The following is a 111,717-nucleotide window of genomic DNA, read 5'->3' as shown; positions in this document are numbered from 1 at the left end:
CGGCTGCGGTAGCGGTCGGATTCTTCGGCAACCAGCAGCGCACGGCGCAGTTCCAGCTGCGCCATAGTCTGACGCGCAAGCGCACGCAGCGCTTCGACCTGTTCGTCGGTGAGCTCGCGCGGTTGCCGGTCGAGCACGCAGACCGTGCCCAGCGGCAGGCCATCGGGCGTCTTCAACAAGGCACCCGCATAGAAGTACAGCGGGGCGTCGCCGGTAACCAGCGGGTTGCGCGCAAAGCGCGTGTCCTGGCGCGTGTCGGGCACCACCAGTACGTCGTTGTCGAGCAGCGCATGCGCGCACATCGACTTGAACAAGGGGGTCTCGCGCTCGCCCATGCCGAGCTCGCTCTTGAACCACTGGCGGTCGGCGTCGACCAGGCTGATCAGCGCGATCGGGGTCTGGCAGATGATCGACGCCAGCCGGGTGATGTCCTCGAAGGCCGCTTCGCGTGGCGTATCGAGAATGCCGTAGCTGCGTAGCGCCTGGAGCCGAAGCGCTTCGCTCGGCGGCTTGGGCGCGCAGGGGAGTGGCTCAGCCGCTGGTTCGGACAGGACGGTACTCATGCGCGCGCGGGATGAATGGGATGACACGCAAGCATAGGGCATGGCCGTGCGCAGCACGCATCGCCGGCGCGCTGCACCGGCAAAATTGTGACTGCCGGCCTGGACAAGGCGGCGCGTGTGAGCATTGGGTGAGGGCCGCGCCGGCTGGGCCGGCATTGGCGTGCTGGTTCCCGGAGTGCCGACCCCTGCGGGTCAGTGCAGCGGCTGGGGCCCAGGATCGCGCGATGCACGTCCTGGCGGCACGGGCATCACAAGGGGTGCGACATCCGGTCGCGCACCGGCCGCCACCATCGCTCCCGGAGTGAGGGCGGCTTACACTGCGGCGATGCTGCATACCGTCCGTCGTCATCGCCTGTTGCACCTGCTTGCCTGCCTGGCGGTGGCACTGATGCTGGTGGCTCCGCTGGTCAGCCGCTGGAACCAGGCGCGAGCCTCCGAGCCGATGTGCACCAGCGGACCGGCGCTCGATACTGTCGCGGCGCAGCATGCCGGCCATCTGCCGGCCCAACACGCCGGCCACTCGCAGCACGGCTCTGCAGCCAGCCATCGGGTGGGAGACCAGGATGCCGGCCTGCATGGCGAAGCCTGCGACTACTGCGTGCTGGCGGCTCGCCTGCTGCCCTGGCTGGCGCTGTTGGTGCTCTGCCTGCTGCGGGTTCTGCCATCGCCCACGCCGGGGCACACCCGCCTGTGGGCATGGTCGGCATTGCGCTGGACAGCGCTTGGGGCACGCGGGCCGCCGCTGTCCGCATGAGCCCGGGAGCAACTGACGCCGCCTAACGGATCGACGTCAGGTCTACGCGCCGAGTGCGTCAACGATGCTGGGTTGCCCGCTCGCGGCGAGTCCGGTTCGCGCGCCAGCCAGCATCAAACGCAGGCGTGTCGTCGGGTTGCTCCCCACCCATTGCGGATCTTCGTTGTGCTGTGTCTTGCAGGCAGCGTTGTGCGCCCACGCGCACCCGACGGAGCACGCGTCCTCATTGAATGAAGCCGGTGCCCGCCGCCTTGCGGCGGCGCGCGGCTGCAGTGCCGTGGTGTCACGGCGAAGGGTTGGTCATGCAATTGCGATTGTTGAAGACGTTCTGGTATGTGCCGTCATTGGCGCTGGTGTGGGCGCCTGCCTGCGATGCGCAAGCGCAGGATGCGGCATTGACGCTGGGCCAGGTGCAGGTGCGCGAACACGCCCAGCGCACCCCGGGTACGGCGCGCGTGCTGAGTTCGGTGGATGTGATCGGCGGTGAGCTGCTGCACGATCAGCACGTGGATTACAGCTGGGAGCTGCTGATGCGCGGGCCCGGTGTGCAGGTCACCCAGTTCCGCATGGGCACCGATGCGGGGCGGTTTTCGTTCCGGGGCTTCAATGGCGAAGGGCGGATCAATGCGGTCAAGCTGCTGATCGACGGCATTCCCAGCAACGACAACGCCGGTGGCATGCCGTATCTGGATGCGGTGTTTCCGCAGGACATCAGCGCCATCGAGATCGTGCGCGGCACCAACGACGCGCGCTACGGATTGAACGCGATTGCCGGCAGCGTGGACGTGCTGACCCGCACCGGTGGCAACGATGGCCGTCTGAGCATCACCGGCGGCGGCTTCGGTGCGCGCGAGGTCCAGCTGGGCAAAGGCATCGAGCGTGGTGCCTGGAGCCAGAACTACGTACTGGCCTGGCGCGACTCCGACGGGTATCGCGATCATGCCGATGCGCGCAAACGCAGCGTGGCCGGCAAGTGGTTCTACACCGACCCGGACGGCGCAGTCCGTGCCGGGCTCACCACGCGCTACTACGACAACCAGGCGCTGGAAGCCGGCTACCTGGACGCCGCCACCGCACGTGCGGCGCCGCGCAGTTCGCCGGGCTATGCGCAGGACGACCGTAGCGAGCGTCGCGTTCGTCAGACCGCGTTGCACGCCGACGGTGAGCTCGGCGCGCAGGCGCAGTGGAGCGCCAAGGCCTACCAGAACGACTACCGCAACCAGCGCTGGGTGCGGTTTTCCGCTGCCGGCCTGCAACAGGAGCGCGATACCGATGAAACCCATCGCGGCCTGCTGCTGCGGGGCAACTGGCAGCCTGAGGGGGGCGTGTGGAACGCTGCATTGGAAGCCGGGGCGGACGCGCAGTGGCAGGACAATCAGTCGCAGCGGTATCGCACCGTGGCCCGCGTACGCGGCGCGCAGTTGCGCAACTGGGATTACGACCTGCGCACACATGGTGCGTATGTGCAGGCGGTGCTGACGCCGGTAGCGCGCTTGCATCTGGTGCCGGGGTATCGCATCGATCGCGTCGATGGGCAGTTGCATGACGTGCTTGCCGGGGTCGTCGCGCCCACCTACGACTACGGCACCATCAAGCAACCCAAGTTCAGTGCCAGCTACCGCGTGGGTAAGCAGAGCAGTGTGTATGCGAACTGGGGGCGCACCTTCCAGGTCGGCAGCGGCGATGGCGCTTACCGTCGCCATCCCGGCAATCTGGGGCCGTCGATCAACGACGGCTGGGAGACCGGCTTCAAGTTCGCACCGTCGGCGATCCTGGACGGGCGCCTGGCGTATTGGGAGCAACGCGCCTCCGGTGAGGTTGCGACCATTCTGGGTGTGAATGGCGTGGCGGGTGTCGGCGATGTGGCCAACGTCGGTCGCACGCTGCGGCGCGGTTGGGATGCCCAGCTCAACCTGCAGCCGGCCGAACACTGGCGCGCGTGGGTGTCGTATTCGCGCCAGAAGGCCAGCATCGCCACGCCCGATCCGAGTGCGCCTGCCACGCGCGGCAAGGAGATCGAGAACGTGCCGCACTGGTTGGCCACCGCCGGGCTGGAGTGGCAGGTCAGTGCGGCTGTGCAGTTGAGCGCCTGGGCCAATGCGCAGGGCGACTACTACCTGGAGCGCAGCAACACCCTGGGCCGTACCGGTGGCTACGCCTTGCTCAATCTGGGCGCGCGCTGGACTGTGGACGCCCGTAATGCGCTCAGCCTGCAGCTGCGCAATGCCACCGATCGCGCGTACGTGTATGCGTGGTACGACAGCGGCAGCTCCGGCTACTCGCCGGGCGATGGTCGTGTGCTGTCGCTGTCATGGGACTGGAGCTTCTGATGCATGCACCCACGGCTGGTGGCGACGTGATCGAGGCGCGCAAGGACCGCCGCTGGCGCTTCTATCGCGCAGTGTGGCGATGGCATTTCTATGCCGGACTGCTGGTGCTGCCTTTCATCATCTGGCTGGCGCTGACTGGCGCTGCGTTTTTGTATCAGGAGGCGATCGATCGCAGCGTGCACCATGATCTGAAGGTGGTTGCGGTCGGCGCTGCGCGCAAGCCTGCACAGCAGCTGGTTGCTGCTGCACGAGACCGCTACGGCGGCAGGTTGTTCGTGTACACCACGCCCACGCGGGCAGATGCCAGTGCCGAGGTCGGCTTGGTGGATGCGCGCGGCGTGCGGCAGGTGGTGTATGTCGATCCATATCGTGCACGCGTGCTGGGCGCCTTGCCGGAGCACGGCACGCTGAGCTGGACGATCCGCCGGTTGCACAGCCTTGCGTTGGTCGGGCCGTTAGCGCGTGGAGTGATCGAAATGGCCGCCGGTTGGGCGATCGTGCTGGTGCTCACCGGCATCTATCTGTGGTGGCCGCGTGGGCGCCGCAGTGGCGTGATCAGTGTGCGTGGCAAGCCCAGGCAACGGCTGTTCTGGCGTGACCTGCATGCGGTGACCGGTGCGGGCGTTGGCGCAGTGCTGTTGTTTCTGGCGCTGACCGGCATGCCGTGGTCGTGGCTATGGGGCGCGCAGGTCAATCGCTGGGCCAATGGGCATGATTTCGGCTATCCGGCCGGGCTGCGCGTGCAGCAGCCGATGTCGCAGCAGCGGCTTACCGACAGTGGCGACACCGCGTGGTCGCTGCGGCAGGCGCGTGTGCCGGAATCGGTGTTGCCCCAGCAAGGCTCCGCCGGACTGGACAAGGGGATGCAACACGCGTACTCGGCTGACAGCGAGCATGCAGCTCACGGCGGCGCGGGCAGTGTAGCTGCGCCCGGGCACAGGGCGATCGGGTTGGACGCGGCAATGGCGCGCTTCGACGCACGCGGCATCGCGCCGGGTTACAGCGTGGCGCCTCCGCGGGGTGCCACCGGTGTGTACACCGCCTCGGTGTATCCGGCCGATCTGCAGCGGCAGCGGGTGATTCACCTGGATCAGTACAGCGGTGCGGTACTGCTGGACATGCGCTATCGCGACTACGGGCCGCTGGCCAAGCTGCTGGAATGGGGCATCAATGTGCACCTGGGGCAACAGTACGGCACTGCCAACCAGCTGATCCTGTTGGCTGCCTGCATCGCGATCGTGTTGTTATGCGTCAGCGCGGCAGTGATGTGGTGGAAGCGTCGCCCTAGCGGTGGGTTGGGCGTGCCACCGTTGCCGGCCGATCCCCGCACACTGCGCGGCGTGATGGTGCTGCTGGTGGTGTGCGGACTGATCTTCCCGTTGGTCGGGCTGTCGTTGCTGTTGATGTGGCTGTTCGACCGTTATTGGATGCAGCGCGATCACAGACCTTTTACGGCGCCATGAGGAGTCCCGCGCCACTGTCATGGTGCTGCGTAGTGGCTCACGCGCAAACGCACTCCATGACGTGTCCACCGAAAGAGTGCAGACGGCGTAGCGCCTGCAACCTGCAGAACACGGCGTGATTGCGCGGAGCTCAGATATCCTCGTGGATGCCGCACTCGCGCTTGAGTCCGAAGAAGCGGGTGTCTTCCTGGCGCATGCCCGGTTCCCAGCGACGGGTGGTGTGGAAGTCGCCGATCGACACGTAACCCTGCTCCCACAATGGGTGATACGGCAGGTCGTGCGCCTGCAGGTATTGCCACACGTCGCGGTCGGTCCAGTCGGCGATCGGGCTGACCTTGTAGCGCTCGCCGCGTTTCTGCACGATCGGCGTCTGCGCGCGGCCGCCGGACTGGCTGCGGCGCAGGCCGGTGAACCAGGTGCCCACATTGAGTTCGTCCAAGGCGCGGCGCATCGGTTCGACCTTGCGCAGATTATTGTATTGGTCGATGCCGACCATGCCCTGTTCCCACAAGCGGCCATGACGGGCTTCCATCCAGGCGCGGCTGACCAGCGGGCGATAGACCTTGAGGTTGAGCTTGAGCCGGTCGGTCAGGGCATCGGCAAAACGGTAGGTCTCCGGGAACAGGTAACCGGTATCGATCAGGATCACCGGGATGTCCGGGCGCTGCTGGGTCAGCAGATGCAGCGTGACCGCCGATTGCGCGCCAAAGCTCGACGACAGCGCCGCCTCCTGCGGGCCGTGCTGCAACGCCCAGGCTACGCGCTCGTCGGCACGCAGGCCTTCCAGTTGTACGTTGAGCGTGTCCAGGTCGTCCAACGCGGAAGACATGTTCGATGCGGCAGGTAGCGCAGTCATGCGAGTAATTCCAGGTCGAGGTGACGGTGCGTGGGGTAGGGCGGCAAGGCGATCAGGCCGCTGCGGTGCAGGAAATCGCCGAAGCCTTCATCGTTGGATTGGTCGCGTTCGGCGGCGTAGCGCGCCAGCAACGGGTCCAAGGCGGCCAGGATGTCTGCTTCGGTGATGTTTTCGCGGTACAAGGTGTTGAGACGCTGGCCACGGCGGTCGCCACCCAGCATCAGGTTGTAGCGGTCGGGTGCCTTGCCTACCAGCGCGATCTCGGCCAGATACGGGCGCGAGCAGCCGTTGGGGCAACCGGAGAGACGCAGCACGATCGGTGTCTGGGTCAGCCCGTGTTGTTGCAGCAGCGGCAGCAATGCAGCGCTGAAATCGGGCAGATAGCGCTCGGCCTCGGCCATCGCCAGGCCACAGGTGGGCAGCGCCACGCAGGCCATCGCGCCGCGCGCCAGGGCGCTGGCGGCCTGGTTGCCGGCATCCAGCGCGTACTGCGCCACCAACGCGTCGACGCGTGCGCGCTCGCTGGCCAGCACGCCGGCGATCACCAGGTTCTGGTTGGGCGTCATGCGGAACTCGCCAACGCTCAATTGCGCAATCGCACGCAGCCCGCTCAGATGCGCTGCCGTTTCGGTATCGGCAATGCGGCCGGCCGGCAGCGACAGGGTCAGGTGCCACAGCCCGTCTTCGCCCTCGACCCAGCCATAGCGGTCGCCGTTGTGGTCGAACGCAAACGGCTGCGCCGGCTGTAGCGCAAAGCCGGCGCGGCGTTCGATCTCGGCCACGATGGTGTCCAGGCCATGATCGTCGATGGTGTACTTGAAGCGTGCGCGCTTGCGCACGGCGCGGTTGCCGAGGTCCCGTTGTGTGGTGACCACTGCGGTAGCGATATCGAGCAATTGATCGCGGGTCACAAAGCCAATCACGTTGGCCACGCGAGGCCAGGTCTCGGTGTCGCCGTGCGAGGCGCCCATGCCGCCGCCGATGCTCACGTTATAGCCCAGCAACTGCCCATCGCGCAGGATGGCGATAAAGCCCAGATCGTTGGCGAACACGTCCACATCGTTGAGCGGCGGCGCGGCGAAGCCGATCTTGAATTTGCGCGGCAGGTAACGGTCGCCATAGATCGGCTCGTCCTCACTGCCGGAGCCGGACACGCGCTCTTCGTCCAGCCAGATTTCGTAGTACGCGCGGGTGTTGGGCAACAGATGCTCGGACACGCGCGCGGCATCGGCGTACAGCGTGGCGTGCGCCTTTGAGAGCAGCGGGTTGGCCGCCACCTGCACATTGCGATTGACGTCGCCGCAAGCCGCCAGCGTATCGATCAAGGTGGCATTGATGGCCTGCATGGTGGCCTTGAGCTCGCGCTTGATCACGCCATGGAACTGGAACGCCTGGCGCGTGGTGATGCGCAGCGAATGATTGGCATACCGGGTGGCGATGCCGTCCAGTGCCAGCCACTGCGTGGGCGAAATCACCCCACCCGGCGTGCGCGTGCGGATCATGAACTGATACGCCGGCTCGAGCTTCTGCCGCCGCCGCTCGTCACGGATATCGCGGTCGTCCTGCTGGTAGCTGCCGTGATACTTGATCAGGGTCTGATCGTCCTCACGCAACGCCCCGGTCACCGTATCGGCCAGACTCTGCTCCAACGACCCACGCAGGCGACGGCTTTCGGATTTGATGTCTTCGACGGAGTGAGTCATGGGAATCGGGAGTCGCGAATGGGGAATCGTAGAAGGCCGGTCGGTCTGCCAGGAGAGCTCAGTTGCGGGCAGTACCGAATCCCGATTCCGCAATCCCGATTCCCGACATTAATAGACATCGCGCGCATAGCGCCCCTCCACCTGTAGTTGCGTGAGGTACGCGGCGGCGTCCTCGGCGCTGCGTGCGCCGTGGGTGGTGACGATGTCCAGCAGCGTGGCGTGGACGTCCTTGCCCATGCCGATGGCGCCGCAGACATACAGATGTGCGCCGCCCTGCAGCCAGGCATAGACCTCGGCGCCGCGCGCGCGCAGGCGGTGCTGCACATAGACCTTTTCGACCTGGTCGCGCGAGAACGCCAGGTCCAGGGCGTGCAGCTCACCGCGTTGCAGCGCCTGCTGCCACTCGGCCTGATACAGGAAATCGGTATTGAAATGCTGGGCGCCGAAGAACAACCAGTTACGGCCCCGGACGCCGGTTTCGGCGCGTTCCTGCACAAAGGCGCGGAAGGGCGCCACGCCGGTGCCCGGGCCGATCATCAGGATGTCGCGATCGGTGTCGGCCGGCACGCGGAAGCGTTCGTTGGGTTCGATATAGACCGGCGCGGTCTCACCCTCGGCGAGCGCAGCGAGAAAGCCGCTGGCCGATCCCAGATGCGCATGCCCATGGGCCTGGTAGTTGAGTTCGTCCACGGCCAGATGCACTTCATCGCCCACGCGCTTGCGGCTGGAGGCGATGGAATACAGGCGCGGGGCGAGTGGACGCAACGCGGCCAGCAGGCCGGCGTGGTCCCAATCCGCCGGCCAGCGCCGCAGCACGTCGATCACTTGATGATTGGAGAGCAACGACGCCAGGCCGGCAGTCTGGGTGGGGGCCAGCAGCGCCAGCAGGTCAGCTGCAGCGGCGCGCTCGGCATGGGCGGTGAGGAATGGCCGCGACAGCTTGGTCAGTTCGCGTCGGGTGGTCAGCCACTCGTGCAAGGCCAGCGTCTCGTCGCCGACGGTGACGGATGCACCACCGTCCAGCTGCAGGCTGTGCAGTAGCGCATCCACCAGCGCCGGCGGATTGCGGTGGACGATGCCCACGGCATCGCCGGGCTCGTAACTCAGGCCGCTGCCGTCCAGCGAGAACTCCAGATGCCGCACGCGCTTGCCCGGCTGCGCATAGACACGAAAGCCCGGGCCCTTGAAGTCGCGCCCGCTGATGATCTGGTTGGCCAGTACCTCGGCGGCAAACGGATGCTGGTGCGACCACGCCGGGGCAGCGGGGCTGCTGCGCAGCGGGGTGATCGTGGCCGTGTGCGGGGCGCTCCTGAGCTGCTCGCGTGCATGCTTGAGCGCCTGCACGCGCCAGGGGGCGGCGATGCTGTCGATGTCCAGGTCGGCTTCGCCACGCGGTTGCACGCGGCTGGCGCCGAGCTCGGCCAGGCGCTCATCGATGCGCCGCGCAATGCCGCAGAAGTCTGCATAGCTGGAATCACCCAGGCCCAGTACGGCGTACTTGAGCTCGGGCAGCTTCGGCGCGCGGCGGCCGGTCACGAACTCCACCAGGCCGATCGCATCGTCCGGCGGGTCGCCTTCGCCCTGGGTGCTGATCACCACGTACAGCAGGCGCTCGTTGGCCAGCTCGCGGGTGGGGTAGGCGTCGGCGCGCAGCAGGCGCACGCTCAGCCCGGCGGCCTCGGCGTCGGCGGCCAGTTGCTCGGCCTGGCGGCGGGCGTTGCCGGTCTGGCTGCCGTAGATCACGGTCAGGCGTTGGCCGTCCTGGGCCAGCGCCTGTGGCGGCCCGCCCGGCAGCACCGCCAGCGAACGCGGCGGGTGGCCCTGCGCCAGCCCGGCGGCATAGCCGGACAACCACCACAGCGCCGCAGCATCCAGGCCGTCGATCAACCGGTCCAGCAGCGCCTTGCGCTCGTCGGGCAAGGGGCTGGGCGGTAGCGCGGAGCTGGCGGCAGTCATTCGGGTCCGGGGGCTTTGATGAGACCGACGATGTTAGAGAAGCGTTGCGGGGACCAGAAAGGAGCAGCCGTTATCGTGTTATGCCAGCCGCTTATTTCGGGCTGGCATAAGGCCGGGACACACTGCGGCGCCCTGGCCTACCATCGATTGGCGAGCCTGCCGATCCCGACGACATCTCGATGACCTTGCTGCCGCTGTCCCATCTCGACCGGCTCGAAGCCGAAAGCATCCACATCCTGCGCGAAGTCGCCGCCGAGTTCCGGACCCCGGTGATGCTGTATTCGGTCGGCAAGGACAGCTCGGTGCTGCTGCATCTGCTGCTGAAGGCGTTCGCGCCGTCGCCGCCGCCGATCCCGCTGCTGCACGTGGACACGCGCTGGAAGTTCCGCGAGATGATCGCCTTCCGCGACCGTCGCGCCGCCGAAACCGGTGTGGACCTGCGCGTGCACATCAATCCCGAGGGCATCGCCCAGAACATCGGCCCGATCAGCCATGGCGCGGCTGTACACACCGACATCATGAAGACCCAGGGCCTGAAGCAGGCGCTGGAGCAGGGCGGCTTCGATGCGGCGATCGGCGGGGCGCGGCGCGATGAGGAGAAATCGCGGGCCAAGGAGCGGGTGTTCTCGTTCCGCAATGCGCGCCATCGCTGGGACCCGAAGAACCAGCGCCCCGAGCTATGGAATCTGTACAACGCGCGCACCAGGCCCGGTGAGAGTGTGCGCGTGTTTCCGCTGTCCAACTGGACCGAGCTGGATATCTGGCTCTACATCTACCGCGAAAAGATCCCGGTGGTGCCGCTGTATTTCGCCGCGCCGCGCCCGGTGGTGGAGCGCGACGGCGCGCTGATCCTGGTCGACGACGCGCGCCTGCCGCTGCACCCGGGCGAAACCCCGCAGCTGCGTTCGGTGCGCTTTCGCACGCTGGGCTGCTACCCGCTCACCGGTGCGATCGACTCCAGCGCCGACACCCTGGAGGCGGTGATCGCCGAAATGCTGGTCAGCACCAGCTCCGAGCGCCAGGGCCGCATGATCGACCACGCACCGGGCGCATCGATGGAACAGAAAAAGCTTGAGGGGTATTTTTGATGGGCAGTGAATGGGGAATCGGGAATGGGGAATCGCAACAGCGGTTGCCGGCAAACGTCACCATGGAAGAGGACGCCTTTGCGATTCCCGATTCCCGAGTCCCGATTCCCGGCAGCATCGCGGCCTACCTCCAGCAGCACGAATCCAAGCCGCTGCTGCGCTTCATCACCTGCGGCAGCGTGGACGACGGCAAGAGCACGCTGATCGGGCGGTTGCTGTACGACAGCAAGCGGTTGTTCGACGATCAGCTGGCGGCGCTGGAAAGCGACAGCCGGCGGCATGGCACGCAGGGCGAGGGTATCGATTACGCGCTGCTGATGGACGGGTTGGCGGCCGAGCGCGAACAGGGCATCACCATCGATGTGGCGTACCGCTATTTCGATACCGACCAGCGCAAGTTCATCGTGGCCGATTGCCCCGGGCACGAGCAGTACACGCGCAATATGGCCACCGGCGCATCGACCGCCGATGTGGCAGTGGTGCTGGTGGATGCGCGCAAGGGCCTGCTGGCGCAGACGCGCCGCCACAGCTATATCGTGTCGTTGCTGGGCATCCGGCACGTGGTGCTGGCGGTCAACAAGATGGATCTGGTGGATTACGACGCGCAGGTGTTCGCCGGCATTGCCGAAGGCTATCGCGCGCTGGCCGCGCAGCTGGGCATCGCCGATGTGCAGTGCATTCCGCTTTCGGCGCTGGCTGGCGAAAATCTGTCCGGCGCCTCGACGCGGATGCCGTGGTACCAGGGCCCGCCTCTGTTGCAGCATCTTGAAACCGTGCAGCTGGAGCCGCCGGAAGCCAGCAGCGGCCTGCGGCTGCCGGTGCAGTGGGTCAACCGCGCCAATTCGCAGTTCCGCGGCTATGCGGGCACGATTGCTGCCGGTCAGGTGCGTGTGGGCGATGCGGTGGTGGTGGTGCCGTCCGGGCGCCGCACGCAGGTGGCGAGCGTGCTCGATGCCAACGGGGAAGTGGACAGCGCACGCGCCGGGCAGGCGGTGACGTTGACCTTGCGCGATGAGATCGACATCAGCCGTGGGGACATCATCGCCGCCATCGACGACCCGCCTGAAGTGGCCGACCAGTTCGCCGCGCATCTGCTGTGGATGGACGATGCTGCGCTGCTGCCCGGGCGCCCGTACTGGCTCAAGATCGGCACCCGCACCGTTACCGTGAGCATCAGCGAGATCAAGCACAAGGTCGATGTGAATACGCAGGAGCGGCTGGCCGCCAAGCGGCTGGAGCTCAACGAAGTGGGCTACTGCAATCTGGCGCTTGACGAACCCATTGCGTTCTCGCCGTATGCCCGTAACCGGGTGCTCGGTGGCTTCATCCTGATCGACCGCCAAAGCAATGCCACGGTGGCGGCCGGCACGCTGGAATTTGCGTTGCGCCGCGCCGGCAACGTGCATTGGCAGCATCTGGATGTGGACCGCAGCGCACGTGCGCGCATCAAGGGGCAGGCGCCGCGCGTGCTGTGGTTCACCGGCCTGTCGGGTGCGGGCAAATCCACCGTTGCCAATCTGGTCGACAAGCGCCTGCACGCCCTGGGCTACCACACCTTCATCCTGGACGGCGACAACGTGCGCCACGGGCTCAACCGCGATCTGGGCTTCACCGACGAAGACCGCGTGGAAAACATCCGCCGGGTGGCCGAGGTGGCGCGGCTGATGGCAGACGCGGGGCTGATCGTGCTGGTGAGTTTCATCTCGCCGTTCCGCGCCGAGCGGCAACTGGCGCGCGAGCGCTTCGATGCGGGCGAGTTCGTCGAGGTGTTCGTGGACGTGCCGCTGGCCGTTGCCGAGGCGCGCGACGTGAAGGGGCTGTACCGCAAGGCCCGTGCCGGGCAGATCCCCAATTTCACCGGGATCGACTCGCCATACGAGGCGCCCGAAAGGCCGGAGATCCATCTTCACGCCGATGGTGAGAATGTAGAGGCGCTGGCGCGCCACGTGCTCGAGTTTCTGGGGCTGGAGCGCTGAGCGCGGGCATCAGGGCGCTGCAAGCGGCCTCCGGCACGTCATGGGATTGGCAGGAACCGGCAGTACATTGCCGTCCGGTTCTGCGCCAGCCTGGCTCGCAATGGGGGTCGCACGGGGCATCGATGACTGCGCTGGCCAGCGCATCGTGGCGGCGACGGCAAGGGTCGTTGGTCATGGTGCAAAGCGCGCCCTTTCTGTCAACGCATGGCGGCCAGGTCGGTAAACTTTCGAGGTACCCCGCCAGGATGTTCTGATGCTTGTTCTGCCCAGCGTGCGCCACTGCGTCGCGCTCTTGTTGGCCGTGTGGCTGTCCGGTTGCGCCCGTCAGGCGAGTACGCCGGCGGTGGCCAAGCCGATTCCGGTGGTGGTGCAGCCGGTGGCGGTGCAGCCGTGGAATTCCACCGTGCAATCGATCGCCACCGTGCGTGCGCGCGAATCGGTGGCGCTCACTGCCGCGGTGAGCGATGTGGTGGAGCAGGTGTATTTCGACAGCGGCGATGAGGTCAAGGCCGGGCAGTTGCTGCTGCGGCTGCGTGGCAATTCGCAGCAGGCGGCGTTGACCGCCGCGCAGGCCACCTTCGAAGAAACCGACCAGCTGTACCGCCGTCAGTTGAGCCTGGTTGGTCAGCAGCTGGTGGCCAAATCCACGGTGGATACACAGCGCGCGCTGCGCGATGCGGCGCAGGCGCGCGTGCAGCAGATGCGTGCGGAGATCACCGACCGCGAGGTCCGCGCGCCGTTCGCGGGCGTGCTTGGCATCCGCCAGATCAGTCCGGGGTCGTTGATCACCTCCAGCACGGTAATCGCCACGCTGGACGATGTGGCGCGCATGTATGTGGACTTCCAGGTACCGGAATCGCAGTTCGGTCTGGTGCAGCTCGGCAACGTGGTGAACGGCACGGCGGCCGCGTACCCGGGCGCGCGCTTCGACGGGGAGGTGGCGGCGATCGATTCGCGTATCGACGAAACCACCCGCTCGGTGACGGTGCGTGCGGATTTTCCCAATGACGACCGGCGCCTGCGCCCGGGCATGCTGCTGGATGTGCGGCTGTTCCAGCCGGCGCGGCAGGCGGTGGTGATTCCGGAAATTGCGGTGGTGCAGGTGGGGCGCGAGTCGTATGTGTTCCGGGTCAAGCCCGACAGCAGCGTGGAGCGCGCCGATGTGCGCCTGGGCGAGCGCCGCGATGGCAAGGTGGAGATCCTGGAGGGCGTCAAGGCCGGCGAGCGCATCGTGGTGGATGGCACCGGCAAGCTGCGTCCCGGGCTGAAGGTGGTCGACCAGGCCGCGCCCGCCTCGGCGCGCCCGCAGGCCGCCGCACAATGAAGCTCTCCGACCTGTCCATTACCCGCCCGGTGATGGCGGTGGTGATGAGCCTGCTGCTGATCGTGCTGGGGGTGATGTCGTTCACCCGCCTCACCTTGCGCGAGCTGCCGGCGATCGACCCGCCCATCGTGTCGGTGGACGTGGAATACACCGGCGCCTCGGCGGCGGTGGTGGAAAGCCGCATCACCCAGGTGCTGGAAGACGCGTTGGCCGGCATCGAGGGCATCGAGACCATCGAGGCGCGCAGCCGCAATGGCTCCTCCGACATCAGCATCGAGTTCGTGCAGTCGCGCGATGTGGAAGCCGCCGCCAACGACGTGCGCGATGCGGTGAGCCGCGTGTCCGACCGCATGCCCGACCAGGCGCGCCCGCCGGAGATTTCCAAGGTCGAAGCCGACGCCGACCCCATCCTGTGGCTCAACATGAGCTCCAGCACGATGGACACGCTGCAGCTGTCCGACTACGCCGAGCGCTACGTGGTGGACCGCTTCTCCAGCCTGGATGGCGTGGCGCAGGTGCGGATCGGCGGACGCCAGCGCTATGCGATGCGTATCTGGCTCGACCGTGACCAGCTGGCCGCACGCGCGCTCACCGTCGCCGATGTCGAAGCCGCGCTGGAAAACGAAAACGTCGAGCTGCCGGCCGGCAGCATCGAATCGGCGCAGCGCGATTTCACCCTGCGGGTGGAGCGCAGTTATCTCAAGCCGGAAGACTTTGCCAAGCTGCCGCTCAGCAAGGGCGAGGGCGGCTATGTGGTGCGGCTGGGCGACGTGGCCAAGGTCGAGCTGACCTCGGCCGAACGCCGCGCGTATTTCCAGAGCAACGGTGTGCCCAACGTGGGGCTGGGTATCGTGCGCAACTCCACCGCCAACGCGCTGGACGTCGCCCGCGAGGCGCGTGCGCAGGCGGAGGAAGTGCAGAAATCGCTGCCGCAGGGCACCAACATCTTTGTCGCCTTCGACACCACCACCTTCATCGATGCGGCCGTGGAGCGCGTGTATCACACGCTGGTCGAAGCGGTGGTGCTGGTGCTGGTGGTGATCTGGGTCTTTCTGGGCAGCGCACGCGCGGCATTGATTCCGGCGGTGACGGTGCCGGTGTGTCTGATCGCCGCGTTCATCGCGCTGTACGCGTTCGATTTTTCGATCAACCTGCTCACCCTGCTGGCGCTGGTGCTGTGCATCGGGCTGGTGGTGGACGACGCCATCGTGGTGGTGGAGAACATCCAGCGCCGCATCGACCTGGGCGAGCCGCCGCTGGTGGCCGCCAAGCGCGGCACCGGGCAGGTGGCATTCGCGGTGATTGCGACCACGGCGGTGCTGGTGGCGGTGTTCCTGCCGGTCGGCTTTCTGGAAGGCAACACCGGGCGCCTGTTCCGTGAATTGGCGGTGGCATTGGCGGCGGCGGTGGCGATCTCGGCCTTCGTGGCGCTGACGCTGACGCCGATGATGTCGTCCAAGCTGCTGCGCTCGCATCGCGTGGCCAAGCCCAATCGCTTCCATCAGTGGTTCGACGGGCGCATGCAGGCGGTGTCCGGCGCGTACGGGCGTTCGCTGGAGCGGCACGTGCAGCGCACCTGGATCTTTGCGCTGCTGATGCTGCTGGCGTTGGGCGCCAGCGCATGGTTGATGGGGCGCATTCCCTCCGAACTGGCGCCGGCCGAAGACCGCGGCAACTTCCAGATCATGATTGACGGCCCCGAGGGCGCCGGTTTCGATTACACCGTGGGGCAGATGCATCAGGTTGAAGACATCCTGCGGCCGTATGTGGGACCGGACAAACCCATCGTGCGTGCCAATCCGCGCGTGCCCGGCGGCTTTGGCAGCAGCGAGGAAATGCACACCGGCCGCGTCAGCGTGTTCCTGCAGGACTGGGAGCAACGCACCCGCCCGACCACCGAGGTGGCCGATGAGCTGCAGCAGAAGCTCAACGTGCTCAGCGGCGTGCGCGCACGCACGCAGGTCAGCGGTGGGCTGGTGCGCAGCCGCGGCCAACCGTTCCAGATGGTGCTCGGTGGCCCGGATTACGCGGAAATCGCGCAGTGGCGCGATCGTATCCTGCAGCGCATGGAGGCCAATCCCGGCCTGGTCGGGCCGGATTCCGATTACAAGGAAACCCGCCCGCAGATGCGCGTGAATATCGACCGCCTGCGTGCGGCCGATCTGGGTGTGCCGGTGACGGCCATCGGTGGCGCATTGGAAGCGTTGATGGGCTCGCGGCGCGTCACCACCTTCGTCGACAACGGCGAGGAATATGATGTGATGCTGCAGGCCGGGCGCGAAGGCCGCATGTCGCCGGAAGACCTCACCGCCATCCGCGTACGCTCCAGCCGCGGTGAACTGATTCCGTTGTCCAACCTGGTCACGCTCAGCGAAGTGGCCGAGGCCGGCACCTTGAACCGCTTCAACCGGCTGCGTGCAATCACCATCACCGCCGGTCTGGCGCCGGGTTACCCGCTGGGCGACGCCATCGCCTGGGCGCAACAGGCCGCACAGGAAGAACTGCCGGAATACGCGCAGCTGGACTGGAAGGGCGAATCGCGCGAGTACCAGCAATCCGGCAGTGCGGTGTTGCTGACCTTTGGCATGGCCTTGCTGGTGGTGTACCTGGTGCTGGCTGCGCAGTTCGAAAGTTTTGCGCACCCGCTGGTGATCATGCTCACCGTGCCGCTGGCGGTGCTGGGTGCGTTGGTCGGCTTGTGGGTCACCGGCGGCACGCTCAATCTGTTCAGTCAGATCGGCATCGTGATGCTGGTCGGCCTGGCAGCGAAGAACGGCATCCTGATCGTGGAATTCGCCAACCAGTTGCGCGACGAAGGCCGCAGCGTGCACCAGGCCATTGTCGAATCCGCCTCGGTGCGGCTGCGCCCGATCCTGATGACCTCCATCGCCACCGTGGTGGGTGCCATCCCGCTGGTGGTGGCTGGCGGGCCCGGCTCGGCCAGCCGCGCCACCATCGGTGTGGTGGTGATCTTCGGGGTGTCGCTGTCCACGCTGCTGTCGCTGTATGTGGTGCCGGCGTTCTACAGCCTGATCGCCCCGCACACCAAGTCGCCGGAAGCACTGGCTCGCCAGCTGGAAACCCTGGAAGCGGACACCCCATCGGTGGGCGGGCACGCGTAGTGTGCCTGGTCACGCTGCACGGCCGCACGTCGCGTGCGGTTGTGCGGGGAGGTCATGCCACCTGCATGCGAATGCCGGTCTGCGCGTCTGCGCGCTGGTGCGCAGCGCCAGCATCACGCTGTGACACGCAACGGTGCCAAGCCCGCGCAGACGGGCTGTTCTTGCGGCGGTACGTTGGTTGCATGCCGTCCTGCACCGGTTGCACCGGTTGCAGCGGCATCTTCAGGTGCACATGCCGCTGGCCGCCACGGCACGATGCGACCGCCACCGTTGCCACTGCGGGTGGGCAGCCGGCGCCTGCCCACCCGCAGCAGCCGTCCCGCCTATCCAATGACTAAGGTCACATGACACGCATGCCCGGCTGTGGTCGACTTCGGCGGTTACCCTGACCGGAATTGCCCATGCGTCGTCTTGCCTGTCTGCTCGCTCCTTCCCTTCTTGCGCTGTGCTGCGGTAGTGCGCTGGCGCAAACGTCCGGCGAGGCAGTGCCCAATGGGCGCCTGCCGACCTGGGCGGTACCCGAGCGCTACAGCCTGTCGTTCAAGATCGATCCGGAGCAGACGCAGTTCAGTGGCCGCACCACCATTCGCGTGCAGCTCAAGCAGGCGTCCGATCACCTGTGGCTGCATGGCAAGGAACTAGCGGTCAGCAAGGCCACGGTCAAGCCCGGCAAGGGCAAGCCGCTGACCGCGCGCTACGTGCAGGCCGATGCACAAACCGGTGTGGTGCGCCTGGACTTCGGCCGCACGCTGCAGCCGCAGACGCTCACCGTGGACATCAGCTATAGCGCGCCGCTCAATCAGCAGCTGCAGGGCCTGTACCAGGTGAAGTACCAGGGCAATGCCTATGCGATGACGCAGATGGAGCCGATCAGTGCGCGTTACGCGTTCCCGGGCTTCGACGAGCCGGCGTTCAAGACGCCGTTCGACCTGAGCCTGACGGTGCCCAGCGACGACCAGGCGCTGGCCAACACCATCGCCACCTCGACCAAGCCGGCCGGCAAGGGCTGGAAGACGGTGACCTTTGCGCCCACCGTGCCGCTGCCCACCTATCTGGTGGCCTACGCGGCCGGTCCCTGGGATGTGGTGGATGTGCCGGCCATGCCGGCCACCCCGCAGCGCCCCACGGCCACGCCGTTGCGCGGTATCGCCGCCAAGGGGCAGGGCCCGCGCATCACGCCCGCACTGGACCAGACCCCGGCCATCATCGCCGCGCTGGAGGACTACTACGCGTTCGGGTATCCGTTCGACAAGCTCGATCTGGTCGCCGCGCCGGATTTCAGTGCCGGCGCGATGGAGAACCCGGGGTTTGTCACCTTCCGCGATTGGCTGTTGCTGTTGGACAAGGACTCGCCGGCGGTGAACGTGCAGCGTTCCTTCAACACCAACGCGCATGAGCTGGCGCATCAATGGACCGGCGATGCCGTGACCATGGCGTGGTGGGACGACCTGTGGCTCAACGAGGCCTTCGCCACCTGGATGCAGCAGAAGATCACCATGCAGCTGCATCCGGAATACCACGCCAACCTGGACCGGATCGGTGGTGCGCAATATGCGATGAACAACGACAGCCTGGTCAGCGCGCGCAAGATCCGCCAGCCGATCACCGGCAATGGCGATATCGAAACCGCCTTCGACGGCATCACCTACCAGAAGGGTGCGGCAGTGCTGGCGATGTTCGAAGCCTTCGTCGGCGAGGATGTGTTCCGCGAGGGCATGCGCGCCTATATCGCCAAGCACAAGTTTGCCAATGCCACCGCCGACGACCTGGTCGATGCGATCGCCGAAGCGGCCGGCAAGGGCGCCGATTTCAAGGCCGCGTTCCGCAGCTTCCTCAACCAGCCGGGCGTGCCGTACCTGCAAACCCAGGTGGCCCGCGAAGGCGGCAAGACCGTGGTGAAGCTGCAGCAGCAGCGCTATCTGCCGCTGGGCTCGGCCGGCTCCACCGCGCAGCAGTGGGGCGTGCCGGTGTGCGTGAAGTACGGCAAGGACAAGAACCAGGTCGGCACTGCCTGCCAGCTGCTGGACAGCGCCAGCGGCAGCATCGTGCTGGAAGGCGCCGGCAAGAACGCCTGGGTCTTCCCGAACGCGCGTGGCGCCGGCTATTACCGTTTCAGCCTGCCGAAGAAGCAGCTGGCCGCACTGGGCAAGCAGATCGGCCAGCTCGACGACAGCGAGCAGCTTGCCTATGCCGATGCGATCGACGCGGCGTACCGCCATGGCGATGCCGACAGCGATGCAGTGCTGGCGGCGATCAAGCAGCTGGCGCCGTCCGCATCGGCCGATGTGTCCACCGCGCTGGTGGACCGCTTGGTGTGGATCTGGCAGTACCAGGCCAGCACCGAGGCGCAGCGCAGCGCCTTGCGCAAGGTGGCCGAGCAGGCCTACCTGCCGCGCCTGCGTCAGTTGGGTTACACGCGGCGCAGTGGCGAGTCGGTCGACGACGTCGCGTTGCGGAGCGCGTTGACCAGCCTGTTCGGTTTGCGCCTGCAGACGCCGGAGGTGCGCAAGGCCTTGCTCGCCCAGGGCGACGCCGTGCTGGCCGGCGACAACGGGGCGCTGGAGTTCTCCGCGGCCAATCCCGACCTGCTCGGCAGCGCACTGTCGGTGACCGTGCAGGAACGTGGAGCGGCCGCGGTGAATGCCTTGATTGCCGCGCTGCGCACGCATGCCGACCCGGCGCAGCGCAACGCGATGATCGATGGGCTGGGCGCGGTGCAGGACCCGGCGCTGCTCAAGCAGGTACGGGATTTCGCGCTCACCGATGCGATCAAGGTCGGCGAGATGAAGAGCCTGCTGCGGCGTGGTCACGCCGAGCAGGCCTCGCATGCGTCGATGTGGCCCTGGTTCACCGCCAACTTCGACCGTATCGTGCAGCGCAGCGGTTCGTTCGACGGCGGCGGCTTGCCGGCACTGGCTGCCAGCGGCGGCTGCAGCAGCGAGGAAGCCGACCGCCTGGAGGCCTTCTTCAAGCCGCGGCTGGCCACCCTGAGCGGCGCCGACCGCGGCCTGGCCCAGACCGGCGAAACCATCCGCCTCTGCGCCGCGCTCCAGCAGGCGCAGACCGCCAAGCGTTGAGTTGCGGCATGCATCTGGTGTGCGCAGTATCGGCGGTGTCGATACTGCGCAGGCCTCGGCCAACCCGATGCATGGCGGTACGTCCAGAACAGGGCGAGCGCCGCTTCTCGGCCGAGTGTTGCACGCGCGTGACTGCGGTCTGCAGCAGGCAGATCGGTCTGCCTGAGTGCAGCTGACAAAAACGACCGCGCTCACCACAAGGCGGGCGCGGCTGGTGCTGGCGCGGCATGTTGCACTGCGTAGAGTGCGGTTGCTGCGCGCCGTCCACACCACCAGACGACTGCTCGCAAGGTGTGTTAGCTGCTCCACCAAGGGCACGCCGAAGCTGCGTGCGTTTCGTCGCCTCGACAGCGCGCCTCCACAGGACGGCAAGACGTCCGCAGTGGCTCAGCCCGGCCGACGTATACGTCCCATCGCGCCGGTGGCTTACCATCGTCGTCACTAGTCCTGCGGCTGCGGCCCTGCCGGTGCTGCAGCACGACCAACACCACGTTGCGGAAGGGGCCGAAAAACCTGGTCAGCACTGCAAGCAACACCTACCTCTGGATACGACGATGACACAGCACGATGGACGCGGCCCACGGCCGCCACGCGATGGCGGCAGCGGCGCCTCGCACAACCCGTGGGGCCGTGCCGCGCCGCGCACATCTACACCGCGCGGTCCCGCACCCCGCGCGCCGGCCCAGCATACGCCCGCCACCGCGCCACCTGCCGCTGCGGCAAGCGGCAACGCGCGTGAGGTGCGCCTGCACGGCATCAATGCCGTGCAGGCCGTGTTCAAGGCGCGCCCGCAAGCCATCCGCAAGCTCTATCTGAGCGAGGCGCGGATTCCGCAATTCAAGGCCTTGCTGGCCTGGTGCGTGGCCGAGCGTATCGGGTATCGCGTGGTGGAAGACGCCGACCTCAGCAAGCTGGCCGCCAGTGCGCACCATGAAGGCGTGGTGGCCGAGGTGCTGCGCGTGGCGCCGCAACCGCTGCAGGAGTGGCTGGCCGCGTTGCCGCAGGGCCCGGTGCTGGCGCTGTGGCTGGATGGCGTGGGCAACCCGCACAACTTCGGTGCGATCCTGCGCTCGTCCGCGCATTTTGGTGTCGGCGGCTTGCTGCTGCCGGCCGGTTCCACGCTGGGGTTGTCCGGCGCTGCGGCACGCGTGGCCGAAGGCGGCGCCGAAGCGGTGCCGTTGGTGCAGTTGCCCGACACCGCGCAGGCGCTGACGCAGTTGCGGCACGCTGGGTTTGCGGTGGCCGCCACACTCGTTGATGGCGGACAGGACGTGTTCGCTGCCAGCCTGCCGCAGCGCCTGGTGTACGTGATGGGAGCGGAAAGCGAGGGCATGGACCGCCAGTTCGCGCGCGACTGCGATCTGCAGCTGTCCATCGGCGGCAGCGGCAAGGTCGAAAGTCTCAACGTGGCCTCGGCCACCGCTGTCTTCCAGGCCGCCTGGCGTGCCCGTGTGATCACCGGAGATATCTGATGCGTGTGTCTGCCTGGCTACTGGCTGCTACCTGCGTTATCACCGGCAGCGCTGCTGCTGCCACGGCGCCCACGCCTGCCGCACCACCGGACGTGCGCACCGATCACGGTGTGGTGCGCGGCCAGTGGCAGGACGACGGCAGCGCGGTGTTCCGCAAGATTCCGTTCGCCGCACCGCCGCTGGGCGCGTTGCGCTGGCGGCCGCCGCAACCGGCGGCCGCCTGGACACAGGTACGCGACGCCACCCAGGCGGCCACGCCGTGCGTGCAGCCTGCGCTGGGCTGGAACGACGCGATGGCAAGGCGCGGCAGCGAAGACTGCCTGTACGTGGAAGTGCAGACCCCTGCGTTGCATCCGGCCAAGCCGTTGCCGGTGTTCGTGTGGATTCATGGCGGCGCCAACGTGGCTGGCGGCGCCGATGGGCATCTGCCCACCAACCTCGTTGCGCAAGACATGCTGGTGGTGACGCTGCAATACCGGCTGGGCGCGCTGGGGTTCCTGTCACTGCCGGAATTGCGCGATGGCGACAACGAGGCCGCCGGCAATTACGCCCTGCTCGATCAGATCGCCGCGCTGCGCTGGGTGCGCGACAACATCGCGCAGTTCGGCGGCGACCCGGCGCGGGTGACCATCGCCGGGCAATCGGCCGGTGGCCAGGACGTGGGCCTGCTGATGCTCAGCCCATCGGCGCGCGGCCTGTTTTCGGCGGCGATCGAACAGAGCGGCACCGCCGGGTTCGGCTTGCCGGCACGCAGCCTGGAGGACAATCGTGCGCTGGGCGTTGCCATCGCCAAACGCGCAGGCATCGAGGATCCGGCAACGCGCCTGGATCAACTGCGCGCGCTGCCGGTGGAACAGTTGATCCAGGCCGGGCAGGGCGTGGATGTGCCGGCGCTGGATGACGACGGCTACATCTGGCTGCAGGCCGTGGTCGATGGCCGCGTGCTGCCGCGTGCACCGGCCGAGCTGCTGGCAAGCGGCGCACAGGCCAAGGTGCCACTGCTGATCGGCTATGTGGTGCAGGAGCTCACCTACGGTGGCGAGCAGGGCGCACAGGCGCGTCTGCGGCGCGACTATCCCGAGCGTGCCGATGCGGTGTTGCAGGCGCAACGCGCGCATGCGCAGCAGCGCGCCGCACGTCAGGGCACTGCGGCGATGCAGTTGTCGACCGACCTGACCTTCCGCTGTCCGGCGGTGACGGTGGCCCGGCACCAGGCCGCTCTCGGCGTGCCGGTCTGGCATTACGTGTTCGACACGGCTGCACCCGGCGCGCAGGTCACGCACAGCGCGGAGTTGCCGTTCCTGTTCAAGAATCTGCCGGTCGGCCAGCCGCCGGTGTCGCTGCAGCGCTACTGGGCTGCGTTCGTGCAGCGTGGTAACCCGAATGCCAAGGGCCTGCCTGCCTGGCCGGCGTTTGCGCCCAAGCATGCAGGGTTGCAGTTCGATGCGCAGGGCGTGCAGCCGATCAAGGATGCGCGCCCGGCCGTGTGTGCAGGGGTGGATTTGCCGTAGCCGACCGCGCGCACTGCTGCAGTGCGCGCGACCGCTTCACCTCAGCGTGCGCAGCCCGGGCCACCGAAATAGAAGCCGCCGTTCTGCATCTCCGGCGACAGGCTGGTGCGCGACACACCGCTGCCCAATGCGTACGGATAGCTGTACCCGGCCAGTGCCAGCGTGTAGCAGGCAGGCTGCTCGACGTTGAGCGATGACAGGCGCTGTGCCGGTCGGGTGGCTATGCCGGCATCGCGGTAGAAGTGGTTGGCCTGAAAGGCTGCCTGGCGGTAACCGACAGACGCGAACCGGCCACTGCCCATCGGTGCGCTCGGGCGGCCGTCCCAGGTCGAAATCTCCCCACCTGCGGAAATGAAGATGTTGGCGCTGCCTTCGGCAATGTCGCCCGCGTAGAGGTCGGCTTTGTAGTAACCGATCCATTCGCCATTCAAGCCGAACCACCAGTAGCCATCGGCATTGCGCTGGAATTCCACGTGCAACATGGCCTGTTTGCCGCCTGCGCTGCTGAAGCCGCCGGCCGGTGCGGCACCTAGCACGTTTGCGCTGCTGACCTGCACGAAGTCCGCGCAGTCCAGGTTGTGGCAACCGGTGGTGAGGTAGCCATCCTGGGTGGAATAGATGAACAGGATCGGCGTGTTGCCCCAGCCGGCGCCTGGCTGGGTTTGCCAGCCGGCCTCCAGTGTCTGGATCTGCCCCTGCCGGGTATAACCCCCCAACCAGATCTGACTGATCGACTGCGCATCGTTGGCACGCACGGCCGGGACCCAGGTGTTGAGATCGGCGCCGGCACCGGTGACCGGCGAGCCGGCGGTATCCAGATAGATGGTGGAGTAGTAATGCACCACCGACGCGGCCTGCTGCGCGGCTGGTGCGATGGTTGCGCGGGTGGGTGCGGTGATGCGTGGTGTGGTACCGCGCAGGAAGTCCTGCAGCGTCGCATGCTTGCTGATGTCGGCCAGGCCGATGCGTGCCAGCGGCACACTGCCGGCATCGCAGCGCGGCGCCGCCTCCAGCGCAGCGCCGCTGCTGACACCGGCAGCGATGGTCGGCGGCAAGGCGGGCGTGCTGCCATCGCGCAAGGCAGGTTGCTGCGCACGCGGGATGCAATCGAACACCGCCTTGCCCTGACGCACACTGCGCAAGACGGTCAGCCCGTTGTAGCGATTGAACAGATAGCGCTGCATCTGTGCGAAGGCGACAGGGTCCTTGACCTTTGCCGCAGGCGCGCGGTTGGCGTAGCTGAGCTGCGCCTGCGCATCCAGAAATTGCTTGAACTCCGGTGTCACCAGGGGAAACGCGCGCGATGCCGCGGTAGCGGCGCGTTGTGCAGCGAGATGCGGCTTGGCGGCAGTGCGTGCGGTGGCAGGGGTGTTCAGGAGTGGCGGCATCACCGCGTCGATGCGTTGGTCATCGGCCACTGAGGTGGAGGGCGCCAGGAGCATGCCTGCGAGGCTGGCCTGAGCGCTCGTGCAAATGACAAGCGCAGCAACGGCGCGGCCGATCGACATCGGTCGCTTGGAACGGAAGGTCATCAGTGTCTTTCCTGGGGCCGGAGCGAGACAGCGTGCATGCGGCGAACCATGCGCACCGTGCCATCACCATCGCAGGGACAGACCGGAAAGCGGTCGTCGGCGCAGGCCTGCGGTGAAGGCCCGCGCATACTAGGTTATCTATTTTTCAAAAGTCTCCGGGCGTCTCCATTGCGTGACACCAGGCACGCGCCAAGCGTAATGCGCTAAGCGGATGCAGATCGCCGGACGCAGTGCAACGCTGCCTGCCACGAGCGGCGCGCCAACCCCTCTCGCGGCGGGAGAGGGGTTGGTTGCGTGCATGTTCCAGGTGATCACGTGTCTTGATCTGCGGGCAGGGGACGCAGCGCGGATCACTGCGCGTTGAGCGCAACGCGCCGGCTACTGCTTGTGCAGCCGTACCGCTGCGCCGCCGCTGGCAGCCAGCGCCAATTCCAGGGTGTCGTTGCGGGTGAGTGTGCGGGTCTCGATCCGCACGTCGGTCGGAGCCTGGCCGTCGGCATAGATCGTCGCCGTCCAGGTGCCTTTGCCCAGGAACGACAGCGGCAGGGTCAGCGTGCGTGCCTGTTCGTTGGTCATCGCGCCCAGGTACCAGTCCTTGCCGCTGCGCCGCGCCAATGCGATGTGCTCGCCGATCGCACCGTCCAGGGCGCGGGTTTCGTCCCAGCTTGCCGGGACATCGCGCAGGAATTGCGCGGCCGGCACATTTTCGTATTGCTCCGGGCTGTCGGCCACCACCGCGAACGGGCTTTCGTACACCACATACATCGCCAGCTGCTGCGCACGCGTGGTCATGACCTGCGGTGCGATGTGCTGCATCTTGAATTCGGCCGGGCGAACATTGCGGAAGCCGCCCGGGGTGTAGTCCATCGGCCCGAGCAACATGCGCGTAAACGGCAGCGTGAGGTTATGCGTGGCGGTGATGCGGGTGGTCCACTTGTTGTATTCCGCGCCCAGCACGCCTTCCTGGGTCAGATAGTTGGGGTAGGTGCGGGTCAGGCCGGTCGGGTGATACGCACCGTGCAGATCCACCAGCAGCTTGTGCTCGGCAGCCTTGCTCAGCAGGCGATGGTAGAAGTCCACCATCTGCTGATCGTCGCGGTCCATGAAGTCGACCTTGATGCCCTTGATGCCGAGTTGCTGGTACCACGCCAGTGCGTCGTCCATGTGTGCATCGAGCGCACGCCAATGTGCCCACAGCCACAGGCCGACATCGCGCTTGCGCGCATAGCTGACCAGACCCGGTAGATCCAGTTGCGCCACCGGCCGGCGGATATCGGCGTCTGCGTTGTATTGGCCATCGCCGGTGCTGCCGTAATACCAGCCGTCATCGATCAGCATGTATTGCAGGCGCAACCGCTGTGCGTGGTCGATGTAGCGCTGGATCGTGGCGGTATTCATGCCCGGATTGGCCACCCCGCTGGCCAGACTGCCCGACCACCAGTCCCATGCCGATTTACCGGCGCGGACCCAACTTGCATCAAAGGCAGGTGGTGGATTCAACGCGGAAATCAGGTTGGATTCGATCAGGCTGGCAGGCGTGTCGCCCAGCATGATCACCCGCCACGGCGTTGCGAAATCGCGCCCCTTGGCGTCGATGCTGACCGCCAGCCTGGGGTTGTCCAACTGTGGCGACAACCCGGCCGAGACGCCCAGGCTGCCATCGGCGCGGCCAGTGAGGTAGAGCCCGGCGTAATCGCGCAGGTTCGCCTCGGCAATCGCCAGCGTGGTGCCTTTGGCATCGGTCTGGCAGACCAGCGGCAACTCGAGCAGGTTGTGCGGGCGCAATCTGGACGCAGCGATGGCGTCGTACTCGCCCTCGTGGCTGGTTCCGAACCGGCCCAGATTCAAGCTCCAGCATGGGTAGTCGCGTGGAAACGCAAAGCTGGTGAGTTCGTCGCGAATGCGCACCTCGCCAGCGGCTGGTAACACGTAACGCAGTGCCACACCGTCGTCGTACGCGCGTAGTTCGATGGTGAGCCGGCGTTGCTGTCGATCGGACAAGTGCACACGCAGCGCGCGGTAGTGGTCGCGGCCCTGCTGCGTCTTGCCGACCTGCAAGGCAAACCGGCTGTCATGCGTTTCGGTGGTGCTGTCTTGCACGCGCATGTCGCTGCCGAGTTTGCCGGCGTTGCCCAGATCCAACCCGAGCGGTGCGTCGGCGAGCACCAACGTGTTGCGGTACAGCACGCGATAGCTGGGCACGCCGCCCTCGCGCAGGGTGAATTCCACTTCGGTGCGTGCGTCGGGCGATTGCACGCGCAGGCGCTGCGCGGTTGCGGGCGTTGCGATCAACCACAGCAATGCGCATGCCGCCGGTAGTGCGGACTGGATCAGGTTTCGCATGAGTCCCTCCTCCTGGGAGCGCCAACCCTAACGCAGAAAGGTTGTCGTCGATATCACCTTGGGGTAACGTTACCTCGCACCATGGCCGCTGAAACAGGGGCGGCAGCCACGGGCTGCATCACCAAGCGCGAGCGACGCACTGTCCGGATGGACGCTGGTCGGTTTGCACGGACGTGGTGTGCACCGTTGCGTGGCAGTAGAGCTTGGGAGAGGCCTCTAATGCTGATGGTTCGCAAGGCGTTCCGCCGTGGAGCGCTGTGGTTGTTGTGTGGTTGCATGAGCTGGACTGCAGTGGAGGCTGCGCCCGCCGATGCGAATCCGCCGGGGCCTTACGATGTCCGCGTGCTCGCGGGCGGGATGGGGCTGGCAAAGAAGCTCGCCGCCGATGCACCGCTGCTGGCCGCCAACGCGGACTGGAGCCTGTCGGCGTGGGTACGCCCATCGCGCGCGAGCACCGGGCCGGCCCTGATTGCCGGTGTCGGCGATCCCAAGGATGCAGGCCGCTACTTCGCGATCGATGCCGGCAATCTCGGCTTCGTGCAGGGTGCCGATAGCGTGCTGCGCAGCAAGCAGGCGCTACGCCCAGGCGAGTGGACGCAGGTGGCCGCCGTCGCCCGTGGTGGGCGTCTGACGCTGTACGCGAACGGCCGCCAGGTTGCCAGCGGTGCCGCCCGGCAACGTGCAGTGGCGCCGGTGCTGATGTTCGGCCCGCGCGAGCAACCGGCCGCCTACACGCAGCACTTCGGTGGCGAGATCGCCGGCTTCACCGCGCAGGCGCAGGCACTGGAGGCGGCCGCGGTCGCGCAGCTGGCCGCACAGACGCCGGACCCGGTGCTGCAGCGCTTCGAGGATGCATCGCCGGCGTGGCAGGTACAGGTCAAGCAAATGGCCGGGCAGGTGGCGCCACAGGCGCCCGCAACGTTGCCGCGCAGTGCAGCGGCGTTTTCTGCGCCGGTGGCCAAGCCGGTGCCGAACACGCCGGCCTTGCAGCCGCTGGATGCCGCTGCGTGGCGGGTGGGTGCGTGGCAACTGGCAGCCGCGCCGGATCTCGGGCCCGCCACAGGCGCCACGTTGTCGCGTGGCGACACGGCGGGTGGCAGCGCCTGGCATGTGGCCACGGTACCGGGCACGGTGCTCACCACGTTGGTCGATCGCGGCGTGTATCCGGATCCGGATATCGGCCTCAACAACATGGCCATTCCCGAATCGCTGAGCCGGCAGGACTGGTGGTACCGCAGCAGTTTCGATCTGCCCGCCGACGCGCAAGGCAAGCGGCTGGAGCTGCTGTTCAACGGCATCAACTATGCCGGCGAAATCTGGGTCAACGGCACGCAGATCGGGCGCACGCGCGGTGCATTTGCACGCGGTCGCTTCGATGTCAGCAAGCAGCTCAGGCCCGGCCGTAATGTCGTTGCGGTGCGCGTGTCGCCACCGCCGCATCCGGGCATTGCGCATGAGCAGTCGATGACCGCCGGCGTCGGCGAAAACGGCGGCGTGCAGGCGCTGGACGGGCCCACCTTCATCGCCAGCGAGGGCTGGGACTGGATTCCGGCCGTGCGCGACCGTAATGCCGGTCTGTGGCAGGACGTGCAGCTGCATGCCACCGGGCCGGTCACCATCGGCGACACCCGGGTGGTCACCGCGCGTCTGGCGCCGGATCACCGCCGCGCCGAGCTCGAAGTCAGCGTGCCGCTGCGCAACGACGGTGCTGCGCCCGTGCAGGGCACCGTGCAGTTGGCCATTGGCGATGTGCGCATCCAGCGCGAGGTCAATGTGCCGGCAGGCGGCACCACGCTCAAGCTCACCGCTGCCGATACCCCGCAATTGGTCATCGCCAACCCACGCCTGTGGTGGCCCAACGGCTATGGCGAGCCAGCGCTCTACACCGTGCAGGTGGGGGTGGAGGTTGCCGGTACGCATTCGGACACGCAGCAGTTGCGCTTCGGCATTCGCGAGGTCACCTACGAGTTGTCGCTGTTCGATGAAGATGGCGCGTTGCGTCGGGTGCTGGTGGATTTCAACAAGGCGCGCCTGCGTGGCGAGCGCATTGTGGATGCGCGCCACAGCGCGATCCGTCCCGTACCCGGTGGCGATGCGCAATCGTTCTATCCCGGTGCCGCCGTATCGCCGGCAGTTACGCCGCTGAAGGACGATGCGCTGGCGCCGTACCTGGCCCTGCGCATCAATGGCGTGCGCATCGCCGTCAAGGGCGGCAACTGGGGCATGGACGATTGGCGCAAGCGCGTGTCGCGCGAGCGGCTGGAGCCGTACTTCCGGCTGCAGCGCGATGCGCATTTCAATGTGGTGCGCAACTGGGTGGGGCAGAACACCCAGAGCAGCTTCTTCGATCTGGCCGACGAGTACGGCATGCTGGTGCTCAACGACTTCTGGCAGTCCACCCAGAACTACAACATGGAGCCGGCCGACGCGGCGCTGTTCCTGGACAATGCGGCCGAGGTGATCAAGCGTTTCCGCAATCACCCATCCATCGTGCTGTGGTTCGGCCGCAATGAGGGCGTGCCTGCCCCCATCCTCAACGAGGGCCTGGACAAGCTCGTGGCCGAACTTGACGGCACGCGCTGGTACACCGGCAGTTCCAATCAGGTCAATCTGCAAGGCAGCGGCCCGTACAACTACCGCGAGCCGGTGGGCTACTTCAACGCCTTGGCGCAGGGCTTTTCGGTGGAAGTGGGCACGCCATCGTTTTCCACCCTGGAGTCGTTCAAGGCCTCGGTCCCGGCGGCGCAGGACCAGTGGCCGATTAGCGATGGCTGGGCATACCACGACTGGCACCAGTCCGGGAATGGCGACACCGCCAGCTTCATGCGCTCGCTCACCGACAAGCTTGGTGCGCCTACCAGCCTGGAGGACTTCGAGCGCAAGGCGCAGCTGCTCAACTACGACACCCATCGTGCCATCTTCGAAGGCTTCAACGCGCAGCTGTGGACCAAGAACAGCGGGCGCCTGCTGTGGATGAGCCATCCCGCCTGGCCCAGCAACATGTGGCAGATCTACAGCCACGACTACGACACCCACGCGGCCTACTACGGTGTGCGCAACGCGGCAGAGATGCTGCATGTGCAGATGAACCTGCCGGGTCACGAGGTGGTGGTGGTCAACAACGCCACCGACCCGGTGCGCGGCTTGCGGGTACGGGCGGAGATCTATGGCACCAACGGTGCGCTGCTGCAGCAACGCGAACAAGCGGTCGATGCTGCCGCTGTTGCGGTCTCGGCACCGGTGATGCAGCTGGCGCCGTTGCTCAAGGACACCCACGGGCTGGGCTTTGTGCGCTTGCAGTTGCTCGATCGCGATGCGGTGGTGCGTTCGCGCAACTTCTATTGGGTAGCGCGCGATGCGGCTGCCATGCGCGGCCTGGGTGCGCTGTCCGCGGTACCGGTGCAGCTCACCATGCGGCTGGAAGACGGCGCAGAGCCGGTGTTGCGTGCCACCGTGCGCAACCCCTCGCAGCAGGTGGCGCTCAACACCAAGTTGACCCTGGTGGATGCGCAAGGCCAACGCATCCTGCCGGCGTACTACAGCGACAACTACCTGAGCCTGGTGCCGGGCGAGCAGCGCGAAGTGGAGATCCGCGGGCCATCGGCCGCCACCTTGCGTAACGCCACGCTGCAGGTGCGCGGCTGGAATGTCGAACCCTCAACCGGCGCTGCGAGCGGGCTTCCGTAGCCGCGCCGATACCTTGCCACGCCGTGCGCCCTGCACGGCGTTTGCACTGGCGCGCCACCCGGCGTGCCAGCCAACACCGCAGTGCCCCCCGGCATTGCCATTCGAAACGGTCGTGGATTGTCGTCATCCCTGGGAGGGGACCATGAACAAGCTGCATCGCAGTACCCGCCACACCCCGCTGGCCGCCGCGCTCGCGGTTGCACTTACCCTGGCGGCTGCACAGGCCGCCGCGCAGGACGCCGGTAGCACCCCGGGCGTCACCGAGTTGGACAAGGTCATGGTCAAGGGCGTGCGTGGCGCGCAGGCCGAGGCCATCGAGAACAAGCGCACCGCTGCGCAGATCATCGATTCGATCTCGGCCGAAGACATCGGCAAGCTGCCCGACGTCACCATCACCGACTCGCTGCAGCGCGTGCCCGGCGTCCAGATCCGGCGCTCGGCCGGCGAAGGCTCGCAGCTCAATATCCGCGGCATGCCGCAGGTGCAGACCACCATGAACGGTGAGCTGTATCTGAGCGCCGGTGGCGGTGACCAGTTCGGCCAGCCCAACATCGGTCGCGCGCAGCCGGACTTTGTCGATATTCCGCCGACGTTGTTCAGTGGTGTGGACGTCATCAAGTCGCCCACCGCCGCCGACCTGGATGGCGGCATCAGCGGCACCGTCTCGCTGAAGACGCGTCGCCCGTTCGATCTGCCCGAAGGCTGGACCTTCAGCGGCCAGGCCGAGGGCTCCTACGGCGATCGCGTGCAGGAACTCAACGAGCTGTACTCGGGCCTTGCCAGCTTCCGCACCGAGCGCTGGGGCGCCTTGCTGGCGGTGTCGTATTCCGATGCCACGCTGGAGAACAAGCACCCCAGCGTGTATTCCAACGGCGCGCAGAAGTCCACCGAGCAGAACGTGGGCTTCGACTTCAATGGCGATGGCCGTATCGGCAGCAATACCGATCCGTCCAACCTGCCGCGCGATTACTTCTACAACTGGGTGGCGACGGAACTGGACAACCGGAGCACCGATCGCCAGCGTACCGGCGTCAACGGCTCGTTCCAGTTCAACATCAACGACTCGTGGACGGTGCTGGCCGATGCGGCCTACACCAAGCTCGAAGACCAGGACACCTCGGTGGCCGCGCAGCTGCACACCGGCTGGGCGACCAACCAGTTGCAACCGGGGTCGGTGGTCGATTCCAACGGTGTGCTCGAATACGGCCAGTTCCGCTACAACCGGTTCCAGGCGCACTCGATGGCCGGCGTTGCCGATTCGGATTCGCTCAATACCAATCTGGAGCTGCGTTTCGATGATGGCGGCCCGTTCCGTGCATCGTTCCGCTGGGTGCACGGCGATGCGCAGCGCACCTACGACGAAGCGCGTGCCGATGCAGTAGTAACGCGCGGCGACCAAATCACGCGTGCCGGTGGTGTCACCCAATGGGCCAATGCCAATGGCCTGCCCACGGTGGACGCGTCGGTGGATTTCCGTGGCACCTACCCGGCGGTCAACCTCGGCACCGACGTGTCCAACCCGGACAACTGGCAGCTGATGTCCACCTGGGCGCAGGGCAACAAGATCGAAGCGACGATGGACGCCTTCCGCGCCGACGGCACCTTCGAGTTCGATGAAGGCGTGGTGCGCGGCTTCCAGTTCGGCATCCGCTATGGCGAGCGCGAGGTCAAGCTGGACACCTATCGGTACCTGTCGCCGGTGTCCACCAGCTGCGCCGATCCCAATCGTTCGCTGTATTACTTCAAGGACCCGCTGATCGTGGACACCTGCAGCGGTGTCTCGGAAGCGCGCCTGCTGCCGTTCAATTCGATTCCCGGCTACTGGGCTTACTTCAACGACTTCGATCCGCTCAAGGTCACCGGCCTGGGCAGCCAGGGCTTGCCGGCAATCAACCCGCAGGTCATGAAGGACCCGGTGGGCTATCTCAACAGCCTGTACCCCGGCAATGTGGCGTACCAGCAGGCCGCCGACTCGTACAAGGTCACCGAAAAGAGCACTGCGGCGTATTTTCTGGCCAACCTGGAAGGCGGAACCGGCAGTGCGGTGCCGTGGACGGCCAACATCGGCGCACGCATCGTGCAGACCAAGCTGGCGATCGATCAGTACCTGAGCAGCGGCAATGTGTTTATCGGCAACGTGGAATGGAATGGCGTCAGCCCGGCGATCGGGACCAATCGTTTGAACCGTCAGTACACCGACGTGCTGCCCACCGCCAACCTGTCGCTGGACATCACCGACGCGCAGAAGCTGCGCTTTGCCTACAACAAGGCTGTCGCCCGTCAGGACCTGCCCGATCTGGGGCGCGGCCTGGTCAGCTTCTATGCCGTCAACGGCACGCCGCCGCGCAACCCGGCGCTGCCCTCCGATGCGGTGCTGTTCCTCAACGGACGCTCGGGTAACCCGGATCTGGATCCGTACCGCGCCACCAACTACAACGCCTCGTGGGAATGGTATTTCTCCGACGCGTCGTTGATCAGCGTGGGTGCCTTCCTGATCGATGTGAAGTCGTTCCCGACCACGGTGACCAACATCGAGCCCCAGCCCGACGCCGATGGCGTGGTGCGGCTGGGCGGCCCGGTGGAGCGCATCGTCAACGGCGGTGGCGGCAAGATCAAGGGTTTCGAAATCGGCTACCAACAGGCGTTCGACTTCCTGCCGGGCTGGTTGAGCGGGTTCGGCACCAACATCAACTACACCTTCTCCGACGCCGACACCGACAACACCGATATCGAAGGCAATACGTTGCCCATCGGCGACAACTCCAAGCATCAGGCCAACGCGGTGTTGTGGTACCAGAAGGACAAGTTGCAGGCGCGTGTGGCCTATAACTGGCGCAGCAAGCGCTTCAGTCAGGTCAACAGCGGTGCGTGGGGCGATGAGCTGGCCATCTGGAACGACGACGTCGGCTACCTGGACGCCTCCTTCAGTTACGACGTCAACGATCACCTGACGCTCTACGCGCAAGCCACCAATCTCACTGGCGAAAGTGAGCGGCGTTACGCGCAGTGGACCAACCACTATTACGACCAGAACATCTTCGAGCGTCGTTACTACGCCGGCCTGCGTCTGCGCTTCTGATGTGACGGTTTGATGCGATGTACCAATGTGCGACACGGCGCACCCCTGCGCCGTGTCGCACATGGTTTTCTGTTTCTCCCTCTCCAAGCGGTCATTGCGCTTTCTTCCCGTCACCGGTTTGCCGGTGTTGCAGTACGCCCGACGGCGACGTTGGGTACCCTCCCATTCGGCCGCATCGTCGGGAAGCGATGTGGCCGTTTTTTTGTGCGTAATGGCACATCCATTTGTGTAGTACTGCCTGCTGTTGAAACTCGGTCCCGGGCAGTGGCTGGATCTGTGTGCAACCGCAATGTTTGACGATTGCTTATGCTTGTTATGCAGCGTAGTTTCCGCATGGCGAACCCGACCCCCCGGTTCGCAGGCACAGCGTCCCATGCTGATCGCTCATTCGCTCCCTGGAGATACTCCGCACATCACGGTGGCAGCATCGCAAGGATGATCGCGTTGCGAGCGCGCTAGCCGCCAAATCCGAGGTCTTGGGTGCTGTCCTCAGAGACAAACAGGCCATTGGCCTGCGTTTCTGCCTGGGCATCATCAACGTAATGCCATGCAAATGCTCTTCGGCGGGACGCCGACGGAGCGTGTTTGAGTGGCTCCAGCTATCTCCGATGGGTGCCCCGACAAAGGAAGAACGCAAGCCAAAGACAGGCAGTGCTGCAGTGAATCGGAATAAACACCATCCAATAAAACTAGGTGAATATCATGAATTCCAGCAAGGGCATCCATCGTCACGTCAAGCGCGCCATGGCGTTATCGCTGTTGGCATTGAACCCGATGGTCGTGGCGACGGTCTGCGCGCAGGCCCACGTCGATAATCCATTCGTTGGTGCCACCGGTTATGTCAATCCGGATTACGCCAAGAAAGTCGATGCATCGATCGCGAAGATAAAGGGCGTTCCGTTGAAGGCCAAGATGGGCGTGGTCAAAACCCTGCCGACCGCAGTGTGGCTCGATCGTATCGCGGCAATCGCCGGTGGTTCGCAAAATGCCGGGCGACTCGGTCTGAGGGGGCATCTGGATGCGGCGCTGGCGCAGAAAAAGGCCAATACGCCGATCACTGCTAGCTTCGTCATTTACGATCTACCCGGACGCGATTGCCATGCACTGGCATCCAATGGTGAATTGCCGCTCACGCCCGCCGCGCTGGAGCGTTACAAGAAAGAATATATCGATGTGATCGCGGCCATCTTCGCCGATCCCAAATACAAAGATATTCGTATCGTCAATGTCATCGAGCCCGACAGCCTGCCCAATCTGGTCACCAATTTGAATGACATGCGCTGCGCGCTTGCCAATTCGACCGGGATCTACGAAGAAGGCATCAAGTATGCGCTCAATAAACTGCACGCGATACCCAATACCTACAATTATCTGGATATCGGCCACTCCGGCTGGCTGGGCTGGGACAGCAACCGCGGTCCGTCCATCTCGCTGTATACCCGGGTGGTGCAGGGGACGAGTGCGGGTCTGGCAAGCGTGGATGGCTTTGTCACCAATACCGCCAACACCACGCCGCTGAATGAACCGAATCTGCCCAATCCCGAGTTGAGCGTGAATGGTCAGCCGATCAAGTCGGCGAAATTCTACGAATGGAATCCGTATTTCGACGAGACCGATTTCACCCAGGCCCTGTACAACGGATTTGTCAGCGCGGGTTGGCCCAGCACGATCGGCTTCATCATCGATACCGGCCGTAACGGCTGGGGTGGTCCGAATCGCCCGACCAGCGCCTTCGGTAGCGACATCAATTCGTACGTCAATACCGGCCGCATCGATCGCCGCCTGCATCGCGGCAACTGGTGCAATCAAAGTGGCGCAGGCATCGGCGCACTTCCGACCGCCGCGCCGGGCCCGCATCTGGACGCGTATGCCTGGGTCAAGCCGCCGGGCGAGTCCGATGGGTCCAGCACCCTGATTCCGAACAACGAGGGCAAGGGCTTTGATCGCATGTGCGACCCCACGTACACCACGGCCGATGGCGTGTTGACCGGCGCGCTCGCCGGTGCGCCGATCTCCGGTGCGTGGTTCCATAACCAGTTCATCGAACTGGTGAACAACGCGTACCCGGTCATCGCAACTGCCAGCACCGCGGTGGCCACCGCGGCACCGGTCGCCGCGCCGAGCGCAACGCGCGGCCTCACCGCCACCGTCGGCGACAGCCGGGTCAGGCTGAGCTGGTCGCCAGTGGCCGGCGCGACCAGCTACACGGTGCAGCGGCGTGCCGGTGGAGCCGGTGCATTCACCACGGTGGGGGCCAATGTCGCGGCGGCATCGTATGTCGATCAATCGGTCAGCAATGGCGCCGACTACGACTATGTGGTGACCGCAAACAGTGCGGCAGGAGCGAGCGCCCCGTCAGCCGTCGTGCGTGCCAAGCCGAACAGGTGATGCGGCCGGCGCACGCAGCGTGCCCGCATCGCCGATCGTGAGGTCTGCGCTGGCGTCCTCCGCAAGTGTGCTACCGCTGTGTCGCTGATGTTGTGTGAATGTCCCCGGCAGCCACTGGGCTGCCGGGGATACCGCAGGTGCGGTTGGCCCATTGCTTCGTCGATCGGTGGTCTGTCTGCGCACAGACCAAGCAAGAGGCGACACGGATCCAGCACCGTACCGATTCTGTCTCTCTGAAATCACCCGTCCCGCACCAATGACGTCTTGCTCGCAAGTTCATTGGCATGTGTCGCCACGAAGGCCAGTGCGATGATTCCAGGCAGCAGTGTCTTCTTCGATGACATTGCGTCGCTGCAGCGCGCGCGCGCTGCCAGTGCAGTGGCTATCCCTTTGGCGGGGCAGCCGTCGAACCGCGTCTGACCAGGGTGTATTTCATCACCTGATGCACCCCATGGGCGGCATCGCCCTTGCGCCGTTGCCGAATGGCGTCGGCAAGCAACGACACCGCCGCACGGCCCATCGCGGTAACCGGTTGATGCACAGTGGTGAGTTCCGGCCAGATGGTGGTGGCGACCGGTGTGTCGTCGAAGCCGGCCACCGACACGTCTTCGGGCACGCGCAGGCCCAGACCATGCGCCACCGCCACCGCTGCGGCAGCCATGTCGTCGTTGCTGCAAAAGATCGCAGTGGGTGGGTGCGGCTGCGCCAGCAGGCTACGCGCTGCGAGCAGACCGGAGTGGTAGGTAAACAGCCCGTCGGCGATCAACGCGTCGGTGATTGGCAGGCCGGCGGCCTGCAGGCTGTCCAGGTATCCGTTGGCGCGCAGCGCGCTTGGGGTGTGTTTCGGGTCGCCCTTGATCAGCGCGATGCGGCGGTGACCGAGCTCGATCAGGTGCGCGACGATGGCGCGTGCGGCCTGATAGTCGTCGATGCGCACCGAGCTGATTTGCGCCATCGGCGCGCCGCTGGCCACGGCCACTACCGGGATGCCGCGCGCATCCAGTTCGGCAATGGTCTGCCGCGAATCGCACAGTGGCGGCGGCAGGATCACCCCGTCCACGCCGGCGGCGAGCAGGCGTTCGGTCGCTGCGCGCTGGCTGCGGATGGCGCCGCATTTTTCCACCAGCACCTGGCTGCCGTTGAGGCTGCTCTGCTCCAGCAGCCCGAGCATGAATTGATTGAGGTAGGCCGCACTGGGATTGCTGTACAGCACGCCGATGCGCAACAGGCCGCTGGTACGCAGCGAGCGGCCTGCAAGATTGGGGCGGTAGCCCAGCGCCTGCACCGACGCTTCCACGCGCGTGCGCATGTCCTGGCCGACATGCGGATGCCGGTTGATCACGCGCGATGCGGTCATCGGCGACACGCCTGCATGTTTGGCGACGTCCAGCAACGTCGCCGCGTTGTTTGCACTGCGTTGCCGCTTGGCCACCATCGTGTGTGCTCGTCCTGGAGTAGAAACGCCAACGCCGTGCTGCGTTCCCAGATTACTCGTTCGGCGGTTGCACAGACTTTGCGCGGCTGCCGAAATCGCCATCTGCCTCGGCTGCCAGATAGGCGAACACGGTGTAGGCGGCCACGTTCTGCGCGAGCGCCTTTGGGTCGATCTTGTCCAGCGTGTCGTCGGCGGTGTGGTGCAGGTCGAAGTAGTCGGTGCCGTCCTGCGCCAGCCAGGCCCAGGCGCCGCCCTTGGCGGAAATCGGCCCCACATCCGGACCGGGGCCGCCCTTGTCCGGCGCATACGCGATGCCCAGCGGTGCCAGCACCTCGGCAATCTGCTTGGTCGCGGCACGCGAGTCGTCCGGGGCGGCAGAGCCGGTGTTGAACGCATAGATGCGCCCGGCGCCGAAGTCGCTCTCTGCGCCAATCTGATGCAGCGCCAGGTCCTTGGCATTCCTGCCGTGCGCGGCGGCATACGCCTTGCCGCCGTACAGGCCTTGCTCCTCGTTGGCAAAGGCCACGACACGAATCGTGCGCTTGGGTGCCTGCTTGAGCTGGCCGATCAGGTGGCCGGCAGCCATGGTGATCGCCACGCCGGCACCGTCGTCGATCGCACCTGTGCCCAGATCCCACGAATCCAGATGCCCGCCGATCACCACCACTTCCTTGGGCTTGCTGCGCCCGGTGATCTCGCCGATGACGTTGTACGAGGTGGCCGTGCCGTCCCAGCCGCAGTCCAGCGCCAGCCGCAGGCGCGTCGTGCCCAGCGCAGCGAGGCGAGCCAGTTGGTTGGCATCGGGTACCGACAGCGCCGCGGCCGGTACCGGCGTCAGGCCGTCATCGAAACGGGTGATGCCGGTATGCGGCACCCGGTGCGAGTCGGTGCCGGCCGAGCGCATCACAAATCCAATTGCGCCCTTGCGAATCGCTTCCGACGGCCCTTTGCTGCGCACGGCACCGCCATTGCCGTAATCCTTGCCGTCGCGCGCCTTGACCATCTGGTAATCGACGAATGCGATCTTGCCGGTCAGCGATCCGGCTGGCGCGGCCTGCAATGCGGCCAGGTTTTCAAACCGCACCACCTCGCCTTCGACCGTGCCGCCGGGGCTGCCGCCCAGCGCGGTGACGGTCAGTGGCTGCGCGTGCGCGCCGACGACCGCTGCATGTTCGCTGCGGCGTTCCCACTTGGGAAAGCTCACCGGCTCGGTCCACACCTTGTCGAAGCCCAGCGACTGGAACTTGGCCTTGGCCCAGGCCACCGCACGCGGATCTGCTTCGCCACCGGCAATGCGCGGGCCCACTTCGGTGGTAAGCGATTGCACCACCGCAAAGCCGGTGTCATCGGCCAGGGCCTGCTCGCGCAACTGCGCCGCGGTGCGCAATGCGCTGTCGGGAATGCTGGTCTGTGCGGCGAGCGCGCAGGAGCAGGCGAGTAGGGCAGAGATGGCGACAGCGAGGCGACGCATGCAGGACGCTCCAACGACGAGGGGACCCTGAGCTTATCAGCGCAAGGTCCCCGGTCGGCGTGCGAAAAGTCATCCCTGCGCGCGAAGCGCGCGTTGGTTGCGTCCGCTTACAGCGCGCCCGGCGTCTTGAGCGTGTCGGTCTTGAGCGAGTCGCGAATCTCGCGCAGCAGCAGCACTTCTTCGCTCGGGCCCTTGGGTGCGTCGGGCTTGCGATGGCTCAGGCGGTTGATCAGCTTGACCACCAGGAAGATCGCAAACGCAATGATCACGAACTGCACCACGGTGTTGATGAAATCACCATAGCCGACCACCACGGCCGGAATCTCCTTGCCGGTGGCATCCACTTCCGCAGGCTTGAGCACCCACGCCAGGCGCGAGAAATCCACATTGCCGATGGCCCAACCGATTGGCGGCATGATGATCTTTTCCACCAGCGCGGTGACGATCTTGCCGAACGCCGCACCGATGACCACACCGACAGCCAGGTCGATGACATTGCCGCGCATCGCGAATTGCTTGAATTCGCTGACCATACCCATATCGCACTCCTGATGCGGTCGCGGACCAACTGCCGCGGCCCGATCGTAGCCCGGCCGATGTCAGCCCGCGATGATGCCGTGGCGTTCGGCGACGTTTTCCAGGCGAGCACTGAACTGGTCGCCCGGCAACAGTGGGCCGACGCCGGCCGGCGTGCCCATGAAGACCAGATCGCCCGCGCGCAGTGCATACAGCTTGGACAGCTCGTGCAAAATCTCCGGCACGCTCCAGATCATCTGGTCCAGCAACGATTGCTGGCGCACCTGTCCGTTGACCTCCAGCGACAGATTCAGCGCCTCCAGGGCGCCGACTTCGCCGGCGTGCACCAACTCGCTGACCGGTGCGGAATGGTCGAAGCCTTTCGCGATATCCCACGGCAGGCCCTTGGCCTTGGCAGCGGCCTGCAGATCGCGGCGGGTCAGATCCAGGCCCACGCCATAACCGTAGATCAGGCGCTCGGCCTGTTCCACCGGCAATTCGCCCTCAGGTGCATCGCTGCCGAGTGCCACCACCAGCTCCACCTCGTGATGCAGCTCCCTGGTGCCGGGCGGGTAGGGGATCTGGTCGCCGTGACCGACCACGACGGCATCGGCAGGCTTCATGAAAAAGGTCGGCTGACCGCGTTCGGCCTTGGACGCCGGCGCACTGGCGCCCATCTCGCGCGCGTGGTCGGCGAAGTTACGCCCCACACAATAGATGCGGTGCACCGGAAAACTGCCACCACCCACCACCGGAATGCGCGGAACATCGGCGGCGGGAATCACATCGTGGGTCATGCGCGCATCCTCGAACGGGGGACGCGTGAGTCTAGCCGCTTGGCTGTGTACGACGGAACCTTCACTGCTGAACGCGCGTGGACGACGGCCCGCACGGCGAGGACCCGACATGTTCAGGCCCCGCAATGCAGATCGGCATGTGCGAGCACATGCCGATGCAGGTAGCGGGTTTTCATTCCCGCAGCGAGACGCTGCGGGATGTACAGCGCAAGCGTCTGGGCGCTCAGTGCGACATCGGCAGCGCGGGCTTGCGTACCACGCGGTACTCGGCGTCGACCACGCGCGCCTGCTGCGGGGGGCTACGGTGCGACTTGCTCAGGACCTTCCAGGCAATACCGCCCAGTATCATGGCCGCGCCGACAAACACGCTGAAGAAGATCAGCACCGCAAGAATCGCCAGGCCTGCCAGGCCGGCAGCAACGCGCACCAATGGGTGACGCGGCTTGCGGGGCGCAAACAGGGAATGGAGGTTGCCGTATTGGAACAAGCGTGCAGGCATGGCGGTGGGCTGCCGGGCAGGAAACAAGCGCGAAGTATCGTTGCGGTTTCATGTCATTGAGTGAAAACTTTGTTAATCCAACGCCAGTTTTGTTAAACACATCACATGCGACGCGCTGACCGAGGTCTGCCGTAGCCAAGGTGTACGGGTGACCGCCCGGTCCAGCGGTCACTCACGCCCGGCACGCAGCGCGCCGACGCGCGCGCAGTCGCATGCCACAATCGGCGGCCACTCCTCACTCTTTCAAGGTCTATGTCCTCGTCTTCCTGGACCACACGCATCGCGTTGACGCAGATTCCCGATGCCGGAGTGCTGGAAGTCGAAGCAGCGTTGGGCGAGGGCACCGAGTCGCTGGTGGTGTATCGCCAGGGCCTGCAGGTGCGCGCGTGGTTGAACATCTGCCCGCACGCCGGCCGCCGGCTGGACTGGGCGCCGGGGCAGTTCCTCACGACCAAGGATGGTCACCTGGTCTGCGCAGCCCATGGCGCGGCGTTCGAGCTTGATGCCGGCGAATGCATCAGCGGGCCCTGTCGCGGGCAGTCGCTGGTAGCGGTGCCGGTGCGCGTCGAGGGCGAGCAGGTGGTACTGGGGTAGCGCTGTACCAGGTGCGTGAGCGCCGGCATTTGGCGCACGCTGCGATGTGCGCTGCATTGCAATGCTGTTCGACGCGACGGTGCCGCGCAGTAGGCGCTACTGCGGGCTTGCCTGCGATATGCCGGCGCCATCGAAGCCGAGCGCCAGCATCATGGCTCTAACGCGCCGCCCACCAGAACATCAGGTTGATCATCGACACCATCACCACGATGTAGATCAGCGACAACGGCGCGCCCACGCGCCACAGCTCGCGCGGTTGATAGTTGGCCGGGCCGGCCACCATCGAGATTACCGGGTTGGAGGCGGTCATCAGATTGTTGGATGCCGACAACGCCACGATCAGCGCAAACGCCGTCGGGTTGCCATTGGCGGCCAGTGCCAGATTCACCGCAATCGGCACCATCACGATGGTCGCACCCACATGGCTGATCACCAGCGAGAACGCGGTGGTGAGCAAAGCCAGGCTGATTTCCAGCGCCCACACCGGAATGCCTTCGGGCAGCCGGTCGATGGTGTGGCCGGCCACCCAGGCTGCAGTGCCGCTGCTGTCCATCGCCCAGCCGAGCGGGATCAGCCCGGCCATCATGAAGATGGTCTTCCAGTTGATCGAGGCGTAGGCCTCGTCCATGCGCAGCACGCCGCTGACCAGCATGCAGGCCACGCCGGTCATCAGCGTCAGCGCCACCGGCAGGCGCGAGGTCAGTGCGATCAAGATGGTGAAGGCAAAGATCGCCATCGCGATCTTGAACTTGTGCGGGCGCTGCTCGCCTTTCGGGAAGTCGGTGACCGGCACGAAATCGCGGCTTTCCGCCGCCTGCGCCAGGTCCTGCCAGATGCTGTGGAACACCAGCATGTCGCCAGCGCGCAGCGGCACGTTGCGTACGTCCTCGCGGATGACCTGCTTGTCGCGGTTGATCGCCAGCAGGCTGATGCCGGCCTGCTTGCGCAGCCGCAGCTCGCCGGCACTCTTGCCGATCAACCGCGAGTTGGGCGGGATCAGCGCCTCGGAAATGCCTGCAAGACTGGGGTTAAACAGGTCGCCCAGGTTGCGCAGCCGCGAGGACATGCGCAGGAAGTGGTTCTGCGCAAAATCGTTCACCTCCTGGCGCGGCCCCATGGCGCCGAGCACGCTGCCCACCCAGATGCGCATGTCCGCCGGTGGGGCCAGGCGGGTGTCGTTGCCGGTCTTCAGGGCCAGCAGCAACGGCGCGTCATGGATGGCCTCGGCCTCGCCAAGAGTCATGCCGACCAAGGGGCTTTCGGCGGTCACGGTGAGTTCGAACACGTCGCCATCGATGCCGTAGGTCTTGGCGAAATAGCTTTCGGTGCGCGAGGGCGTGACGCCTTCGTTGATCAGGCGTTCTTCTTCGATCAGCTTGCGGTCGCCGTAGAAGCGGAAGTACAGCAATGCGGCGATCAGCAGCGCCACACCGATCGGCAATGGCGCAAACATGGTCAACGGTTCGATGCTCGCCATGCCCGAGGGCAGGTTGTTGTTGGCCGAAACCAGCAGGTCGTTGAGCAGGATCAGCGGCGAGTTGCCCACCATGGTGAGCGCGCCGCCCATCACGATCGCCGCGGCGATCGGCAACAACATGCGCTGCAGGGTGAGCCCGGTACGCGCGGCCAGCCGCGAGGCGACCGGCAGATACAGGGCCATCACCGACGGGTTCTGCATGAACGACGAATTCAAGCCGGAGATGGCCAGCGTCATCATCATCAGGCGCTGCTCGCTGCCGTGCGAACGCCGCAGCAGCCAGCTGGCCAACCGGTTCAATGCACCGGTGCGCTCCAGGCCCGCGCCAAGAATGGTGGTGGCGATGATGCTCATCACCGCATTACCGGAAAAACCACCGAACAATTCTTCCGGTGCCACCAACCCGGTGACCCCAAGCACCACCAGCACGATCAAGGCCACTACGTCGGCGCGGATGCGCTCGAACAGAAACATCGCCATCGTGAAACCGACCAGCCCGAGGACGAGCTTCATATCGTTGGTCAGCGTCAGCGCGGTGTCCATTGGGGGCCGGGATTCGTGATTCGGGAGTGGGGATTGGTTAGAAGCGCTGAAGCGTCTGGCTGCCGGGATAGCTGCTGTTACGAATCCCCAATCCCGATTCCCGAATCCCGGTCATAAACCAGATCCCACACGCCGTGCCCAAGCTTCTGGCCGCGGGTTTCGAAGTGGGTCTGCGGGCGCCAGGCGGGGCGTTCGACGTGGCCGCGCGGGCCGGCGCGGTTGACCAGGCCCGGTGTGGCGTCGAGCACGTCCCACATCTGCTCGGCGTAATCGGCCCAGTCGGTGGCCGCGTGCAGGCGGCCACCCTCGCGCAGCTTGCGCACCACCAGCTGCACGAACGCCGGCTGGATCAGGCGACGCTTGTTGTGGCGCTTCTTGTGCCACGGGTCGGGGAAATAGATGCGCACCTCGTCCAGTGCGCCATCGGCGATCTCGTGTTCGAGCACTTCCACCGCATCGTGGTGATACAGGCGCACATGCGTGCTGCCGTCCTCGTCCAGCGCGTTGAGCAGACGGCCCACACCGGGCGCGTGCACCTCGATGCCGATGTAATCGCGGCTGGGGTCCTGCTGCGCGGCGAAGCGCAACGCCGCACCATTGCCGAAGCCGATTTCCAGCACCTTGGGCGCGTCGCGTCCGAACGTGGCAGCCAGATCGCGCGGGGCGCCGGTGTAGTCCAGCCCGAAACGCGGCCATAACTCGTCAAACGCACGCTGCTGCGCCGGCGTGAAGCGGCCCTGGCGCAGCACGAAGCTGCGCACCTGCCGGCGGCCTTCTTCGATGGTGAAAGGTTTGGGCGGCATCTTCGCGCCGTCGCTGGTGAAAGGGTCAGTCATGAATTAAGTCATCGGCGGAACGAACGCCCCTCTCCCACCGGGGGCAAGGAGGCACAGTTTGCGCGCCATGGGCGCGCGTGCCTGGGAGCGCCCGCGACGCAGGCGCGGGCCGGGGCGCGGAGCGGGGGTTGGGGTGAGGGTACGGCGTGAGGGGGACGCCCGCAGCAACGCGCGATCTGGCAGCGGTCATATCCGGCACGCCGCACTGCCGATCATTGCGCCTCGGCCGCAATGTCAACGCAGACCACCGACTCATCCAATCACACCGTCCACCGGGCTCGATGCCGATGCATAGCGCTTGCGCGGAATCCGCCCGGCCCGAAACGCTTCGCGCCCGGCCTCGATCGCCTTGCGCATCGCGCTGGCCATCAGGATCGGGTCGCGCGCGCCGGCAATGGCGGTGTTCATCAACACGCCGTCGCAGCCCAGCTCCATCGCGATTGCCGCGTCCGAGGCGGTGCCTACGCCTGCGTCGACAATGATCGGCACCTTGGCGTTCTCGATGATTTCCAGCAGGTTGTACTTGTTCTGGATACCCAGGCCAGAGCCGATCGGCGCCGCCAGCGGCATCACCGCCACGCAGCCGATCTCTTCCAAGCGCTTGGCCAGGATCGGATCGTCGGAGGTATAGACCATCACCTCGAAGCCATCGGCCACCAGCTGCTCGGCGGCCTTGAGCGTCTGCACCACATCCGGATACAGCGTGCGCTCGTCGCCCAGCACTTCCAGCTTGGTGAGGTTGTGGCCGTCCAGCAGCTCGCGCGCCAGCCGGCAGGTGCGCACCGCGTCGTCGGCGGTGTAGCAGCCGGCAGTGTTGGGCAGCAGCGTGTAGCGCTCCGGCGGCAGCACGTCGAGCAGGCTGGGCGCGTTGGGGTCCTGGCCGATGTTCACCCGGCGGATGGCCACCGTCACGATCTCGGCCGCGGCGGCCTCGGTGGCCAGGCGGGTCTCGTCCAGATCCTTGAACTTGCCGGTGCCGGTCAGCAGGCGCGAGCGATAGCGTTTGCCGGCGATGACCAGCGCATCAGAGGGGGCGGGATTCGTCATGCGGCAATTATCACCGATCGGGCGCGGATGCGCCGGCCGCGCGGGGCATCAACCGCCGCCCAACGCGTGCACGATCTCCACCACATCGCCCTCGCGCAACACATGCTCGGCGTGCCGCCCGCGCGACACGATTTCGCCATTGACCTCCACTGCCACGCGTCGCTGGGTCAGGCCTTCCTGTTCCAGCAGGGCGGCCAGCGGCAGGTGGTCGGGGAGCGTGCGCGGGGCGCCGTTGAGTTGAATGTTCATGTCATCATTGTTGCATCGCGCGCCGTCGGGGCGCGCGTTTTTGCGTTATGCGGCGATGCAGCGTGAGCGCGGGCGGCGAGGGTGAAACCATTGCCATTCGCCGGCGTACGTATGCAGGCCGGTCCGGTCCCATCCACTTTCAAGCAGGCACTCCCATGGCTTCAACACTTCGCCCGATCCGCTCCCTGATGGCGGTCGCCATCGCTATCGCGGCCACCCCGGCCATGGCCGAGCAGGCCTTCGACCAGACCGTGTTCTTCGGTGACAGCCTCACCGACAGTGGCTACTACACCCCGTTGCTGCCGGCTGCTTCGCGCCCGGTCACCGGCAAGTTCACCACCAACCCGGGCTGGGTGTGGGCCGAATATGTCGGCGACCACTTCGGCACCAACGCAGCGCCCAACGGCAATGGCCAGACCGGCGACAATTACGCTGCCGGCGGCGCGCGCATCCAGGCCAGCTCGGTCAGCGCACTCGGCGCCGCGCCGTCGGTGACCAGCCAGATCAACACCTATCTCACCGCCAATGGCGGCCGCGCCAACCCGAACGCGCTGTACAGCGTGTGGGGCGGCGCCAACGACCTGTTGGCCGCGGCCACCGTGCCGGCGCAGGCACAGGCCATCATTGGCAGCGCGGTCACCGCCCAGGTGGGCGCCGTGGCCACGCTGCAGACTGCCGGCGCGCGCTACGTGATGGTGCCGACCATTCCCGATATCGGCATCACCCCGCGCTTCCGCGCCGGCGGCGCAGCCGCCATGGCCCAGGGCACCGCAGCGGCCGCCACCTACAACACCGCGCTGTTCAACGGCCTGCAATCGGCCGGCCTGCGCGTGATTCCTCTCGACACCTTCCACATGCTGCAGGAAATCGTCGCCGCGCCGGGCACCTTCGGCTTCACCAACGTCACCAACACCGCCTGCAACCCGGCACTGCCACTGCCGGCCTGCAACCCGACCAGCCTGGTCGCCGCCAACGCACCGACCACCTACGTCTTCGCCGACGGCATTCATCCGACCACGGCGGTGCACCAGATCCTGGGCGAGTACGCGATTTCGTTGCTGGAAGCGCCGCGCCTGCAGCAGGTGCTGACGCACTCGGCGCAGGCCGGTGGCCGCGCCCGTGCCGATCAGGTGGCCTGGCATCTGGACGGCAAGCCGGACGCCGACGGGCTGCGCTGGTGGGGCAGCGTGCGCGGCGACATGCAGCGCTACGACCACGCCGACCTGTACGACGGCATGGCCCCGGCCGGCCTGTTCGGCGTGGATTGGACGGCCGGCGACCTGGTGTTCGGCGGCTTTGCCGGCTTCGGCCGCATGGACGCGGACTTCGGCAACCGCAACGGCAGCTTCAAGCAGGACGACACCACCCTGGGCGGCTTCTTCGGCTGGTACACCGGCCCGGTGTGGGTCAACGCCCAGGTCAGCTACAGCTGGCTGAGCTACGACGTGGACCGTGAAGTGCAGCTGGGGCCAGCGACCCGCGTGCACAGCGGGTCGCCGGACGGCAGCAATCTCACCGCCGCGCTCAACGCCGGCTATTCGCTGGGCGAAGGCAACGTCAAGTACGGCCCGGTGGCCGGCCTGACCTGGCAGAAGATCAAGCTCGACGGCTACACCGAAAGCGACGCCAGTGCCACCGCGCTGGGCTATGCCGACCAGGATATCGACTCGCTGGTCGGCCGCGTCGGCTTCCAGGTGCGCCTGGACGGCGCCGCGATCAAGCCGTACCTGCAGGCGACCTACGACCACGAGTTCAAGGACGGTGGCGAAGCCAGCGCCTGGCTGCAGTCGATGCCGGAAGTGGGCATGTACACCGTCCCGGGCCAGAACTTCGACCGCAACTACGCCACCGTGGTGCTGGGCGCCCGCACCGGCCTGTGGGGCCTGCAGAGCAACGTCGGCCTGAGCACCACCACCGCCCAGCGCAGTGCCCGCGATGCAACGCTGTTCGTGAACTTCAGCGGCAATTTCTGAGCCACGCCGAACCGCTGCAGGTAGCACCTTGCAAGACACGAGGGCCGGGCAACCGGCCCTCGTCACGTCTGCGCATTGCGCCCGATGCCTACACCCGCCTAAACTCTCCCCACGCCGTGCGGGCGTAGCTCAATGGTAGAGCTGTAGCTTCCCAAGCTACTGACGTGGGTTCGATTCCCATCGCCCGCTCCATGTCCCATAAGCGTTTCGCAGTTTTGGTCCGCTCCGCAAAAGACAGAGCGCTCCGCAATTATCGTGTTGGCGTTGTCTTTGCGCCCTTCCGCTTCCGCACGTAGTGCTCGGTCATCGTCACCGACGCATGCCCCAGCTGCGCCTGGGCCTGGCGAATATCGCCGGCTGAATCAGCCTTGTCCGTGCCAGCCTTGGCACGAAGATCCCGGAACTGAAAGTCGCCCTTGTCCACGCCAGCGGCCTTGCGCGCCTGGTCGAACCGGTAGCGCAACGCAGCCCGGCCGATCGCCAGCCCGTCCGCATCCACGATGAGCCGCGTGCTGCGCAACGTCAGCCCTCGCTTGCGCGCGGCGATCCGATCCAGCAGCGCTGCTAGCTCGCCGGTGACGGCCATCGTCAGCTTGGTCCCGGTCTTGGCCTGCCGCACCACCAGCTCTCCCGCGCCCAGCTGCCGCTCGTCCATCGACCACACGTCACCGACGCGCTGGCCGGTGAGGTAGGCCAGGTCCAACGCATCGCGCAAGGTCTGGTCGCCACGCTCGTAGACGGCGCGGAAGGTGGCATCGTCCACGTACACGTCGCGTCCGGTTTCCTTGTTCCGGCGGATTCCCTCGCAGGGGTTGGAAAGGTCCGTGAGACCCTTGCCGCGCGCCCAGTTCCAGAGGTGCGAGAACAGGGCAACTTCTCGATTGGCGATTACCTTAGAGGCGCGCCAATCCAGATACTTCCGGATGTGCAGGGGCTTGATCGCCTCAAACGGCGCGGGCGGATCATCGAAGAACGTCAGCAGCCAGGTCAGGCAGAGGTTGTGCAGCCGCTGCGTGCTCGGCGCCTTGGTTGGGATGACCTCGGCGCGGTAGCGGTCGGCCACGTGCCGAAAGGTGAGCTGCGCATGTGTGGGGATCACACGCGCATGCTCGATTTCCGCCCAGCGCTTGATAGCCACCCCATAGTCGGCACCCAGCGGCGTCTCCTTGCGTGGCTTGCCGCCGTGGTCGTAGTAGTAATGCACCATGCCCGACTTCTGCTTGCGGGCGCGCAACCGCGGCACCGCGCCCGGCCTGCTTGGCTTCCTTCCCATCATGCGGCCTTATTGGGCGACCAGGCCGCGACCGTGCCGGCCTTCTTCTCGGTCGGGTCGATCGCGCTGCGCAGCACCACCGGCCAGCTGTGCGCATCGAGGTAATGCCGCACGCCATTCTGCTGCAGGAATCTGGCCTGCTTCGCTCGATGCGTTGTGCGGCACAGCTCTGCCACCTCGTCGCGGGATAGGCACAGCTCAGCCATGGGTGTGTTCCTGCTGGTATGCGTCCCATGCGCGGTGCACGCGCTGGAACTCGGTTGCATCGCCGCCGGGGCGGTCCGGGTGGTGCTGGGAGCGCAGCCGGCGGTAGCTCCCCTCGGGGTCGGACGGGTCCAGCACATCGCGCCAGGACAGCGCCACCGGCGCCGGTAGGGTGCTGAAGCCGTTGAATGCGCGTTCCATCATGTCGGAGCTGCCCCAGCGTTCGATGCCTCGAATCGCGCCGATCGTGAGGGTGATCGCCCGCAGATTGGCCTCGCGCTTGGCGAACTTGTCGCAGGCCAGGACCATCTCCACGCCCTTGCGGGTGAAGAGACGGCGATCCCCTCATCGTCATTGCGCGGCTGCTGGCTGTACGGCATGCCGTCCTGGCGCAGCTTGAGGTTGCTGCTGACGATGATGTTCCGCGCGCAGAGCCGGCCAAGCTCGTCCACCAGGTCGCGGAATGCGCGGTCGGTGGTCTGTGCCTTGAATGGACTGTGCGCCCGGAGGTGGCCGGGCGTGCGCGGCCAGCCCGCCGGCCAGGTCAGCGGGTAGCGTTGGTCAGGGCGCTCAGCCATTGCATCCTCCCAGCACGCCGCGCTCGGCACTGCGCAGGGCGCGCGCCAGCTTCGGTGCCCACCAGGCCGGTTTGCCGATAATCGTGCCCGCCGGCATCTCTCGCTCCAGCCATTGCACGAACAGCTCCGGCACATCCTTCGCCGCTGTCGGCTGGGGGTGGGTGGCGAGGGCGCGGCGGAGGTTGACCAGCGGAGTTTGCAGCTCGCTCGCCGCATGCTTGTTGTAGTAGAAGCAACCGTCGTCCCACTTCCCATTTTTCTCGACGGCATCGGCGAGCGCCGCTGCTTCGCGCAGCACGTCCACCGGCACAGCAGCAGGCGCGGCCAACTGCTGCAGCATCTCTGCCCAATTTCGGATGGCGACCGGAGCGTGCCCCTGGGTGACCTCGCACGTGTCCGCCACTCCCGCGTAATTGAGCATCGAGGCAATGATTTCGGGCAGGCGGATCGATTCTGTGGTGGCAGTGCTCATGATTACTCGGTCTCCGTGTTCGCGAGGGCAGCGCGCATCTGGTCGGCGCTGCTCTGGCAGGTGTTGATGAGGTCTGCGCACATCGCGCGCAGAGCGTGGTTCTCGGCGGTGACCCGCTCGATGTGGTCGGCGGCCATGGCGAGCTGCTGCCGGAGCAGATCCTTCGGTGGCTGCTTCATCCGGCGCGGCTCTCGCGGAAAGAGCTGCGGCTTCATTGGGTTAACCTCACACTTCCGAATTGACGAGGTGCGCCATGGAAATCGAAGGGGAGTTCAGGCTTGAGGCAGCTGTTGGTGAGGACGTCGGACGTCCCGGTCACTGGCACGCCGTCGGCTACGTGCATCACGGGCAAGAGCGCGAGCCTGTTACCGAGGTCGCGGCCGGTACCGAGTTCCCTAGCCGAGAGGCTGCGTACCGGGGAGGCATCGACGCAGCGCGTGCTATCGCGAAAACCCTCCCGCCTGGGTACGACTTGGCCACTAAGCGGGCTGAAAATCGCTGATAGCCTCATGCCGCTTGGCCTTGCAGCGTTGTCTCTATCGCTGCGAACAGATCCGGCATGGCGATCTCTCGCTCCGCAGCCTGTAGTTACCGCACGCCGTCCATGAAGTAGGCGGTGGACAGCTCGGCGGCACGGCCCTGGCGGCCCAGCTTCAGTGCCCTGTACGGCACGGTGAACAGACCGCCGAACGGGTCGAACACCAGCTCGCCGGCATTGCTGAAGCGCTGGATCAGCCGATCGACGATGTCGAACTGCAGCGGGCAGATGTGGTTTTCCAGGCCGCGCCGGGTCTGCTCGCCGTTGAGGGTCAGCATGCGGTTGACGTCGTGCCAGACGTCAGCGTCATGGCTGCCTGGCGCCAGTGACATGAAGGTGGAGGGCAGCGCGCCGCGCGCCTCCAGTTCCTCGCCGATGCGCACATGGGTTTCGTAGTCGTAGACCTCGCGCAGGCTGTACTCGGTGAACAGCTTGGCCAGCTTGTCCGGGCCCAGCTGCGCCAGCTCGTCGGCCGTCAGCTGCCGGCGGCCGCTCGAGCGCCAGAATGCATGCGCATCCACCTGCCAGCGCGCCCGCGTGTAATCCGCCTTCTGCTTGCGGACCGGCTCATCGGCATAGCCGCGGCTGCGATCGGTTTGCGGCTTGTGCAGCAGCACGATGTACTCGGGCGAGCCCACCCCCATCTTGGTGCCGTCCTTGCACTGCTCCGACCAGCCCAGCCGATAGGTCTGGTTGTTCTCGCGCACCACGTCGGTCACGACCGTGATCAGGCCCATGTAGTCGAAGCCGTGCGACCGGTAGTGGAAGATCGCCTCCGCATGGAAGGGGCTGACCGTTGGCACGCCGGCGCCGGTCACTGCGCCGAACTGGATCCGGTCCTTCACGTGGATGGCCGCGATCCGGCCAGGCTTCAGGATCCGCAGCAGCTGCGTGCTGAGGTGGTCCATCTGCGCCCAGAAGTGCGCGTTGTCGTCGGTGTGCCCGAAGTCGTTGTAGCTCGGACTGTACTCGTAGTGGTTGGCGAACGGGATCGAGGTCACGACCAGGTCGACGCTGTCGTCGGCCATGCCGCGCGTCTCCATCACGCAATCGTTGTTCGCGACTGTCCAGCCGGTACCGCTGGCCTCGATCCGCTCCACGCCAATCGAGCGCTGAAGTACTTGCGCCATGGCGGCCTTGCTCAGGCCGTATTCCCTGATGATCTCGCTCATTCTCTCTACCATCTCCTCGTGGCGCGTCCACTTCGCTTGCAGGCTGGCCAGCACCTCGCGCTCGCTCTCGGCGTAGACGATCCACACCTCTACCGGGTGCGCCTGCTGGTACCGCTGGGTGCGGTGAATGGACTGGATGAAGTCGTTGAACTTGAAGCCGATGCCGGCATAGACCGACAAGTGGCAGTGGCGCTGGAAGTTGCAGCCGCTGCCGGCGATGACCGGCTTGGCAGACAGGATCGGGATCACGCCTTCGCTGAAGTCGATGACCGCCTGTTCGCGCTCGTCCAGCTCCTGGTCGCCGTAAATGCTGACGGCGGCGGGGATGGCAGCCTGCAGCGCATGCCGCTCTGCCTCGAGGTCGTGCCAGATCAGCCAATGATCATCCGGCCTGGCGGCGACCACCTGCTGCACGGCAGCCACGCGCGCGCCGAGCGTGTCGCGCTTCTCCTTGGCGGCATTCTGCAAACCCATCGCGGCATCGCGGAACAACTTGCCCTGGCCATCTCGTTCGGCGCCGGCGGTGTTGTGGTCCACCGGTACTTCGACGTAATGCACTGTCAGCTCCGGCAGGTCATAGCCTTCGTCGCTGTAACCCAGGTCGGACGGCTTCTGCAGGAACAGCGCCCAGCTGGCCACCCATAACCAGAACTCACGTTCCTTGTGCGGGTACAGCGTCAGGTTGTTGGCCTGCGTGCTGTCACGCTTGAACCAGCGTGTGAGAGCCTGGCCGGTGTCCATCACGCCCAGGAAGCCGGCGTAATGGATCAGCTCCTTGTAGCGGTTCGGGCTGGGCGTGGCCGTGGCGACGAACCGGTACCGGACCTCATCGAACAAGGTCAGGAACTGCTGATAGGTCTTCGATCCGAAGCTGCGCAGCACCGAGGCCTCATCAAGGCTGGCCGCGGTGAACAGGTTCGGGTCGAGCTTGCCGTCGCGCACGCTCTCGTAATTGGTGAGGTGGATGCCATTGAAGTCCGGATCCACCTCGGCGCTGGTGCGCACGAAACGCGTCTCCAGCCCGAGCTTGCCGGCGTCGCGGCGGAACTCCTGCCGCACGCCCAGCGGCACCACGATGCCCACTGCGCCGCCAGCGTGTGCGCGCGCCAGCCGCATGATCTCCAGCTGCTGCATGCTCTTGCCCAGGCCGAAGCGCTGGAAGAGGGCGCGGCGCCCGCCGGAGCATGCCCACACGACGCTGTCGCGCTGGTGCGGCTTGAGGAGCGGGTGCACATCGTCGGGCGAGACGTCGAAACCCGTCGACGGCGCGACGCGGACCTTGCGCTCCAGGAACTCGCGGTAGGGATCAGCCACCGCGCGCCTCCCGCTGCGCTTCGTCGCGCAGTTCCTGCAGTGCCGGCAGATGAGTGAGCCGGATCAGCTCATCGCCGGCGGCTGCTTCGCGCGCACGGCTCAGCGCCCAGTCCAGCGCGGCAATCTTGTCGTTTGGGTGCAGATTAGTCATGGCAGAATCGGATCCATCAGAGGGGGCGATATGGCAATCGAGTTCTGTCCGCTAGCAGCGGAGTGGGGGAACGTGGCCGACTGGGCTGCGGTCGTGGTGGGTGCACTTGCGGCCGGCGGAACTATCGGTGTTGCCGTGTCGGCGAACCGAACGTCGAAGCGTGCGGCTGCTATCGCGGAGGAGGCGACTAAAATCGCTGCTCAACAGCATGGCGAGGCAGTGAAGCTGCGCGAGGAGAACGCGCGCATCATTGGCCGGATCCTGCTGTACGAGGTCACAGCACTGCCTGCGCGGATGGCCATGATGGTCAGAGCTCTCGACACAGGTATTGACGTGCAAAACCAACAGATTCGCGATGGCCGCGCGATGACCCGTGCTCTGGATGAGGCAGAGCGTGCTCTGCTGCCTGGGGCAGAGCGCGTCGAGGACCGAATCCACAACCTGCCGGATAGCATCGGGGCAGACCTGGCCACCCTGATCGGCGGCAGTCGAACTCTCGGGGAGTTGGTTCGAAAGATTCGCGATCGGGTGGTAAAGCCTACTGGCGTAAACCCTAGATGGCGGTACGCAGGTGAGTACTCGGACTTCCAGCTTCTGCTCGGGCAGCTGGAATGGCTGCACGGAATAAGCGAAGAGTTTGCTGCGGAGTTTCGAAAGTTCGTCGCGGTCACGCCTGAAGAGCAGTTCGGTCCAGTCGAACCGGAAGCGCGTTAGGGGAGCACTCACGCCGCTACTCCCATTGCCACAAGGTCGATGTCGTCCACGCGATCGCGCAGCTGCCGGCGTGCGCGGCGCAGCTGCTTCGCCACGTAGGCCGGCTCGTCCTTGGCGGTGAAGGTAAGCGCATGCATGTGCAGCGCGCTGGTGTGATCGCGGCGGAACATGCGCCAGGTGATGAAGGCGCCGTCGCTAGTCGGGAAGCGACCCCAGGAGAAGCCGCCGTTGCGCTTCGGCGCGCGGCGGGCGAGGTGGCGGGTCATGCGGTCACTCCTTCGCAGATTTCGATAACCCGGCGGAGGTCTTCGTCCGACATCCATCCGATATGGCATTCGCGCGCGTCCAGACCGGTGCGTTCGCGCAGCCAGGCGTAGGCGTCTTTTCGCTTCATACCGCCCGACTTCCAGCGTGGGTCAAAGGCCTCGTGCGCGCGCATCTTGAGTTGCCGCGTTGCTGCGTTGGCGAGGCGACCCATGCGCTTCTCGGTGCCTGGATGGCACCCTGACCACGCGCGGCACGGCATGCATGCCCAGAGTGGTTTCGCGAATAGGTCGGGGCGGTGCGGATACACCTCTCGGCCGGTCACGAGCTCATCGTCCTGACCGCAGTAGGGGCAGGGGCGCGGATTCGAACGGTTCAAGCGGCATTCCTCAGCAGGTGAGTGCGCCGCACCGGGCCGTGCCACAGCGCAGCGACGTTGTTGAGCCGGATCTGCTCGGGATCACGGCGGATCGGTGCGAGCTTGGCCTGCGCCCGCTTGATGTCGTTCCGGCAGGGCGCGCAGACGCTGACGACGCGACCGCCTTGCATTGGGAACTGGCATTCGCGCAGGCGGCGCGCGCAGCTGGTGCAGGTGCGCAACATCAGGCGGCCTGCTGGTAGCTGTCGGTGGCGGCGCGCGCGAACACCCGCTGCATGGCGGCGAACATCGCCGGCAGCTGCGCGGCGTCGTACAGCTTCGAGGCCCGCTCGATCGTCACCGGCAGGAAGCCCAGCTGCGCCAGGCCGTCGGCGGTGATCGTCAGCGGGGCGATCTTGGCGTTGATGTCGCCGAGCTTGATGCGCACCACATGGGCTGTCGCTGGCGCGGCCAGAGACTTCACCGCCTGTGAGAGAGCGGGGGAGAGGGCAGCAGGAGCAGGCGCCACCGGCACCGGTGCCGACACGGCCGCCGGCGCGGGAACAGCGGGAGCAGGCGCAGCGGCAGCGACACGTGCTGCCTCGGCCTGGGCATCGGCGCGACGCTGCGCTGCCTCGCGCTCCTCCTGCTCGTGCGCCAGCTTGTCGGCCTCTTCCTGGCGGATCTTCTCGCGCTGCGCTTCCAGGCGCTGCTCATCGACGCGCTGCTGCTCGGTGATGCGCGCCGTGATCAGGTTGCGCAGATCCTCCGGCGACTTCGTGGCGCACAGCTGCACGCGGTCATGGAACAGGCCGGCGAAGGTGCCCATCTCCATTTCCAGCACGCGCACGTTGGCTCGCACGCGCTCGGCCTGCTGGCTGGCGGCGATCTTGGCGTTGGCGGCAGCTGTGCCGACGGCGTCCTGCATGCTGCTGATCGACTTCTTGCCCTTGATCACCGCGCCGATGTCGGCCTGCAGCGTGGCCGGCACCGCCAACGCGTGCGCATCGAGTCCCGCATTGATCGACGCATAATGGTCGCGCACAGCCTGTACCCCTGCGGCGACAATCTGGCTGCGGCGGTTGTCCTTCTCGACCTTGACCAGCTTGTCCAGCTCCAGGCGCACGCGGCGCGCTTCGGCGGCCACGTCGTCCATCGTCCGGAACACCGCGTCGATGTCGGCGGTCTGGCCCAGGATCTGCTGCTTCGTTGCCTCCAGCCGCTCCTCGACGCCCTTGCACCACTTCACGGTCTGCTCTGCATTGGCGAAGTCGTCGTCGGTTTGCAGCTCGCGGTTGATCCCGCTCAGCACAGCCATGGCCGATGCCTTGAACTCAGCGAGGTTGGACGCGGTTACCATGCCGGTCACGGCGATGTGCAGCGACGGCAGCGTATCCGGAGCGCGGCCGCTGGCTACCGGTTCCGCTTTTTCGACACGCTCGTAGGCGGCGACATCGGCCTCGAACTGCTCCCAGCCGGCGCTGACGCGTGCGCGCAACTCGGGATCCGGCGTGTACCAGCAGTGGCGCTCCTCGACCAGCTCATCGCCGCGCCACTTCGAGGCCATGAACAACACTCGCGCCGCGCCGGAGACCATCGCCTGGTGCTCCATCTGGACCTGATAGACCAGCGGCAGATCTGCGCCCGTGCAACCGTCGACCATGGCGCGCCGTAGGTCGTCGTTGAGGCTCTTATGCTCGAACGCGGTTTCTTCGAGCAGGGTCAGGCCGTCGAAGCTGGCCGAGTACTTCCCCTCTTCGCCGACGCATGGGTACAGATCCTCGCCGATGATCTGTTCGGCGATGGGGCGCGCGAGGGCTTCGTAGCGGTGGCCATCGGCGAAGCGCTGGAGCGTGGCGTCGTCGTGTTCCTCACCAACGCCGGTAGCGACTTCGCGCACCAGCTGCGCGCGCGTCTTGTACGGGCTGCAGCCGAGCATCGCCGGCGCGTCGCTGGCATTGAGGTGGGTAGCGCGGTGGGCATGCCATTCCGGCGTGCCCTGGATCAGCTCTACGATCTTCATGCCTGCTCTCCTTCGCTGCCTTCACCAGAGGTCGGGCCGGACTGCTCAGAGGGTGCAGGCTTCTCGAAGGCCGAGACCTGTGCACGCTGCTCTGCCGTGAGGGAGCCCTTCGTTTCCGCCATCGCGATGATCTGGGCTGCCGACTTCTTGCCGCCTTCGATTGCTGCTTTCCAAGACGGCAGAGCAGCGGCAAACGCTTCCGCGCTATAGCCGGCCGGCTTCTGGGAAGGTGCAGGTGCGGTACCTGCGAACGCGTCCTCGGGCGTGGTGTCGCCTTCCTTGATCGCAGTCACGATCCCGCGCAGCAGGACGAGATGCTCCAGGCCGATATCTTCGACACCAGCAACGTCCAACTTGGCGCAGACCTGCTCGGCCGAGATCCCAAAGCGCTGAAAGTGCGCCAGCGCATCGGCGCGCCGGTTCGCCAGGGTCTTGATGTCGCCCATGATGACCTTGCGCGCCTCAACGTACATGTCTTCCCAGAAGGCTTTCGGCACGCCCTTCAGCACGGCGTTGCGCAATGCGATAGAGCAAGCGGCATTCGCGGTGACGCCGATCATGTCCGCCTTGAAGCGGCGGCCCTGCCGATCGACGATGCGGCGCTGCACCTCGTAGGTGATCGCCACGTTGCGCTCCAGGTCATGGAAGACACCCTGCGCGGTGATGAACTCACCCTTGTCGTCGATGACGCGTGCGCCTGCGCGGTTGTTGCCCCAGGCAGAGGCAACGATCTCGGCAAAGCGTGCGGATGGACCCTCGATCGTCTTGCCGTCGCGGGGCAGGGCATAGACGCACTGCTCGGCGATGCTCTGGCTCAGCGTGACCATCTGGATGGCTTCGTCGCGGAAGCGCTTGAGCGAGCGCGGGAATCGGCGCGCAGTGGTGATCTGCTGCTCGATCTCCGAACGGTTGATCATGGCGGCCATGCCTTCCTCGGGGACGAGCTGGCCTTCTTGTACCTGTGCGTTCATTGCGTGATTGCTCCAGCCGGAGGTCCCGGCGAGGTGGGAATGAGGTGCCCCGTCAAGCCGGGGCCACGCTGGGCTCGCTCGCGCCCTACGCGTCGGGGTTTGGTGGAGGGGCCGGTGGTGTTGTTCCGGCGGCGGCTTACCAGGTGTCCGCCTCAGTCGTGCCATCGCTATCGCCGATGTGCTGGTGTCACGTTTGAGCGCATCACTACTGCGCATTCCCTCCATAGCGGAGCGGCCTGGTCTTCGATACGACAGACAGGAACGCTCGTTGATCGCAGGCCGCTCCGCTATGAATAGAGGCCGGTCTTTCCCGGCGGTCAGCGGCGTTGCATCCGCGCCACTCGTTCACCCATGAGCTTTCGCTGGGGCCGGTCTTTCCCGGCTGTATAGGCTTTCGCCTTCCGCTCCTTCTTGCGCACGTGTCGGCGGTGCGGGCGGTTCCCTTCCTGCCTTTAACGTCTGACCTTCGAGGGTCAATGCGCGGTGCGATCGCGTCCGTGGACACCTGCCACGGATCAGGGTTCGGGATCAGGCCGCGTCGGCGAGCGGGCGGTCTTCGACCTTGCGGTAGGGCCAGCGCGCCGGGTCGGCCTTGATCACCTTGTTGAAGTGGCCACCCTTCGACTCGGCTGCTTGCAGCGCGGCGAAGTCCTCGGCGGTCACGTTGTCGTAGTGGTAGAGCGAGGTGGCTTCGCCCTTCCAGCTCTTGAAGCGCACGGCCAGCGTCTGGCTGGCGGCGTCGTGGCCGATCGCCGCGATCTGGCGGCTCTCGACGTCCTGCAGCGCGATATGCGCAGGCGCGTTCATGCGGCAGCGGCGTTTTCCGCGTCCTGCGCATCCAGCGTGTCGCTGCCGTCGGTCAGATCCTCGGCAGCGGCGCCGGCACGCTTCGGCGCGATCAGCGTCAGAAGCACGTCTTCGCGGATCAACGCTTCCGACAGTTCGGCCAGCTCCTGCGGCTCGACCTCGGCCGATGCGGTGAACGACATGGCCAAGCTGCCGCCTTCCTTTGGCTCGATCACGAAGCGCTTCAGCTTCACGTCGACCAGCACAATCGGCTCGCCGGCTTGCAGCAGGCCGGCCAGGTGCATCTCGAAGCCGGTGAACTCGTGGCTCAGCTTCAACGGCTCCAGCGCCGGGTGCTTCACCGCGGTCAGGCCATCGCCGCCGATCTGCGGCAAGTCCTGCTGCTCGCCCTTGGCCGGCTTACGGAACAGGTCGTGGCGCAGCGTCGAGTCGAACGAATCGAGCGCCTCGTTGCCGACGCTCAGCACGAACTTGATGTCGGCGGCCAGCTGGCGCTCTTCGCCATGGCGCTGGATGCGCTGGTTGACGTTGGCGATGGACGCCTCGTGTTTGTCGAGTTGAAACATTGGAACCTCGTCGGGTGGTGCCGGCGCGCCGGCGGGGATCAACGGACGCCGCGGCGCGGCTGTTCGGGAAAGGAAATGGAGTGGTCGACAGCCGGCGGCGGCTCGGCGCGGTGCGCACGTGCCCGGGCATTGCTCCAGCTCTGAGGCAGGTGCAGCGACAGCACGAAGCCGACAACCAGTACCGCCGAGCAGATGGCGTGTGCGCTCCGGGCATAGGCGAAGAGCGCCAGGGCGGCCAGGAGCAGCACCGATGCGCACAGCCAGGCAAAGCCGGCGTAGCTGCGACCGGTCACGAGAACACCACCTGCGCCAGCAGCGTCAGAACCGCGCCGATGACCATGCAGATCAGGGCGAACGGCACGTCCTCGCGCAGCATGTGGCGCTGCAATTCCTTCTCGTCCATCTTGTCCATCACGCAGCCTCCGGGCCGTCGCCGAACGCGGTCGCCGATTCTTCGGGCTCGCGCACGTGCTGCGATGCCTGCACCCGCAGTGGGCGCACGTTGTCGGGTCGGAAGGTCCTGGCCAGCTGACCAGCGACCACCGGACCGTAGCCTCGTTCCGTAGCGATGGCGCGGACCAGATCGGCGCCGCGGGCAGAAACCGGAAAGGGAATGACGGCGCTCATGCGGCGCCTCGGACAAGCTTGCTTGTACGCAGCGCGAAGACTCGCACGCAGACACTGGTGACCGGTCGCCTTGAGATTCCCCCGCCATGCCTATCGGAGTTAGCGCCAGCTACATGCTGCGGGTCACCACCTCGGACATGAAATCCGGAGAGGAGTGGTTCGTGAATGCGTACATCCATCGTGGATGGAGCGAGGACGTGATTGACTGGATCGTGGACGCCGGCCGCAGCACCCGCCTTAGCGAAGCTCGCCGACAGGCCGCGCAGGTCGGGCGGCGCCGAGCCGATGAACTGCAGGGCATAGGTGGGATTGGAAAGTAGGCTCATGCGGCCACCCGCCACGGCATCACGGCGACCGGCGCCGGCTTGGCTTCGTACACCGTCAGGTAGTGCTGCACCGCCTCGATGCGCGAGCAGTCCACGTCATCCATGCGGCCGGTGATCAGCTGCGACAGGTAGTCGGCGACGGCGATTCGCAGGATTTCGGCGGCAGCGGAGTCGTTGCCGTCTGCCACGTGGCCGGCTATCAGTGCCAGCTGTTCGTCGGTCAGCTCGCCCAGCGCTTCGCTCAGGACATGGGCGGAGCGGTGAAGGGAACCGGCCAGGACGTCGGCGCGCTCGTCCGACAGCTCATGCTGGCTGCAGGTCGCGCAGCCGCATTGCGGGTGGTACGGGTGGCGGGTGCTGGACATCATGATTCTCCAAGCCACTTCCCGGGACGGGATCCGGGTTCGCTGAGGCATAGGAGAACAATACAACTAAGGTTGTTGGCTTGCAACAACTAAAGTTGTAGAAGCATCATTGCTGATATCTATCAGGTTCAGGGAATTAATAGCTTTGCGACGGCCTCACTGCATGCGCGGCCTTTGCCATGGTTATCACGACGAAGACATGCGCACCGGACTCACTTACACGCAAGCACTGCGCTTCGGGCCTTTTTGAAATTTGCGAAGTTCAAATCGTGCAGCTGTCGGTATTGCGCGCGCGATCCATCGCCCTCGCTCTCGACACGCACGGTTACGGGGACGGTACTTCCCACTGCGACCATCACCACCGACGCTGCACCGTCGCGGATGGTTTTTGCCTGGGGCCATATCTCGACAAAGGCTGGCTCTAGACAACCTAGATAGGTGGCTGGAGTCTTGTCTGAAGATACTTCAACGAGAGGAGGGCGGTCACTCGTGCTGCTGTAGCTCGCGCAGCCTGATGCGAAGAGAGCGATGCCGAAAATTACGTAGGAGATCGTTGTTTTTGCTTTCATACCGTCCCTTGCTGTTACCCGTAGTGCGAACGAAGTAGGCCCGCATCCTCGAATGCAATTCCCTCGCGCATACATTCCTGTGCACGCTCAAGATCCCTATGGAGCTGCACCAGTGCAGCGTCGTTCATGCGCTCAATGCCAGAGATGCCGAAACAGGCTTGGTCAATCAGTACCTGCATTGGAAACCCCCACCTGCGGCGGATGTGTCGAATCAGCTTGCGGTGCGACTCGCGCTCAAAAGCATCAAGTTCTTTGTTCGGTACCTGCTCCAAATCATTGGAGACAACAGCAAGTCTAGGTTTGGTGCCGTCCCGGGCGTGTAGTTCCTTACTTCTAGCGGCTAGACGCCGCGCCAGATCCTCGAATTGCTTTTTCTCCATCCACTACTCCCCTAAGCTTCTTCGCCAATATTTTTGTCAGATCGAGCACGTTGCTCGGACGAGACGCGTCCGAATATGTGGCTACGACCTGGTAGGCGATCTCCAACATCACCGGATCTTCAATGAATTCGGGGGGGTCCCCGCGAACTTCAATCAGATGCCTAGCGACCGAGACCGTGAGCGCCATTCTGTCGAAGTCGATTCGCTCAGGGTGAGACGCGGCGGGCACGAGCGCCGCATCGCCAAGCATTGATCCCTCCTCGGCAGCCAGCCACTCAGGTCTAACGCCGCATGCCACGGCTATTTCGGTGAGCTTCCGAGAAGTCTTGGACAGCCCCGATAGCAACTTCTGAATAGCCTGTTGACTGACGTCGACACGCTTCGCTAGTGCGTCCTGAGTAAGGCCGGCATGCTGCATCGCCTGGGCGATTCGGTCACGGAGTTCCATCGCGCAAGCCTGACAACAGGCGTTGTAGTCCGCAAACAACATTGGTTGTTGACTAATACAACCATGGTTGTATTCTGCCCGCATGGACATGACCCCCCTAGAGCGAGCAGTAGAAGCGGCCGGCGGACAAAGCGCACTGGCCCGAATTCTTGCGACAGAGACACGTGTCGTCAGGCAAGGCCACGTTTGGGCATGGATTCATCGTGGTCACTCGGTTCCCGCCGAGTTCGTGATCAAGATCGAATCCGCCACTGGCGTATCGCGACACGACCTGCGCCCCGACGTCTTCGGCCCAGCGCCAGCCAACCCCGAAGGGGAGGTGGCGGATGCTGCCTGACCGCTTCAATCCTCGGCTGTGGGTGCGCGACTGGCTCAACAAGCCCGGCCGCGCAGAGTCGGCGCGCCCGTCGCTGCAGGATCTGATCATCTCCACGGTCGCCAATGACGTGGCTTCCGGCCGAGTCGCGCGTGCATACCAGGCCAATTTCTCGATCGCAGTCGATCCCGAGAGCGGGCGCGCCGTAGGCACTCGCGTCCTGGGCGGCACAGACGTCGATTTCTCACTTCCGCCAGGTGTTGAGGCCCGCCGCCGGCAGTCTGCAGACGGCACCGTCCACATCGACATCGTCGAAAGCACGCCTGCCCACAAGTCCGCTGGGCAGCTGCAGGGCGTGCGCATCGACGCATTGGTGGCAGCCCCGCGCGGTCTGTTCGTCGAAGACCAACACGGGGCGATCACCGTAGATGAGTTCTGCATCGGTCTGACTGAAAGCAGCTGGCTGGTGATGCGTCGCATGGCTGCTAGCCCACGGCATTTTGAAGTAGCTGCAGTGCATCAGGCGCGTGCTTCAGACCAGCGTCCACCAGCTTCATGGCGAGGTGTTTTGTGGTCTCGGCAGGCAGCTTGCGAAGCTGATCGAGCAATCGCGTCTTTTGTGTCGGGGGCAAATCCGATTCGCGAACCTTCGACTCAAGCAAGTGCTGAAGGGTTTCTTCGTGGAGCCTGACCGTTACCACTCCCAGGATCGCTCCGAGCCCGCCATCTGCCTGGAGAAAGTCCATGCCGTCAGCCGTGATCACCGCATACACCAGGTGAGGCACCCCGTCGGCTACCTGCATTCGGCAATTCAAGAGGCCGTGCTCGCTCAGGTACATGGCGTTGACCACGAGCCGGTTCCCTTGATTGTAGCCAGGGAGCGATTGCACCAAGGCGTCAACGGGAAAGGTGCTGGCGAGCGCCATAAGCAATTCCCTCTGAAAGTCACGATCCAACAGTTCCATGTCGCCCTCCTGCGGGCTGTGCGTGTCGTAACCGCAGCCTACCGCAAGGGGGGCGACGCCTCTTCGCTTCACGTCTCAAGCCTTCCGTAGCAGCCGAACGTCCATCCGTTCGTTGACCCACCGCAGCGCAAAGACGCTGCCTTTCCACCGAATGATCGTCGTGACATTCGGCGCCCGTTTCCTCGCTGCTCTGAGCCGTTTCTGTAGTGCGTCCATGGCGCACATCCTGGCCAGGGCAGGTGTCCTAAACCACGTTCAGGTATCCCGCCCGTGAACATCGCTGACGCAGCACACAAAACCGTTCTGGACTATCCCGGTGGCAGCGTGGCCCTGGCCACCCGCCTCATCTCCATCAACGACCGCGGCGAAGAGAAGCCGATGTCTGCGGCCGTGCTTCGCAGCAAGGTCAACCCGAACACGCGCACGCACCACCTGACCCTGGCCGAAGCCAGCGAGATCATGGGGCTGAGCGGCGACTTCAGAATCCTGCACGCCCTGGCCGCCGAGCACGACTTCATCGTCCAGCGCGCGGACGTAACGCTGGCCGGCGGTGTCGTCGAATCCCTGCTGGATGCCGGTGAGCTGAAGGGCAAGCTCTGCAAGCTCATCGCCGATTCGTACGCAGACCAGGTGCTCACCCTCAATGAGGCGAAGGCACTGGCGACCCTGTGCGGTCAGCTGCAGGCTATCTTCGGCCAGATGGCGCAGGCCGCGTTCGCCGAGGCGAAGGTCACGAGGGCCGCAGCATGATCCAGCAGCTGCTCGAAGACTGGCGCCGTGAGCGCCGCATCCGCCGCTTGGCGGAGTTGCTGAGGAAGGCGCAGGCCGCCGGCAAGCCGAACCTGGCGCGCGCCTATTGGCTCGACATGAAGCGCGAATGCGAAAGCCGCAGCACCGGCCAGGTGAAGCGCATGGAGCGGGCAGGGCGCCTGGCATGAGCACGCTGATCATGTCCCAGTGCTGGCCGATGACCATGCCGCCGTCGCCCAAGGCGGTGCTCATCTCGCTTGCCGACAACGCGAACGATCAGGGCCACTGCTGGCCGTCGATTCCGACCATTTGCGAGCGCACCTGTCTGAGCGAGCGAACAGTGCACGGCGCCATCCGCTGGCTTGAGTCGGTTGGCCTGGTCACCGCTGACCGCGCGAATGGCCGACACACCCGATACGTCATCACTCCGGACGCCTACCAACCACCGCAGCAGCTGCACCCCCGCAGTGGCTGCACCCCCGCAGCAGCTGCGGTGGAACCCCCGCAAAATCTGCACAAACCACCGCAAATGCCGCAGTCACCCCCGCAGCAGCTGCGGTCTAACCGTAAAGAACCTAAAAGCAACAACAGCGAAGCACCCGCCAGCGCTTCGCCGAAGAACCGCCTGCTGACCTTCGACAGCTGGAACGCATCGCTCGGTGACGAGGACGCAATCCGTGCTGATGACCCGGTGTTCACTTGGGCGGAGAAGGCGGCGATCCCAGAGGAGTTCATCGAACTGGCCTGGCTGTCGTTCGCCGACCGCTACAGCGGGGCAGCAAAGCGCTATGCCGATTGGCGCGCAGTCTTCCGCAACGCGGTGCGCGGCAACTGGCAGAAGATCTGGTTCCTGCACCCGGCGACCGGCTACACGCTGACCACCATCGGCGAGCAGTACCGGCGTGTGCGCGACGCTGAGGCGCAAGCCGGTCGGGTGGCCGCATGAGCACGATCCACGATTACGACCACCACGCCGACGAGTCGCGATTTCTCGATCAGCTGGACGCCGAGCGCACCGAGAGCGCGTCTATGTGGCACGGTCGGCCATCGGATGCATTGCGGTTGCCGCCGCACAGCGTGGAAGCCGAGCAGGCTGTCCTGGGCGGCCTGATGCTGGTCAACCGCGCATGGGACGACATTGCCGACCTGGTGGAGGAAAGCGACTTCTACCGCCGTGACCATGGGCTGATCTTTCGCGCCATTCGCGAGATGGCCATCGCGCAGCCGCGCCGCCCCTTCGACGTGGTGACGCTGGGCGATTGGTTTGAGGCTCAGGGGCTGCTGGACCAGGTGGGCGAGGGCGCGTATCTGATCGAGCTCGCCAACACGACGCCGTCGGCGGCCAACATCCGCGCATACGCGGAGATCGTCGCGGACAAGGCGCGGTTGCGCCGCCTGATCCAGGTCGGCACCGATATCGCCAACGCTGGCTTCAACCCGGAGGGGCAAAGCAGCATCGAGCTGATCGGCTCCGCGCAGTCGCGCATCGGGTCGCTGATGGATAGCCAGCCCTGCGAGCTCGAAGCGGTTGCGCCGGTGATGGATCGGGTCTTCGAGCGCCTGGGCGAGCGCTCACGCGACGGCGGCGGCATCCACGGCATCACCACCAGCATCGATGACCTGGACACGCTGCTGGGCGGGCTGAAGCCGGGCGGCCTGTACGTGCTGGCGGCACGCCCGAAGATGGGCAAAACCACGCTCGCCCAGAACATCGCCGAGCACGTCGCACTGCACCTGCGCAAAGCGGTCGCGGTCTTCAGCTTCGAGATGCAGGCCGAGGAGCTGGGCGACCGCATGCTGGCTTCGGTCGGTGGCATCGACGGCAACCGGATCCGTTCCGGCGATCTGGACGACGCGGACTGGACCAACGTCACCAGCGCGATGCGCAAGCTGCGCGCGGCGGACATCTTCGTCAGCCGGCCGCGCCGCGCACGCGTCGAGCACGTCAGCTCGCAGGCACGCCGGCAGCACGCCCGCAAGCCTCTGGGCCTGATCGTCATCGACTACCTGCAGCTGATGGAGATCCAGGGCGACAACCGCGCCAATGGCGTCGGCGATATCAGCCGCGGCCTGAAGCTGCTGGCCGGTGAGCTGGGCGTGCCGGTGCTACTGCTGTCGCAGCTCAATCGCAAGCTGGAGGACCGCCCAGACAAGCGCCCGCAGCCGGCAGACCTACGCGATTCCGGCTCGATCGAGCAGGACGCCGATGCGGTGATCTTCATCTATCGCGACGAGGTATATCACCGCGACAGTCGTTGGAAGGGCACTGCTGAGCTGCTGGTTCCGCTGCAGCGCAGCGGCCCGCCTGGCGAGGTGCGCGTGCTCTACATGCCGGAGCGCTTCAAGTTCCAGAACCTGCCCGAGTACTGGCAGCCAGCGCCGATCGAAAGCGACGACGGCAAGCCGGCGCCACGCGCACGCGGCTACCGCAGTCTCAAGCCCCGCGCCCAGCGGCAGGACGTCGACGCATGACCATGACCGCCGCAGCCAAGAAGATTCGCGCCAAGCGCGCATCGCGCCCCATCTATGCGCTGATCGAGCGCGTGGTGGTGCTGGACACCGGAGAGGAGCGGCTGGCCATGCTCGCCGAGCATCCGATCGACCGCGAGCTGATGAAGCAGCGCGGCTACCGGCGCGGGCAAGAGGTCCGGCTGGAAATCAAGGCGCCGCGTGATGCCTGGCGCCACCGGCTGCTGCACAAGATCGGCCAGCTGATGGTCGAGAACGTCGAAGGCTGGGAAGGCCTGGACAGCCACGAGGCGATCAAGCAGCTGCAGCGCGAGGCGAACGTCTGCTGCGAGCAGATCGATATGGACGCCACGCCGGTGGTTGCCGCAGTGCTCGCCGCTTCAGATGCAGCCTTCGGTCCAGGTGCCGCGAAGCTGCTGCGCGAAGTCCTGCCGAGGATCGAAACGATCCCCGTCACCGTCGCGCGGTCGCTGGCGTTCGACTCGATGGATGAGGACGAGTTCCGCCGGCTGTTCGAAGGCATCACGCGCCACATCGGCAGCGCCTACGCGCACGTGCTGATCAATGACGTGCTGGCCGAATTCTGGCTCATGGCGAACGGACAGGGTGCGCAGCCGGTACCGGCGCGGAGGGCTGCATGAATTGCCGTTTCGAAATCGCGGTTTGTTTATCTCGCCTCAGCGATGAACTCTGCGCGGATCTCGTCAAGCATTTGCGCAAGCTCATCTACCGCGCTGGCCGTTTCAATTGCGGCCAGTTCGATAATTTCGAATTTTTCGACGTGAAACTGGTTAACCGGGACAATTTCACCGCTCAGCTCCGCGGCGAGAAGGTCGACTTGAACCCTGAAAGCGCTGGCCTGAAGACTCAAGGTAAGGAATTTAATGACAGTGGCATCAATAGCGTATCGACCAGTGCCGGCAATAGCATTTTCTTTAGGGAATGCACCTTCGATCATGTTCAGCCACTCCTTCATTTGCGGTTGCACCCAAGTGCTTGGCTCGCTGAAACTCTTAGCCTTGTCGAGCATAAGCACTGGCAGCCGGAAGGCGAGTATCTGTCCCCTCAGTGCGTTGAACTCTCCAATTTCCGCACGTCTCTGATCTTCGTTTATTCGGCGCAATTCCGTTTCCCGCAACAAATGCGCCGCGCGAGCATATACGAAAGCTCCCAGGCCCACCGCCCACGTGCCCAGGGCGCCAGCAAGCGAAATCAAATCGGCACGCAACCAGCCAGCCGATTTGGTTTCTGCAAGCGACCAGCCTGTCAATCCACCGAAAAAAATGGCTCCAAAAACTGCCAAAGCCTGCGTGCGTTTAGCCGAATTGTGAGGTGTCATGAGTCTGCTAAGCCTGACGGAGTAGTCCGGCCGTCGATCATAGCCGTCATCGCTTCGGGAGCCCTGTCTTGAAGCGGACGATCAAAGCGGCCTCCAAGGCTGAGCAGGCCTACCAGGATGCGGCCCGCGCACTCGGCTGTGTGATCTGCCGCTGGCGCATCGCCGCCGGCCTGCAGCGCGCCATCCAGTGCGGCCACACCCAGATTCATCACCGCAACCTCGGCGACTTGCACGGCCAGAAGCAGGTCGGCCAGCACGCGGTCGTCGCGGTCGGCGCCTGGCATCACGACGGCGACCAGATGCCCGGCATGAGCCGCGACCGCATGCGCGAGGTCTTCGGACCCAGTTTCAAGCACCACGCCCGCGAGTTCCGCGCCTGGACGTTCGACGTCCTGGGCGGCCGCGGCACTGAAGCCTGGCAGGACTACCAGGACCAACTACTCAACATCACGAGGGCGGCATGAACCAGCATCAATACGAACAAGCAGTGGACACCGGCCGCCGCGCGAGACAGGCCGGCAAGAAGCGCGAACAGTCGCCGATGTACGGCATGGGGGACGATGGCCGGCTGCAGCGCGAGGCATGGCGCGAGGGCTGGGACGAGGCAGATGCAGAGCGGAGGCAAGCGGCATGACCACCACTCCGATCCGGTTCGAGGGCAAAGTGTTCGGGAGCGTGGCGGAGTTCGCCGCTGCCTATCCGGCATACGCTCGCTGCATCGATTCCATCCGCGACGGCGCGGAAACGATCGCGGAGGTGGAGCGCCGCGTCGCCGCCGGCAAGCAGAAGGCGTTCGCAAGCACGCGCGGTCGCGCACAGAAGGCGTACGCGCTGAAGACGGGTGCCCGATGACCCTGCGCGTGACGTTTGGCATTGACCCCGGCATGTCCGGCGCCGTGGCTGCGCTGATCAATGGTGAGGCCGGCCCGATCCTCGACATGCCGACGATGACGGTCGGCAAGAAGCAGGAAGTGGATGCACGCGCGATCGCGGTCTTCATTCGCGAGATCCGCAGCCAGCATCCCGGCGCGGTGTTCGCCGGCTGCGTGGAGCGGGTGCGCGCGATGCCGCCCAAGGACGGCCGGCAGGCCGGCGCGCAGTCGTCGATGAACTTCGGCGAGAGCTATGCCAAGGCGAAAGCGGTGCTCGAGGTGATGGGCATCCCCTTCAGTCTGGCCGAGCCGCAGAGCTGGAAGCGGCATTTCGGGCTGATCGGTCAGGACAAGGACGCGTCGCGGCAGCTCGCTATACGCCGGTTCCCGTCCGTCGCGTCGCAGCTGCAGCGCAAGAAGGACGACGGCCGCGCCGAGGCGCTGCTGCTAGCGCTGTGGCACGAGCAGAAGCACCAGCCGGGAGCCCTCGCTGCATGACGCTCAACCCGACCAACCTGAGCCGGCCGGAGGCGTACTACGAAAAACTGCTGCGGAAGCGGTACGCCGCTGCGGTGCGCAAGCGCGGGCTGTGCGCCTTCTGCAGCTGCCGCGACCGAACGCTGGGGATCGTGCACTGCAAAGGCAACGAGAGCCGGCAGATGGGGATGTGCCAGGACGACGGCAGGCTGCCGCAGTTCCGGCTGGATGATGAAACGTTGGAGGAATTTCGCCATGCGGCGTAATGAGGATCCGCTGCTCGATGAGCTGCGCCGCTGGGGATATGCCCACGCAAACCGATACACCCTGAGCCGCGCTGACCGCACCCGGCACGTGCTGGAAAACGCAAAGGACTATGCGCCCAAGACCGTGGAGCAGGCGTTCTGCGAGCTGGTCGAGCGGGACGGGCGCCAGCGTCGGCGCTTTATGGCAGAGCAAGCTGGACTGAAAGGGCTGGGCGAGATCCCGTCCTGGGCAGTCGATCCCATCCGGGCAAGGAACGACGCCGACAGGCCGCACGACAATCCGGAGGTCGCCATCGATATCGGTATCCCGGACGACCTGCGCTGGATCGATCGCGCCCTGGCCTCGATGTCCAGGCGATTCCCGCTGCGCGTGCTTGTGGTGCGCACCGAGTTTACGGTAGCCGCGAGCCAAGTCGTCAAGTCAAGGATAGTGGCCGAACACTATGCGGGCTCTCTGTCGTTGTGGCAGTATCGCCGAGAGCTGCAAAGGGGGATGGATTTTCTCAGCGGATCGGTCGCAGCATAGGTCCGATCCTGATCCACATCTAGCGACATGGATAGGACCAACTTTCGGGGTTACGATGGAAATAAAGCAAACCAGTCAGGTATTTGGCGTCTCCGCCAAAGTTCTGCCAGATTCCTACGTCCCTAGGATCAGCTTGGACAAAAAAGTGTCTAAGCTGCTTGCCGAAAACGCTCAACACCTAGCTATTCGTGGCCCCTCAAAAAGTGGCAAGTCGTGGCTGCGTAGACAAGTCATGAGCAATCCGATTGTTGTTCAGTGCCTTTTTGAGACTACTCTGAGCGATATATATACCCAGGCCCTTGGTCAGCTGGGTGTAAAACTAACTGTCGAGAGTGTGGGCAAAGAGTCTATAAAGGGCACGGTCAAGGCGTCGACTAGCGTTGGCGCAAAATTGATAGCTTATCTTTCAGGCGAGGTTTCTATGGAATCCTCTGATGCAACTGAGAAGAAATATAAAGAGGTTGGTCGTGACATTGGTGATCTGTCATTTGTGGCTGGCCTAATTAATCAATCGGGTCGGCGGCTGGTTATTGAGGATTACCACTATTTAAGCGGGGAAGTTCGAAAAAAGCTCTCTGCACATCTGAAAGCACTTTGGGATATGGAGTGCAATGTAATCATTATTGGTGTTTGGACGTCTGATAGCTATCTCACGACCCTTAATCCTGATCTTGAAGATCGTCTGGTTGAAATTCCTGCAGAATGGAAGCCCGATGAGTTGCGTCAAATTCTCGAAAAGGGTGGTAATGCGCTTAACATTGAATTTAAGAACCCTTTGTCTGATGATTTAGTCGAGAGTTCATTTGAGAATGCAGGTCTGCTGCAAACTTTGACGCGAAGTATTCTTGACGCCCTTGGAATCGAAGAGACGCAATCGAGCGTATTGGTGTTGGATGACCCTGAATTGCTAGTGTCGGCAGCCGAAAAACAAGCAGATGAGCTGGATGGGAGGTTTCAGAGCTTTGCGCGTAGCGTTAGCACAGGTATGCGGCGGCGGAAAGAATCGACAGGCATATACGCCTACGCAATGGATGTCGTCTTGAGAGCGAGTGATGAAAAACTTCGGCTTGGTATTTCGTTGAAGGAAATATTCGATGAAGCTCACTCGCAACAAAGCCGGATCAAGTATGCAAATCTTAGGCGGGTTCTGCAGAAGATTGATCACCTTCAGGTAGACGAAGAAGGCAGAGGACTCGTCATTACCTATAATTCGGCGACGGAAAAGGTGACTGTTGTAGATCGGCGACTTCTTCTGTATCGGCGCTTTGCAAAGCCGACTTGGCCTTGGCAGGAGATCATCTCTTCACTTGGTGAGGATGAGTCGACATTCGAAGCTGGTGAGGAAACCCCTTGACAAGTTGCAGACTGAAATGACCTAATTCTGCAACTGTCAAGAATTCCACCCAGAAAAACCCGGCCAAGCGCCGGGTTTTCGCGTTTCTGCGGGTCCAGATGAGCCAAACGGGGGCTGATCTGGGGCAAGCACCGGAACCTGCCGGTGGCCCGCGCCAGTTCGCCCGATCCCCTCGCCAGATCAAGCAATGCGACCCGCTGGAGCGCGGGACGGGCACCTATCCGCGTTTGCTGCGCCGCCATCCGGCGGCGCGGCGGCCTGCCGGCATCGTCGTGAGACGCCCGGGAATCGGCTGCGTAAGGCAGCTGCCGGAGCCGTAACCGGCCAACTATTCAACCTGGAGATGTGACCATGCCGGTCATCACGCCTGAACAAGCTGGTGGCCGCAATGTCGTGGCCTTTTTGGACATGCTCGCCTGGTCGGAGGGCACCGACAACGGCCGGCAGCCGACCAAGGACCGCGGCTATGACGTCTTGGTTGGGGGCGGCCTGTTCCAGGGCTACGCCAATCACCCCCGTGTGCTGGTGCCGCTGCCGAAGCTGCGCATCTCATCCACAGCGGCGGGCCGCTACCAGCTGCTGCAGCGCTACTACGATGCGTACCGCAAGACGCTGGGGCTGTCGGACTTCTCGCCACTGAGCCAGGACAAGATCGCGCTGCAGCAGATCCGCGAGCGCCGTGCGCTGCCGCTGATCCAAGCCGGCAAGATCACAGAGGCGATCGCCAAGGTGTCAAACATCTGGGCAAGCCTGCCAGGCGCCGGCTACGGCCAGCACGAGCACAAGCTGGACAACCTGCTGGCCGCGTACAAGCGCGCCGGCGGTAAGGTCGGGAGCGCATGACCATGCCGGATCTTGACGACGCGGGCCTCCTGCAGGCGGAGCGCGAATCGCTCGGCGAAGCGGTGGTGCTACTGAAAGAGGTCTGGGGCCTGACGCAGCGGCCGCGGCGCGATGGGCGCAACGTGATCCGTCTGGGTTACGGGCGAGCGATCGAGCAGCGCGACCAGAGCGAGCAGGTGGCCACCATGGAACTCACCGAGGATCTGATGGTGGCGCAGAACCTGCTGCGCGGCCGCTTCTTTGAACTGCTAAGTGTTCACCCGGAGATGCGGCCTTCGCTGCCGTACATCATTGCCATCGCCGACATCATCGGCGCTGAGGCTGTGCGCAGCAGCAGCGAATTGTGGGCGGCAGCGCGCACCGGTGACTGGGTGGAGTTCGGTGCGGTGATTCAGGAGTTCCGCTGGGAAAGCTTCTCGGCTGCCACTGAGCGCGATACGCGCGCGGTGAGCCGCTTGGTCATGCGGCTGGTGGTGGGAGCAACCAGGAGCGCGGAATGATCCTGCCCAAGATCATCCGCTCCGTCGGGCTTGAGCCAGTGCCCGACCTGCACAACTGGCACAAATGGTGGTCGGCCAAGCTGGACGCCGCTGCGCTGATGGTTGGCTCTGTGGCGGTGGCATACAGCCAGCTGCCAGACGACTGGCGCGCGGCGCTGCCACCGTGGTCGCTGACGGCGCTGGCCGGCGTTGGCCTGGTGATCAAGTCCGCGTCGCTGATCCTGCGCGGTGCCAAGCAGCCATCGCTGGAGCCAAAGCGTCCGGCCGATGAGTGACCACTGGGACCGAGGCTTGCCGCCTCCACGCGATCCACCAGGCTGGCTGATCACCGCCTTGTGCGGCTTGCTGCTGGCCGTTCTGGCCTGGGTCTGGATCTCCTACACCAACGCAAGGATCTGACCATGCGCATCATCAAGCAGGGCCGTCACCCGTCGGTCGGGGACACGCACGAGAGCACCTGCCGCACCTGCGGCACGGAGTTCGAGTGGAACACCAACGAGGCAATTCGCCAGCCCGACCAGCGCGAAGGCGACTACTACAAGATCGCCTGTCCGCTGTGCGGCGCCAACGTGACCAAGGCGGTATCGGAGCAGGGGGCGTGAACAGCAGAGCGATCGCCGTCATCGCCACCCTTGTGTGGTCAGTCGCCATGTTCGGTGCCGGCTGGGCTTGGCGCGGCGACCGCGCCGAGGGTGCCGCCAGCGAGCAGATGGCAGGAACCGCCCTTGGCGCCCTGGCCGGCGAGCAGGCCGCCCGGGCCACCGAACGCCAGCAGGCCGAGACCCTATCCAGCATTGGAGAGAAGCATGAGCAAGACCGCGAGACGGCCAAGGCCGTCCCTGAAGCTGTTGTGGCTGACCTGCGCAGCGGTGCTCTCAAGCTGCGGGACGGGTGGGCCAGCTGTGAAACCCAGCGCCTCACCGAGGCTTCCGCCGGCACCGCCGAACGTGATGCGGCCGCCGAGCGCCGAGACGAGTTTGCGGGCGCTGTTGTTCGAGTCGGCCGTGACGCCGACGACCAGCTCCGCGCCTGCCAAGCCGTGATTACTGAGGATCGGCGCGCTGACCCCTCAACCATGCTGCGATGAACTGGTATCCGCAGATTGTCCAGTAAGTGGTGTAGGCAATCGCATTGAGTGTCTGAAGTGTGGTCATGTCGTCGGGCGTCTTGGGGTGGGAGGTGGCACGGTGCGCAGATTTCCACGCTCCCGGATTTGATTCCATCCCCAAGATTTCCGCCCTTTTCATACGACCGCGTCACCCGTGACCTATGGCCAAGACAAAGCCCGGGCGCCCTACGGCGCTGACAGCGAAGCAGCAGCGCTTCGTCGACGAGTACTTGAAGGACCAGAACGCTGCGCAGGCCGCAATCCGCACTGGCTACAGCGAGAAGACAGCCAAGCAGCAGGGCTCGCGGTTGCTGAAGCTTCCTGCGGTGGCTGCAGCCGTGCGCGCAGGGCAGAAGCGCGTTGCAGCCAAGGCGGAGGTGACCGTCGACACGCTGATGGCGGAGCTTGAGCAGGCGCGCCGCATGGCGCTGAAGGAGAAGCAGCCCAGCGCCGCGGTCACCGCGACCATGGGCAAGGGCAAGCTCGCTGGCCTGCTGGTCGAGAAGCGGCATCACACCGGGGCGATCGGCACCTACGACCTGAGCAAGATCACTGACGATGAACTCGACCGCCTTGAACAGATCCTCGGTCCGCTTGCCGACGCTGGCGGAGATCCGAGCGGAGAGGGCCAGGCGGTCGGCTGAGCGAGAGCGCCAGCGCATTGCTGAGGATGTCGAAGGGATCAGGGCGCGCTCGCAGTCGCTGGAGGGTTTCATCCGCGAGCACTGGCGCGTGCTGGAGCCGACCAGGCCGCTCAAGATCGGTTGGGCGCTGCGGGCGATGTGCCAGCACCTCGAGGCTGTCACCGAAGGACGCATCCAGTTCCTGCTGATAACCGTGCCGCCGGGCATGATGAAGTCGCTGGTGCTGGTGTTCTGGACGGCGTGGGAGTGGGGGCCGTGCGGTCGTCCGGACTTGCAGACGCTGGCCACTTCCTACAGCCAGCCGAACGTCCTGCGCGACAACATCAAGCTGCGCCGCCTCATCGATAGCGAGCAGTACCAGGCCGCCTGGCCGATGAAGCTGCGCGGCGACCAAAACGCCAAGGGCAAGTTCGAGAACACCGGCAACGGCTTCAGCGAGGCTCGCCCCTTCAGCTCAATGACCGGCGGCCGCGGCGACCGGGTCAAGGTCGACGATCCGCACTCGACCGAAACCGCCGAAAGCGACGCCGAGCGCAAGACCGCGGTGCGCATCTTTCGCGAAGGCATCACCGACCGCCTCAACGACATCACGTCGTCGGCCATGGTCATCATCATGCAGCGCCTGCACCAGCGGGACATTGCCGCGGTGGCGATGGAGCTGGATCTGGGGTTCGTCCACCTCAACCTCCCGATGGAGTTTGAGGAGGAGCGAACAGACAAGGACGGGAAGAAGACCGGCGGACCGTGCCGCACGTACATCGACGGCGAGCTGTTCTTCGAAGATCCGCGCACGCAGGAAGGCGAGCTGCTGTTCCCCGAGCGCTTCCCGCGCGCCGAGGTCGATCGACTGAAGCGCGCGAAAGGCAGCTACGCATATGCCGGCCAGTACCAGCAGCGGCCGACGCCGCGCGATGGCGGCACGTTCAAGCGGGAATGGTTCGAGGTTGTGGAAGCCGCGCCGGCCATTTCGTCGGCGCGCAAGGTTCGCCGCTGGGACTTCGCGGCGACCGATCCGAAGGAGAAGACCAGTAGCGACCCGGACTACACGGTCGGCCTGCTGCTGGGGGAGGTCGCAGGCATCTACTACGTGCTCGATGTCGTCCGTGACCAGGTGTCACCGGCCGGCGTGGAGCGGATGCTGACGAACACGGCCCGGCAGGACGGTCGGACGATCAAAGTGCGCATCCCGCAGGATCCCGGCGCCGCCGGCAAGTCCAATGCCGCGCACCAGATCAAGTTGCTGGCGGGCTGGGACGTCAAGGCAGCGCTCGAATCTGGATCGAAGGAGGTCCGCGCAACGCCGGTGGAAGCTCAGGCCGAAGCCGGGAACATCAAGTTGGTGAGCGGCCCCTGGGTGGCGGCCTTCCTCGACGAGATCGCCGAGTTCCCCAACGCCAAACACGACGACCAGGTGGACGCGCTCTCTGGCGCATTCGCTGAGCTGGTCACCGGCAGCACCTACAACCTTGGAAACGCACTCTGATGGGCAAGCTCGCACAATTGAAGGACGGGCTGGTCAATCTCGTGGCCAACCTTGGCACTGGGCGCGACAAGGCGATGCACAGCCACTACGCGCTCGCACCGCTGAGTGATTTGGACGCCAGCAACGCCTACCGAGGCACGTGGCTCGCTCGCAAGATCATCGACATCCCTGCGCTCGACGGCTGCCGCAACTGGCGCACGTGGAATGCCGATCAGACTCAGATCAGCGCCCTCGAGGCGGAGGAGAAGCGCCTTGGCCTGCAGGTGAAGCTGCTGGAGGCGCACACCAAAGCGCGGCTCTTTGGCGGGGCTGCGATCTACATCGGTACCGGCGACTCGGATCCCAGCAAGCCGCTGGATCCGGCGCGTGTGAGGAAGGAGGGCATCAAGCACCTCAACGTGCTGACGAAGCGCATGCTGACTGCTGGCGAGCAGGATCGGGATGCTGAGTCGCCCACCTATGGCCGGCCCGCGCTCTACACGCTGACCTCGGCACGAGCTGGCCAGGTCGAGATCCACCCCTCGCGGCTGATCATCCTGCACGGTGCCCATCGGCCGGACCCGGATATCGACAACGGCGACGGCTGGGGCGACTCGGTGCTGATGGCGATCAGCGACGCGGTGAAGCAGGCAGACAGCACGAGCGCCAACATCGCCAGCCTGGTGTTTGAGGCCAAGGTCGATGTGCTGAACATCCCGAACCTCATGTCGCAGTTGGCAGACAACCCGGCGTATGAGGCGCAGCTACTCCAGCGATTGCAGCTGGCTGCCATGGCCAAGGGCATCAACGGCATGCTGGTGCTGGACGGGGAGGAGACGTACACGCAGAAGTCGGCGTCCTTCAGCGGATTGGTCGACGTGATGCTGGCCTTCCTGCAGCAGGTTTCGGGTGCGGCGGATATCCCGTTGACGCGTCTGCTGGGGCAGTCGCCCGGCGGTTTGAACAGCACCGGCGACAACGACGTCCGGAACTACTACGACCGTATCAAGTCAGGCCAGGAGCTGATCTACACGCCGGCCATGTCGGTGCTGGATGAGTGCCTGATCTACTCGGCTCTCGGTAGCCGGCCAAAGGATGTGTTCTACAGCTGGCGCAGCTTGTGGCAGACCAGCGACACCGAGCGCGCCACCAACGGAAAGACCACGGCCGACACGATCAAGACCCTCGCCGACACCAAGCTCATTCCCGACGAAGTGCTGGCAGAGGTCGCAGTGAACATGCTGACCGAGGCGGGCGTAGCGCCTGGCCTGGAGTCGGCGATGGACGACTTCAGCAGGGAGAACCCGGACTGGCAGGAGGAACAGGACGAAGACGAGCGTGTAGCGGCCGCGCTGGCAGCCACGCAGGGCAACCAGGGCGATCCGCTGACCGACGCGGAGCCTCGCTCGCTGTATGTGCGCCGCGATGTGCTCAACGCGGCAGAGATCGAGGCATGGGCACGGGAGCAGGGAATCACCGACATCGCAGACGACCTGCACGTGACGGTGGCCTATTCGCGCCAACGTTTCGACTGGATCAAGGCGGGCAACGCGAGTGAGTGGAGCAGCGATAGCAGCGGTGAGCTGATCATTCCGCGCGGTGGCCCGCGTGCCATCGAGCCGTTGGGCGGCATGTCGGCCGTGATCCTGTTCGCGTCCACGCAGCTCGCTTGGCGCCATGAGGAGATCGTCCGGGCCGGCGCCTCGCACGACTTCCCGGACTACACCCCGCACATCAGCCTGACCAAGGCGCCGATCGACCTGACGAAGGTCGAGCCGTACCGCGGCCGCATCGTGCTGGGCCCGGAAATCTTCGAAGAGCTCCGCGAGGACTGAACCATGTTTCTGAAAGATCGAGTCTCGGTGACGGCGCCTCGCCGCACCGCGGACGGCTACCTCGTGGCCGATGCAAAGGTGGCGCGCACCGGTATCCAGAACTACCTGGGTTCGGAAGTCGGCAAACCGGAAATGCCAATCGTGCGGCTGTACCGGCCACCGGAGGAGGTCTTCTCCGACGCCACGCTGCGCAGCTTCGCGCACAGGCCCATGACCAACGACCACCCACCGGTGATGGTCGATGCCAGCAACTGGAAGCAGTACGCCGTCGGCCAGACCGGCGACGAGGTGCGGCACGACGACAAGTTCGTGCGCGTACCGCTGGTGCTCATGGACAAGGCGGCCATTGCCGACTGGGAGGCCGGCAAGGTCGAGCTGTCGCAGGGCTACACCGCAGAGATCGTCTTCGAGGATGGCGTAACGCCCGAAGGCGAGCCGTACGACGCCGTGCAACGAAACATCCGCAACAACCATCTCGCGCTAGTCGACCGGGCGCGCGGTGGTGAACACCTTCGTATCGGCGACGACAACCCTCAGAGGAACACTTCAATGCCTGACATCAAGACCCGGACCGTCCTGGTCGATGGGCTGTCCGTCGAAACCACCGACGCCGGCGCCCAGGCCATCGACAAGCTGCTGCGCCAGCTCTCCGACTCCAACGCCGTTGCCGCGCGCCAGGCAACCGACCACACCGCAGCCCTCGCGCTGAAGGATGCGGAGATCGCCAAGCGCGACGCCGCCATCGACGACCTGAAGGGCAAGGTGTTGGACGCCGCTGCCCTGGATGCGCGCGTGCAGGCGCGTGGTGACCTACTGGCCACGGCCAAGGCAATCCACGACACCGACTACCGCGGCAAGAGCGATGCGGACGTTCGCAAGGCTGCCGTCATCGGCAAGCTCGGCGACGCCGCCGTCGCAGGCAAGGGCGACGCCTACATCGAGGCGCGCTTCGACATCCTCGCCGATGGCGTCAAGCCGTTCGATCCGGTCGCGCGCGCACTGAGCGATGGCGCCGCACACCGCACCGTCGTGCAGGACAACGGCTACTCCGCGTCCGTCGCCGGCCTCGATTACCGCACCAAGAACCAGGGGGCCTAAGCCATGGCACTGCAAACCAATTACCCGGACATCCAGCCTGCAGCCGTACGCGGCATGCAGGCCACGATGATCCCGTCCACCGTCATCTCCCGTACCGTCGAGGACGTCGCCGGCCTCGCGTTCGGCCTGGCCGTGGCGCAGGGCACGGCGGACAAGGGCATCGTCACGTTCGGCGGCGCCAACCTGAAGTTCGTCGGCATCACGCTGCTGGATCGCTCGGCCACTGGCCTGGACCTGTTCCCGCAGCGTGCATCGGCCCGCGTCATCACCAAGGGTGACATCTGGGTGACAGCATCGGTCGCCGTCGCTGCTGGCGACCCGGTGTACCTCACCGCAGCCGGCGCGTTTACCAACGTCGCCACCAACAACACCGCCATCACCGGCGCCCGCTGGGACACCAGCACCACCGCGGCGGGCCAGTTGGCCGTCGTCCGTCTCGGCTAAGGAGCCTATCCGCATGCGTGCACATCCACTCTTCGACGCCCAGGTAGTCATGGGCTTCGTGGTCTCGCAGACCACGATTATCGAGCCCGGCGTGTACCGGACCGTCTATCCGGACATCCAGTACCGCGACCTGATCCCGGTCGATACGTCCGGCAGCGAGTTCGCCACGTCGGTCACCTACTACTCGCAGGACCAGTACGGCAAGGCCGACTGGATCAACGGCAACGCCGACGACATCCCGAAGGCCGGCACCAACCGCTCGCAGTTCCAGACCGGCGTGCACACCGCAGGTATCGGCTACGGCTACGGCTGGGAAGAGGTCGGCCGCGCGCAGCTGCTCGGCATCAACCTGCCCAACGAGGACGCTGCCGTCGCGCGCCGTGCCTCGGAGGTGATGGTGGACCGCGTGGCACTACAGGGCGACGCAAGCAAGGGTTTCACCGGCCTGTTCAACGCTGCCGGCGTAACGCCGGTTGCAGCGCCCACCGGCGCATGGGGCACCTTGCAGGCCGCCGGTACCGCCACGCCCGACCAGATCGTCGCCGACATGAACTCGGCAATCCTCAACGTGTTCAACGGCACCAACACCACCGCAATCGCCGATCGCCTGCTGCTGCCGTGGTCGAAGTTCATGCTCATCTCCACCAAGAAGATGAGCGACAACAGCGACATGACCATCCTGCAGTACTTCCTGGCCAACAACGTCTACACCGCTACCACCGGGAAACAGCTGACGGTGCGCGGTCTACGTGACCTGGACACGGCAGGTGCCGGCGGCGTCGCACGCATGATCGCGTACCGCTACGACGCCAATGTGCTGAAGCTGCACATGCCGATGCCGCACCGCTTCTTGCCGGTGTACCAGAGCGGCCCGCTGCGCTGGGACATCCCGGGCGTGATGCGTCTGGGCGGCCTGGACGTGCGCCTCCCCAAGCAGGTCGTCTACGTCGACGGCATCTGATCCATCACGGCCCCGGGCGTCACCGCCGGGGCCACACCGGAGCACCCAAATGCAGATCAGCAACAACCACACATCGCCGCTCTCGTTGCCGGACGGCACCACCCTGGTCCCGGGTTCGCCGGCCACCGTCCCGAACTGGCCGGCCATCAAGAAAAACGCCGTCGTGCAGGCCTGGCTCGCCGCCAATGTGCTGAGCGAATCGAAGGACGACACCGAGCCGTTCCTGCTGGGCACCTTCAATCTGCCCGAGAGCATCCTGCTGATCGAGGGCGGCGACAGCGTCACCCGCGACGACGTGGTGCAGCATGCCTTCAAGGCGTCGGCCCTGTCCCTGGAGGACTGGAATTCGCTGCCGGAACTTGAGCGCGAGCAGCGCATCAGCACGGCGCTCGACACGCTGAAGGCCGATGCCGCGGCAGCCGCCCAGGCAGTGATCGATGCGCAGGCCGCAGCCGACCAGCGGAAGGTCGACCTCATCGCCAAGCTGGAAGCGGGCGGCATCAGGCATGACAAGCGCTGGGGCGTGGACAAGCTGCAGGCCGCGCTGGACGACCACGAGAAGACCAAGACCGGGAACTGAGCATGTACGGCACGCTGGCAGGAGCAGACGACTATCACCTGGCCCGGGGCAATTCCGCCTGGGCAGCAGGCAGCGAGGCTGCACGCACGGCAGCCCTGGTGCGCGGGACCGACTACATCGACGGCCGGTACCGGGTGCTGCTTGCATCGGGCCGGTGGCAGTCCATGTTCCCTGGCGTGCGTACCGCAGGGCGGGGCCAGCCCAATGAGTGGCCCCGCACCGGTGCAACCGACAACGCAGGCGCGCTCATCGGTCCGGAGGAGATCCCAGGCGAGGTGGAGCGGGCAACGTATGAGGCGGCGCTGCGGGAGCTGGCCAGGCCGGGGAGCCTATCCCCCGACTTCGTGGCATCCGAGGCGGTGACCCGGGAGAAGGTGGGGCCGATCGAGGTGACCTACGCCGACAGCGGAGCTGCTGGGCAGCCTGCTAACCGGCCGCTGGTGCCGGCCATTGATGAGATCGTGGCGCCACTGCTGCGGATGCCAGCCATCGGCCCTGCGGTGTTCGTCGTATGAGCGCCTTTTACGACCGGCTGCAGGCCACGGCCACGCGCTTGATCGACCGTTACGGCTTCGCCGCCCAGCTGCAGCGCGCAGGCGCCCCGACGGGACCGCCGCACAACCCGCAGCCCGGCCCAGCCACTCGGCACGACTGCAAGGTGGTGGAGCTGGATTACAGCCTCACCAACCGCGATGCCACCCTGGTGCTCAAGGGCGACAAGCTGGGATTGATCAGCACCGCGATCGATACCGTGCCCGCCCTGAGCGACCGGATTGTGCTGGGTAACGATCTGTTTACCTTTATTGACCTGCAGCCTCTGTCCCCTGGTGGGCATGTGCTGCTCTACGAATTCCATGCGAGACGCTGATGGCCGCCACGACCGCCCGCCAACTTGACCAGCTGGCGACGCGGCTGGAGCCGGCGATCCGCGATGCGTTCCTGCGTGCCATCCGTGAGGTGACCAATCAGACGGGCGTCCAGCTCATCACCGACCTACTGCAGGCCGGGCGGGTAGATGACGTGCTCACGGTCATGGGACTGGACGAGCCGCGCTTCGCCGATCTGGCCGAGGCGCTGCGCAGTGCATACAGCGCCGGTGGGCAGCAGGGCGTTTCGGAGATGCCGCGGATGCGCCTGTCGCTCGATCCGATCATCACCGGCAACTACCGCCCGAGGACAGCCGTGCAGTCGCCGTCGCTGCGTCCAAAGTTCGACCTGCGGAACCCTGCAGCCGAGCGGTGGCTGCGTGAGGCGTCGTCCAAGTTGGTCACCGGCATCGTCAACGACCAGCGGGAGCTGATTCGCGGCGTGCTGGTGCAGGGCATGACGGCCGGGCAGAACCCTCGGCAGAGCGCCCTGGACATCGTGGGACGCGTGGGCACCAACGGCAGGCGCAGCGGCGGCATGGTCGGGCTGACGGCGCAGCAGGGACAGTTCGTCATCAACATGCGGCAGCAGCTGGCCAGCGGCGACCCGAAGGAAATGGCGAAGTACTTCGGTCGCCAGCGCAGGGACAAACGCCTGGACGGCATCGTCAAGCGCGCCATCGCCGCCGGCAAGCCGGTGTCGCAGGCCGACATCGACAAGATCGCAGGGCGCTACGCCGACAGGCTGCTGCAGCTGCGCGGCGAGATGATCGCCCGCACCGAATCGATCAGCAGCATGAACGCCGGACGGGAAGAGGCCTACCGGCAGCAGATCGAATCGGGCGCGCTGGCCGTCGAGAACGTCATCGGCACATGGTCGGACACCGGCGACAAGCGCACGCGGCACACGCACAAGGCCATGAACGGGCAGCGGCGGATCTTCGGCGAGCCGTTCGAATCGCCCAGCGGTGCGCGGATGAACTACCCGGGCGACACCAGCCTCGGCGCCGGCGCAGACGAGATCGTCGGCTGCCGCTGCACGAAGCAGTTCCGGATCGACATGACGGCGGAGGTGCTACGTGGCAAGCCAGTTCGGTGATCAGGTGCGGGCCTTCGCTGAGAAGGCGAAGCAGCGGCAAGAAGCCATCTTTCGCGAGTCCGCGCAGGCGGTGATGGACCAGGCGAACACGCCGGAGGGCAGGGGCGGGCGCATGCCGGTGGATACCGGCTTCCTACGCAACTCGGCAGTGGCGTCGAAGGATGGCCCAGCCACATCGGAGGGCGGCGCTCCCGCGCTGGTCTTCACCGCGCTGCAGCTGGGCGAGTCGGTGTGGGCGGGTTGGACCGCCGCCTATGCGCTGCGCATGGAGCACGGCTTCAGTGGCAAGGACAGCCTGGGCAGGCAGTACGAGCAGGCCGGCAAGGGCTTCATGCGCGCTGCCGCGCAGAACTGGGACTTCATCGTCGATGAGGTCACCGCGAAGGTGAAGGCACGCATCCCATGAGCAACACCGCGATCTATGACGCATTCGCCGGCCTGGTCGGCGCGTTCGCAGCAGCGCAGGGATTGCCGTGCTCCTATCCGGGCCTGGCCTTCACCCCGCCGACGGCTGGCGCATGGCTGGAGCTGCAGTGGTTCCCGAATGAAACGCAGAACTACGGCATGGCCGACGATGGCCCGTCGCTGCTGCAGGGTTTCGGCCAGCTGTCAGCGTGCTACCGCCCCGGCGGCGGGATCATGGTGGGCACTCGCATTACCGATCAGATCATCACTGCCTTCGCCAAGGGCACGACCTTCGCTGGCATGCGCGTGTACCGCATGCCCTGGACCTCAACCATCATTCAAGACCCGGAGCGGCACATGCATCCGGTGACCATTATGTGGCGCGGCTTCGTGTAGCAGCCGCCCAGCAGCAGTTCCCCAACCCCGCCCCGTGGCGGGTTTTTTTATGCCCAACGCGAGGAGATATCAGCAATGGCTGAGGCACAAACCAACAGCGGTTCCAAGCTCTACATCTGCGCCACGCCGCAGAACAGCGACCTGACCAAGACCCAGTTCGAGGCGTTGACCTACGTGCAGGTCAAGAAGGTCGGCAGCGTCGGCGAGCGCGGTCTGACCACCAACATTGTCACCTACGACACGTGGGACACCGCGGTATCGCTGAAGGGCAAGGGCATCTCGAATGCCGGCGACCCCGAGGTGGAGATGGCGCGCGACCTCGCCGACCCGGGCCAGATCGCTATGCGTGCTGCCGGCCAGCCGACGGTGACCAGCGCATACGCCCTGAAGGTCGAGCGCCCGTCCGGCGAAATCGAGTACCTGCGCGGCCTGGTCACCGGCCCCCGCACGCCCGGCGGCCGCAATGAGGACTTCGTGCTGCACGTCTACTCGCTGGCCCTGAACCAGGTGCCCGTGGAAGTGCCGGCGCCCGTCACCCCGTAACCGAACAGCAGGGGATAGGGCGGCCGCCTGACAAGCCGGATCTGATCCGGCCGGCTTCCCCTGCTTCATCTCCGGATCGATCGCAAAGGATCACCCATGACCGAATTGACCACCATCGTGGCCGCCGAGCGCGCCATCGACATCAAGCATCCCGCCACCGAGGCTCCTGTGGGCCTGCGCATCACGCTGCTGCCCGAAAGCCACCCGAAGGTGCGCGAGGCCAGCCGCAAGGCACTGGACGATCGCCTGCAGGGCAAGGGCAAGGTCACTGCCGCCAAGATGGAGCAGGGCCGAACCGACATGCTGGTCGCCTCGGTTGGCGCCTGGGAATGGCTGGGCGACCTGACCTTCCACGGTGCGAAGCCCGCCCTGACCGACGAATCCCTGCGCAAGGTGCTGAAGGAGCTGCCGTGGATCGGCGACCAGCTGGAGGTGGAGCTGGGCAACCGCGCCGAGTTTTTTCGCAGCGCTGAAGACGCGGATAGCTGACGCCACTTATCTGACCGTCCGGTACGACATGCCGGACGCGAAGGGCGAGACGCGACGCGCGCGCAATGCGCGCTTCGAGCAGCCGACGCCGGACGTGGACATGCCGGAAGAAGCCGCACACGTCTGGGAGTGGTTTTGGCTGCTCTCGGGCCGGCGCGGCAGCGGCCCGGAGGCCCTGTCCTACGCCGAGCTGAGCGCGTGGCAGCAGCTGGCCTGCTGCGATGTCCTGCCGCATGAGGTGGCAATGCTCATGGCGATGGACGACGCCTACCTCCGCGCCGTGCGCGAGGAACAAGCAGCGGCCCGTGAGCGGCCGCCCGAACCGAGCAACACCTGGAGCTGATTGATGGATATCGCCGAACTTGGCTTTCGGGTCGATTCGAGTGGCCTTGTGGAAAGCACGAAGGCGCTGGACCAGAACGCGGCCGCCGCGGACAAGGCCAGTGGTTCCGCGGATCGGCTGGAGCGCTACTTCCAGTCGATGTCGCGCTCGATTGACCGCTCTGCGGTGGTGCTGGGCGACCGCCTGGGCGGCGCACTGGATCGCATTGGCGCCGGTACCGGTACGGTCATTGCCGAGCTGCAGGGCATGAACCGCGCACAGGCCGAGATCGTCAGCGCGCTGGTGGCCATGGAGGGCCGGCTGGCCGGCACTGCCGCCGGCTTGCAGGCCTACAGCTCCGCAGGCAAGGACGCCGCCGCCGGTGCCGCGGCAACCGCCAGCGCATCGGAGAAGCTGGAGCGGCAGCTACAACAACAGGAGGCGCGCTACCGCAGCGTCGCGCAGCAGGCGATGGCGTATGCGCAGGCGCAGAGCACGGCCAACGTGTCGGACCGTGCGCTGGCGGAGGCGGCACGCGACTCGGCCGCCGGCATCGATCACCAGGCGGCGGCACTATCCCGGGCTGGCACGGAACAGGAGCGCATGGTCGCGCGGGCACGCGCACTGCAGGAGGCAGAGGCGCGCACCACCAACCAAGCCAGGGAGGCGGCGCGTGCGGCAGAGGTGCAGGAACTCAACCTCAAGCGCCTGCTCGCGCAGATCGATCCCACCGTGGCCGGGCTCAATCGCCTGGCCGACATGGAGGAGCGGCTGGAGCGTGCCGGCGACCTGGGCCTGATCAGGCCGCAGGTGATGCAGCAGTACCAGGCGCAGATCGAGGCCAGCCGGCAGGCTTTGCTGAAGTCGAAGAACACCAACGAGCAGTACGCGATGTCGGCGCGCCAGACGGCAGCAGCGATGCGCATGATCCCGGCGCAGATGACGGACATCGTCACCAGCATCGTGAGTGGGCAGCCGATCTGGATGGTGGCGATCCAGCAGGGCGGACAGCTGAAGGACCAGCTCGGCGGCATCGGCCCGGCAGCGAAGGCGGTGACGTCCTACGTGCTGGGCATGGTCAACCCGATGACATTGTCGGCCGCCGCTGCAGTCGCGTTGGTGGTGGCGCTGAAGCAGGGACAGGACGAGCTGTTCGACTTCCAGAAGAACCTGATCCTCACCGGTCGCAACGCGGACATCAGCGGCGGTCAGTTACGCGGCCTGGTGTCGGATCTGGACAAGCTCACCGGTGTGACGCGCGGCGGCGCTGTGGATGCGCTCACGGCGGTTGCAGCGTCGGGCCAGTTCGCCGGCAAGCAGTTCCTGATGGTGTCCGAAGCGGCCGCGCGCATGGAGGCGTCCACCGGGCAGGCGACCAGCAAGACGATCGAGGCGTTCCAGCGCATCGCGCGTGATCCGGTCGACGCACTGGTGGAGCTCAACAAGCAGGAGGGTTTCCTCAACACCGGGCAGCTGCAGCGAATCATCACACTGCAGGAGGAGGGGCGGCAGCAGGAGGCCGTGGCCGAAGCGCTGCAGCTGTACTACGAGCGATCCATCAACGTTGCGAACCAGACCGAAGCGATCATGCCGGGGATGGCGCAAGGGTGGCGCACCCTCAAGGACGAGATCAGCGGTGCCTGGGGTGCTCTGGTCAACTTCGGCGGCGCGCTTACGGATGTGGGCCGCAACAGCGGGCTGCAAGATTCCTGGATCGCAAAGCTGGCGAGCGCAGGCCCGCGCACCGGCTTCGCCTTCTTGGCCGGTCTGAAGGATGAGATGGGCCGGCTGTCGGCGCAGGCGCGTAACCCGTACGGGCTGCCGGCGCCGATCAGCGAAGAGACGCCGGACAATCGAAAGGCGGTGGAGGATTACAACAAGGTGCTGCAGGAGAGCCAGGCGGCAGAAAAGGCCGCCTCCGAGGCTCTGAACGCTCGAATGGCAGGTCTGGATCGGGCGACCGCAAAGCAGGCTGCGCTCAACAAGATCATTGAGATTTACAACAAGCTGCCGGACAGCGATGCCCGGCACTTCGACGGATCGATGCAGCGCCTCATCGCGCAATCCAATGCGCAAGTCGACAAGCAGTTCAACCAGCGGGAAGGCGTCGGCAAGGCCAACACGGACGACAACGCGGCGCAGAGCTTCATCGCCAGCGTGCAGCGGCAGATTACCGCCAACCAGCAGCTGGCGGACAGCGGCGACAAGGTGTCGGCCAGTGACCGGATGGTGATCCAAGCGCGGCAACTGCTGGCCGACAAGACCAACACGATGACGGCGGCGAGCAAGCAGCTGCTGCAGGCACTGATCCCGCAGCTGCAGGCGAGCGATGCACAGGCCGAGAAGGCGAAGCAGACACAGCGCGACTTGGTGGCGCAGGCGGCACTGACCGAGCGGCTGGCGCAGCTGGAGAAACAACGGCAGGAGCAGTCGGACGTCGATCTGATGGGCATCGGCCGCGGTGCTGACGCGACACAGATGCTGCAACGGCAGCTGGACATCCAGCGCGAGTACTTGCGCGAGCGGGAGAAGCTGGAAAAGGAGCAGCGCGGACAGAACCCGCTCAGTCAGGGCGAGTACCAGAACGAGGTCGCGCTGCTGGAGGCCAGCAAGGAGCGCTCGCTCGACATCGAGCGCAATTACCAGCAGCAGCGCATGCAGCTGCTCGGTGACTGGCGCAGCGGCTTCACCCGCGTGTGGGAGGACTACGCCTTTGCCGCGCAGAACGCGTCGGAGCAGGCGGGGTCGTTCCTCGCCAACAGCCTGAGTTCGTGGGAGGACGCCTTCGTGCAGTTTGCGCAAACCGGCAAGTTCTCTTTCAGCAGCTTGGTGGACTCAATGATTGCCGACCTCGCGCGCTATGCCGCAAAGCAGGCGGCGGTCGGCCTGCTCGGCACCGTCATGGGCGGGCTGACGGGCGGCGGTGCAGGTGGATCGTGGACCGGTACTTCGGCAGGCGCTGGCAGCAATCTCAACTTCGGCAGCAACGCAGGAGATTTCGCCGGCGGTGGCTGGATGAGCTTCGGCGGCGGCCGCGCGAATGGTGGTCCGGTTGCACCGGGCTCTCTGTACGAGGTGGGCGAAGGCGGTGATCCCGAGCTGTTCCAGCAGGGAGGCCGCAGCTATCTGATTCCGGGCAACCGCGGCCAGGTGGTTCCGGCAGCGCCGATGGCTTCGGGCGGCGGCAGCTCTGCGAGCCCCGAGACAAAGATCGAAATCAACAATTACGGAGGTGGGCAGGTGCAGACGCGAGAGCAGCGGACGACGACGCCTGACGGCAGAGAGCTACGGAAACTCGTCGTCGACATCATCGCTGATGACATGGGGAGCGGTGGACGAACGGCCGTCGCTGCGAAGTCTCGCTTCGGACTGAGGGAGCAGCGCTGATGGCCACTCTCCCTGTAGGGGTGCGGCTGCTTGCGACTGATCTCGGCGAAGAGCCAGATCCGTCCGTGCAGCGCACCGAAATGGAACGCGGGCCAGCCAAGCAGGCAATCATCAACACGCGCGTCATGGTGGAGCTGCCGGTCACTCTGGTGTTCCTGACGGCAGAATCGATGGTCGCGTTCGACGACTTTTACTTCGACGAAATCAGACGCGTCGGCTACTTCGACATGGTGCATCCGCGCACGCGTAAGCAGATCTCGGCGCGCTTCAAGGGTGGCGCCGTTGGCCGCCTGCAGGCCGCCAATGCCCAGTTCACCCAGGGCACGCGACAGGCTGTTCTGGAGTATCGGCGATGAGCAACTTTATCGAGCGCCGGCAGCGCGTGACGGATCCGGATGGACCGCTGGAGCTGCTGGAAATGACCGCACCCTCGTTCGGCGCGGTGCTGCGCATCGCCAACGACACGCAGGATTGGGTGAGCAACGGAAACACCTATGTCGGGTATCCGTTTCGGTTCACACCGCCAGCCGATCAGGCCGGGCAGACGCCACGCGCGCAGCTTGAGCTGGACAACGTCGGCCGTGGCATCACCGATGACCTCGAGCGCGTGCAGCCCAATGAGATGGTGATGTGCCGCTACCTGATCACCGACCGCACGCAGCCTGACGTCATCGCGCGGCGCTTCTATCTGCCGCTGACGCAGGTGCGCGCAGCTGGCCCGCTGATCACCGCGCAGATCGGCGTGGATTTCTTCATGCGCCAACAGGCAGTGAAGCTGCGCGCGAACCCACACGTGCTGCCGGGGATCTTCTGATGCGGACAAGCGATGTAGAAAAGTTCCTCAACATCCCCTACGACGCCGAAACCTACGACTGCGCCGATCTGGTGGTGCAGGTGCAGCGCGAGCTGTTCGGTCGAGAGGTGCAGATGCCGGCGCGGCGTCCTCGCGGTGCTGCGGGGCAGATGGCCCTGGGTGAGCTATCGCGCGTCTACGCGGTGCCGACCGCTGCACCGGTCGATGGCGACCTGGTGCTGATGTTTGACAAGGGCCAAAGCCGGCCCGGGCACGTCGGCGTCTTCTTCTACCTGGCCCATGAGGGCTGGGTGCTTCACACAACCAGCGCGCTCGGCAGCAGCTGGCTGCACCGGGCACGCGAGCTGCCGGATTACGGCGCAAGGATCGAGGGGTATTACACATGGGTCTGATGACCACACCTGCGAGTGACGGCCAGCTGGTGCTGACGCCCCACCCGGTCACCCTGGAAGGGCAGCGCCACATTGCGATGGATCTGCAGCCTGGCGAGCGCCTGTGCGAATTTCTGCACCGGCACGTGATCGATCTGGACCAGGGCGAATGGACGGTGTCCATCGGCGGCCGAGTTGTGCCCCGCCACCTGTGGGCCTACGTCTATCCGAAGGATGGGCAAGTCATAGAGGTCCGCGGCGCCGTCGGCAGGAACGCGCTGTACATCGTGGCGATGATCGCGCTGACCTACTTCACCTTCGGCATCGCCGGTGCCGGCGGTGCTGCTGCAGCTGCGTTTGGTGGCGGAACCGCGGGCGCAATTTTCGCCTCGGCGGTGTTTGTCGCGGGCTCGCTGGTCATCAATAAGGTTCTGGGGCCGAAAGTCGAAAGCCCGGCGGGACCAAGCGCCGCGGGCACCGTCTACAGCTTAGGTGCGCCGCGCAACCGCATGCGCCCCTATGAGCCGCTAGGCCTGCTGTTCGGCCGCACCCGCATCGCGCCCGACATCGCCAGCAAGCCCTACACCTGGTATGAGGGCGACGATCAGTACATCGGCATGGTGCTGACGCCGGGCATCGGTGTGGGCCGCGTGGGCACGTTCTCGAACGCCGACACGCCGCTGTCGAGCTATGAAGGTGTGAGCGTTTACCACTCCGGCTATAGCCAGATGCCGGAGGAAGCGATACCGCTTTACAGCAACGTGGACACCATCGACGGTGGCGAGCTGCCGGATACGGCCGACTTCGTCACCCGCACGACCAGCGCCGACACGGTGCGCATCCAGATCAACCTGGAATACGTGCTGGGCGGTATGGGCACCTCGGGCAAGGCCTACAACGTCTCCGAAACCGTTCAGGTGCAGTACGCGCCGGCGGGCACTGGCATCTGGGCCACGCTGGCCACGCAGACGTACACCAGCGACAAGCTGGACGTCAGCAAACGCGCCACGCTGTCGGCGGATGTGGCCAAGGGCCAGTACGACGTGCGCGTGCGCATCCTGGGCTTGGGTAACTATGAGGGCGACAACACCCAGCGTAACGACTTCCAGTGGTCGACCATGGGTAGCGTGCAGGCCGACACCGCAACCTACGCCGGCATATCGCGCGACGCCGTCATCATGAAGGCGACCGGCCAGCTCAATGGTCAACCTGACGAGCTCCGCTACGAAGCCATAGCCGCACCGATCCCGCTGTGGCGTAACGGCACTTGGGTGAGCGAGGAAACCAGCAACAACGGGGCGCACATCCTCAAGTACGCCCGCGGCTATTACGACCGAGACGGCAAGCTCATTGCCGGCATGGGCAAGAGCGATGAAGAGATCGATATCGAGTCGCTGCAGGGCTTCATGGCGCACTGCGAAGCGAATGGCTACACCTACGACTACTGGTTGACAGAAGAGCGCACGCACGACGAAGTGCTACAGGCGATCGCCCTGGCTGGTATGGGCCAGACCACCTGGGCCGGGGGCCGACTGTCGGTGGTGTGGGCCGCCGACGAGCAGCCGCTGTCGGGCGTGGTCAACATGGCTGAGATGAAGAAAGGCAGTTTCAGCGTCGACTACACGCTGGCTAGCGCTGCCGACGGCATCGAGTACAGCTATTTCGACAGCACCACCAACAAGGTCGAGACCCTGCGCGTGCCGGCGCCGGGCGTCGAGACGATGCTCAACCCGGCGCGCCTAACCGGTGAGGGCATTGGCCGTGAGGCGCATGCGGTCGAGATGGCGCGCTACCATCTCGCGCAGAGCTTGTTCCAGTACAAGGACATCGGCTTCGCCCAGGACCTGCAGTATTTGTCCTGGCGCCGCTGGTCGGTGCTGTCGATCTCGCATGACCTCACGCAGTGGGGCTTCGGCGGGCGCATCGTTTCCGCCGAGCGCAGCCCGCTGCTTGGCACGGTCACGCTGACGCTGGACGAGCCGGTGCCGCCGCCGGATGCGCGCAGCGCGTTCATCGGCCTGCGCATCCCAGGCGAGGCGGTCTATCGCACGTTCCGTGTGCGCAACTTCGCCGAGGCGACCGACACCATCCAGCTGGTCGAGGAATGGCCGGATGACGCACCGCTACCGGGCGAGGGCTACGACGATCCAATGGTGCAGGGCGGCTGGCAGGACAATCCGGCCCACGACACGGTGTGGATCTACGACTTTAAGGCCACGCCGGGCCTGCGCGTGCGCGTCGTGGCGATCGAGCCGGAGAGCGATCTGAAGGGCGCCAGCATCAGCGTGGTGCCGGAAGACGCAAGGTTCTGGATCTTCGTCAAGACCGGCCAGTACATCCGGCCGGAGAGCGGCTCGTCCCTGGCCACGCGGCCGATCGTCAGCAACCTGGTGATCAGCGAGGACCAGGTCACCATCGGCGACGTCACCGCGACGGACTTGGTGGCGACCTTCGACATCACCGGCCCGTTCGATCACGCCGTGGTCTACGCCTCGGCGTCAGATGGCAACGGCGAGCTGCAGGAAGTGGCGCAGACGCGCACCCGCACGGCGCGGTGGCGCATCCCGCGCGCCGGCACCTACACGATCAACGTGCGCCCGTTCGGCCCGGAGGGCCAGATGGGTATCGGTGCCTCGCTGATCTTCACGACGATCGGCGCCGACGCGCCGCCGGTGAATTACGACTTGTTCGATGTGGAGGAGATCTCCGGCGGCATCCGGCGCTATACCTGGGGCTTCTGGAACGACACCATCCGCTCGGCCAACCTGGCTGGTGCGGAGATCCGTTACACCGCGGCGCCGGAGCAGGGCGCTCCGATGCCGGCGTGGGACGCCATGACGCCGGTCGGCGACAGCGGCTATCACACCGGTGCATTCGACTCGCCTATCCCGGCCTCGGGCAAGTGGACGTTCGCTATCCGCGCGCGCAACACCAACGGCACGCTGTCGGTGGCGGCCAAGTACGTCACCAAGACGCTCGGCAAGAACCTGGGCGAGCTGCAGGAGGAAATGCAGCAGGCGATCGACCAAACCACCGAGGAGATCCGCCAGGGGTTCCTCGAGGCGGCGCAGCGTGATCAGGAGCTCGCCCAGCAGCTGCTGGAGCAGGCCCAGGATCTGGCCAACCTGCAGGCGCTGGTAGAGGCACCGGAGTGGGTGGATCAGGCGTGGCCGGCCGGCTCGATCGTCAAGCACGCCGGTGGGCTGTACGTGGCCAAGCAGGAGGTGCCGATCGGCACTGCGATCACCGATACGGCCTATTGGACATCCATCGGGCAATACGCAAGCCTCGCCGAGGCGGTGGGTGCGATCGGTGTGGCGATGCAGCAGGTCACGACCGACGTGCAGCAGATCGAGCAAGAGCTGGAGATTGTTGCCAGAGACGTGCGCGGCGTGCAGTCGAGCCTCGCCGGCAAAGCGGATGGGTCGGCAGTTCAGGCGATGAACACGCGGCTGACCCAAGCCGAGAACAACATCTCGTCGCTGTCGCAGCTGATCAGCACCGTGCAGTCCACGCTAGCGGGCAAGGCCAACTCCAGCGCGTTGCAGGCGTTGCAAACGCAGGTGACACAGATTGGCAACGAGGTCACCAGCCAATCCACGGCAATCACTTCCGTGCGAAGCCAGACCGGTGGAGGCGGCAACCTGCTGCCAAATTCCAGCCTGGAGGCAGACAACATCGGCTGGACGATCAGCATCAACACATCGGGCTTGCCGATCGTGGTGGTGGCCAACAACGGCAGCATTGGCGACGGCAATTTCTATTTGCCGACTGGCCTCAGCGGGATGATGGTGACCTATCCCGGTGTGGTCGGCGCGGGAAACGTAACGCAGACCGTGGGGCCCTACGTTGCAGTGGAACCGGGCAAGCGCTACATCGTGAGCAGTGTGGTCAACGCGTTCCGGTGTAACGCGCAGCTGGTATTGGCGTGGTACGACCGCAATAAAGGATTCATCGCGCAATCCTACGTCGAGACGGTGCCGCCCCCTGCGGTCACCAATCCTGCGCTGTCCAACTTGCCGCGTAAGTTTGTGATTGCCGATATGCCGGCCAGCGCCGCATACCTGCGAGTCGGCCTGCATGTGCTATTCACCGCGGAGGCTCGGCCCTACGCCTGGTACTCGCAACTGATGGTCGAGCAGGTGCCTGCAGGGCGAAGCACTCCGTCGGCATACAGCCCAGGTAGTCAGGGCGTCGAGGCCAAGTTCGCTCAGGTCACTCAATCGATGACCACCAGGATCACCAGTGTGGAAAACGGCGTCGCCAACTATGAGGCGTCGTACACGTGGGCCTTGGATGTCAATAATCGGGTGATTGGAATGCGGTCGGTCAACAACGGGACCATCGGCAAGATTACGTTTTCGGCCGACGTGGTGGAGATCATCGGCGCGACACCTGGCGGCGGCCGCAACGAGTTTGTTGGCGGGAGGTTCTACGCCTATGCGCCCAACGGCCGCCGTGTGGTGGCACTCGGATACGGAGTGACATGACCAACGTCCTGATCATCAACGACGCCGACACGGGCGTCGTGTTGCTGCAGATCACCGATCAGCCCGACTCTGATCTACTCACGCAGCACATGGGCGCGATCACGATTGCCAGCGGCAGCAATGGGTCTGTTCCGGTGCCCGTCACCGGCAGTGCCAACCAGCTGTACTACTGGTTTGTGGCCGACAGCGGCGCAGGCAACAGCTTGCTGCCGTACTTCAGTGACGACGGCAACACCATCAGCTGGGTGTCGCCTTCGGCAACGTTGACGGCACGCGCCGGCGGCACGCTGTTCTACGGGAGGTTCTGATGGCCTACGCAATCTTCGAGGCCGGCCCAAATCGCGTCGTCATCTCTGAGGCATGGAAAAACTTGGCGCTGGCGTCGAAGCAGACGATCACGCCCACCGGTAGCGGCGTGCTCAAAACATGGAGCTTGACTGTCGCCGGCACCAATCCGGCCCTCGCGTTTCTGGGGGAGAGCAACGCTGCGCTTGCGACACGCACACAAAGCGGCAACATCTTCACGTTCACCGGCTTCACCACCAGCGGCAGCTTTACCGCCTACGTCTTCGACGAGCCGAACTTTGGACGTCGGGACTATCTGGTGATCACCAACCCCGACACGGACCAGGTGCACTTCGACGCCACGCTTAAGTACATGAAGGTGCGGGCGCTCCTGCAGGGCAATGCCAATCAAGGCGGGTCTATCACCTTGCCGGCGGGCCGGACCTACGCAGCGCTGGCTGGCTCCACCGGCAACATCATGCTGGCCATCGGCGGCCTGGTCGGTGGCGGCCCGCAGTGGCAAGTGCAGGTGATGTGGCGAAAAGGCGTGGTCAACATCAACGGCAACGTAGCGTCGATCGCCGCTATCGATACCGCCCAGGATCTGCGCACCGGCACCAACAACACCCCCCAGCCGCCCCCTGGCAACTACGGCCAGGCCTGGGTGCGCGCTCCCATCCTCGACGTCACTGGATACTGACCATGCTCATCAGCGAAAACCCTACTTTCGGCACGCAGACCAAGATCGTGTCGCCCCGCATCGAGATCCGATGGGACCCGGCCACCAACGACGGGCCGGTCGAGTTCCACCTCGAGCAGATGACCACCAAGCCGCATCCGGATGGCTGGATGCAGACGCTGGAGCGGTCATTTCTGCGCGTGCTCACCGTGCAGATCAGCGACTTGATCGGTCGCAGCTACGAGATAGCCGCGCCGGCGACTACCGAAGTCGATCCGTCTACCGGGCAGCCCATCAAGATCCCTGGCGAGAGGGTCACCGAGCCCGGCGTGCATCTGCTGTTGGGTATCAAGGCGGCCACACGAACTGCCTACGATGCAAACGTGGTGACGCCTGACCCGGATGCAGACCCGCTCGCGCAGCACATCACGATCGTCTGGAACCCGATCAACGACACAGGCACCGTCACGTTCCAGGTCGAGGACCGCGGGGCGGTCCTCGGTGTGCTGGCGGCGCCGATCGCCGACCTGATCGCGCCGACTTACGCAATCCGCTATCCCGGTGCGGGGGCGACGCAGGAGCTGGCCGGCTGGAAGCTCCAGGCGCTGATCAAGGCGGCTACTGACAACGCGATCGCTGCCAGTCTGGCGAACGCGGAACGGTCTGCAGCATGAGCGATGCGCCGTAGCTCGCGCTGCGGCCTCGGGCGGACGAGCGTGAAGTGTGACCAATGGTCGATTGACGATCCAAGCCGATCAAGGAAAAATTCGCGCCGCCGCAGGATCGCGGCGCTTTCTTGACTCGGACATCGGGATGCAATCGCACAAAACTCGCTTCATGATCATCGCCGCACTCTGCTTCGCAATCACTATTGGCAGTGCTATTTCGTATTTTGGCCAGCCTTCGAACATTCCCAGTGACCTGAAGGAATCGCGAGGCATCGTTGCCGATGCAGAAGCGACTCAACGGAAAATGCGCCTTCAAAGCGTGCGCTTCACGCTGAAGTCTGATGCGGGGCAGTTCGAATATCCGAGTGTGCTACCGAACATCGATGCGCTGTGGAATGAGATGAAGAAGGGGGGGGCAGGTACGCGTGACCTACAGCGGCGACCAGGCAGATCCAGAGCTTTGGGGACTTGATCTGAATGGGAAAGCAGTCGTGACCCCGCAAGGCGCGCTTGAGGCTCGCCAAGCCAATGGTCGGATCGGACTGTACGTGGGCCTGGCTGCCTTGCTGGCAGCAGGCTATTTTTTCAGCCGTGCCCGGCGAGAGTAGGCGGGTAAGGTCTCAGCCGCGCGATCAGTGCATGCGGCTGTGATTGCCCGCGGAATCAGATGTTGACGGATCTATGCAGGTAAATCGCTGCCCAACATCTGCAATCAGTGAGTTGGCGCGTCGGGCACGCGCCGCACGCCGGCGCGGCCCTGGAACTTGATGCTCCACGGCGTAATCAGGTAGCCGGGGCGGCGCGCGTAGATAGCTGGGATGTGGTCTTCACGCGCATCTTTGGCGATGGCGTTGACCAGGACGTATGGCGCTGATGTCTTCGGGACCTCGCACCAATCCTGCCGCCCGTCTGTCTTGAGCGTCAGCGTGTAAGGCCCAGCGCCCAGGATCTCGCCGCACACGACAGACCGGCTGCTCACCGAGGCTGCGCGGGCGCGCGGCGCGATCCGAGTGACGAAGGCATCCAGGCTCTCGCCGGCGGCCGATATCTCCTGATGCAGTTCGGTGGTCTGGCCGAACTTCATCGGCAGCGGGTCATGGGCGAGGGCGGGCAGGGTGGTGCCGAGAAGCGCCACAGCGGCGGTGGCGAGGAATGGGTGCATCACTTTCTCCGGATCAGCTGCACCGGCCTGTGCCGATGGCGCGAGATCATCTCGGCGCAGTGCCAAGATGCTTGGCGAGCGCTTCGGAAAAAACGTTCATTTGCAGGCCCGGTGCACAGCTGCGGATGAGGAAAAATCCGACCCGCTTGTGCGGCACCGCCCGATATGTGAAACCCCATATCGGTGCCAATCTACCCTTGCCGGATGCGGGGCCATAGGCCGCTCACCCGCATGGCGCCCGAGCAGCGCCGGCCCGGCTCCTACACGAAGCCCTCAATGTCCTCGCGCGTCAGAACGCCGAGGCGATGACCCCAGGAAGCAACCAACTCAATGACAGCGGCCGCCTCGGCTGGGAACGCATACAGCAGCTCCGCTTCGAACTGATTGAGCACTTCGAGCGGTTCGGAGGCGCACGCCAGCCGCTGCTGCAGTTGTTCGAAGAGGCTGGGCGTGTCCATGGATCGCAGTCTACGGGGCTGCGTCTCAAGCGGTGAGACGGGTCAGCCGATACTGGCCGGATGGACAGACCCGAACTCAAGACGCATCTGGAAAACCTCGACGCTGCGGTGCCGGCGCTGTTGAAGAGCAGCCCCGACCGTTGCCACTTCTGGCAGGCCTTCGCGGGCATGGCGGACGTCATTGAGGACGGCGCCATCACGGGCGACGATGCCCAATTCGTCTCCCGGCGGCTCGATGAGATCCTGGCCTGGCATGGCCTGGAAAACGGCGACCGCGACTGTTGAGGGACCGCCATGTGTTACTCCGCTGAGATCCAGGCCGATTACCGGAAGCTGGTGCGCAACTTCGGCGCGATCATGTCGATCGAGGAGTTCTCGAAGCTGTGGCTGAGGCAGGGAGAGGCGGAGAAGCGGCCAAGGACCCCGAAGGCGATGGACGATGCATTTCGCGCGGGCGGGGAGGGCGGCGTGGCCGCAATCGCCGCAGAGCTGGCCGTGTGGGACGCCGAGGACATGCAGGCCTTGGAGCAGGAGCTGTTCAAGCAGGCCCGGCGCTTGGCAGACGCCGAGCGGGTGCTGGCCAGCGGCAAGCCGACCAAGAGGGCGGCGACAGACCAGCGCATCGCCACCACCAAGATCGAGCAGATCAAGGGCCGCATCGCGGACCTGCAGCGGACCGAGCCCAAGGCGCGGGATTACCGCATCTTCCCGGGCTACTACGCACCGGTGATCATCTCCGAGGGCGGCCAGCGCGTCATCAAGCCGATGCGCTACCAGTGCCGCCCTGCTGGCAAGCCCCCGATCTACGACACAAAGTATCCCGGTACGTACAACGCCCGCCGGGACAACCTGCAGGGTTTCTGGCGGGAGCAGTTCGGCTACACCCACGGCCTGGTGGTCGTCGGCCGCTTCTACGAGAACGTGGAGGGGCCCGACGGCAAGAACCGTGTGGTGCAGTTCCAGCCCAGCGACCGCGAGCCAATGCTGGTGGCCTGCCTGTGGTCCCGCTGGACAGATCCCGCCGGCGAGCAGCCGGACCTGCTGAGCTTCGCGGCCATCACCGATGAGCCTGAGCCCGAGGTGGCAGCGGTGGGGCACGACCGGACCATCATCAACATCAAGCCCGAGCACGTCGACGCGTGGCTCAATCCGGATCCGGCCAACCTCCAGGCCCTGCAGGCGATCTTCGACGACAAGCGACATCCGTTCTACGAGCATCGGCTGGCGGCATGAGCGCCGAGGATGACCGAGTGCCGGTTTCTCCTGACCCAGCTATGCACTGGAAGCGGTGGGAGGAGCAGCTGGATTTGATCTACGAGGGCATACCGGTAATTCGAATCCACGCTCAGGAGGATGGAACTGTCCTCATACGGACGCGCGCCTACAGTGAAGGGCCTACCGTGCAACGCCGCATGGCAACTGAGGCTGGCGCTCTTCGCTATGCGAACGCATGGTTATTGAAGTGGCATGGGATAGCGAAGAGCGAGGTAAACAACAAGGTTGAGTCCTCCCGGCTGCAGATGGCTGCCGCAGCGGCTGCACGTGCCCATCCTGAACTCGATCCGGCGACTTTCACCAAGCGGCGCCGCCGGCGGTGATGTGTTGATGAACTGTCTGCCTGATTCGCCATGGGCACGTGCCTCACGGCCAGGCATCGTTGGATAGGACGTAGGGCGGCAGGTGGGACGCTTCCATAGCTATCAGGTCCTCCTGGCAGCTACCTCGATACCTTATTGCTTGGCCGATCGACTTCCTAGCCGGCCAACCGGCAAGCAGGAGCCACCGCTGGCTATCGTCTGGTCGACGGCGTGGGGCCTTCCTGACACCCGGCAGGCCGGTCCGCGCCGCAATCCATCGCTCAGCGAAACGCATTCCCTGAAGCAGGCTGCCGCGATGAGGCTCGTTGATGGTGATCCCACGCCAGCGCAGCCATATCTGCCCCGGGGTCACATGAGCGACGGACCCGAAGTTGAAGTGCATCAGCGCTTCATTGGCGGAGACATGGACCCAGCGGCAGGCGGGTTGGAGGGGACGGCGAGGCATGCAGGCAGGCTGACCGATCGCCGTCTCAGGGGTGGATACAGCGCTCCGCAAATCGTCACGATCGTATCGCAAACACGGGGATTTATTGCCAATCAAGCCACGGTTTGCGGAGCATTAAATCCATTTAAGCCATTGATGTGAAAGATAAATTCTGTAGCTTCCCAAGCTACTGACGTGGGTTCGATTCCCATCGCCCGCTCCACTGCCGCAATGGCGTGTGGTTGGGTCATCGACATTCCCTTGAAGATCTTTGGTTGCCACCGACGTAGGCGTGTGATGCACGCTGTATGGTCGAGCTGTGGCTGACGTCACCGAGACTCTTGCAAGGAGTCATCGGAACGTATCGGCGCCGTCGTCCGGCGTGCTCGCGGGCCAGGCCGCCCTTGCCGCCTGGTGTCATCGCAGAGTTCCGGGAGCGCAGGATTTCGTCTGGCATGGATCGGGGCATCTGGCGCGTGGCTTGAGGCAGTGCGCATCCGGGAGCTGGGTGGTCGGGCTTCCGGGCCTGAGCAGCGCGTAGGTGCAGGCCAACCACGTCATCGGCGATCTCCGCACCCTGGCGGCGGGGCGCGGTTGATTCCGGTTCCGTTCGGAGTGGAGCGTCTAGCGTTGGCCTCGCACGGATGTCCGTGTGTTTCGGGTGCTGTCATGTCTGCTGTTCGCCGTCGCTTGTCCTCGATCGTCATTGCAGTGGGTGCTGTTATGTGTGCCGGGCCGGTCATGGCTGCCTGTCAGCCTGGGCCGTTTACGCTTGCGCTGTCGGCGCAGCGGCTGGACGAACGATTGCAGGATCTGGCCCACCAGACGGGATGCGCGGTGGAGGTGGATCCCTCGCTGCTGCAGGACAAGCGCGTGCAGGCCTTGAGTGGAACCTTCACCGCCGATCAGGCATTCATCCAATCGGTCCGCGGGAGCGGTCTGGAGGCGGACTATGCCAGCGATCACTGGCGCGTCAATCGCGCGCAACAGCTGTATTTTGCCGAGCGTGTCGAGACCTTGCAGAGCGCGATTACAGACGCGCGCAAGAGCAACGCGATTACCGGGCGTCAGGCAAGAACCATGAACGCGCAACTATCGAAGATGGCGGTGGAGGTTCCCAAGCTTGTCCGTCAGCAGGGTTTTCTGAGCGCAGCCGAGCGCGCCTCCTACGAGCGCACCTTGAAGGAGATCGAAAAGGTCCTGCAGGGCTGAGGTCGGGCGCAGCGAAGATGTGCGCCGCGGTGACGTCGGGCAGATTGGCGGCCCCTTTGGTCCTTCGAGGTTCGGGTGCCCGTGGCCTGTCCAGGCGCACTGGGCGGCGATGGCGCTGGCAGAGCTGCGCGCGGATGGTGCTGGTGCGTTTTCCTTGCGAGCGGGTCGCTGCGTTGTGGCTCGGCGTTGTGCCATCCGGGCATGATGCGTGTGCCACACGTCCCGTCGAACGAGTTGCAATGACGACGATTGCAGGCGGTTTTCCCGGTAAAAATGGCACTGCAGCTTCGTCATTTCCTTCCTGGCAGTCAGGAAGCTCCTGATTGAGCAAGCGCGAGTTGGCAGCCATAGTGTCCCCATCATTTGGCGGTCACCATGACAACGACTCATTCACAGCTGGTTGGTGCGCTGATCAAGGGCATGCGTCGCGCCGAATCCGCGCAGGCGGCCTCGATCGCCCATCGCCCGGGGCTGCCGGCGAAGGCCTGCATCCCGCGCACGCCTGACACTGCCGGCAAGGTGCTCGAAATGTTCAAGCTCGACCCCGAACAGATTCGCCACATGGGACTGATCGGGGTGGAAGAATTGGGCGAAACGGTCTGCCACGCGTGGTCGATCAACGCCGGTCAGCTGGACCGGGTGGTGCAATGGTTCACCGCCCCCCGGGTGGAATTTGTCGGCAAGCATTGCAGCGAGCTGATTCGGGCCGGACGCATCGGGCCGGTGCTGACCATGGCCCGTGAACACGCCTTGCTGCGGCATGGCTGAGCGCAAGCCGACCCGGAAGGGCCAGGCGCTTTACGCTGGACGGCATAGCGGCAATACTCGTTGACCCGCCCAACCTCAGTTTTGTCAATGCGCCAGGTTCCGCCCGCTTCATCCTCAGCTGCCGCCAAAGCCCAATTGCTGGAAGAGCTGCGCAAGCTTGAGCAGGAAGAAGCTCAGCTCAAGTATGCCCAGACCCTGGAAGCCTTCGACCAGGTGGTCGAAGTACTGACCCAGTTCGGCAGCCGGTTCAATGCAAAGCAGAAATCCCAGATCGCCTCGCTGGCAATGACCGGCAAGTCCAAGGGGCCGCTGACCTCCACTGGTGAAGTGGCCGCCAAATACTGGCTTCCGCACTCGGGCGAGACCTGGTCCGGGCGTGGCCGCACCCCGCGGGCGTTCAAGGCGTGGGAAGGCACCAGTTCCTACAAGGAATGGAAGTCCAAGCATCCGGACAAGCGTTTTCCGCTGTATCCGGGTTGAGTCTTCAGTCAACCGGATAGCGGATTCGTCGAACACGTTCTGACTTGCTGTGGCCTTCACCGTTGCGTATGCAGGCCCGGTGGATCTCGTTACGCAATACGCCTGGGTGCCCCATCGGCGCTGGGGGAGTGGCTTGGCGATTGCATCAGCGCAGGGATTGGAGCGCACATCATTCGCGCATCGATGATGCGCGGCTGTGCAATGCCGCTCTGGCCAGGTTCGAAGCCGGATGACTAACGTTGGATCGTGCGTGAGCGGTTAGCTGACCAGCTCCAGAGCCTTATGACCGTTCCCCGTGCATAAAAAAGCTCGCTGCCCACCTCCCGGCAGACAGCGAGCCACATCAGCAAAAGCGCTTTACTGGTCGCTCTTGCACTCGAACACCGACACGCTGCGCGGCGGCGCCAGGAATTCGCTGGCGCCTGCCGGCATCATGTCCACCTCCAGCGCCTCGTCGGTCGACAGCACCAGCTTCCAGTGCACCGGCTCGTCGGTGGAGGGCAGGGTGAAGGTCACGCCCTCGTGGTAGGCATTGATCACGATCAACAAGGTGTCGTCGTTGGCCAGCTCCTTGACGCCGGAGGTCTGCGCCTTGCCTTCCAGGAGCAAACCGACCGAACGCGCGCCTGCGTCGGTCCAGTGCGCATCCTCCATCTCGGTGCCGCCCGGATTGAGCCAGGTGAGGTCGCGCAGGCCGGCTTCTTCGTTGTATTGCCCGTTGAGGAAGCGGCCACGCGACAGGATCGGGTAGCGCTTGCGCAACCGGGTCAATGCCTTGACGAAGTCGGTAAGACGGCCATCGGTGGGGTCGTTTTCCCAGTCCAGCCAGGTGATTTCATTGTCCTGGCAATACGTGTTGTTGTTGCCGCCTTGCGACTGCGCACGCTCGTCGCCGGCCAGCATCATCGGCGTTCCCTGCGACAACAGCAGCGTGGCCAGCAGATTCTTCATCTGCCGCTCGCGGATCTGCAGGATGTCGGCGTTGTCAGTCTCGCCTTCGTCGCCGTAGTTGCACGAGCCATCGTTGGACGAGCCGTCGCGGTTGTCTTCGCCGTTGTCGATGTTGTGCTTCTCGTTGTAGCTGACCAGGTCGCGCAAGGTGAAGCCGTCATGCGCGGTGATGAAGTTCACCGACGCCCACGGGCGGCGACCGCGGCGATCGAACAGGTCGGCCGAGCCGGTAAAGCGGGTGGCAAACTCGGCCAGCTTGCCGTCTTCGCCTTTCCAGAATTCGCGCGCGTTGTCGCGGAACTTGTCGTTCCACTCCGACCAGCCCGGCGGGAAGTGGCCCACCTGGTAGCCGCCCGGGCCACAGTCCCACGGCTCGGCAATCAGCTTGACCTCCGACAACAGCGGGTCCTGGTTGCAGGCATCCAGGAAGCCGCCGCGCTGATCGAACCCGCTAGGCTCGCGACCAAGAATGGTGGCTAGGTCGAAGCGGAAGCCGTCCACGTGCATCTCGCCGGCCCAGTAGCGCAGCGAATCGTTGACGAACTGGATCACCCGCGAATTGCTCAGATTCAGCGTGTTGCCGGTGCCGGTATCGTTGATGTAGTAACGCTTGTCTTCGGCAAGGCGGTAGTAGCTGGCGTTGTCGATACCCTTGAACGAGAGTGTCGGACCCAGCTCGCTGCCTTCGGCGGTGTGGTTGTAGACCACGTCCAGGATCACTTCCAGGCCTTGCTTGTGCATGGCCTTGACCATGTCGCGGAATTCATCGCGATGGCCGCTGGAGAGGTAGCGCGACTTCAGTGCGAAGAAGCCGATGGTGTTGTAGCCCCAGTAGTTACGCAGACCCTTGTCCAGCAGATGCTGGTCGTCCAGGTAGGCGTGTACCGGCAGCAGCTCGACCGCGGTGATGCCCAGGTCCTTGATGTACTGCAGCACCTGCGGCTGCGCCAGGCCGGCAAACGTGCCACGTACCGCTTCGGGCACCTGCGGGTTGCGCATGGTGTAGCCGCGCACGTGGGTTTCGTAGATGACCGTCTCGTTCCACGGCTTGAGCAGGCGTGCATCGTCGCCCCAATCGTAGGTGTCTTCGACCACCACGCACTTGGGCATGAAAGGCGCGCTGTCACGTTCATCGAAGCTCAGGTCGCCGTCCGGATGGCCGACGGTGTAGCCATAGAGCTCGTCGGCCCAGATCAGGTCACCTTCCAGCTCACGCGCATACGGGTCGAGCAGCAGCTTGTTGTGGTTGAAGCGATGGCCTTCGGTCGGCTCGTATGGGCCATGCACGCGGTAGCCGTAGCGCTGACCGGGTTTTGCATCGGGCAGGTAGCCATGCCAGATTTCGTTGGTGTATTCGGGAAGGTCAACGCGGGTTTCGTTGCCTTGTTCGTCGAACAGGCAAAGTTCCACACGTGTGGCATGCGCGGAGAAAAGCGCAAAGTTGGTGCCCTTGCCATCGAAGACGGCACCGCGGGGGAACGGGCGCCCCTGACGGATGCGGGAGGGGTTGGCATAAGCCGCGCTTGCTGGACGTCGCATGGAGAGTCTCGGGTGCGCCGGCGTGCCGGCATTGAGGAGACTCAAGCATTGCGGTTTCAACTGTGCAAAACGCGTTACGGCAATACGGGTGCGGCGTGAGGGCGGGCCTCGAGGCCGTGCGTCGTCAAGGACATTGTCACGCAGTGGAGCGGTGGCGCTCGCTTGTGCGTCACTGATGGCAGCCGCAAGCGAGCAGGTGATGCACGATACGCCGCGACCTGCAATGCGCCAGCTGCGGGGCGTCGACCGAGTCGAAAGGCGCGTGCTGCTTGAGCGCTGCGCGCGCGCCCTGCTAGCATCGATCCGGTTGAGGCTGCGCAGCGTTTGCGTTGCTGCAACACCGCCGAAGCGCTTGCGCGTTTCCATCCTCGGGGCCGTCGCATACCGGGTCACGCGGCGCGAGCAGGGCATTGCATCCTGCTCGCGTGCGACCGGCAGATGCGTGGACTTGGGTCACCTCGTCATCAGACTCCGACCATGTCCAGGCCGCGCCGTGTCCCTGCTGCGATGAAAATCGCCATTCTTTCGCGCAACAGCAAGTTGTACTCGACCCGGCGGCTCATCGAAGCCGCACGCAAGCGTGGTCACACCGTGCGCATCCTCGACCCGCTGCGCTGCTACATGCGCATCGCTGCCGACGGTTTCAGCCTGCACTACAAGGGCAAGCCGATCACCGGGTTCGATGCGGTGATCCCACGCATCGGCGCCTCGGTGACGCGCTACGCCACTGCGGTGCTGCGCCAACTCGAATTCATGGGCACCTACACGCCCAATCCCTCCGACGCCATCCTGCGTTCGCGCGACAAGTTGCGTGCACACCAGCTGCTGGCCGCGCAGGGCATCGACATGCCGGTCACTGTGTTCGGCGACAACCCCGACGATACCCAGGACCTGTTGTCCATGCTCGGCCCGCCGCCGCATGTGGTGAAGTTGAACGAAGGCGCCCAGGGCGCCGGGGTGATCCTTACCGAAAAGGCCAGCGCATCGCGCGGCGTGGTCGAGGCACTGCGTGGGCTCTATGCCAACTTCATCGTGCAGGAGTTCATCGGCGAAGCCGACGGTGCGGACCTGCGCTGCTTCGTGGTCGGCGACCGGGTCGTTGCGGCCATGCGCCGGCAGGCGGCCGAGGGCGACTTCCGCTCCAACCTGCACCTGGGCGGGACCGCTGCAGTGGCGCAGGCCACCGAGCAGGAGCAGGAGGTCGCGGTCCGCTCGGCGCGCGCGCTGGGCCTGGCGGTGGCCGGGGTCGACCTCATTCGCTCCAAGCGCGGTCCGCTAGTGCTCGAGGTCAATTCCACCCCCGGGCTGGAGGGCGTGGAAGGGGTCTGTGGCGTCGATGTGGCGGCGGCGATCATCCAGCACCTGGAACAGTCGGTCCATTGATCTGCCCCCTCGCGGGCTTATCGAAAATTTAACTAAAATCTAATCCTTCGCTCGCTAGCCTCTGCCAACCGTGGCTCCGCTCTCGGCAGTGACGGTGATCGGGATGAACTTTTGGCCCAAGTGCGTGTCGCACTTGGGCCTTTTTGTGGATGGCTTGCTGCTCCGGAGGTTCGCGTCTACATTTCCCAATTGTTAAATCCGGTCAGACGCAGGGAAGGGTCGTATGGCGAGGCAATTGAACGTGTTACCGCCGTGGGCGCGATCAGCGCGCATCACGTCGGTGTTGCCGACCGCGCAGGCACGCTGCCGGCTGCGGGTAAGGCACAGGCATATCGACACGGAGCAGGCAGGTAATGGCTCCGATGTCAGTCAGGAACAGCGCGCTAAGGTAGCGGGGTGCTCGGTCGGAGTGGGAGCGGTATTGGTGGCGCAGCCGAAGCGACAGGAGCTGCAGCCAAACCAGCCAACAGCCACCTGCAACCCTCCGGAGCTCGTCACCCGAATTTTGTCCAGGGCAAGCGAAGATGGCCGGCAGAACGCTGGCGCGAGCGAGCACCTGGTGTGCAGATAAGTACGAAGCAGTGCATGACGCTCGCCTGGCGTGCAGTCTGACCACTGTGAATGACACGATATTTCTCGGCGCCAGCGCTAAAAACCAGCTTAACGAATGAGGTTCCAGTGCGAATTCTAGTGATTGAAGACAACAGCGATATCGCCGCCAACCTGGGCGACTATCTCGAAGACCGTGGACACACCGTGGACTTCGCCGCCGATGGCGTGACCGGCCTGCACCTGGCCGTGGTGCACGAGTTCGATGCCATCGTGCTGGATCTCAACCTGCCCGGCATGGACGGCATCGAAGTCTGCCGCAAGCTGCGCAACGAAGCACGCAAGCAGACCCCGGTGCTGATGCTCACCGCGCGCGACTCGCTGGACAACAAGCTGGCCGGCTTCGACTCCGGTGCGGACGACTACCTGATCAAGCCGTTCGCGCTGCAGGAAGTGGAAGTGCGCCTCAACGCACTGTCGCGTCGCGGCAAGGGCGTGCACACCCGCGTGCTGGAAACCGGCGATCTGGAATACAACCTGGACACGCTGGAAGTGCGCCGCCGCGGCAAGCTGCTGCAGCTCAACCCGACCGCGCTGAAGATCCTGCAGGCGCTGATGGAAGCTTCGCCGGCCGTGGTCACCCGCCAGGAGCTGGAAACCCGCGTCTGGGGTGAAGAGCTGCCGGATTCGGATTCGTTGCGCGTGCATATCCATGGCCTGCGTGCGGTGGTCGACAAGCCCTTCGACGTGCCGATGATCCAGACCCGTCACGGCATCGGCTACCGCATCGCGTCGCCTGATGCCTGAACGCACAAGCGCGCGCCCGGCGCGCAGGCGTGGCCGTTACCGGCGGCGCCTGCGTAGCCGCATCATCCTGTCGTTCGTGTTGTTGGGCTTCTGCCTGACCACACTGTTCGCCTTCGCCACCAACTGGGCACGCGCGCGCGTGGAAAACCAGTTGGTCGAAGACGTGATGAACCGCAACATCGACGCATTCGCGCAGCGGTTCTATTCTGACCCGCTGCACAATCCGGATCTGCCGGTGCAGCAGATGCGCGGGCGCGTGGTCAAGAGCGACAAGTTCGAAGCGCTGCGCCTCGAGCAGCCGGAGTGGTACCAGTTTCCCGATGGCATCCACACCATTTCCGGCGTGGACGAAAACGGCAATGCCTACTCGTACAAACTGGCGGTGCGCAAGACGCCCAGCGAGTGGTTCTTCCTTGCCTATGACATGACCCAGACGCTCAAGGGCGAGATTCAGCTCAAGCGCACCTTGATGCTGTCGGTGCTGGTGTTCAGCGGGTTTTCGCTATTGATCGGCTGGTGGTCGGCGTCCAAGGTGATGCGCCCGGTCTCGGACCTGGCCGCACGCCTGCGCGCCTACCGCGGCGGCACCAGCGAGCCCAAGCCGCTGGCCGCGCATTTCCCCGATGACGAAGTGGGCCAGCTCGCCGAAGCGCTGGACGATTACTCCGCGCGCCTCACCGAGGTGGTGCAGCGCGACCGCGAGTTCAATGCCGATGTCAGCCATGAACTGCGTACCCCGCTGGCAGTGATCCGCGGCGCCACCGAACTGCTGCTCACCAAGCCCAATCTCGACGAAAAGGTGCTGCAGCGGCTGCAGCGCATCCAGCGCGCCGAACAGCAATGTAGTGACTTGATCGGCTCGCTGTTGCTGCTCTCGCGCAACGAACGCGGGCAGGGCAGTAGCAACGTGGCCAAGGTAGCCGAACAACTGATCGACGCGCACCGCGCCCAGCTCGGCGGCAAACCACTGGAGTTGCTGCTGGAAGGCGAACGCGACCTGGTCATCGACGCCCCCGAATCTGCCCTGTCGGTGGCGCTGGGCAACCTGATCGGCAACGCGGTCAAGTACACCCAGGACGGCCAGGTGCGCGTGCGCGTATTGGCCGATGCCGTCGAGGTGATCGACTCCGGCCCCGGCCTGAGCGAAGAAGACGCCGCCAAGCTGTTCCAGCGCGGCTACCGCGGCACCCACGCCGGTCATTCGCAAGGCGGCGGCATCGGCCTGTCGATCGTCAGCCGGCTGTGCGACCTGTACGGCTGGCGCGTCAGCGTGCGCCCAGGCCAGGAGCGCGGCGTCATCGCCACACTGGCCTTCCATCGCTGACCAACCACCGCACCCGCGTAGGAGCGCACCCGGGCGCGACAGCCTGACCCATAGCGCCAAAGGTAGCGCCTCCAGCCAACAACCGTACCCAAAACACAGTTCAGCGCTCGATCACCGTCACCACCAACTCACCCTCGCGCGCCGTGATCTGCAGCTTGCAGCCAACCGCAAACCCCAACTGCTCCAGCCATAGCCCGCGCAGGCGCACGCTGGGAATCCGCTGGCTGTGCGGCCGGCCGGGCTTTACTTCGTAGAACCCCTACCTGCCGTGCACAGCGTGGGCGTGCGCGCTGTGCGAGTCGGCAATGACTGCAGATTCACCGCAGCGGGATTTCGAATACAGAGTTTTCAGGCACTCAGAGCTGGCTTCGACATGCTTGAAGCGCGTTCCTATAAACCGCATCCAATCGTTGAGCGCTTTGCGCTAACAGTTCCGCATCGCCCTCGTTGCTGACGATGTCATCGGCGATGGCCAACCGCTGTTCGCGAGAGGCTTGGGCAGCAATCATCTGATCGGCCAGTGCCGATGTACCGCCATCGCGCTGCATCAGGCGAGCGTGTTGAAGTTCCACCGGCACGTCGACGACAAGAATGCGGTCCAGCCAGGAATAAGTTGCTCGGCCACCCGCCTCGGCCAGCAAGGGGATTGCGACGATGGCGTAAGGGCCCACAGCTTCCTGTGCGGCGCGTTGCAGCTCTGCGCGGATGGCGGGATGAGTGATCGCCTCTAGTGCTCTGCGTTGGGCTGCATCGCCGAATACGATTTTGCGTAGGGCCTGCCTGTCCAGCGTGCCATCCGGCAACAAGATGCCCTGACCAAAACGGGCCGTGATTGCATCAAGGATGAGGCCCGGCGCGACAACCTGCCGTGCAACAGTATCGGCGTCGATGACCGGCACGCCCAACTTCTCGAATTCGGCGGCAAGCGCACTCTTACCGGAGGCGATGCCGCCGGTGAGGCCGACGATGAAGTCGCTCATCGTCGTGCCCCGCTCAACGCAGGCCTGCGAAGTGCAGGTAGCCATCCACCAGATCGTTGCCCCAGAAGAACACCACCCAGCCGGCGATGGCTAGGTACGGGCCGAACGGGATCGGGGTGGCGCGGTCGCGGCCCTTGGCCACCAGCCAGGCCGAGCCCAGGATGGCACCGACCAGCGAGGAGATCAGGATGATCGGCAAGATGCCTTTCAACCCGCACCAGGCACCGAGCGCGGCCAACAGCTTGAAGTCGCCGTGGCCCATGCCTTCCTTGCCGGTGAGCTGCTTGAACAGCCACCACACCGTCCACAGCGAGACATAGCCGACCGCCGCGCCCAGCAGGGCGGGCTTTGCCGGCATGTAGAGGTTGTCCATCGAACCGACCAGGCCCAGCCACATCAGCGGCAAGGTCAGCTGGTCCGGCAGCAGCTTGTGGCGCAGGTCGATGCCCGACATCGCCACCAGGAAGCAGCTCAGCACGATTGCGCCGAAGCCCTGCCAGCCGAAGCCGAACCGCCAGACGCTGGCCACGCACAGGATCGAGGTCAACAGCTCCACCAGCGGGTACTGGATGGAGATCGGCTTGCCGCTGTAGCGCGACTTGCCGCGCAGCATCAGCCAGCTGAAGAGCGGGATGTTCTCCCACCACTTGAGCTTGTCGCCGGTGACCGGGTCGTGCGACGGCTCCACCACGATCCCCGGCGGCGGCGGCTCATAGATGTCCGGCAGCTCCAGGATCTCGCGCGCGTCGCGCCGCCACTGCCATTCCATGCGCTTGGGCAAGCGCAGGATCACCACGTTCAGGAAGCTGCCGATCAGCAGTCCCAGTCCGGCCGCGGCGGGAAAGCCGAGACCGGGATGCTGGTCGAGAAATGCCATTACGTCTTATCCAACCACTGCGCCGAGTTTGAAGATCGGAAGATACATGCCGATGACCATGCCGCCTACAATGGTGCCAATAAACACCATGATCATTGGCTCCAACAAACTGCTAAGCGCATCCACAGCGTTGTTGACCTCCTGTTCGAAGTACTCGGCAACCTTGAACAGCATGGCGTCCAGCGCGCCTGCTTCTTCACCGATTGCGGTCATCTGGATCACCATATGGGGAAACAGGTTGACCTGCTTCATTGCCATGTTGACTGGATAGCCAACTGACACGTCGTCCCGCATGCGTAGCACTGCTTCTTCATAAACTTTGTTGCCTGTGGCGCCAGCCACAATTCCTAGCGCCTCCACTAGTGGCACACCTGCCTTGAATGTGACAGCGGTCGTGCGAGCGAAGCGTGCGATGGCGCTGTTATGCATGATTTGCCCGATAACAGGCACCTTCAAGATCAAGCGGTCCATTCCGTGCTGCATGCGTGGTGAACGCTTATAGGTGTAGATGAAGCCGATCACTGCGCCTGCCACAACGAACAGCAGAACCCACCAATAGCTGACCATGAAACGTGAAGCTCCCACGATCAGCTGGGTGAACGCAGGGAGTTCTGCGCCGAAGCCCTTGAAGACCTCTTCGAACTGCGGCACGACAAAGATCAGCAAAATAGCACTGACAATAAGGGCAACTGCGACCACCATCGCGGGATAGAACAACGCTTTCTTGATCTTGCCTTTTAGAGCCTCGATGTTTTCTTTGTAATTAGCGACTGTGTCTAGCACTGTCTCAAGCACGCCTGCGCCTTCGCCTGCTCGGACAAGGTTGCGGTAGAGCTCGTCAAACTGCACCGGATGCTTGCTGATCGCCTCATGCAGCGACGAGCCACCTTCGATGTCCGTCCTTATCTGGCCGACCATCTTCCTCATTCTCGGGTTCTTGTGACCTTCGCCGATGATCTCAAGTGATCCAACAATGGGGACGCCAGATTTCATCATGGTCGCCATCTGGCGGCTGAAGAATGCAATGTCCTTAGCGCCGACCTTCTTACCGGCCGCGCCGAACAGCGGCTTCGGCTTGGGCTTAACAACACCAGGTGTGATGCCTTGGCGGCGAAGCTCAGCACGCAACATGTTCGCGTTGCGAGCTGCCTGCTCCCCTTTCATCTTGATCCCGCGCTTATCTGTTCCCTCCCAAATGAAGAGTTGCATTTGGCTAGCGCTTCGATCGGTTGGCTGCTTCTTGATCATATTACGCGCGACAGACATAAAATTTCCCCGTCGGCCATCCCCAGGCCGGAACTATCCATATGGTAGCGCCTTTGGGAGTACTTCACACGGAGGTCCAGACTAACCGAGAGTGCCCCTGTAGGGCCTGCAGTGCGGCTAGAAGTGACCACTTGCGTCACTTCGCACGAGAGATCGCACTTCTGGAAATTGGTGCTGCCAATGGGCTCCGGGTCTGCGATGATTCGCCTCGGGCCGACTCTTGGGCTAGGACGTAGAATTGGCACGCAACCTGCTTGACCCATCCTGCAATAAATCTTGCGTCTAGGTCATCACGGCCGGCGACGTACCGCAACCTTTGATATTCACCACTTCTAGGGGATGTACTCATGAAGAAGCAACAAGGTTTTACGCTGATCGAATTGATGATCGTTGTCGCGATCATCGCCATCCTGGCTGCCATCGCGCTTCCGGCGTATCAGGACTACACCATTCGCTTGCGCGTCACGGAACTGGCTGTGATGGCTAGCTCCTTCAAGACCACGGTAGCAGAAAATATAGCTAATAATGGTGGTGA

At 65.0% G+C, this 111,717-nt stretch carries 111 protein-coding genes, 1 tRNA gene and 1 pseudogene (1 of these 113 running past the window's edge); 68 read left to right on the top strand and 45 right to left on the bottom strand.

Annotation, left to right across the window (positions count from 1 at the left end; all coding sequences use genetic code 11):
- Positions 1-563, bottom strand: the 5' portion of a protein-coding gene (locus tag ABQZ09_RS05385) for a sensor histidine kinase (protein ID WP_349776321.1). The gene continues 634 nt to the left of window position 1, outside the view; only the first 563 of its 1,197 coding nucleotides appear in the window; it begins with the start codon at positions 561-563; its stop codon lies off the left edge, out of view.
- 325 nt (positions 564-888) lie between these two features.
- On the opposite strand from ABQZ09_RS05385, the gene ABQZ09_RS05380 reads away from it, so the two are divergent.
- The 3 genes from ABQZ09_RS05380 to ABQZ09_RS05370 all read left to right on the top strand — a co-directional run bounded on the left by ABQZ09_RS05380 (position 889) and on the right by ABQZ09_RS05370 (position 5,110).
- Positions 889-1,317 carry a DUF2946 family protein gene (locus ABQZ09_RS05380; RefSeq protein ID WP_349776320.1) on the top strand — a complete coding sequence of 143 codons (429 nt, stop codon included), beginning with the start codon at positions 889-891 and terminating at the stop codon, positions 1,315-1,317.
- A gap of 302 nt (positions 1,318-1,619) precedes the next feature.
- Complete coding sequence (locus ABQZ09_RS05375) at positions 1,620-3,647, top strand: TonB-dependent receptor (protein ID WP_349776319.1); 2,028 nt, start codon at positions 1,620-1,622, stop codon at positions 3,645-3,647.
- The gene (locus ABQZ09_RS05370) at positions 3,647-5,110 is read left to right on the top strand and encodes a PepSY-associated TM helix domain-containing protein (protein WP_349776318.1); all 1,464 of its coding nucleotides are present in this window, start codon (positions 3,647-3,649) and stop codon (positions 5,108-5,110) included. The genes ABQZ09_RS05375 and ABQZ09_RS05370 overlap by 1 nt, the downstream gene beginning before the upstream one ends.
- A 130-nt stretch (positions 5,111-5,240) precedes the next feature.
- Here the strand turns inward: ABQZ09_RS05370 and ABQZ09_RS05365 are convergent, their stop codons facing one another.
- The 3 genes from ABQZ09_RS05365 to ABQZ09_RS05355 form a co-directional block, all read right to left on the bottom strand.
- A complete protein-coding gene (locus ABQZ09_RS05365; RefSeq protein WP_349776317.1) occupies positions 5,241-5,966 on the bottom strand; it encodes a phosphoadenylyl-sulfate reductase in 726 nt (241 codons plus the stop codon).
- Positions 5,963-7,669: an assimilatory sulfite reductase (NADPH) hemoprotein subunit gene (gene cysI, locus ABQZ09_RS05360; protein ID WP_349776316.1), complete on the bottom strand. Its 1,707-nt coding sequence runs from the start codon at positions 7,667-7,669 to the stop codon at positions 5,963-5,965. Before cysI ends, ABQZ09_RS05365 begins: the two co-directional genes overlap by 4 nt.
- Positions 7,670-7,777: 108 nt before the next feature.
- Entirely contained in the window at positions 7,778-9,625 is a 1,848-nt protein-coding gene (locus ABQZ09_RS05355; RefSeq protein WP_349776315.1) for an assimilatory sulfite reductase (NADPH) flavoprotein subunit, read from the bottom strand.
- 179 nt (positions 9,626-9,804) lie between these two features.
- On the opposite strand from ABQZ09_RS05355, the gene cysD reads away from it, so the two are divergent.
- From cysD to ABQZ09_RS05320, 7 genes are all read left to right on the top strand, one after another.
- Positions 9,805-10,713, top strand: coding sequence for a sulfate adenylyltransferase subunit CysD (gene cysD / locus ABQZ09_RS05350; protein ID WP_349776314.1), 909 nt, complete (start codon positions 9,805-9,807; stop codon positions 10,711-10,713).
- Positions 10,714-10,775: 62 nt separating this feature from the next.
- A complete protein-coding gene (gene cysN / locus ABQZ09_RS05345) occupies positions 10,776-12,689 on the top strand; it encodes a sulfate adenylyltransferase subunit CysN (protein WP_349776313.1) in 1,914 nt (637 codons plus the stop codon).
- A 253-nt stretch (positions 12,690-12,942) separates the two neighbouring features.
- Entirely contained in the window at positions 12,943-14,013 is a 1,071-nt protein-coding gene (locus ABQZ09_RS05340; protein ID WP_228314904.1) for an efflux RND transporter periplasmic adaptor subunit, read from the top strand.
- Positions 14,010-17,135, top strand: coding sequence for an efflux RND transporter permease subunit (locus ABQZ09_RS05335; protein ID WP_349776312.1), 3,126 nt, complete (start codon positions 14,010-14,012; stop codon positions 17,133-17,135). Before ABQZ09_RS05340 ends, ABQZ09_RS05335 begins: the two co-directional genes overlap by 4 nt.
- Before the next feature lie 401 nt (positions 17,136-17,536).
- Positions 17,537-20,212, top strand: a complete 2,676-nt coding sequence (locus tag ABQZ09_RS05330; protein ID WP_349776311.1) for a M1 family metallopeptidase — start codon at positions 17,537-17,539, stop codon at positions 20,210-20,212.
- Positions 20,213-20,766: 554 nt separating this feature from the next.
- The gene (locus ABQZ09_RS05325; RefSeq protein ID WP_349776310.1) at positions 20,767-21,684 is read left to right on the top strand and encodes a TrmH family RNA methyltransferase; all 918 of its coding nucleotides are present in this window, start codon (positions 20,767-20,769) and stop codon (positions 21,682-21,684) included.
- On the top strand, positions 21,684-23,195 hold the full coding sequence (locus ABQZ09_RS05320) for a carboxylesterase/lipase family protein (protein ID WP_503018527.1): 1,512 nt from the start codon (positions 21,684-21,686) through the stop codon (positions 23,193-23,195). Before ABQZ09_RS05325 ends, ABQZ09_RS05320 begins: the two co-directional genes overlap by 1 nt.
- 41 nt (positions 23,196-23,236) lie before the next feature.
- Here the strand turns inward: ABQZ09_RS05320 and ABQZ09_RS05315 are convergent, their stop codons facing one another.
- A complete protein-coding gene (locus ABQZ09_RS05315) occupies positions 23,237-24,637 on the bottom strand; it encodes a neprosin family prolyl endopeptidase (protein ID WP_349776309.1) in 1,401 nt (466 codons plus the stop codon).
- 468 nt (positions 24,638-25,105) lie between these two features.
- The gene (locus tag ABQZ09_RS05310; protein ID WP_349776308.1) at positions 25,106-27,070 is read right to left on the bottom strand and encodes a glycoside hydrolase family 97 protein; all 1,965 of its coding nucleotides are present in this window, start codon (positions 27,068-27,070) and stop codon (positions 25,106-25,108) included.
- A gap of 219 nt (positions 27,071-27,289) precedes the next feature.
- Here ABQZ09_RS05310 and ABQZ09_RS05305 point away from each other — a divergent pair, with 219 nt between their 5' ends.
- The 3 genes from ABQZ09_RS05305 (at position 27,290) to ABQZ09_RS05295 (ending at position 36,224) form a co-directional block, all read left to right on the top strand.
- Positions 27,290-30,757: a glycosyl hydrolase 2 galactose-binding domain-containing protein gene (locus ABQZ09_RS05305; RefSeq protein WP_349776307.1), complete on the top strand. Its 3,468-nt coding sequence runs from the start codon at positions 27,290-27,292 to the stop codon at positions 30,755-30,757.
- Positions 30,758-30,899: 142 nt separating this feature from the next.
- Entirely contained in the window at positions 30,900-33,836 is a 2,937-nt protein-coding gene (locus tag ABQZ09_RS05300; RefSeq protein WP_039414212.1) for a TonB-dependent receptor, read from the top strand.
- Between the two features lie 756 nt (positions 33,837-34,592).
- Positions 34,593-36,224 carry a glycoside hydrolase family 6 protein gene (locus ABQZ09_RS05295; protein ID WP_456362203.1) on the top strand — a complete coding sequence of 544 codons (1,632 nt, stop codon included), beginning with the start codon at positions 34,593-34,595 and terminating at the stop codon, positions 36,222-36,224.
- Positions 36,225-36,606: 382 nt separating this feature from the next.
- On the opposite strand, the gene ABQZ09_RS05290 is transcribed toward ABQZ09_RS05295, so the two are convergent.
- The 5 genes from ABQZ09_RS05290 to ABQZ09_RS05270 form a co-directional block, all read right to left on the bottom strand.
- Positions 36,607-37,659, bottom strand: coding sequence for a LacI family DNA-binding transcriptional regulator (locus ABQZ09_RS05290; protein WP_349776306.1), 1,053 nt, complete (start codon positions 37,657-37,659; stop codon positions 36,607-36,609).
- Between the two features lie 52 nt (positions 37,660-37,711).
- Complete coding sequence (locus ABQZ09_RS05285; protein ID WP_228314915.1) at positions 37,712-39,130, bottom strand: M28 family peptidase; 1,419 nt, start codon at positions 39,128-39,130, stop codon at positions 37,712-37,714.
- A gap of 107 nt (positions 39,131-39,237) precedes the next feature.
- Entirely contained in the window at positions 39,238-39,669 is a 432-nt protein-coding gene (mscL, locus tag ABQZ09_RS05280; RefSeq protein WP_039415313.1) for a large-conductance mechanosensitive channel protein MscL, read from the bottom strand.
- Between the two features lie 60 nt (positions 39,670-39,729).
- Positions 39,730-40,443, bottom strand: coding sequence for a fumarylacetoacetate hydrolase family protein (locus tag ABQZ09_RS05275; RefSeq protein ID WP_349776305.1), 714 nt, complete (start codon positions 40,441-40,443; stop codon positions 39,730-39,732).
- Between the two features lie 223 nt (positions 40,444-40,666).
- On the bottom strand, positions 40,667-40,942 hold the full coding sequence (locus tag ABQZ09_RS05270; RefSeq protein WP_047693074.1) for a membrane protein: 276 nt from the start codon (positions 40,940-40,942) through the stop codon (positions 40,667-40,669).
- A 252-nt stretch (positions 40,943-41,194) separates the two neighbouring features.
- On the opposite strand from ABQZ09_RS05270, the gene ABQZ09_RS05265 reads away from it, so the two are divergent.
- Positions 41,195-41,536, top strand: a complete 342-nt coding sequence (locus tag ABQZ09_RS05265; RefSeq protein ID WP_228314916.1) for a Rieske (2Fe-2S) protein — start codon at positions 41,195-41,197, stop codon at positions 41,534-41,536.
- Positions 41,537-41,693: 157 nt separating this feature from the next.
- Here the strand turns inward: ABQZ09_RS05265 and ABQZ09_RS05260 are convergent, their stop codons facing one another.
- The 4 genes from ABQZ09_RS05260 to thiS form a co-directional block, all read right to left on the bottom strand.
- Positions 41,694-43,556: an SLC13 family permease gene (locus tag ABQZ09_RS05260; RefSeq protein ID WP_039405401.1), complete on the bottom strand. Its 1,863-nt coding sequence runs from the start codon at positions 43,554-43,556 to the stop codon at positions 41,694-41,696.
- A 77-nt stretch (positions 43,557-43,633) separates the two neighbouring features.
- Positions 43,634-44,392 (bottom strand): tRNA (guanosine(46)-N7)-methyltransferase TrmB, encoded by a 759-nt coding sequence (gene trmB, locus ABQZ09_RS05255; RefSeq protein WP_039563886.1) that lies wholly within the window; start codon positions 44,390-44,392, stop codon positions 43,634-43,636.
- A 252-nt stretch (positions 44,393-44,644) separates the two neighbouring features.
- A complete protein-coding gene (locus ABQZ09_RS05250) occupies positions 44,645-45,439 on the bottom strand; it encodes a thiazole synthase (protein ID WP_349776304.1) in 795 nt (264 codons plus the stop codon).
- A 48-nt stretch (positions 45,440-45,487) separates the two neighbouring features.
- The gene (gene thiS / locus ABQZ09_RS05245; protein WP_039405410.1) at positions 45,488-45,688 is read right to left on the bottom strand and encodes a sulfur carrier protein ThiS; all 201 of its coding nucleotides are present in this window, start codon (positions 45,686-45,688) and stop codon (positions 45,488-45,490) included.
- A 188-nt stretch (positions 45,689-45,876) separates the two neighbouring features.
- Between thiS and ABQZ09_RS05240 the strand changes: the two genes are divergently transcribed.
- A complete protein-coding gene (locus ABQZ09_RS05240) occupies positions 45,877-47,661 on the top strand; it encodes an autotransporter outer membrane beta-barrel domain-containing protein (RefSeq protein ID WP_349776349.1) in 1,785 nt (594 codons plus the stop codon).
- Positions 47,662-47,779: 118 nt separating this feature from the next.
- Positions 47,780-47,853, top strand: a tRNA-Gly gene (locus tag ABQZ09_RS05235).
- Positions 47,854-47,911: 58 nt separating this feature from the next.
- Here the strand turns inward: ABQZ09_RS05235 and ABQZ09_RS05230 are convergent.
- From ABQZ09_RS05230 to ABQZ09_RS05200, 7 genes are all read right to left on the bottom strand, one after another.
- Positions 47,912-48,934, bottom strand: a complete 1,023-nt coding sequence (locus tag ABQZ09_RS05230; protein ID WP_349776348.1) for a tyrosine-type recombinase/integrase — start codon at positions 48,932-48,934, stop codon at positions 47,912-47,914.
- The gene (locus ABQZ09_RS05225; protein WP_349776303.1) at positions 48,934-49,140 is read right to left on the bottom strand and encodes a DUF4224 domain-containing protein; all 207 of its coding nucleotides are present in this window, start codon (positions 49,138-49,140) and stop codon (positions 48,934-48,936) included. Before ABQZ09_RS05225 ends, ABQZ09_RS05230 begins: the two co-directional genes overlap by 1 nt.
- Positions 49,133-49,447, bottom strand: coding sequence for a J domain-containing protein (locus tag ABQZ09_RS05220; protein WP_349776302.1), 315 nt, complete (start codon positions 49,445-49,447; stop codon positions 49,133-49,135). The genes ABQZ09_RS05225 and ABQZ09_RS05220 overlap by 8 nt, the downstream gene beginning before the upstream one ends.
- Before the next feature lie 261 nt (positions 49,448-49,708).
- The gene (locus ABQZ09_RS05215; RefSeq protein ID WP_349776301.1) at positions 49,709-50,188 is read right to left on the bottom strand and encodes a hypothetical protein; all 480 of its coding nucleotides are present in this window, start codon (positions 50,186-50,188) and stop codon (positions 49,709-49,711) included.
- 2 nt (positions 50,189-50,190) lie between these two features.
- The gene (locus ABQZ09_RS05210) at positions 50,191-50,403 is read right to left on the bottom strand and encodes a hypothetical protein (protein ID WP_349776300.1); all 213 of its coding nucleotides are present in this window, start codon (positions 50,401-50,403) and stop codon (positions 50,191-50,193) included.
- 373 nt (positions 50,404-50,776) lie between these two features.
- On the bottom strand, positions 50,777-53,212 hold the full coding sequence (locus ABQZ09_RS05205; protein WP_349776299.1) for a DNA methyltransferase: 2,436 nt from the start codon (positions 53,210-53,212) through the stop codon (positions 50,777-50,779).
- Complete coding sequence (locus ABQZ09_RS05200) at positions 53,205-53,363, bottom strand: hypothetical protein (RefSeq protein WP_349776298.1); 159 nt, start codon at positions 53,361-53,363, stop codon at positions 53,205-53,207. Before ABQZ09_RS05200 ends, ABQZ09_RS05205 begins: the two co-directional genes overlap by 8 nt.
- A gap of 72 nt (positions 53,364-53,435) precedes the next feature.
- Here ABQZ09_RS05200 and ABQZ09_RS05195 point away from each other — a divergent pair, with 72 nt between their 5' ends.
- Positions 53,436-54,077 (top strand): hypothetical protein, encoded by a 642-nt coding sequence (locus tag ABQZ09_RS05195; protein ID WP_349776297.1) that lies wholly within the window; start codon positions 53,436-53,438, stop codon positions 54,075-54,077.
- A gap of 8 nt (positions 54,078-54,085) precedes the next feature.
- Here ABQZ09_RS05195 and ABQZ09_RS05190 read toward each other — a convergent pair whose 3' ends face one another.
- The 13 genes from ABQZ09_RS05190 to ABQZ09_RS05130 all read right to left on the bottom strand — a co-directional run bounded on the left by ABQZ09_RS05190 (position 54,086) and on the right by ABQZ09_RS05130 (position 61,781).
- Positions 54,086-54,343 (bottom strand): hypothetical protein, encoded by a 258-nt coding sequence (locus ABQZ09_RS05190; RefSeq protein WP_349776296.1) that lies wholly within the window; start codon positions 54,341-54,343, stop codon positions 54,086-54,088.
- A complete protein-coding gene (locus ABQZ09_RS05185) occupies positions 54,340-54,765 on the bottom strand; it encodes a zinc-finger-containing protein (protein ID WP_349776295.1) in 426 nt (141 codons plus the stop codon). The genes ABQZ09_RS05190 and ABQZ09_RS05185 overlap by 4 nt, the downstream gene beginning before the upstream one ends.
- Entirely contained in the window at positions 54,717-54,944 is a 228-nt protein-coding gene (locus tag ABQZ09_RS05180) for a hypothetical protein (RefSeq protein ID WP_228314926.1), read from the bottom strand. Before ABQZ09_RS05180 ends, ABQZ09_RS05185 begins: the two co-directional genes overlap by 49 nt.
- A complete protein-coding gene (locus ABQZ09_RS05175; protein WP_349776294.1) occupies positions 54,944-56,722 on the bottom strand; it encodes a lambda-exonuclease family protein in 1,779 nt (592 codons plus the stop codon). The genes ABQZ09_RS05180 and ABQZ09_RS05175 overlap by 1 nt, the downstream gene beginning before the upstream one ends.
- Complete coding sequence (locus tag ABQZ09_RS05170; protein ID WP_349776293.1) at positions 56,719-57,693, bottom strand: hypothetical protein; 975 nt, start codon at positions 57,691-57,693, stop codon at positions 56,719-56,721. Before ABQZ09_RS05170 ends, ABQZ09_RS05175 begins: the two co-directional genes overlap by 4 nt.
- A gap of 528 nt (positions 57,694-58,221) precedes the next feature.
- A complete protein-coding gene (locus ABQZ09_RS05165; protein ID WP_349776292.1) occupies positions 58,222-58,500 on the bottom strand; it encodes a KTSC domain-containing protein in 279 nt (92 codons plus the stop codon).
- Complete coding sequence (locus ABQZ09_RS05160; RefSeq protein ID WP_349776291.1) at positions 58,497-59,066, bottom strand: hypothetical protein; 570 nt, start codon at positions 59,064-59,066, stop codon at positions 58,497-58,499. Before ABQZ09_RS05160 ends, ABQZ09_RS05165 begins: the two co-directional genes overlap by 4 nt.
- A 38-nt stretch (positions 59,067-59,104) precedes the next feature.
- Positions 59,105-59,359, bottom strand: coding sequence for a hypothetical protein (locus ABQZ09_RS05155; protein WP_349776290.1), 255 nt, complete (start codon positions 59,357-59,359; stop codon positions 59,105-59,107).
- Positions 59,356-59,478, bottom strand: coding sequence for a hypothetical protein (locus ABQZ09_RS05150; RefSeq protein ID WP_349776289.1), 123 nt, complete (start codon positions 59,476-59,478; stop codon positions 59,356-59,358). Before ABQZ09_RS05150 ends, ABQZ09_RS05155 begins: the two co-directional genes overlap by 4 nt.
- The gene (locus ABQZ09_RS05145; protein ID WP_047693056.1) at positions 59,478-59,693 is read right to left on the bottom strand and encodes a hypothetical protein; all 216 of its coding nucleotides are present in this window, start codon (positions 59,691-59,693) and stop codon (positions 59,478-59,480) included. The genes ABQZ09_RS05150 and ABQZ09_RS05145 overlap by 1 nt, the downstream gene beginning before the upstream one ends.
- Before the next feature lie 322 nt (positions 59,694-60,015).
- Positions 60,016-60,384: a hypothetical protein gene (locus ABQZ09_RS05140; RefSeq protein WP_349776288.1), complete on the bottom strand. Its 369-nt coding sequence runs from the start codon at positions 60,382-60,384 to the stop codon at positions 60,016-60,018.
- A 583-nt stretch (positions 60,385-60,967) separates the two neighbouring features.
- Complete coding sequence (locus ABQZ09_RS05135; RefSeq protein WP_349776287.1) at positions 60,968-61,333, bottom strand: hypothetical protein; 366 nt, start codon at positions 61,331-61,333, stop codon at positions 60,968-60,970.
- On the bottom strand, positions 61,287-61,781 hold the full coding sequence (locus ABQZ09_RS05130) for a helix-turn-helix domain-containing protein (RefSeq protein ID WP_349776286.1): 495 nt from the start codon (positions 61,779-61,781) through the stop codon (positions 61,287-61,289). Before ABQZ09_RS05130 ends, ABQZ09_RS05135 begins: the two co-directional genes overlap by 47 nt.
- A gap of 82 nt (positions 61,782-61,863) precedes the next feature.
- On the opposite strand from ABQZ09_RS05130, the gene ABQZ09_RS05125 reads away from it, so the two are divergent.
- Positions 61,864-62,118, top strand: coding sequence for a YdaS family helix-turn-helix protein (locus ABQZ09_RS05125; RefSeq protein ID WP_349776285.1), 255 nt, complete (start codon positions 61,864-61,866; stop codon positions 62,116-62,118).
- Positions 62,119-62,582: 464 nt separating this feature from the next.
- On the opposite strand, the gene ABQZ09_RS05120 is transcribed toward ABQZ09_RS05125, so the two are convergent.
- On the bottom strand, positions 62,583-63,062 hold the full coding sequence (locus ABQZ09_RS05120; protein WP_349776284.1) for a hypothetical protein: 480 nt from the start codon (positions 63,060-63,062) through the stop codon (positions 62,583-62,585).
- 270 nt (positions 63,063-63,332) lie between these two features.
- Between ABQZ09_RS05120 and ABQZ09_RS05115 the strand changes: the two genes are divergently transcribed.
- From ABQZ09_RS05115 to ABQZ09_RS05095, 5 genes are read left to right on the top strand one after another with little or no spacing between them, the layout of a single operon-like run.
- Positions 63,333-63,812, top strand: a complete 480-nt coding sequence (locus tag ABQZ09_RS05115; RefSeq protein WP_349776283.1) for a phage regulatory CII family protein — start codon at positions 63,333-63,335, stop codon at positions 63,810-63,812.
- Positions 63,809-64,000, top strand: a complete 192-nt coding sequence (locus tag ABQZ09_RS05110) for a hypothetical protein (protein ID WP_349776282.1) — start codon at positions 63,809-63,811, stop codon at positions 63,998-64,000. Before ABQZ09_RS05115 ends, ABQZ09_RS05110 begins: the two co-directional genes overlap by 4 nt.
- Positions 63,997-64,758 carry a helix-turn-helix domain-containing protein gene (locus tag ABQZ09_RS05105; RefSeq protein WP_349776281.1) on the top strand — a complete coding sequence of 254 codons (762 nt, stop codon included), beginning with the start codon at positions 63,997-63,999 and terminating at the stop codon, positions 64,756-64,758. Before ABQZ09_RS05110 ends, ABQZ09_RS05105 begins: the two co-directional genes overlap by 4 nt.
- Entirely contained in the window at positions 64,755-66,284 is a 1,530-nt protein-coding gene (gene dnaB, locus ABQZ09_RS05100) for a replicative DNA helicase (RefSeq protein WP_349776280.1), read from the top strand. Before ABQZ09_RS05105 ends, dnaB begins: the two co-directional genes overlap by 4 nt.
- On the top strand, positions 66,281-66,922 hold the full coding sequence (locus ABQZ09_RS05095) for a hypothetical protein (protein ID WP_349776279.1): 642 nt from the start codon (positions 66,281-66,283) through the stop codon (positions 66,920-66,922). The genes dnaB and ABQZ09_RS05095 overlap by 4 nt, the downstream gene beginning before the upstream one ends.
- 26 nt (positions 66,923-66,948) lie before the next feature.
- On the opposite strand, the gene ABQZ09_RS05090 is transcribed toward ABQZ09_RS05095, so the two are convergent.
- Positions 66,949-67,620: a hypothetical protein gene (locus ABQZ09_RS05090; protein WP_349776278.1), complete on the bottom strand. Its 672-nt coding sequence runs from the start codon at positions 67,618-67,620 to the stop codon at positions 66,949-66,951.
- 68 nt (positions 67,621-67,688) lie between these two features.
- Here ABQZ09_RS05090 and ABQZ09_RS05085 point away from each other — a divergent pair, with 68 nt between their 5' ends.
- The 36 genes from ABQZ09_RS05085 (at position 67,689) to ABQZ09_RS04910 (ending at position 95,876) form a co-directional block, all read left to right on the top strand.
- A complete protein-coding gene (locus tag ABQZ09_RS05085; RefSeq protein WP_349776277.1) occupies positions 67,689-68,084 on the top strand; it encodes a hypothetical protein in 396 nt (131 codons plus the stop codon).
- Positions 68,081-68,254 carry a hypothetical protein gene (locus ABQZ09_RS05080; protein ID WP_166752060.1) on the top strand — a complete coding sequence of 58 codons (174 nt, stop codon included), beginning with the start codon at positions 68,081-68,083 and terminating at the stop codon, positions 68,252-68,254. Before ABQZ09_RS05085 ends, ABQZ09_RS05080 begins: the two co-directional genes overlap by 4 nt.
- Positions 68,251-68,472: a hypothetical protein gene (locus ABQZ09_RS05075; RefSeq protein ID WP_349776276.1), complete on the top strand. Its 222-nt coding sequence runs from the start codon at positions 68,251-68,253 to the stop codon at positions 68,470-68,472. Before ABQZ09_RS05080 ends, ABQZ09_RS05075 begins: the two co-directional genes overlap by 4 nt.
- On the top strand, positions 68,469-68,990 hold the full coding sequence (locus ABQZ09_RS05070; RefSeq protein WP_349776275.1) for a RuvC family protein: 522 nt from the start codon (positions 68,469-68,471) through the stop codon (positions 68,988-68,990). Before ABQZ09_RS05075 ends, ABQZ09_RS05070 begins: the two co-directional genes overlap by 4 nt.
- On the top strand, positions 68,987-69,235 hold the full coding sequence (locus ABQZ09_RS05065; protein WP_029996293.1) for a hypothetical protein: 249 nt from the start codon (positions 68,987-68,989) through the stop codon (positions 69,233-69,235). The genes ABQZ09_RS05070 and ABQZ09_RS05065 overlap by 4 nt, the downstream gene beginning before the upstream one ends.
- On the top strand, positions 69,225-69,761 hold the full coding sequence (locus ABQZ09_RS05060; protein WP_349776274.1) for a hypothetical protein: 537 nt from the start codon (positions 69,225-69,227) through the stop codon (positions 69,759-69,761). Before ABQZ09_RS05065 ends, ABQZ09_RS05060 begins: the two co-directional genes overlap by 11 nt.
- A gap of 145 nt (positions 69,762-69,906) precedes the next feature.
- On the top strand, positions 69,907-71,115 hold the full coding sequence (locus tag ABQZ09_RS05055; protein ID WP_349776273.1) for a hypothetical protein: 1,209 nt from the start codon (positions 69,907-69,909) through the stop codon (positions 71,113-71,115).
- A gap of 351 nt (positions 71,116-71,466) precedes the next feature.
- Positions 71,467-71,958: a glycoside hydrolase family 24 protein gene (locus ABQZ09_RS05050; RefSeq protein WP_349776272.1), complete on the top strand. Its 492-nt coding sequence runs from the start codon at positions 71,467-71,469 to the stop codon at positions 71,956-71,958.
- A gap of 2 nt (positions 71,959-71,960) precedes the next feature.
- Positions 71,961-72,458, top strand: coding sequence for a hypothetical protein (locus ABQZ09_RS05045; RefSeq protein ID WP_349776271.1), 498 nt, complete (start codon positions 71,961-71,963; stop codon positions 72,456-72,458).
- Positions 72,455-72,733 (top strand): DUF7940 domain-containing protein, encoded by a 279-nt coding sequence (locus ABQZ09_RS05040; RefSeq protein WP_166752054.1) that lies wholly within the window; start codon positions 72,455-72,457, stop codon positions 72,731-72,733. The genes ABQZ09_RS05045 and ABQZ09_RS05040 overlap by 4 nt, the downstream gene beginning before the upstream one ends.
- A 126-nt stretch (positions 72,734-72,859) precedes the next feature.
- Complete coding sequence (locus ABQZ09_RS05035) at positions 72,860-73,060, top strand: CpXC domain-containing protein (RefSeq protein WP_349776270.1); 201 nt, start codon at positions 72,860-72,862, stop codon at positions 73,058-73,060.
- Positions 73,057-73,545 (top strand): lysis system spanin subunit, encoded by a 489-nt coding sequence (locus tag ABQZ09_RS05030; protein ID WP_349776269.1) that lies wholly within the window; start codon positions 73,057-73,059, stop codon positions 73,543-73,545. The genes ABQZ09_RS05035 and ABQZ09_RS05030 overlap by 4 nt, the downstream gene beginning before the upstream one ends.
- Before the next feature lie 182 nt (positions 73,546-73,727).
- Positions 73,728-74,210: a terminase small subunit gene (locus ABQZ09_RS05025; RefSeq protein WP_349776268.1), complete on the top strand. Its 483-nt coding sequence runs from the start codon at positions 73,728-73,730 to the stop codon at positions 74,208-74,210.
- The gene (terL, locus tag ABQZ09_RS05020) at positions 74,125-75,693 is read left to right on the top strand and encodes a phage terminase large subunit (RefSeq protein WP_349776267.1); all 1,569 of its coding nucleotides are present in this window, start codon (positions 74,125-74,127) and stop codon (positions 75,691-75,693) included. The genes ABQZ09_RS05025 and terL overlap by 86 nt, the downstream gene beginning before the upstream one ends.
- Positions 75,693-77,507 carry an anti-CBASS protein Acb1 family protein gene (locus ABQZ09_RS05015; RefSeq protein WP_349776266.1) on the top strand — a complete coding sequence of 605 codons (1,815 nt, stop codon included), beginning with the start codon at positions 75,693-75,695 and terminating at the stop codon, positions 77,505-77,507. The genes terL and ABQZ09_RS05015 overlap by 1 nt, the downstream gene beginning before the upstream one ends.
- Before the next feature lie 3 nt (positions 77,508-77,510).
- Positions 77,511-78,605 carry a DUF2213 domain-containing protein gene (locus ABQZ09_RS05010; protein ID WP_349776265.1) on the top strand — a complete coding sequence of 365 codons (1,095 nt, stop codon included), beginning with the start codon at positions 77,511-77,513 and terminating at the stop codon, positions 78,603-78,605.
- 3 nt (positions 78,606-78,608) lie between these two features.
- On the top strand, positions 78,609-79,049 hold the full coding sequence (locus ABQZ09_RS05005; protein ID WP_349776264.1) for a structural cement protein Gp24: 441 nt from the start codon (positions 78,609-78,611) through the stop codon (positions 79,047-79,049).
- A 13-nt stretch (positions 79,050-79,062) separates the two neighbouring features.
- On the top strand, positions 79,063-80,010 hold the full coding sequence (locus tag ABQZ09_RS05000) for a DUF2184 domain-containing protein (RefSeq protein WP_349776263.1): 948 nt from the start codon (positions 79,063-79,065) through the stop codon (positions 80,008-80,010).
- A gap of 49 nt (positions 80,011-80,059) precedes the next feature.
- Entirely contained in the window at positions 80,060-80,590 is a 531-nt protein-coding gene (locus ABQZ09_RS04995; RefSeq protein WP_349776262.1) for a hypothetical protein, read from the top strand.
- A 2-nt stretch (positions 80,591-80,592) separates the two neighbouring features.
- On the top strand, positions 80,593-81,105 hold the full coding sequence (locus ABQZ09_RS04990; RefSeq protein ID WP_349776261.1) for a DnaT-like ssDNA-binding protein: 513 nt from the start codon (positions 80,593-80,595) through the stop codon (positions 81,103-81,105).
- Positions 81,102-81,458 carry a hypothetical protein gene (locus ABQZ09_RS04985; protein ID WP_349776260.1) on the top strand — a complete coding sequence of 119 codons (357 nt, stop codon included), beginning with the start codon at positions 81,102-81,104 and terminating at the stop codon, positions 81,456-81,458. Before ABQZ09_RS04990 ends, ABQZ09_RS04985 begins: the two co-directional genes overlap by 4 nt.
- Positions 81,458-82,555 carry a phage minor head protein gene (locus tag ABQZ09_RS04980; RefSeq protein WP_349776259.1) on the top strand — a complete coding sequence of 366 codons (1,098 nt, stop codon included), beginning with the start codon at positions 81,458-81,460 and terminating at the stop codon, positions 82,553-82,555. Before ABQZ09_RS04985 ends, ABQZ09_RS04980 begins: the two co-directional genes overlap by 1 nt.
- The gene (locus ABQZ09_RS04975; protein ID WP_349776258.1) at positions 82,536-82,961 is read left to right on the top strand and encodes a hypothetical protein; all 426 of its coding nucleotides are present in this window, start codon (positions 82,536-82,538) and stop codon (positions 82,959-82,961) included. The genes ABQZ09_RS04980 and ABQZ09_RS04975 overlap by 20 nt, the downstream gene beginning before the upstream one ends.
- The gene (locus tag ABQZ09_RS04970) at positions 82,958-83,356 is read left to right on the top strand and encodes a phage tail terminator-like protein (RefSeq protein WP_349776257.1); all 399 of its coding nucleotides are present in this window, start codon (positions 82,958-82,960) and stop codon (positions 83,354-83,356) included. The genes ABQZ09_RS04975 and ABQZ09_RS04970 overlap by 4 nt, the downstream gene beginning before the upstream one ends.
- Positions 83,357-83,431: 75 nt before the next feature.
- A complete protein-coding gene (locus ABQZ09_RS04965) occupies positions 83,432-83,899 on the top strand; it encodes a hypothetical protein (RefSeq protein ID WP_039439176.1) in 468 nt (155 codons plus the stop codon).
- Positions 83,900-83,995: 96 nt separating this feature from the next.
- On the top strand, positions 83,996-84,388 hold the full coding sequence (locus ABQZ09_RS04960; protein WP_349776256.1) for a hypothetical protein: 393 nt from the start codon (positions 83,996-83,998) through the stop codon (positions 84,386-84,388).
- 28 nt (positions 84,389-84,416) lie between these two features.
- A complete protein-coding gene (locus tag ABQZ09_RS04955) occupies positions 84,417-84,731 on the top strand; it encodes a phage tail assembly chaperone (RefSeq protein ID WP_349776255.1) in 315 nt (104 codons plus the stop codon).
- A gap of 3 nt (positions 84,732-84,734) precedes the next feature.
- Complete coding sequence (locus ABQZ09_RS04950; RefSeq protein WP_349776254.1) at positions 84,735-88,097, top strand: phage tail tape measure protein; 3,363 nt, start codon at positions 84,735-84,737, stop codon at positions 88,095-88,097.
- A complete protein-coding gene (locus tag ABQZ09_RS04945) occupies positions 88,097-88,453 on the top strand; it encodes a hypothetical protein (protein ID WP_349776253.1) in 357 nt (118 codons plus the stop codon). The genes ABQZ09_RS04950 and ABQZ09_RS04945 overlap by 1 nt, the downstream gene beginning before the upstream one ends.
- Entirely contained in the window at positions 88,450-88,911 is a 462-nt protein-coding gene (locus tag ABQZ09_RS04940) for a DUF1833 family protein (RefSeq protein WP_349776252.1), read from the top strand. Before ABQZ09_RS04945 ends, ABQZ09_RS04940 begins: the two co-directional genes overlap by 4 nt.
- A complete protein-coding gene (locus ABQZ09_RS04935; RefSeq protein WP_349776251.1) occupies positions 88,911-89,303 on the top strand; it encodes an NlpC/P60 family protein in 393 nt (130 codons plus the stop codon). Before ABQZ09_RS04940 ends, ABQZ09_RS04935 begins: the two co-directional genes overlap by 1 nt.
- Entirely contained in the window at positions 89,294-93,772 is a 4,479-nt protein-coding gene (locus ABQZ09_RS04930; protein ID WP_349776250.1) for a host specificity factor TipJ family phage tail protein, read from the top strand. The genes ABQZ09_RS04935 and ABQZ09_RS04930 overlap by 10 nt, the downstream gene beginning before the upstream one ends.
- On the top strand, positions 93,769-94,080 hold the full coding sequence (locus ABQZ09_RS04925; protein WP_228314976.1) for a hypothetical protein: 312 nt from the start codon (positions 93,769-93,771) through the stop codon (positions 94,078-94,080). Before ABQZ09_RS04930 ends, ABQZ09_RS04925 begins: the two co-directional genes overlap by 4 nt.
- The gene (locus ABQZ09_RS04920) at positions 94,080-94,757 is read left to right on the top strand and encodes a hypothetical protein (RefSeq protein ID WP_349776249.1); all 678 of its coding nucleotides are present in this window, start codon (positions 94,080-94,082) and stop codon (positions 94,755-94,757) included. The genes ABQZ09_RS04925 and ABQZ09_RS04920 overlap by 1 nt, the downstream gene beginning before the upstream one ends.
- A gap of 2 nt (positions 94,758-94,759) precedes the next feature.
- The gene (locus tag ABQZ09_RS04915; RefSeq protein WP_349776248.1) at positions 94,760-95,410 is read left to right on the top strand and encodes a hypothetical protein; all 651 of its coding nucleotides are present in this window, start codon (positions 94,760-94,762) and stop codon (positions 95,408-95,410) included.
- 49 nt (positions 95,411-95,459) lie between these two features.
- Entirely contained in the window at positions 95,460-95,876 is a 417-nt protein-coding gene (locus ABQZ09_RS04910) for a hypothetical protein (RefSeq protein ID WP_349776247.1), read from the top strand.
- Between the two features lie 240 nt (positions 95,877-96,116).
- Here ABQZ09_RS04910 and ABQZ09_RS04905 read toward each other — a convergent pair whose 3' ends face one another.
- Together ABQZ09_RS04905 and ABQZ09_RS04900 are read right to left on the bottom strand one after the other, a co-directional pair.
- Positions 96,117-96,566 carry a hypothetical protein gene (locus ABQZ09_RS04905; protein ID WP_349776246.1) on the bottom strand — a complete coding sequence of 150 codons (450 nt, stop codon included), beginning with the start codon at positions 96,564-96,566 and terminating at the stop codon, positions 96,117-96,119.
- A gap of 260 nt (positions 96,567-96,826) precedes the next feature.
- Complete coding sequence (locus ABQZ09_RS04900; protein ID WP_349776245.1) at positions 96,827-97,024, bottom strand: hypothetical protein; 198 nt, start codon at positions 97,022-97,024, stop codon at positions 96,827-96,829.
- A 60-nt stretch (positions 97,025-97,084) separates the two neighbouring features.
- Here ABQZ09_RS04900 and ABQZ09_RS04895 point away from each other — a divergent pair, with 60 nt between their 5' ends.
- Entirely contained in the window at positions 97,085-97,309 is a 225-nt protein-coding gene (locus tag ABQZ09_RS04895; RefSeq protein ID WP_184387123.1) for a hypothetical protein, read from the top strand.
- Positions 97,310-97,318: 9 nt separating this feature from the next.
- Positions 97,319-98,257: an SOS response-associated peptidase family protein gene (locus tag ABQZ09_RS04890; protein WP_349776244.1), complete on the top strand. Its 939-nt coding sequence runs from the start codon at positions 97,319-97,321 to the stop codon at positions 98,255-98,257.
- A gap of 902 nt (positions 98,258-99,159) precedes the next feature.
- Here ABQZ09_RS04890 and ABQZ09_RS04885 read toward each other — a convergent pair.
- Entirely contained in the window at positions 99,160-99,297 is a 138-nt protein-coding gene (locus ABQZ09_RS04885) for a hypothetical protein (protein WP_349776243.1), read from the bottom strand.
- Positions 99,298-99,676: 379 nt separating this feature from the next.
- On the opposite strand from ABQZ09_RS04885, the gene ABQZ09_RS04880 reads away from it, so the two are divergent.
- The 3 genes from ABQZ09_RS04880 (at position 99,677) to ABQZ09_RS04870 (ending at position 101,506) form a co-directional block, all read left to right on the top strand.
- Positions 99,677-100,258 (top strand): STN domain-containing protein, encoded by a 582-nt coding sequence (locus ABQZ09_RS04880; protein ID WP_349776242.1) that lies wholly within the window; start codon positions 99,677-99,679, stop codon positions 100,256-100,258.
- Positions 100,259-100,633: 375 nt separating this feature from the next.
- Positions 100,634-101,026, top strand: coding sequence for a hypothetical protein (locus tag ABQZ09_RS04875; RefSeq protein ID WP_349776241.1), 393 nt, complete (start codon positions 100,634-100,636; stop codon positions 101,024-101,026).
- 87 nt (positions 101,027-101,113) lie between these two features.
- The gene (locus ABQZ09_RS04870; RefSeq protein ID WP_047693010.1) at positions 101,114-101,506 is read left to right on the top strand and encodes an H-NS histone family protein; all 393 of its coding nucleotides are present in this window, start codon (positions 101,114-101,116) and stop codon (positions 101,504-101,506) included.
- A gap of 357 nt (positions 101,507-101,863) precedes the next feature.
- On the opposite strand, the gene glgX is transcribed toward ABQZ09_RS04870, so the two are convergent.
- Positions 101,864-103,996 carry a glycogen debranching protein GlgX gene (gene glgX, locus ABQZ09_RS04865; RefSeq protein ID WP_228314270.1) on the bottom strand — a complete coding sequence of 711 codons (2,133 nt, stop codon included), beginning with the start codon at positions 103,994-103,996 and terminating at the stop codon, positions 101,864-101,866.
- A gap of 507 nt (positions 103,997-104,503) precedes the next feature.
- Between glgX and rimK the strand changes: the two genes are divergently transcribed.
- From rimK to ABQZ09_RS04850, 3 genes are all read left to right on the top strand, one after another.
- A complete protein-coding gene (gene rimK, locus ABQZ09_RS04860) occupies positions 104,504-105,379 on the top strand; it encodes a 30S ribosomal protein S6--L-glutamate ligase (RefSeq protein ID WP_449369031.1) in 876 nt (291 codons plus the stop codon).
- Positions 105,380-106,057: 678 nt separating this feature from the next.
- A complete protein-coding gene (locus ABQZ09_RS04855; RefSeq protein ID WP_003490678.1) occupies positions 106,058-106,735 on the top strand; it encodes a response regulator transcription factor in 678 nt (225 codons plus the stop codon).
- Positions 106,728-108,059 carry a sensor histidine kinase gene (locus tag ABQZ09_RS04850; protein WP_166744818.1) on the top strand — a complete coding sequence of 444 codons (1,332 nt, stop codon included), beginning with the start codon at positions 106,728-106,730 and terminating at the stop codon, positions 108,057-108,059. Before ABQZ09_RS04855 ends, ABQZ09_RS04850 begins: the two co-directional genes overlap by 8 nt.
- A 100-nt stretch (positions 108,060-108,159) precedes the next feature.
- Here ABQZ09_RS04850 and ABQZ09_RS04845 read toward each other — a convergent pair.
- The 4 genes and pseudogenes from ABQZ09_RS04845 to ABQZ09_RS04830 form a co-directional block, all read right to left on the bottom strand.
- Positions 108,160-108,362, bottom strand: a pseudogene (locus tag ABQZ09_RS04845) (SymE family type I addiction module toxin); the annotation flags it as partial.
- Positions 108,363-108,415: 53 nt separating this feature from the next.
- Complete coding sequence (gene coaE / locus ABQZ09_RS04840) at positions 108,416-109,039, bottom strand: dephospho-CoA kinase (protein WP_349776240.1); 624 nt, start codon at positions 109,037-109,039, stop codon at positions 108,416-108,418.
- A 13-nt stretch (positions 109,040-109,052) separates the two neighbouring features.
- Positions 109,053-109,916, bottom strand: coding sequence for a prepilin peptidase (locus tag ABQZ09_RS04835; protein ID WP_046343941.1), 864 nt, complete (start codon positions 109,914-109,916; stop codon positions 109,053-109,055).
- Between the two features lie 6 nt (positions 109,917-109,922).
- Positions 109,923-111,182, bottom strand: coding sequence for a type II secretion system F family protein (locus ABQZ09_RS04830; RefSeq protein ID WP_228314268.1), 1,260 nt, complete (start codon positions 111,180-111,182; stop codon positions 109,923-109,925).
- 347 nt (positions 111,183-111,529) lie between these two features.
- Here ABQZ09_RS04830 and ABQZ09_RS04825 point away from each other — a divergent pair.
- On the top strand, positions 111,530-111,717 hold a 188-nt coding region (locus tag ABQZ09_RS04825), incomplete at its 3' end, for a pilin (RefSeq protein ID WP_349776239.1).

The sequence above is a fragment of the Xanthomonas sp. WHRI 6106 genome, from assembly GCF_040202405.1.
Taxonomy (GTDB): Bacteria; Pseudomonadota; Gammaproteobacteria; order Xanthomonadales; family Xanthomonadaceae; genus Xanthomonas; species Xanthomonas cannabis.
The sequence above is the reverse complement of the archived record's forward strand: the minus strand, read 5'-3'. Positions and strand labels throughout refer to the sequence as shown.

Excerpts from the sequence above, each read along its gene's own strand:
- ABQZ09_RS05380 (WP_349776320.1), top strand. The coding sequence starts at position 889 with ATGCTGCATACCGTCCGTCGTCATCGCCTGTTGCACCTGCTTGCCTGC.
- ABQZ09_RS05375 (WP_349776319.1), top strand. The coding sequence starts at position 1,620 with ATGCAATTGCGATTGTTGAAGACGTTCTGGTATGTGCCGTCATTGGCG.
- ABQZ09_RS05370 (WP_349776318.1), top strand. The coding sequence starts at position 3,647 with ATGCATGCACCCACGGCTGGTGGCGACGTGATCGAGGCGCGCAAGGAC.
- ABQZ09_RS05365 (WP_349776317.1), bottom strand. The coding sequence starts at position 5,966 with ATGACTGCGCTACCTGCCGCATCGAACATGTCTTCCGCGTTGGACGAC.
- cysI (WP_349776316.1), bottom strand. The coding sequence starts at position 7,669 with ATGACTCACTCCGTCGAAGACATCAAATCCGAAAGCCGTCGCCTGCGT.
- ABQZ09_RS05355 (WP_349776315.1), bottom strand. The coding sequence starts at position 9,625 with ATGACTGCCGCCAGCTCCGCGCTACCGCCCAGCCCCTTGCCCGACGAG.
- cysD (WP_349776314.1), top strand. The coding sequence starts at position 9,805 with ATGACCTTGCTGCCGCTGTCCCATCTCGACCGGCTCGAAGCCGAAAGC.
- cysN (WP_349776313.1), top strand. The coding sequence starts at position 10,776 with ATGGAAGAGGACGCCTTTGCGATTCCCGATTCCCGAGTCCCGATTCCC.
- ABQZ09_RS05340 (WP_228314904.1), top strand. The coding sequence starts at position 12,943 with ATGCTTGTTCTGCCCAGCGTGCGCCACTGCGTCGCGCTCTTGTTGGCC.
- ABQZ09_RS05335 (WP_349776312.1), top strand. The coding sequence starts at position 14,010 with ATGAAGCTCTCCGACCTGTCCATTACCCGCCCGGTGATGGCGGTGGTG.
- ABQZ09_RS05330 (WP_349776311.1), top strand. The coding sequence starts at position 17,537 with ATGCGTCGTCTTGCCTGTCTGCTCGCTCCTTCCCTTCTTGCGCTGTGC.
- ABQZ09_RS05325 (WP_349776310.1), top strand. The coding sequence starts at position 20,767 with ATGACACAGCACGATGGACGCGGCCCACGGCCGCCACGCGATGGCGGC.
- ABQZ09_RS05320 (WP_503018527.1), top strand. The coding sequence starts at position 21,684 with ATGCGTGTGTCTGCCTGGCTACTGGCTGCTACCTGCGTTATCACCGGC.
- ABQZ09_RS05315 (WP_349776309.1), bottom strand. The coding sequence starts at position 24,637 with ATGCTCCTGGCGCCCTCCACCTCAGTGGCCGATGACCAACGCATCGAC.
- ABQZ09_RS05310 (WP_349776308.1), bottom strand. The coding sequence starts at position 27,070 with ATGCGAAACCTGATCCAGTCCGCACTACCGGCGGCATGCGCATTGCTG.
- ABQZ09_RS05305 (WP_349776307.1), top strand. The coding sequence starts at position 27,290 with ATGCTGATGGTTCGCAAGGCGTTCCGCCGTGGAGCGCTGTGGTTGTTG.
- ABQZ09_RS05300 (WP_039414212.1), top strand. The coding sequence starts at position 30,900 with ATGAACAAGCTGCATCGCAGTACCCGCCACACCCCGCTGGCCGCCGCG.
- ABQZ09_RS05290 (WP_349776306.1), bottom strand. The coding sequence starts at position 37,659 with ATGGTGGCCAAGCGGCAACGCAGTGCAAACAACGCGGCGACGTTGCTG.
- ABQZ09_RS05285 (WP_228314915.1), bottom strand. The coding sequence starts at position 39,130 with ATGCGTCGCCTCGCTGTCGCCATCTCTGCCCTACTCGCCTGCTCCTGC.
- mscL (WP_039415313.1), bottom strand. The coding sequence starts at position 39,669 with ATGGGTATGGTCAGCGAATTCAAGCAATTCGCGATGCGCGGCAATGTC.
- ABQZ09_RS05275 (WP_349776305.1), bottom strand. The coding sequence starts at position 40,443 with ATGACCCACGATGTGATTCCCGCCGCCGATGTTCCGCGCATTCCGGTG.
- ABQZ09_RS05270 (WP_047693074.1), bottom strand. The coding sequence starts at position 40,942 with ATGCCTGCACGCTTGTTCCAATACGGCAACCTCCATTCCCTGTTTGCG.
- ABQZ09_RS05265 (WP_228314916.1), top strand. The coding sequence starts at position 41,195 with ATGTCCTCGTCTTCCTGGACCACACGCATCGCGTTGACGCAGATTCCC.
- ABQZ09_RS05260 (WP_039405401.1), bottom strand. The coding sequence starts at position 43,556 with ATGGACACCGCGCTGACGCTGACCAACGATATGAAGCTCGTCCTCGGG.
- trmB (WP_039563886.1), bottom strand. The coding sequence starts at position 44,392 with ATGACTGACCCTTTCACCAGCGACGGCGCGAAGATGCCGCCCAAACCT.
- ABQZ09_RS05250 (WP_349776304.1), bottom strand. The coding sequence starts at position 45,439 with ATGACGAATCCCGCCCCCTCTGATGCGCTGGTCATCGCCGGCAAACGC.
- thiS (WP_039405410.1), bottom strand. The coding sequence starts at position 45,688 with ATGAACATTCAACTCAACGGCGCCCCGCGCACGCTCCCCGACCACCTG.
- ABQZ09_RS05240 (WP_349776349.1), top strand. The coding sequence starts at position 45,877 with ATGGCGGTCGCCATCGCTATCGCGGCCACCCCGGCCATGGCCGAGCAG.
- ABQZ09_RS05230 (WP_349776348.1), bottom strand. The coding sequence starts at position 48,934 with ATGGGAAGGAAGCCAAGCAGGCCGGGCGCGGTGCCGCGGTTGCGCGCC.
- ABQZ09_RS05225 (WP_349776303.1), bottom strand. The coding sequence starts at position 49,140 with ATGGCTGAGCTGTGCCTATCCCGCGACGAGGTGGCAGAGCTGTGCCGC.
- ABQZ09_RS05220 (WP_349776302.1), bottom strand. The coding sequence starts at position 49,447 with ATGGTCCTGGCCTGCGACAAGTTCGCCAAGCGCGAGGCCAATCTGCGG.
- ABQZ09_RS05215 (WP_349776301.1), bottom strand. The coding sequence starts at position 50,188 with ATGAGCACTGCCACCACAGAATCGATCCGCCTGCCCGAAATCATTGCC.
- ABQZ09_RS05210 (WP_349776300.1), bottom strand. The coding sequence starts at position 50,403 with ATGAAGCCGCAGCTCTTTCCGCGAGAGCCGCGCCGGATGAAGCAGCCA.
- ABQZ09_RS05200 (WP_349776298.1), bottom strand. The coding sequence starts at position 53,363 with ATGACTAATCTGCACCCAAACGACAAGATTGCCGCGCTGGACTGGGCG.
- ABQZ09_RS05190 (WP_349776296.1), bottom strand. The coding sequence starts at position 54,343 with ATGACCCGCCACCTCGCCCGCCGCGCGCCGAAGCGCAACGGCGGCTTC.
- ABQZ09_RS05180 (WP_228314926.1), bottom strand. The coding sequence starts at position 54,944 with ATGTTGCGCACCTGCACCAGCTGCGCGCGCCGCCTGCGCGAATGCCAG.
- ABQZ09_RS05175 (WP_349776294.1), bottom strand. The coding sequence starts at position 56,722 with ATGAAGATCGTAGAGCTGATCCAGGGCACGCCGGAATGGCATGCCCAC.
- ABQZ09_RS05170 (WP_349776293.1), bottom strand. The coding sequence starts at position 57,693 with ATGAACGCACAGGTACAAGAAGGCCAGCTCGTCCCCGAGGAAGGCATG.
- ABQZ09_RS05165 (WP_349776292.1), bottom strand. The coding sequence starts at position 58,500 with ATGAACGCGCCTGCGCATATCGCGCTGCAGGACGTCGAGAGCCGCCAG.
- ABQZ09_RS05160 (WP_349776291.1), bottom strand. The coding sequence starts at position 59,066 with ATGTTTCAACTCGACAAACACGAGGCGTCCATCGCCAACGTCAACCAG.
- ABQZ09_RS05150 (WP_349776289.1), bottom strand. The coding sequence starts at position 59,478 with ATGGACAAGATGGACGAGAAGGAATTGCAGCGCCACATGCTGCGCGAG.
- ABQZ09_RS05145 (WP_047693056.1), bottom strand. The coding sequence starts at position 59,693 with ATGAGCGCCGTCATTCCCTTTCCGGTTTCTGCCCGCGGCGCCGATCTG.
- ABQZ09_RS05140 (WP_349776288.1), bottom strand. The coding sequence starts at position 60,384 with ATGTCCAGCACCCGCCACCCGTACCACCCGCAATGCGGCTGCGCGACC.
- ABQZ09_RS05135 (WP_349776287.1), bottom strand. The coding sequence starts at position 61,333 with ATGGAGAAAAAGCAATTCGAGGATCTGGCGCGGCGTCTAGCCGCTAGA.
- ABQZ09_RS05130 (WP_349776286.1), bottom strand. The coding sequence starts at position 61,781 with ATGGAACTCCGTGACCGAATCGCCCAGGCGATGCAGCATGCCGGCCTT.
- ABQZ09_RS05125 (WP_349776285.1), top strand. The coding sequence starts at position 61,864 with ATGGACATGACCCCCCTAGAGCGAGCAGTAGAAGCGGCCGGCGGACAA.
- ABQZ09_RS05120 (WP_349776284.1), bottom strand. The coding sequence starts at position 63,062 with ATGGAACTGTTGGATCGTGACTTTCAGAGGGAATTGCTTATGGCGCTC.
- ABQZ09_RS05110 (WP_349776282.1), top strand. The coding sequence starts at position 63,809 with ATGATCCAGCAGCTGCTCGAAGACTGGCGCCGTGAGCGCCGCATCCGC.
- ABQZ09_RS05105 (WP_349776281.1), top strand. The coding sequence starts at position 63,997 with ATGAGCACGCTGATCATGTCCCAGTGCTGGCCGATGACCATGCCGCCG.
- dnaB (WP_349776280.1), top strand. The coding sequence starts at position 64,755 with ATGAGCACGATCCACGATTACGACCACCACGCCGACGAGTCGCGATTT.
- ABQZ09_RS05095 (WP_349776279.1), top strand. The coding sequence starts at position 66,281 with ATGACCATGACCGCCGCAGCCAAGAAGATTCGCGCCAAGCGCGCATCG.
- ABQZ09_RS05090 (WP_349776278.1), bottom strand. The coding sequence starts at position 67,620 with ATGACACCTCACAATTCGGCTAAACGCACGCAGGCTTTGGCAGTTTTT.
- ABQZ09_RS05080 (WP_166752060.1), top strand. The coding sequence starts at position 68,081 with ATGAACCAGCATCAATACGAACAAGCAGTGGACACCGGCCGCCGCGCG.
- ABQZ09_RS05075 (WP_349776276.1), top strand. The coding sequence starts at position 68,251 with ATGACCACCACTCCGATCCGGTTCGAGGGCAAAGTGTTCGGGAGCGTG.
- ABQZ09_RS05070 (WP_349776275.1), top strand. The coding sequence starts at position 68,469 with ATGACCCTGCGCGTGACGTTTGGCATTGACCCCGGCATGTCCGGCGCC.
- ABQZ09_RS05065 (WP_029996293.1), top strand. The coding sequence starts at position 68,987 with ATGACGCTCAACCCGACCAACCTGAGCCGGCCGGAGGCGTACTACGAA.
- ABQZ09_RS05060 (WP_349776274.1), top strand. The coding sequence starts at position 69,225 with ATGCGGCGTAATGAGGATCCGCTGCTCGATGAGCTGCGCCGCTGGGGA.
- ABQZ09_RS05050 (WP_349776272.1), top strand. The coding sequence starts at position 71,467 with ATGCCGGTCATCACGCCTGAACAAGCTGGTGGCCGCAATGTCGTGGCC.
- ABQZ09_RS05045 (WP_349776271.1), top strand. The coding sequence starts at position 71,961 with ATGCCGGATCTTGACGACGCGGGCCTCCTGCAGGCGGAGCGCGAATCG.
- ABQZ09_RS05040 (WP_166752054.1), top strand. The coding sequence starts at position 72,455 with ATGATCCTGCCCAAGATCATCCGCTCCGTCGGGCTTGAGCCAGTGCCC.
- ABQZ09_RS05035 (WP_349776270.1), top strand. The coding sequence starts at position 72,860 with ATGCGCATCATCAAGCAGGGCCGTCACCCGTCGGTCGGGGACACGCAC.
- ABQZ09_RS05025 (WP_349776268.1), top strand. The coding sequence starts at position 73,728 with ATGGCCAAGACAAAGCCCGGGCGCCCTACGGCGCTGACAGCGAAGCAG.
- terL (WP_349776267.1), top strand. The coding sequence starts at position 74,125 with ATGAACTCGACCGCCTTGAACAGATCCTCGGTCCGCTTGCCGACGCTG.
- ABQZ09_RS05015 (WP_349776266.1), top strand. The coding sequence starts at position 75,693 with ATGGGCAAGCTCGCACAATTGAAGGACGGGCTGGTCAATCTCGTGGCC.
- ABQZ09_RS05010 (WP_349776265.1), top strand. The coding sequence starts at position 77,511 with ATGTTTCTGAAAGATCGAGTCTCGGTGACGGCGCCTCGCCGCACCGCG.
- ABQZ09_RS05005 (WP_349776264.1), top strand. The coding sequence starts at position 78,609 with ATGGCACTGCAAACCAATTACCCGGACATCCAGCCTGCAGCCGTACGC.
- ABQZ09_RS05000 (WP_349776263.1), top strand. The coding sequence starts at position 79,063 with ATGCGTGCACATCCACTCTTCGACGCCCAGGTAGTCATGGGCTTCGTG.
- ABQZ09_RS04995 (WP_349776262.1), top strand. The coding sequence starts at position 80,060 with ATGCAGATCAGCAACAACCACACATCGCCGCTCTCGTTGCCGGACGGC.
- ABQZ09_RS04990 (WP_349776261.1), top strand. The coding sequence starts at position 80,593 with ATGTACGGCACGCTGGCAGGAGCAGACGACTATCACCTGGCCCGGGGC.
- ABQZ09_RS04985 (WP_349776260.1), top strand. The coding sequence starts at position 81,102 with ATGAGCGCCTTTTACGACCGGCTGCAGGCCACGGCCACGCGCTTGATC.
- ABQZ09_RS04980 (WP_349776259.1), top strand. The coding sequence starts at position 81,458 with ATGGCCGCCACGACCGCCCGCCAACTTGACCAGCTGGCGACGCGGCTG.
- ABQZ09_RS04970 (WP_349776257.1), top strand. The coding sequence starts at position 82,958 with ATGAGCAACACCGCGATCTATGACGCATTCGCCGGCCTGGTCGGCGCG.
- ABQZ09_RS04965 (WP_039439176.1), top strand. The coding sequence starts at position 83,432 with ATGGCTGAGGCACAAACCAACAGCGGTTCCAAGCTCTACATCTGCGCC.
- ABQZ09_RS04960 (WP_349776256.1), top strand. The coding sequence starts at position 83,996 with ATGACCGAATTGACCACCATCGTGGCCGCCGAGCGCGCCATCGACATC.
- ABQZ09_RS04955 (WP_349776255.1), top strand. The coding sequence starts at position 84,417 with ATGCCGGACGCGAAGGGCGAGACGCGACGCGCGCGCAATGCGCGCTTC.
- ABQZ09_RS04950 (WP_349776254.1), top strand. The coding sequence starts at position 84,735 with ATGGATATCGCCGAACTTGGCTTTCGGGTCGATTCGAGTGGCCTTGTG.
- ABQZ09_RS04945 (WP_349776253.1), top strand. The coding sequence starts at position 88,097 with ATGGCCACTCTCCCTGTAGGGGTGCGGCTGCTTGCGACTGATCTCGGC.
- ABQZ09_RS04940 (WP_349776252.1), top strand. The coding sequence starts at position 88,450 with ATGAGCAACTTTATCGAGCGCCGGCAGCGCGTGACGGATCCGGATGGA.
- ABQZ09_RS04935 (WP_349776251.1), top strand. The coding sequence starts at position 88,911 with ATGCGGACAAGCGATGTAGAAAAGTTCCTCAACATCCCCTACGACGCC.
- ABQZ09_RS04930 (WP_349776250.1), top strand. The coding sequence starts at position 89,294 with ATGGGTCTGATGACCACACCTGCGAGTGACGGCCAGCTGGTGCTGACG.
- ABQZ09_RS04925 (WP_228314976.1), top strand. The coding sequence starts at position 93,769 with ATGACCAACGTCCTGATCATCAACGACGCCGACACGGGCGTCGTGTTG.
- ABQZ09_RS04920 (WP_349776249.1), top strand. The coding sequence starts at position 94,080 with ATGGCCTACGCAATCTTCGAGGCCGGCCCAAATCGCGTCGTCATCTCT.
- ABQZ09_RS04915 (WP_349776248.1), top strand. The coding sequence starts at position 94,760 with ATGCTCATCAGCGAAAACCCTACTTTCGGCACGCAGACCAAGATCGTG.
- ABQZ09_RS04905 (WP_349776246.1), bottom strand. The coding sequence starts at position 96,566 with ATGCACCCATTCCTCGCCACCGCCGCTGTGGCGCTTCTCGGCACCACC.
- ABQZ09_RS04900 (WP_349776245.1), bottom strand. The coding sequence starts at position 97,024 with ATGGACACGCCCAGCCTCTTCGAACAACTGCAGCAGCGGCTGGCGTGC.
- ABQZ09_RS04895 (WP_184387123.1), top strand. The coding sequence starts at position 97,085 with ATGGACAGACCCGAACTCAAGACGCATCTGGAAAACCTCGACGCTGCG.
- ABQZ09_RS04890 (WP_349776244.1), top strand. The coding sequence starts at position 97,319 with ATGTGTTACTCCGCTGAGATCCAGGCCGATTACCGGAAGCTGGTGCGC.
- ABQZ09_RS04885 (WP_349776243.1), bottom strand. The coding sequence starts at position 99,297 with ATGACCCAACCACACGCCATTGCGGCAGTGGAGCGGGCGATGGGAATC.
- ABQZ09_RS04875 (WP_349776241.1), top strand. The coding sequence starts at position 100,634 with ATGACAACGACTCATTCACAGCTGGTTGGTGCGCTGATCAAGGGCATG.
- ABQZ09_RS04870 (WP_047693010.1), top strand. The coding sequence starts at position 101,114 with ATGCGCCAGGTTCCGCCCGCTTCATCCTCAGCTGCCGCCAAAGCCCAA.
- glgX (WP_228314270.1), bottom strand. The coding sequence starts at position 103,996 with ATGCGACGTCCAGCAAGCGCGGCTTATGCCAACCCCTCCCGCATCCGT.
- rimK (WP_449369031.1), top strand. The coding sequence starts at position 104,504 with ATGAAAATCGCCATTCTTTCGCGCAACAGCAAGTTGTACTCGACCCGG.
- ABQZ09_RS04850 (WP_166744818.1), top strand. The coding sequence starts at position 106,728 with ATGCCTGAACGCACAAGCGCGCGCCCGGCGCGCAGGCGTGGCCGTTAC.
- coaE (WP_349776240.1), bottom strand. The coding sequence starts at position 109,039 with ATGAGCGACTTCATCGTCGGCCTCACCGGCGGCATCGCCTCCGGTAAG.
- ABQZ09_RS04835 (WP_046343941.1), bottom strand. The coding sequence starts at position 109,916 with ATGGCATTTCTCGACCAGCATCCCGGTCTCGGCTTTCCCGCCGCGGCC.
- ABQZ09_RS04830 (WP_228314268.1), bottom strand. The coding sequence starts at position 111,182 with ATGTCTGTCGCGCGTAATATGATCAAGAAGCAGCCAACCGATCGAAGC.